The sequence below is a fragment of the Methylobacterium sp. Leaf85 genome (assembly GCF_001422125.1).
In the GTDB taxonomy this organism is placed as follows: domain Bacteria; phylum Pseudomonadota; class Alphaproteobacteria; order Rhizobiales; family Beijerinckiaceae; genus Methylobacterium; species Methylobacterium bullatum.
The window spans coordinates 1-113720 of record NZ_LMME01000035.1 but is presented as its reverse complement, the minus strand read 5'-3'; the positions used below and the strand labels follow the sequence as shown (position 1 = coordinate 113720).

General features: G+C 69.3%; 98 protein-coding genes and 1 other RNA gene (1 of these 99 running past the window's edge). 51 read left to right on the top strand and 48 right to left on the bottom strand.

Going from position 1 to position 113720, the window contains the following annotated elements; genetic code table 11:
- Both ASF08_RS23250 and ASF08_RS23245 read left to right on the top strand, forming a co-directional pair.
- A protein-coding gene (locus tag ASF08_RS23250) for an SEL1-like repeat protein (protein ID WP_244474613.1) crosses the window boundary here: on the top strand, nt 1-3421 show its 3' portion. The gene continues 77 nt to the left of window position 1, outside the view; 3421 of the gene's 3498 nt are visible here — the last part of the coding sequence; the start codon falls outside the window, past its left edge; the stop codon is at nt 3419-3421.
- A 233-nt stretch (nt 3422-3654) separates the two neighbouring features.
- Complete coding sequence (locus ASF08_RS23245) at nt 3655-4092, top strand: DUF3429 domain-containing protein (protein WP_056150023.1); 438 nt, start codon at nt 3655-3657, stop codon at nt 4090-4092.
- A gap of 4 nt (nt 4093-4096) precedes the next feature.
- Here the strand turns inward: ASF08_RS23245 and ASF08_RS23240 are convergent, their stop codons facing one another.
- Nucleotides 4097-5563 (bottom strand): FAD-dependent monooxygenase, encoded by a 1467-nt coding sequence (locus ASF08_RS23240; protein WP_056150021.1) that lies wholly within the window; start codon nt 5561-5563, stop codon nt 4097-4099.
- A gap of 550 nt (nt 5564-6113) precedes the next feature.
- On the opposite strand from ASF08_RS23240, the gene ASF08_RS23235 reads away from it, so the two are divergent.
- Nucleotides 6114-6413 (top strand): hypothetical protein, encoded by a 300-nt coding sequence (locus tag ASF08_RS23235; protein WP_018042193.1) that lies wholly within the window; start codon nt 6114-6116, stop codon nt 6411-6413.
- Nucleotides 6414-6520: 107 nt separating this feature from the next.
- On the opposite strand, the gene pdeM is transcribed toward ASF08_RS23235, so the two are convergent.
- The 3 genes from pdeM to ASF08_RS23220 are packed head-to-tail and all read right to left on the bottom strand — an operon-like array spanning nt 6521 to nt 10833.
- Nucleotides 6521-7234, bottom strand: a complete 714-nt coding sequence (gene pdeM, locus ASF08_RS23230) for a ligase-associated DNA damage response endonuclease PdeM (RefSeq protein ID WP_056150019.1) — start codon at nt 7232-7234, stop codon at nt 6521-6523.
- A gap of 32 nt (nt 7235-7266) precedes the next feature.
- Complete coding sequence (locus ASF08_RS23225; RefSeq protein WP_056150016.1) at nt 7267-9864, bottom strand: ligase-associated DNA damage response DEXH box helicase; 2598 nt, start codon at nt 9862-9864, stop codon at nt 7267-7269.
- A 6-nt stretch (nt 9865-9870) separates the two neighbouring features.
- Nucleotides 9871-10833 (bottom strand): alpha/beta hydrolase, encoded by a 963-nt coding sequence (locus tag ASF08_RS23220; protein WP_056150015.1) that lies wholly within the window; start codon nt 10831-10833, stop codon nt 9871-9873.
- Between the two features lie 252 nt (nt 10834-11085).
- Here ASF08_RS23220 and ASF08_RS23215 point away from each other — a divergent pair, with 252 nt between their 5' ends.
- Nucleotides 11086-11433 carry a DUF6460 domain-containing protein gene (locus tag ASF08_RS23215; RefSeq protein WP_056150012.1) on the top strand — a complete coding sequence of 116 codons (348 nt, stop codon included), beginning with the start codon at nt 11086-11088 and terminating at the stop codon, nt 11431-11433.
- 85 nt (nt 11434-11518) lie between these two features.
- On the opposite strand, the gene ASF08_RS23210 is transcribed toward ASF08_RS23215, so the two are convergent.
- From ASF08_RS23210 to ASF08_RS23190, 5 genes are all read right to left on the bottom strand, one after another.
- Nucleotides 11519-12193, bottom strand: a complete 675-nt coding sequence (locus ASF08_RS23210) for a L,D-transpeptidase (protein WP_018042198.1) — start codon at nt 12191-12193, stop codon at nt 11519-11521.
- A gap of 274 nt (nt 12194-12467) precedes the next feature.
- Complete coding sequence (gene nadC, locus ASF08_RS23205; RefSeq protein ID WP_018042199.1) at nt 12468-13328, bottom strand: carboxylating nicotinate-nucleotide diphosphorylase; 861 nt, start codon at nt 13326-13328, stop codon at nt 12468-12470.
- Between the two features lie 55 nt (nt 13329-13383).
- On the bottom strand, nt 13384-14925 hold the full coding sequence (locus tag ASF08_RS23200) for an L-aspartate oxidase (RefSeq protein WP_056150009.1): 1542 nt from the start codon (nt 14923-14925) through the stop codon (nt 13384-13386).
- Nucleotides 14922-15932: a quinolinate synthase NadA gene (nadA, locus tag ASF08_RS23195; protein ID WP_018042201.1), complete on the bottom strand. Its 1011-nt coding sequence runs from the start codon at nt 15930-15932 to the stop codon at nt 14922-14924. The genes ASF08_RS23200 and nadA overlap by 4 nt, the downstream gene beginning before the upstream one ends.
- Before the next feature lie 193 nt (nt 15933-16125).
- The gene (locus ASF08_RS23190) at nt 16126-16938 is read right to left on the bottom strand and encodes an aminotransferase class IV family protein (RefSeq protein WP_056150006.1); all 813 of its coding nucleotides are present in this window, start codon (nt 16936-16938) and stop codon (nt 16126-16128) included.
- A 77-nt stretch (nt 16939-17015) separates the two neighbouring features.
- On the opposite strand from ASF08_RS23190, the gene ASF08_RS23185 reads away from it, so the two are divergent.
- A complete protein-coding gene (locus tag ASF08_RS23185) occupies nt 17016-17360 on the top strand; it encodes a MerR family transcriptional regulator (RefSeq protein WP_056150002.1) in 345 nt (114 codons plus the stop codon).
- Nucleotides 17361-17417: 57 nt separating this feature from the next.
- On the opposite strand, the gene ASF08_RS23180 is transcribed toward ASF08_RS23185, so the two are convergent.
- From ASF08_RS23180 to ASF08_RS23170, 3 genes are all read right to left on the bottom strand, one after another.
- Complete coding sequence (locus ASF08_RS23180) at nt 17418-18419, bottom strand: NUDIX hydrolase (RefSeq protein ID WP_056150000.1); 1002 nt, start codon at nt 18417-18419, stop codon at nt 17418-17420.
- A gap of 82 nt (nt 18420-18501) precedes the next feature.
- The gene (locus tag ASF08_RS23175; RefSeq protein WP_056150191.1) at nt 18502-19074 is read right to left on the bottom strand and encodes a sugar O-acetyltransferase; all 573 of its coding nucleotides are present in this window, start codon (nt 19072-19074) and stop codon (nt 18502-18504) included.
- Nucleotides 19075-19505: 431 nt separating this feature from the next.
- Entirely contained in the window at nt 19506-20567 is a 1062-nt protein-coding gene (locus tag ASF08_RS23170; protein ID WP_056149996.1) for a hypothetical protein, read from the bottom strand.
- A 244-nt stretch (nt 20568-20811) separates the two neighbouring features.
- Between ASF08_RS23170 and thiE the strand changes: the two genes are divergently transcribed.
- The 3 genes from thiE to ASF08_RS23155 all read left to right on the top strand — a co-directional run bounded on the left by thiE (nt 20812) and on the right by ASF08_RS23155 (nt 23298).
- Nucleotides 20812-21522, top strand: coding sequence for a thiamine phosphate synthase (gene thiE / locus ASF08_RS23165; protein ID WP_018042205.1), 711 nt, complete (start codon nt 20812-20814; stop codon nt 21520-21522).
- 233 nt (nt 21523-21755) lie between these two features.
- Nucleotides 21756-22562 (top strand): bifunctional hydroxymethylpyrimidine kinase/phosphomethylpyrimidine kinase, encoded by an 807-nt coding sequence (gene thiD, locus ASF08_RS23160; RefSeq protein ID WP_056149993.1) that lies wholly within the window; start codon nt 21756-21758, stop codon nt 22560-22562.
- A 106-nt stretch (nt 22563-22668) separates the two neighbouring features.
- Complete coding sequence (locus tag ASF08_RS23155) at nt 22669-23298, top strand: helix-turn-helix domain-containing protein (protein ID WP_018042207.1); 630 nt, start codon at nt 22669-22671, stop codon at nt 23296-23298.
- 25 nt (nt 23299-23323) lie between these two features.
- Here the strand turns inward: ASF08_RS23155 and ASF08_RS23150 are convergent, their stop codons facing one another.
- The 5 genes from ASF08_RS23150 to ASF08_RS23130 form a co-directional block, all read right to left on the bottom strand.
- Nucleotides 23324-23902 carry an ABC-type transport auxiliary lipoprotein family protein gene (locus ASF08_RS23150; protein WP_056149989.1) on the bottom strand — a complete coding sequence of 193 codons (579 nt, stop codon included), beginning with the start codon at nt 23900-23902 and terminating at the stop codon, nt 23324-23326.
- A gap of 109 nt (nt 23903-24011) precedes the next feature.
- Complete coding sequence (locus tag ASF08_RS23145) at nt 24012-25094, bottom strand: MlaD family protein (protein ID WP_018042210.1); 1083 nt, start codon at nt 25092-25094, stop codon at nt 24012-24014.
- Nucleotides 25095-25402: 308 nt separating this feature from the next.
- On the bottom strand, nt 25403-26221 hold the full coding sequence (locus ASF08_RS23140) for an ABC transporter ATP-binding protein (RefSeq protein WP_056149987.1): 819 nt from the start codon (nt 26219-26221) through the stop codon (nt 25403-25405).
- A 14-nt stretch (nt 26222-26235) separates the two neighbouring features.
- Nucleotides 26236-27405 (bottom strand): ABC transporter permease, encoded by a 1170-nt coding sequence (locus ASF08_RS23135; RefSeq protein ID WP_056149984.1) that lies wholly within the window; start codon nt 27403-27405, stop codon nt 26236-26238.
- Between the two features lie 66 nt (nt 27406-27471).
- The gene (locus ASF08_RS23130) at nt 27472-28665 is read right to left on the bottom strand and encodes an MFS transporter (protein ID WP_056149981.1); all 1194 of its coding nucleotides are present in this window, start codon (nt 28663-28665) and stop codon (nt 27472-27474) included.
- Between the two features lie 170 nt (nt 28666-28835).
- Between ASF08_RS23130 and ASF08_RS23125 the strand changes: the two genes are divergently transcribed.
- Together ASF08_RS23125 and ASF08_RS23120 are read left to right on the top strand one after the other, a co-directional pair.
- A complete protein-coding gene (locus ASF08_RS23125; RefSeq protein WP_056149978.1) occupies nt 28836-29918 on the top strand; it encodes a hypothetical protein in 1083 nt (360 codons plus the stop codon).
- Between the two features lie 52 nt (nt 29919-29970).
- On the top strand, nt 29971-30411 hold the full coding sequence (locus tag ASF08_RS23120; protein ID WP_018042215.1) for a DUF1489 family protein: 441 nt from the start codon (nt 29971-29973) through the stop codon (nt 30409-30411).
- Between the two features lie 58 nt (nt 30412-30469).
- On the opposite strand, the gene ASF08_RS23115 is transcribed toward ASF08_RS23120, so the two are convergent.
- The gene (locus ASF08_RS23115; RefSeq protein WP_056149975.1) at nt 30470-38530 is read right to left on the bottom strand and encodes a hypothetical protein; all 8061 of its coding nucleotides are present in this window, start codon (nt 38528-38530) and stop codon (nt 30470-30472) included.
- Between the two features lie 292 nt (nt 38531-38822).
- Here ASF08_RS23115 and ASF08_RS23110 point away from each other — a divergent pair, with 292 nt between their 5' ends.
- Both ASF08_RS23110 and ASF08_RS23105 read left to right on the top strand, forming a co-directional pair.
- Complete coding sequence (locus tag ASF08_RS23110) at nt 38823-39146, top strand: Hpt domain-containing protein (RefSeq protein WP_056149971.1); 324 nt, start codon at nt 38823-38825, stop codon at nt 39144-39146.
- Between the two features lie 157 nt (nt 39147-39303).
- On the top strand, nt 39304-39624 hold the full coding sequence (locus ASF08_RS23105; protein ID WP_056149968.1) for a 2Fe-2S iron-sulfur cluster-binding protein: 321 nt from the start codon (nt 39304-39306) through the stop codon (nt 39622-39624).
- Here the strand turns inward: ASF08_RS23105 and ASF08_RS23100 are convergent.
- Nucleotides 39602-40054 carry a bleomycin resistance protein gene (locus tag ASF08_RS23100; protein WP_056149966.1) on the bottom strand — a complete coding sequence of 151 codons (453 nt, stop codon included), beginning with the start codon at nt 40052-40054 and terminating at the stop codon, nt 39602-39604. The two genes, ASF08_RS23105 and ASF08_RS23100, sit on opposite strands and share 23 nt — an antisense overlap.
- The gene (locus tag ASF08_RS23095) at nt 40051-41226 is read right to left on the bottom strand and encodes a vWA domain-containing protein (RefSeq protein WP_056149964.1); all 1176 of its coding nucleotides are present in this window, start codon (nt 41224-41226) and stop codon (nt 40051-40053) included. The genes ASF08_RS23100 and ASF08_RS23095 overlap by 4 nt, the downstream gene beginning before the upstream one ends.
- A 311-nt stretch (nt 41227-41537) precedes the next feature.
- On the opposite strand from ASF08_RS23095, the gene ASF08_RS23090 reads away from it, so the two are divergent.
- A complete protein-coding gene (locus ASF08_RS23090) occupies nt 41538-41990 on the top strand; it encodes a hypothetical protein (RefSeq protein ID WP_056149959.1) in 453 nt (150 codons plus the stop codon).
- Between the two features lie 261 nt (nt 41991-42251).
- Here ASF08_RS23090 and ASF08_RS23085 read toward each other — a convergent pair whose 3' ends face one another.
- Nucleotides 42252-44105 (bottom strand): cation:proton antiporter domain-containing protein, encoded by a 1854-nt coding sequence (locus ASF08_RS23085; RefSeq protein ID WP_056149956.1) that lies wholly within the window; start codon nt 44103-44105, stop codon nt 42252-42254.
- Nucleotides 44106-44465: 360 nt separating this feature from the next.
- Between ASF08_RS23085 and ASF08_RS23080 the strand changes: the two genes are divergently transcribed.
- From ASF08_RS23080 to ASF08_RS23040, 8 genes are all read left to right on the top strand, one after another.
- Nucleotides 44466-45668: a hypothetical protein gene (locus tag ASF08_RS23080; protein ID WP_056149954.1), complete on the top strand. Its 1203-nt coding sequence runs from the start codon at nt 44466-44468 to the stop codon at nt 45666-45668.
- Nucleotides 45665-46309 (top strand): hypothetical protein, encoded by a 645-nt coding sequence (locus tag ASF08_RS23075; RefSeq protein WP_056149950.1) that lies wholly within the window; start codon nt 45665-45667, stop codon nt 46307-46309. Before ASF08_RS23080 ends, ASF08_RS23075 begins: the two co-directional genes overlap by 4 nt.
- A gap of 136 nt (nt 46310-46445) precedes the next feature.
- The gene (locus ASF08_RS23070; protein WP_056149948.1) at nt 46446-47297 is read left to right on the top strand and encodes an AAA family ATPase; all 852 of its coding nucleotides are present in this window, start codon (nt 46446-46448) and stop codon (nt 47295-47297) included.
- Between the two features lie 130 nt (nt 47298-47427).
- Complete coding sequence (locus ASF08_RS23065) at nt 47428-48408, top strand: aldo/keto reductase (protein ID WP_056149945.1); 981 nt, start codon at nt 47428-47430, stop codon at nt 48406-48408.
- 12 nt (nt 48409-48420) lie between these two features.
- Nucleotides 48421-48945 carry a SixA phosphatase family protein gene (locus ASF08_RS23060; protein ID WP_056149943.1) on the top strand — a complete coding sequence of 175 codons (525 nt, stop codon included), beginning with the start codon at nt 48421-48423 and terminating at the stop codon, nt 48943-48945.
- Nucleotides 48946-49018: 73 nt separating this feature from the next.
- Entirely contained in the window at nt 49019-50155 is a 1137-nt protein-coding gene (locus tag ASF08_RS23055; protein WP_056149940.1) for a hypothetical protein, read from the top strand.
- Between the two features lie 95 nt (nt 50156-50250).
- Nucleotides 50251-51690 carry a YcjX family protein gene (locus ASF08_RS23050; protein WP_056149938.1) on the top strand — a complete coding sequence of 480 codons (1440 nt, stop codon included), beginning with the start codon at nt 50251-50253 and terminating at the stop codon, nt 51688-51690.
- A gap of 208 nt (nt 51691-51898) precedes the next feature.
- On the top strand, nt 51899-52930 hold the full coding sequence (locus tag ASF08_RS23040; protein WP_056149932.1) for a YcjF family protein: 1032 nt from the start codon (nt 51899-51901) through the stop codon (nt 52928-52930).
- Nucleotide 52931: 1 nt separating this feature from the next.
- Here the strand turns inward: ASF08_RS23040 and ASF08_RS23035 are convergent, their stop codons facing one another.
- On the bottom strand, nt 52932-53483 hold the full coding sequence (locus ASF08_RS23035; protein ID WP_018042231.1) for an RBBP9/YdeN family alpha/beta hydrolase: 552 nt from the start codon (nt 53481-53483) through the stop codon (nt 52932-52934).
- Between the two features lie 193 nt (nt 53484-53676).
- Between ASF08_RS23035 and ASF08_RS23030 the strand changes: the two genes are divergently transcribed.
- Complete coding sequence (locus ASF08_RS23030; RefSeq protein WP_056150188.1) at nt 53677-53904, top strand: hypothetical protein; 228 nt, start codon at nt 53677-53679, stop codon at nt 53902-53904.
- Between the two features lie 232 nt (nt 53905-54136).
- On the opposite strand, the gene ASF08_RS23025 is transcribed toward ASF08_RS23030, so the two are convergent.
- The 6 genes from ASF08_RS23025 to ASF08_RS23000 form a co-directional block, all read right to left on the bottom strand.
- Nucleotides 54137-55162: a biotin-dependent carboxyltransferase family protein gene (locus tag ASF08_RS23025; RefSeq protein ID WP_056149929.1), complete on the bottom strand. Its 1026-nt coding sequence runs from the start codon at nt 55160-55162 to the stop codon at nt 54137-54139.
- A complete protein-coding gene (gene pxpB, locus ASF08_RS23020) occupies nt 55159-55887 on the bottom strand; it encodes a 5-oxoprolinase subunit PxpB (protein ID WP_056149927.1) in 729 nt (242 codons plus the stop codon). Before pxpB ends, ASF08_RS23025 begins: the two co-directional genes overlap by 4 nt.
- A 111-nt stretch (nt 55888-55998) precedes the next feature.
- The gene (locus ASF08_RS23015; RefSeq protein WP_056149919.1) at nt 55999-56709 is read right to left on the bottom strand and encodes a hypothetical protein; all 711 of its coding nucleotides are present in this window, start codon (nt 56707-56709) and stop codon (nt 55999-56001) included.
- Nucleotides 56710-56789: 80 nt separating this feature from the next.
- Nucleotides 56790-57179, bottom strand: a complete 390-nt coding sequence (locus tag ASF08_RS23010) for a DUF3618 domain-containing protein (protein WP_056149916.1) — start codon at nt 57177-57179, stop codon at nt 56790-56792.
- On the bottom strand, nt 57176-57571 hold the full coding sequence (locus tag ASF08_RS23005; RefSeq protein WP_018042238.1) for a phage holin family protein: 396 nt from the start codon (nt 57569-57571) through the stop codon (nt 57176-57178). Before ASF08_RS23005 ends, ASF08_RS23010 begins: the two co-directional genes overlap by 4 nt.
- 10 nt (nt 57572-57581) lie before the next feature.
- The gene (locus ASF08_RS23000; protein ID WP_056149913.1) at nt 57582-58091 is read right to left on the bottom strand and encodes a hypothetical protein; all 510 of its coding nucleotides are present in this window, start codon (nt 58089-58091) and stop codon (nt 57582-57584) included.
- Nucleotides 58092-58497: 406 nt separating this feature from the next.
- Here ASF08_RS23000 and ASF08_RS22995 point away from each other — a divergent pair, with 406 nt between their 5' ends.
- Both ASF08_RS22995 and glgX read left to right on the top strand, forming a co-directional pair.
- A complete protein-coding gene (locus ASF08_RS22995; RefSeq protein ID WP_026175661.1) occupies nt 58498-59919 on the top strand; it encodes an alpha,alpha-trehalose-phosphate synthase (UDP-forming) in 1422 nt (473 codons plus the stop codon).
- A 160-nt stretch (nt 59920-60079) separates the two neighbouring features.
- Nucleotides 60080-62179, top strand: a complete 2100-nt coding sequence (gene glgX / locus ASF08_RS22990; RefSeq protein ID WP_056149910.1) for a glycogen debranching protein GlgX — start codon at nt 60080-60082, stop codon at nt 62177-62179.
- A gap of 36 nt (nt 62180-62215) precedes the next feature.
- On the opposite strand, the gene ASF08_RS22985 is transcribed toward glgX, so the two are convergent.
- A complete protein-coding gene (locus tag ASF08_RS22985; protein ID WP_056149907.1) occupies nt 62216-62497 on the bottom strand; it encodes a hypothetical protein in 282 nt (93 codons plus the stop codon).
- Between the two features lie 372 nt (nt 62498-62869).
- Here ASF08_RS22985 and ASF08_RS22980 point away from each other — a divergent pair, with 372 nt between their 5' ends.
- Together ASF08_RS22980 and ASF08_RS22975 are read left to right on the top strand one after the other, a co-directional pair.
- Complete coding sequence (locus ASF08_RS22980; RefSeq protein WP_056149905.1) at nt 62870-64783, top strand: sensor histidine kinase; 1914 nt, start codon at nt 62870-62872, stop codon at nt 64781-64783.
- A 161-nt stretch (nt 64784-64944) separates the two neighbouring features.
- Complete coding sequence (locus tag ASF08_RS22975; protein WP_056149902.1) at nt 64945-65679, top strand: peptidoglycan-binding domain-containing protein; 735 nt, start codon at nt 64945-64947, stop codon at nt 65677-65679.
- 266 nt (nt 65680-65945) lie between these two features.
- Here the strand turns inward: ASF08_RS22975 and ASF08_RS22970 are convergent, their stop codons facing one another.
- Nucleotides 65946-67892, bottom strand: coding sequence for a YgiQ family radical SAM protein (locus ASF08_RS22970; RefSeq protein ID WP_443136832.1), 1947 nt, complete (start codon nt 67890-67892; stop codon nt 65946-65948).
- Between the two features lie 118 nt (nt 67893-68010).
- A complete protein-coding gene (locus ASF08_RS26075) occupies nt 68011-68145 on the bottom strand; it encodes a hypothetical protein (protein ID WP_274534510.1) in 135 nt (44 codons plus the stop codon).
- Between the two features lie 101 nt (nt 68146-68246).
- Between ASF08_RS26075 and ASF08_RS22965 the strand changes: the two genes are divergently transcribed.
- Together ASF08_RS22965 and ASF08_RS22960 are read left to right on the top strand one after the other, a co-directional pair.
- The gene (locus ASF08_RS22965; RefSeq protein ID WP_056149893.1) at nt 68247-69584 is read left to right on the top strand and encodes a diguanylate cyclase domain-containing protein; all 1338 of its coding nucleotides are present in this window, start codon (nt 68247-68249) and stop codon (nt 69582-69584) included.
- 67 nt (nt 69585-69651) lie between these two features.
- Nucleotides 69652-69993 carry a DUF1491 family protein gene (locus tag ASF08_RS22960; RefSeq protein WP_056149890.1) on the top strand — a complete coding sequence of 114 codons (342 nt, stop codon included), beginning with the start codon at nt 69652-69654 and terminating at the stop codon, nt 69991-69993.
- Nucleotides 69994-70017: 24 nt separating this feature from the next.
- Here ASF08_RS22960 and ASF08_RS22955 read toward each other — a convergent pair whose 3' ends face one another.
- The 4 genes from ASF08_RS22955 to ASF08_RS22940 form a co-directional block, all read right to left on the bottom strand.
- Complete coding sequence (locus ASF08_RS22955; RefSeq protein WP_056149887.1) at nt 70018-71151, bottom strand: DUF2336 domain-containing protein; 1134 nt, start codon at nt 71149-71151, stop codon at nt 70018-70020.
- A 107-nt stretch (nt 71152-71258) separates the two neighbouring features.
- Nucleotides 71259-72839, bottom strand: a complete 1581-nt coding sequence (locus ASF08_RS22950) for a heme biosynthesis protein HemY (RefSeq protein ID WP_056149883.1) — start codon at nt 72837-72839, stop codon at nt 71259-71261.
- 138 nt (nt 72840-72977) lie between these two features.
- Nucleotides 72978-75221: a hypothetical protein gene (locus tag ASF08_RS22945; protein ID WP_156629695.1), complete on the bottom strand. Its 2244-nt coding sequence runs from the start codon at nt 75219-75221 to the stop codon at nt 72978-72980.
- Between the two features lie 102 nt (nt 75222-75323).
- Entirely contained in the window at nt 75324-76067 is a 744-nt protein-coding gene (locus tag ASF08_RS22940; protein WP_056150185.1) for a uroporphyrinogen-III synthase, read from the bottom strand.
- Between the two features lie 149 nt (nt 76068-76216).
- Here ASF08_RS22940 and tsaD point away from each other — a divergent pair, with 149 nt between their 5' ends.
- The 5 genes from tsaD to ASF08_RS22915 are packed head-to-tail and all read left to right on the top strand — an operon-like array spanning nt 76217 to nt 80099.
- Nucleotides 76217-77260, top strand: a complete 1044-nt coding sequence (gene tsaD, locus ASF08_RS22935; protein ID WP_018042252.1) for a tRNA (adenosine(37)-N6)-threonylcarbamoyltransferase complex transferase subunit TsaD — start codon at nt 76217-76219, stop codon at nt 77258-77260.
- A gap of 19 nt (nt 77261-77279) precedes the next feature.
- Nucleotides 77280-78185 carry a GNAT family N-acetyltransferase gene (locus tag ASF08_RS22930; protein ID WP_056149877.1) on the top strand — a complete coding sequence of 302 codons (906 nt, stop codon included), beginning with the start codon at nt 77280-77282 and terminating at the stop codon, nt 78183-78185.
- Nucleotides 78182-79171 (top strand): NAD(P)H-dependent glycerol-3-phosphate dehydrogenase, encoded by a 990-nt coding sequence (locus ASF08_RS22925; protein ID WP_056149872.1) that lies wholly within the window; start codon nt 78182-78184, stop codon nt 79169-79171. The genes ASF08_RS22930 and ASF08_RS22925 overlap by 4 nt, the downstream gene beginning before the upstream one ends.
- Nucleotides 79168-79632, top strand: coding sequence for an opioid growth factor receptor-related protein (locus tag ASF08_RS22920; protein WP_056149870.1), 465 nt, complete (start codon nt 79168-79170; stop codon nt 79630-79632). Before ASF08_RS22925 ends, ASF08_RS22920 begins: the two co-directional genes overlap by 4 nt.
- 50 nt (nt 79633-79682) lie before the next feature.
- Nucleotides 79683-80099, top strand: a complete 417-nt coding sequence (locus tag ASF08_RS22915) for an EVE domain-containing protein (protein ID WP_056149867.1) — start codon at nt 79683-79685, stop codon at nt 80097-80099.
- A 37-nt stretch (nt 80100-80136) separates the two neighbouring features.
- Here ASF08_RS22915 and ASF08_RS22910 read toward each other — a convergent pair whose 3' ends face one another.
- Together ASF08_RS22910 and ASF08_RS22905 are read right to left on the bottom strand one after the other, a co-directional pair.
- Nucleotides 80137-80799 carry a response regulator gene (locus ASF08_RS22910; RefSeq protein ID WP_018042257.1) on the bottom strand — a complete coding sequence of 221 codons (663 nt, stop codon included), beginning with the start codon at nt 80797-80799 and terminating at the stop codon, nt 80137-80139.
- Nucleotides 80796-82271, bottom strand: a complete 1476-nt coding sequence (locus ASF08_RS22905; RefSeq protein ID WP_082473338.1) for an ATP-binding protein — start codon at nt 82269-82271, stop codon at nt 80796-80798. Before ASF08_RS22905 ends, ASF08_RS22910 begins: the two co-directional genes overlap by 4 nt.
- 334 nt (nt 82272-82605) lie before the next feature.
- Here ASF08_RS22905 and ASF08_RS22900 point away from each other — a divergent pair, with 334 nt between their 5' ends.
- A complete protein-coding gene (locus ASF08_RS22900) occupies nt 82606-83625 on the top strand; it encodes a hypothetical protein (protein ID WP_056149863.1) in 1020 nt (339 codons plus the stop codon).
- Between the two features lie 22 nt (nt 83626-83647).
- Nucleotides 83648-84331, top strand: a complete 684-nt coding sequence (locus ASF08_RS22895; RefSeq protein WP_056149862.1) for a hypothetical protein — start codon at nt 83648-83650, stop codon at nt 84329-84331.
- 261 nt (nt 84332-84592) lie between these two features.
- Here the strand turns inward: ASF08_RS22895 and ASF08_RS22890 are convergent, their stop codons facing one another.
- The gene (locus ASF08_RS22890) at nt 84593-86308 is read right to left on the bottom strand and encodes a DEAD/DEAH box helicase (RefSeq protein ID WP_056149859.1); all 1716 of its coding nucleotides are present in this window, start codon (nt 86306-86308) and stop codon (nt 84593-84595) included.
- A gap of 298 nt (nt 86309-86606) precedes the next feature.
- Between ASF08_RS22890 and ASF08_RS22885 the strand changes: the two genes are divergently transcribed.
- A complete protein-coding gene (locus ASF08_RS22885; protein WP_056149856.1) occupies nt 86607-87701 on the top strand; it encodes an NAD(P)/FAD-dependent oxidoreductase in 1095 nt (364 codons plus the stop codon).
- A gap of 348 nt (nt 87702-88049) precedes the next feature.
- On the opposite strand, the gene ASF08_RS22880 is transcribed toward ASF08_RS22885, so the two are convergent.
- The 5 genes from ASF08_RS22880 to ASF08_RS22860 all read right to left on the bottom strand — a co-directional run bounded on the left by ASF08_RS22880 (nt 88050) and on the right by ASF08_RS22860 (nt 92733).
- Nucleotides 88050-88772, bottom strand: coding sequence for an FAD-binding oxidoreductase (locus tag ASF08_RS22880; RefSeq protein WP_056149854.1), 723 nt, complete (start codon nt 88770-88772; stop codon nt 88050-88052).
- Entirely contained in the window at nt 88765-89370 is a 606-nt protein-coding gene (locus tag ASF08_RS22875; RefSeq protein ID WP_056149852.1) for a sulfite oxidase-like oxidoreductase, read from the bottom strand. Before ASF08_RS22875 ends, ASF08_RS22880 begins: the two co-directional genes overlap by 8 nt.
- A gap of 132 nt (nt 89371-89502) precedes the next feature.
- Entirely contained in the window at nt 89503-90972 is a 1470-nt protein-coding gene (locus ASF08_RS22870; protein WP_056150182.1) for an HWE histidine kinase domain-containing protein, read from the bottom strand.
- Nucleotides 90973-91309: 337 nt separating this feature from the next.
- Nucleotides 91310-91609 (bottom strand): hypothetical protein, encoded by a 300-nt coding sequence (locus ASF08_RS22865; protein ID WP_056149850.1) that lies wholly within the window; start codon nt 91607-91609, stop codon nt 91310-91312.
- A gap of 212 nt (nt 91610-91821) precedes the next feature.
- Complete coding sequence (locus ASF08_RS22860) at nt 91822-92733, bottom strand: LysR substrate-binding domain-containing protein (RefSeq protein WP_056149849.1); 912 nt, start codon at nt 92731-92733, stop codon at nt 91822-91824.
- Nucleotides 92734-92847: 114 nt separating this feature from the next.
- Here ASF08_RS22860 and ASF08_RS22855 point away from each other — a divergent pair, with 114 nt between their 5' ends.
- The 4 genes from ASF08_RS22855 (at nt 92848) to ASF08_RS22840 (ending at nt 96735) form a co-directional block, all read left to right on the top strand.
- A complete protein-coding gene (locus tag ASF08_RS22855; RefSeq protein ID WP_056150178.1) occupies nt 92848-93234 on the top strand; it encodes a tautomerase family protein in 387 nt (128 codons plus the stop codon).
- 210 nt (nt 93235-93444) lie between these two features.
- Entirely contained in the window at nt 93445-94554 is a 1110-nt protein-coding gene (locus ASF08_RS22850) for a glycosyltransferase family 4 protein (RefSeq protein ID WP_018042271.1), read from the top strand.
- Entirely contained in the window at nt 94547-95662 is a 1116-nt protein-coding gene (locus ASF08_RS22845) for a glycosyltransferase (protein WP_056149848.1), read from the top strand. The genes ASF08_RS22850 and ASF08_RS22845 overlap by 8 nt, the downstream gene beginning before the upstream one ends.
- Entirely contained in the window at nt 95659-96735 is a 1077-nt protein-coding gene (locus ASF08_RS22840; protein WP_056149845.1) for a glycosyl transferase, read from the top strand. Before ASF08_RS22845 ends, ASF08_RS22840 begins: the two co-directional genes overlap by 4 nt.
- Nucleotides 96736-96944: 209 nt before the next feature.
- Here the strand turns inward: ASF08_RS22840 and ASF08_RS22835 are convergent, their stop codons facing one another.
- From ASF08_RS22835 to ASF08_RS22825, 3 genes are all read right to left on the bottom strand, one after another.
- Nucleotides 96945-97793, bottom strand: coding sequence for a glycosyltransferase family 2 protein (locus tag ASF08_RS22835; RefSeq protein ID WP_056149842.1), 849 nt, complete (start codon nt 97791-97793; stop codon nt 96945-96947).
- On the bottom strand, nt 97790-98536 hold the full coding sequence (locus ASF08_RS22830; protein ID WP_056149837.1) for a PIG-L deacetylase family protein: 747 nt from the start codon (nt 98534-98536) through the stop codon (nt 97790-97792). Before ASF08_RS22830 ends, ASF08_RS22835 begins: the two co-directional genes overlap by 4 nt.
- Nucleotides 98537-98879: 343 nt before the next feature.
- Nucleotides 98880-99782, bottom strand: coding sequence for a LysR family transcriptional regulator (locus tag ASF08_RS22825; RefSeq protein WP_056149836.1), 903 nt, complete (start codon nt 99780-99782; stop codon nt 98880-98882).
- Nucleotides 99783-100130: 348 nt separating this feature from the next.
- Between ASF08_RS22825 and ASF08_RS22820 the strand changes: the two genes are divergently transcribed.
- Genes ASF08_RS22820 through ASF08_RS22805 form a run of 4 tightly spaced genes read left to right on the top strand, consistent with a single transcriptional unit; the run spans nt 100131 to nt 103537 of the window.
- A complete protein-coding gene (locus ASF08_RS22820; protein WP_026175664.1) occupies nt 100131-101078 on the top strand; it encodes an ABC transporter substrate-binding protein in 948 nt (315 codons plus the stop codon).
- Nucleotides 101075-101920: an ABC transporter permease gene (locus ASF08_RS22815; RefSeq protein WP_056149832.1), complete on the top strand. Its 846-nt coding sequence runs from the start codon at nt 101075-101077 to the stop codon at nt 101918-101920. Before ASF08_RS22820 ends, ASF08_RS22815 begins: the two co-directional genes overlap by 4 nt.
- Entirely contained in the window at nt 101913-102692 is a 780-nt protein-coding gene (locus tag ASF08_RS22810; RefSeq protein WP_056149828.1) for an ABC transporter ATP-binding protein, read from the top strand. The genes ASF08_RS22815 and ASF08_RS22810 overlap by 8 nt, the downstream gene beginning before the upstream one ends.
- A complete protein-coding gene (locus ASF08_RS22805) occupies nt 102689-103537 on the top strand; it encodes an alpha/beta hydrolase (RefSeq protein ID WP_056149825.1) in 849 nt (282 codons plus the stop codon). Before ASF08_RS22810 ends, ASF08_RS22805 begins: the two co-directional genes overlap by 4 nt.
- Here ASF08_RS22805 and ASF08_RS22800 read toward each other — a convergent pair.
- Nucleotides 103534-104430 carry a DUF6925 family protein gene (locus tag ASF08_RS22800; RefSeq protein WP_056149821.1) on the bottom strand — a complete coding sequence of 299 codons (897 nt, stop codon included), beginning with the start codon at nt 104428-104430 and terminating at the stop codon, nt 103534-103536. The two genes, ASF08_RS22805 and ASF08_RS22800, sit on opposite strands and share 4 nt — an antisense overlap.
- Nucleotides 104431-104600: 170 nt before the next feature.
- Here ASF08_RS22800 and ASF08_RS22795 point away from each other — a divergent pair, with 170 nt between their 5' ends.
- Together ASF08_RS22795 and ASF08_RS22790 are read left to right on the top strand one after the other, a co-directional pair.
- Nucleotides 104601-105428: an FAD binding domain-containing protein gene (locus ASF08_RS22795; protein ID WP_056149817.1), complete on the top strand. Its 828-nt coding sequence runs from the start codon at nt 104601-104603 to the stop codon at nt 105426-105428.
- On the top strand, nt 105425-108184 hold the full coding sequence (locus ASF08_RS22790; protein ID WP_056149814.1) for a molybdopterin-dependent oxidoreductase: 2760 nt from the start codon (nt 105425-105427) through the stop codon (nt 108182-108184). Before ASF08_RS22795 ends, ASF08_RS22790 begins: the two co-directional genes overlap by 4 nt.
- 33 nt (nt 108185-108217) lie before the next feature.
- On the opposite strand, the gene ASF08_RS22785 is transcribed toward ASF08_RS22790, so the two are convergent.
- On the bottom strand, nt 108218-108787 hold the full coding sequence (locus ASF08_RS22785; protein WP_056150176.1) for a ClpP family protease: 570 nt from the start codon (nt 108785-108787) through the stop codon (nt 108218-108220).
- 145 nt (nt 108788-108932) lie between these two features.
- On the opposite strand from ASF08_RS22785, the gene ssrA reads away from it, so the two are divergent.
- From ssrA to ASF08_RS25565, 5 genes are all read left to right on the top strand, one after another.
- Nucleotides 108933-109260, top strand: a transfer-messenger RNA (tmRNA) gene (gene ssrA, locus ASF08_RS24410).
- 367 nt (nt 109261-109627) lie between these two features.
- Nucleotides 109628-110263 carry an aldehyde dehydrogenase iron-sulfur subunit PaoA gene (paoA, locus tag ASF08_RS22780; RefSeq protein WP_056149811.1) on the top strand — a complete coding sequence of 212 codons (636 nt, stop codon included), beginning with the start codon at nt 109628-109630 and terminating at the stop codon, nt 110261-110263.
- Nucleotides 110260-111210, top strand: coding sequence for an FAD binding domain-containing protein (locus ASF08_RS22775; protein ID WP_056149810.1), 951 nt, complete (start codon nt 110260-110262; stop codon nt 111208-111210). The genes paoA and ASF08_RS22775 overlap by 4 nt, the downstream gene beginning before the upstream one ends.
- A gap of 3 nt (nt 111211-111213) precedes the next feature.
- Nucleotides 111214-113421: an aldehyde oxidoreductase molybdenum-binding subunit PaoC gene (gene paoC / locus ASF08_RS22770; RefSeq protein ID WP_056149808.1), complete on the top strand. Its 2208-nt coding sequence runs from the start codon at nt 111214-111216 to the stop codon at nt 113419-113421.
- Between the two features lie 86 nt (nt 113422-113507).
- Nucleotides 113508-113720: hypothetical protein (locus ASF08_RS25565; RefSeq protein WP_210166707.1), on the top strand; the 213-nt coding region annotated here is incomplete at its 3' end.

The window sequence follows — 113720 nt, the reverse complement described above, 5'->3', positions numbered from 1 at the left end:
CGCCGGCGTGCCGGTGGAAGCCTGGATCGCGTCCATCGTCTCGCCGGATCAGAAGCCCAAGGCGCGCCGTTCCCGCACCTCCTCGTCCACGCACCATCCGGCCCGGCCCCGCCCGGAGGGGCAGGTCCCGTCGCCGGTGCCGCCCGCCCCGGTGGAGACCGCCGCCGTTCCCGAACCCTCACCGGTCGTCGAGGCCGCCGCCGCTCCCGAATCCTCCCCGGAGGCCGAGCCCGCCGCCGAGATCGCCGCCGTCACCGAAGTCGCGGCCGTCACCGAAGTTACTGCCCCCGCCGAAGTCGCTGCCACCGCCGAAGTCGCTGCCGTCGCATCGGACCCGGTCGAGCCGTTCACGAACTCGATTGCCGAGATGATGCGGCGTCTCGACCGGATCGACCACAAGATCGGTCAGGACCAGCAGGCCTCGCAACAGGCGGCGAGCCGGACGATCGAGGAGATCGAGGCCCGGATCAGCACCGTGCTCGATGCCGGCCTGTCCCCGGCCGCGCAGATGGCCGAGCGCCTGGGCCAGATCGAGCGCCGCATGGTCGAGCTCGGCGAGCAGCTGGCGTCCCCGCGGCCGATCGGCCGGCGCGGCCGTCCGGCGGAGGCCGAGATCCGCGACGCCGTCGCCGAGATCCGCCAGCGCCAGCGCGAACTCGATTCCGACGGGACGCCCGCCCAGGGCAAGGCGAGCGGTGCCGCTCTCCGGATGCCGTCTCCCGCCATTTCCGAATTGCAGGCCGAGACGAGCCGCCTGCGCGAATCGATCGGCGGCCTCGCCACGGGTCGCGACGTCGGCGCCCTCGAACAGGCCATGCGCTCCCTCGTCACCGGGGTCCAGCGCGCCCAGGAGCCGGCCGACCTCGCCGCCATCGCGGCCCCCATCGAGTTGATCCGCGTTCAGGTCACCCGTCTCGCCGACGACGTGGCCGAGAACGTCCATGCCCGCGTCGCCAATGACGTGGAGCGCCTCGCGGCGAAGGTCGACGGCGCGCTCAGCAACAGCACGCCGGGCTTCGCCGACGGCGACGAGCTCGGCAACCTATTCCGCGAGCTCGACGAGATCCGCCGCCTGATCGCCGCCCTGGCCGGGCCGGAGCGGATCCAGAGCCTCGCGCAGGGTCTCCAGGCCATCAGCGCCCAGATCACCGAGCTGCAGGGCGGCGTCGGCGGCGACGGCTCCAACATGGCCGAGCTGCGGCCCCTGCTCGAAGAGATCCGCACCGGATTGCGGACCCCGCAATCGGGGGGGATCGAGGAACAGATCCAGGCGATGGGCGCCAAGCTCGACGCCCTGCGTGACGGTGCCTCCGGCGGCGGCGGCAATTCGGACGCGATCATCGTGCGCATCGACGCCCTGGCCGACAAGGTCGAGCGGGCGAGCGTCAATCCCGTCGGCGACCTGATCGGCCGCCTCGAAGACCTGGGCGAGACCCTGCGCCGGCCGGTGATTCCCGGCGGCGACCTCGCCTCGATCCACGGCATGCTCCACGACCTCGCCGAGAAGCTCGACCGTGTGGGCGGCCCCGTCGGGCCGCGCGCCGAGGGGCTGGATGCCCTGGAAAAGCAGGTCCTGGCGCTCGCCAGCCGCATCGACACGCGGGACGCCGACCCGGCCCTCGCGGGGCTCGAGCGGACGATGTCCGACCTCCTGGCCCAGGTCTCGGCCCTGCGCGACGAAGCACCGATCGAGGCCGCCGTGGAGCGGGCGGCGCGCAACGCCGTCGCCGAGAGCATCGGGACCACCGGCGATACCGGCGAACTCGAACTACTCAAGGCCAGCCTCGCCGACCTTCGCATGCACCAGGCCGCCTCCGAGCAGCGGATGCAGGCGACCCTCGACGGTGTCCATTCGACCCTGCACAAGCTCGTCGGCCAGCTCGGCGCCTTGGCGGAGGGCGGAGCGCTCCCCACCAACCACGCCTGGTCGACCCATGACCTCGCCGAGCGCCTCGCGGTCGCCACCGGCCGCGTGGACGAGCGTGCGCCGATGCAGAGCGGAATCGGCGTTCGGCGCCCCGAAGCCCTGCGGGTGAGCCCCACGACGCAATCCTTCGAACTCGGCCATGTGACGGACCTGCCGCTGGAGCCCGGCACCCGGCGTCCGAACCCGGATCGTCCCGCCGACGCCACGACGGATGCCGCCGCGCCGACCGAGAGCGACATCAAGACGAGCTTCATCGCCGCCGCCCGGCGCGCAGCGCAGGCGGCGCAGAACGAGGCGGCCGAGGCTGCCCGCTCGCCCGGGATGCGCGGTCGGTCTTCACCCGACAACGCCGCGGAAGCCCCCGTCCCCGGGAGGGGCGCGCGGCTGCGCGCCGAACTCGACAAGCGCCGCAAGCCGCTGCTCCTCGGCCTCGCCGCCATCGTCCTGGCACTCGGAGCGCTGCAGGCCATCAACACCCGCCGTGGCGGCGCCGACGCGTCCGCGCCGCAGCTCGCCGCCACGACGGCGGCTCCGGCCGAACCGTCCGAGAGCCCGGCCAAGGCCTCCACCGCCGCGACGGCCGGCACCTCTCCGGCCAGCGCTTCTCCGGCCGGCGCGGAAACGACCGCTCGGCCCGACCCCGAGACCACCCAGTCGATCTCCGACGTCGCGCCGCCACCGACCGCCCCGGCGACGGCTCCGGCCGAAGCCGCATCTCGGCCGCTCCAGCGCGCCGTGCCGAAGGTCGCCGCGCTGCACGACCTTGCCGGCGATCTCGGCGCCGTGCCCACCGGTCTGGCACAGCTTCGCAAGGCCGCCCTCGACGGCGACGGCGCCTCCGTCTACGACCTCGCCGCCCGCGCCCTCGAAGGGCGCGGCATGCCGCGCGATTTCGCCGTGGCGGCAAAGCTGTTCGAGGCCCTGGCCGGTGCCGGCTACGCCCCGGCGCAGTACAAGCTCGGCGGCCTCTACGAGAAGGGCTCCGGGGTGGTGCGCGACCTCTCCCAGGCCAAGCTCTGGTACGGGCGTGCGGCGGAGCAGGGCCATGCCCGCTCCATGCACAACCTCGCCGTGGTCTATGCCGAGAACCCCGCCGCGAACGGCAAGCCGGACTACACCACGGCCTCGCAATGGTTCCGGCGCGGCGCCGAATACGGCATGCGCGACAGCCAGTACAACCTCGCCGTCCTGTACGCGCGCGGCCTCGGTGTGCAGCAGGATCTCGTCCAGTCCTACCTCTGGTTCTCCGCCGCCGCCGCCCAGGGCGACGACGATGCGGGCCGGAAGCGCGACGACGTCGCCGCGAAGCTCTCGCCGAAGGATCTCGTCACGGCGCAGAGCCTGAGCACCGCCTTCAAACCGAAGGCGGCGCTCCCGGCCGTGAACGAGCCCCCCGCGCCGACCGGAACCGGGGTGGACGGATCGATGAGCCTGATCGGCGCTCCGCCCCCCGCCGCGCCGGTGCCGGCGCCGCGCCGCAGCACGGGCGCATGACAGGGACCGCGCATGACAGGGACCGCGCGTGATAGCGACGCGCATGGCCGCTAAGAACGCGGCGCCGCAGCGAAACGGCGTTTCGTAACAACAGCTTGTCCGGGTTTTGGCGAGGCGCCAGCACGTTGGCGGCGTGGCGTCCGGTCGGCGTTCCGGGCCGTCGCAACCGTGTATATGATCGAGATCGATGCGATCCTGCCTCCCGGATCGCGGATAACGGAGCCGGAGATTTGATGGCGCGTGTGACGCCCATACCGACGTCAGCCCTCGTTCTCGGCGTCGCCGGCCTCATTCCCTTTCTGGGTTTCGCGGTTCTCTCCCTCAGCGGCAGCGATGGCGGCCTCGGCAATGTCGGCCTGGCCCCGCGCACCATCCTCTCCACCTACGGCGCGGTCATCGCCTCGTTCCTCGGCGGCATCCGCTGGGGGGCTGCCGCTTCCGGCGGTGCGGGCGGGCGCGACTACGTCATCGCCATCCTGCCGTCCCTCATCGCCTGGGCGGCGCTCGCCTGTCCCGTTCCGTGGGACCTGCGGGTGCTCGGCCTCCTCGTCCTCGGCTGGGGCATCGTCGATCTCGACCTCGTCCGGCGCGGACTCGTTCCGAGCTGGCTCGGGCGCCTGCGGCTCGTCCTGTCGGTGGTGGCCGGCTGCGCCCTGCTGATCGCGGCGTGAGGGTTCAGGGCCGGTCCGGGCCCAGCCGGGCGAGATAGTCCCCGGCTTCCTCCCAGGACTCGGCCGTGCCGGAAAAGCCGACATAGCCGTCGGGCCGCACGAGGATCAGCCTGTCGCCGTCGGGCGGGCGTCGCGGCGTCGGCTCGACGAGGGCGGGAAACCGCGCGGCGAAGGCGGCGCCTCGTTCCGAATCCGCCGCATAGAGGAGGAAGAGCGGCACCGATCCGGAACCGGGGGGCTTTCCGTCATCCTGCGCCGGTGCCCAGCGCATCCCGGCCTGCGGGCCGCGCGACAGCGGGCTGTCGGCATAGGCGATTCCCACCTCGCTCATCGTGGTCGCCATCTTGTCCTGCACGGCATGGAAGCCGAGCATGAACCGGAGCGCGAGGTTGCGCAGTCCCTGCGCCACGGGGTTCGACAGGGTCGCCATGTCGGTGAGCCGGCCGGCATTGCGCAAAACCATGTCGCCGACGGCGTTGCGCTCGGGGCTGTAGCTGTCGAGGAGCGAGGGCGCGGCCTGCTCCCGCTCCACCATCGCCAGTTTCCAGGCGAGGTTGATGGCGTCCTGCATCCCGGTATTCATGCCCTGGCCACCGGCCGGGCTGTGGATATGCGCCGCGTCGCCGGCCAGGACCGCGCGCCCCTGCGCATATTGCGAGACCTTGCGCTCGTTGATGCGGAAATGCGTGAGCCAGACCGGATCGACGACACGGAAGCCGCCCGCGCGCCGGTCCGTCAGGGCCTGTACCGCGTCGAGGGTCGGGTCCGGACGCGGATGCGCCGGATCGGTCTTGCCGACCTGCGCGATCACCCGCGCGCGGCCGCCGGGGATCGGGAAGACGACGAGCGGCCCGTCCCGGTGGAGATAGGTCGCGATCTCGTCGCCGGGCGGTGCGCCGTCGCCCTCCAGGCGAATGTCGGCCAGAAGCCAGTCGTCCCCCTGGGCCTCTCCCTCGAAGGCGAGATCAAGGCCGTGCCGCACTTTGCTGTGCGCGCCGTCGCAGCCGATGAGCCAGGATGTCGACATGGTCTCCTCCGCACCGTCCGCGTGGCGCAGCGTCGCCTCGACGTGGCCGTCGCCCGTCACTAAGCTCACGAGTTCCACCTCGCGCTCCACTGCTACGCCGAAGGTGGCGAGATGCTCGATCAGCAGGCGCTCGGTCTCCCGCTGCGGGATCATGAGGGCGAAGTTGTAGGCGCTGGCGACGGTGTCGAACCGGATATGGCCGAGGATGCTGCCGGCGCTGCGCAGGGTCGCCCCGTGGGCGCGTAGGCCGGCGTCGAGGAAAGCCTGCCTGCACCCCATCCGGTCCATGAGTTCGAGGGTGCGCGCCCAGACCACGAGGGCCTTCGAGGTCTGCGTCGGCTGCGGGCTCTTGTCGATCAGGCGGAGGCCGATGCCGTATCGGGCGAGTTCGGCGGCGAGGGTGAGGCCGACCGGGCCGGCCCCGACGATGAGCGCGTGAAGCATGACCGTGCCCTGGCTCCGCTGCGATTCGCATTCGCCACCACTGTATCGGCATTCCGGGCTGGGGGCAGCGACGGAGACGAAGACGACCGCGTGGTGGCTTCCGATCGGCTACGGATTGGCGTCCCTGAGTGCAGCCCTGCTGTTCTCGTTCGCCCTCGACCGGCCGCTTGCCTGACCGAAACGCGACCTCATCCTGAGGCGCCGCGTGAGCGGCCTCGAAGGAGCCCTCCAGGACGCGCCGAGCGAACTGGAGCCCTCCTTCGAGGCCTCCGCTGCGCTGCGGCGCCTCAGGATGAGGGGGTCGGTTGGGATGGTCCATACTCCCCGGGTCGTCGACCCATGAACCCGATCAACGACGCCCTTAGATCGGAGAGTACCCCCATGCCGCCGTCGTCGCTCGGCATCGATGGCCGGGCAGAATTTACCGCGCAGGATGCCCCAGCGGCGATAGGGTTTCTCTAAGCACCTGACATAAAACAGGATTTTCCGTCGCGACCGGCGGCGTCGTTCTTGCAATGCAGGCGTGTATCGCTGGGAAAATCGTGCCGCCATGTCCATCGGTCTCAACGGAATATCCGCCCCGGGAGCGAGCTACCCCGTCCGCGCGACATCCTCCGGATCGACGGAGGCGTCGGCGAAGGACGACTTCCTGAAATATGCCAAGATGACGCCCGCCGAGAAGATCCGCGAACAGATCCTCAAGAAGATGGGCCTCACGGAGGAAGCGTTGGCCGGGATGCCGCAGAAGGAACTCGAAAAGATCAACGATGCGATCAAGGAGAAGATCGAGGAACTGGTGAAGCAAGGCCGGGAGAAAATCGTCGGGGCCTTCGCCGACATCAAGGCCTGACGGGACGGCTCCCTCTCGATCGGCGCTGAGTGTCTCTCACAAAACTCCCGCTGCGCCGTCATGCTCGCAGCGAGAACCGACCGTGATCGGGAGTTTTGTGAGCACTCTTAGTCCCGCGCCAGCATCGCCTTGCCGATGGCGAAGACCCGGCCGTCTCCTAGGAGATGCGCAGTGAAGCCGGCCGGAAACAGCGGATCGAAGGCCGGGTTGCGCACGTTGAGACCGCCCGCATAGGCGCCGAAAGCCGGCATCACCAGGCGCTTCCCGTCGGTGACGAAGCAGCGCCGCCGAATCGCGCGGCCGCGCATGGCGACCTTGCCGCAGGGATGCAGATGGCCGGCGATCTCGCCCTCCGGCGCATCCGGCAGCGGCTCGTGCCGCAGGGTGAGTCCACCGAGGGCCAGCGTCTCGGCATAGCGCCCGCCGACTCCCTCCGACACGGCATGGTCGTGGTTGCCGGCGATCCAGACCCAGTCCCGGCCTTCCTGCAGGGCGGCGATCATGGCGCGGTCGCCGGGCTCCATTCGCTCGGGGCCGCGCGCATCGTGGAAGGAATCGCCCAGAGCCACGACACAGGCCGGGTCGAAGCGGGCCACCGCCTCGTGCAGGCAGGCCAGGGTCTCGCGGGTATCGTAGGGCGGCAGGAACTGGCCCGAGCGCGCGGCAAAGGCCGAGCCCTTCTCCAGATGCAGGTCGGAGACGATCAGGGTCCGGTGCGCGGCGAGCCACAATCCACCGCAGAGGTCGAGGGTGAGGGCTTCGCCGGCCAGCGTCAGGCCGGGGGTCTTGATGGTCCGTTCGAGTTTCTGGCCGAGCGCCAAGATCGCATCCTCTAATCCGGGAAAGGGGCGCGTCACCCGAGCGCTTCTTCGAGAAGCTGCGCCTCGGCCTCGGCCAGGATCTCGTCCGCGCCTTCGCCGTAGACCTTCTCGCGCCCGATTTCGAGCATGACGGACACGGAGAGCGGCGAGACGCGATCCAGCGCCTTGTGGGTGATTCGCCCCTGGATGCGCCTCAACATCATGCCGAGGCGGGCCACGTCGAGGAGTCCGGTTGCCGCATCCTGCCGGGCGGCGCGCAGGAGCAGGTGGTCGGGCTGGTGCTTGCGCAGCACGTCGTAGACGAGGTCGGTGGACATGGTGACCTGCCGCCCGGTTTTCTTCTGGCCGGGATGGCGCCGCTCGATCAGCCCGGCGATGACGGCGCATTGGCGGAAGGTGCGCTTCATCATGGAGGATTCGTCGAGCCAGGCTTCGAGATCGTCGCCGAGCATGTCCTGGGCGAACAAGTCGGCCAGGAAACCGGGCTCGCGGGCGATGGCCTCGCTCACGTCGCGGGTCATCCAGACGGCGATGCCGTAATCGTTGGCGGCAAAACCCAGCGGGCGCAGGCGGGCGCGCTCCATGCGCCGGGTGAGCAGCATGCCGAGGGTCTGGTGGGCGAGGCGGCCCTCGAACGGGAACGCCGTGAGGTAATGGCGGCCGCCCCGCGGAAACGTCTCCACCAGCAAGCCCTCGGGGCCGGGCAGGATCGAGCGCTGGCGCTGGAGCAGGAGGTAATCCGCCACCTGCTTCGGCAGCCGGTCCCATTCGAACGGATCGGCGATGAGGGCGCGGACACGGGCGGCGAGGAAGGTCGAGAGCGGGAACTTCGCTCCCGCATAGGAGGGAATCGCCGGGTCGGTGCCGGGGCCGGCCCGCGTCGCCAGGGCCTCGTCCTCGGACAGACCCTCGAAGCGCAGCACCTCTCCGGCGAAGAGGAAGGTGTCGCCCGGCGTCAGGGTGTCGGCGAAATCCTCCTCGATCTCGCCTAGAACGCGCCCGCCCTTGGGCAGGATGGCGCCCGGCTTGCCGCGCACCCCGCGGGCGAGACGCACCTTCACCTTGGCGGATTCGACGATGGTGCCGACATTCATGCGGTATTGCTGGGCGGTCCGCGCATCGCGCACCCGCCACAGCCCGTCCGGCCCGCGCAGGATCTTGGCGAAGCGCTCGTAAGCGCGCAGCGCGTAGCCGCCGGTGGCCACGTAATCGACCACCGCCTCGAAATCCTCCCAGGACAGGGTGGCGTAGGGCGCCGCCGAGACGATCTCGTCGTAAAGCTGCACGGGGTCGAAGGCATCGGCGCAGGCCATGCCGAGGACGTGCTGGGCGAGGACGTCCGGCGCGCCGAGGCGGGCATCCGGCGTGTCCTGGGCCGTCGCCTCCACCGCGTCGAGGGCGGCCTGGCATTCGAGGATCTCGAAGCGGTTGCCGGGCACGAGATAGGCCTTCGACGGTTCGTCCATCCGGTGGTTGGCGCGCCCGATCCGCTGCATGATCCGGCTCGCCCCCTTCGGCGCGCCGATATTCACGACGAGGTCGACATCGCCCCAGTCGATGCCGAGATCGAGGGTGGCGGTGCAGACGATGGCCCGCAACTGCCCCGCCGCCATCGCCGCCTCCACCCGCCGCCGCTGGCTGGCGTCGAGGGAGCCGTGATGGAGCGCGATGGGCAGCGAGTCTTCGTTGATCCGCCAGAGTTCCTGGAAGGTGTACTCGGCCTGGAGCCGGGTGTTGACGAAGACCAGCACCGTCCGGTGCGCCTGGATCAGGTCGTAGATCGCCGGCATCGCCTGTGAGGCGGTGTGGCCGGCCAACGGCAGGGTCAGGCCGGTATCGAGGAGGTGCAGGTCGGGTGCCGCCCCGCCCTTCACCACGACGAGGTCGGCCATGGCAGGCACGGGCTCCCTCCCCCTCGTGGGGAGGGGTAGGGGTGGCTCCGGATATGGCGCGACCTCTCCGGCACCACCCCCACCCCCGGCCCCTCCCCACAAGGGGGAGGGGGGGCTCGTCTGCGGCACCAGATACCGCCGCAGATCGTCCGGCTCGCGCACCGTGGCGGAGAGGCCGATGGCGGTGAGGTTCGGGCTCAGGCGGTGGAGCCGCGCCAGCCCGAGGGACAGCAGGTCGCCCCGCTTCGAGGTGACCAGCGCATGCAACTCGTCGAGCACCACGCAGGAGAGGTTCGCAAAGAGCTCGGCCGCCTCGCGATGGGCGATGAGCAGGGCAAGCTGTTCCGGCGTCGTCAGCAGGATGTCGGGCGGGCGCTCGATCTGGCGCGTGCGCTTGTGCGAGGGGGTGTCGCCGGTGCGGGTCTCGACCCGGATCGGCAGGCCCATCTCGGCGATGGGCGCTTCGAGGTTGCGGGCGATGTCGACGGCGAGCGCCTTCAAGGGCGAGATGTAGAGGGTGTGGAGCCCCCGCGCTTTTCGCGATGGGGGGCGCTCGGACAGGGCGACGAGGCTCGGCAGGAAGCCCGCCAGCGTCTTGCCCGCCCCCGTGGGCGCCACCAGCAGGGCCGAGCGCCCGTCGCCGACGATCCGGAGCAACTCGGTCTGGTGCGGCCGGGGTGCCCATCCGCGCGAGGCGAACCAGGCCTCGAACCGCGCGGGGAGGGAGCCCTCAGGCAAGAGTCATCAGGCGAGCGCCATGAGGAACCGGTCGATCAGTTCGAGGGCGCGCTCGGTCATGGCGCCGGGATAGCGCACGAAGACGTGGCAGCCGCCGGGATAGATGGCGGTATGGCCGCCATTGCCGGCCGCCGCCCAGCGCGACGACATGTAGAGCGTGTCGTCCAGCAGCGGATCGTGCGTGCCCACCGAGAACAGGGCCGGGGGCAGGCCCTTCAGCTCGGCATAGAGCGGCGACACGTCGGGGCGGCGCCGGTCGATGCCGTCGCGCACGTAGTCGTTGGCGAAGGTGGTGAGATCCTGGGTGTTCACCACGAGGCGGGTCTCGCCCCAGTTGCGGACGCTGGGCGTCAGGCCGAGGTCGAAGAAGCCGGCATTGAGGTTGGCGCCGCGGAAGGCGCGGGGCAGGTTGTGCCGGTCGCGCAGGCGCAGGAGCGTCATCACGGCGAGATGCGCGCCCGCCGATTCCCCGCCGATGGTGAGCGCCGAGATGCCGAACTCGGCCTTGCCCGGACCGGCGAGCCACAGGGCCGCCGCCTCGCAATCCTCCAAAGCCGCCGGATAGGGATGCTCGGGGGCGAGGCGGTACTCCACGGAGAGGCAGACGAAGCCGCAGGCATCGGCGATCCGCTCCAGCCAAGGATCCTGCTCGTCGGCGGCACCCCAGACCCAGCCGCCGCGGTGGATGTGGAGATAGGCGCCGCGCAGCTTCTTCCACTTCCGGGCGTCGGGGCGGATCAGCCTCAGGGACAGCGGCCCGTCGGGGCCGTCGATGACCACGGTCTCGGCGCGGGCGCTGCGCGGCATCGCGGGCGAGGCCTGGGTGCCCTGCCGGCGGCGCGCGCGCACCTCGGAGAGGGGGATCGACCAGGGATCGGCCTGGGCCGCATGGGCCGCGACGATCTCGGCGTTGAGGCGGTGGGTCTCCGGATCGATCGTCGCCGGGTCGAAGAGGGCGTGGTCGATCATGGAACGGTTCGTCTCATCCGGTGTGGGGCCGAAGCGGCATTCGGGCTGGCGCGTCGAATGTGGGCGAAGCCCGCACCGATGCCAGTCGCGGGGCCGGCGCGAAACGGCCTAACGCCCCAATGGACAGACGGTTTCGTTCGGGTGTGTCGCATCGGTCACGCTTCCGCCGGGTTCGCCGGCTTCAGAGACGCCGATGAGGCCCCATATGTCCGAAAGAGTTCAGCCGTCGGATCACGGCCAGAGGATGACAGCATGATCGTCGACAACGACCCGCGCCGACAGGGACCCTACCAGGGCCGTCCCCCCGTCGGGAGTGGCTATTCCGATGGACAACCGCGTTCGGCCCTGCGGCGCTTCCTCGGCGGTTCGCCCATGGCGGTGCTGGTGAAGCTGCTGTTCCTGTCCATCCTCGTCGGCGCCATCATGGCGACGCTGGGCATCACGCCCGGCCTGCTGTTCTGGCACATCTACGATGCGGGCCGCGCGCTCATCGACCTCGGGTTCGAGACCTTCCACGATTTCGGACGCTGGATTCTGGCCGGTGCCGTGGTGGTGGTGCCGCTCTGGCTGCTGTCGCGGTTCCTGTCGGTCTCGAAATAGGCAGGCGGACCGCATTCTACCGAGGGACATGAAAAAGGCCGGCGTTTCCGCCGGCCTTTTTCAATTCGACGCGTGTCGAAGACGATCAGCGCTGGACGATGACCTTCGCGCCGACCTTGGCGCGGGTGTAGAGATCGGCCACGTCGTCGTTGGTCATGCGGATGCAGCCCGACGACACGGCGGTGCCGATCGTCTCCGGCTCGTTGGAGCCGTGGATGCGGTAGATCGAGCCGCCGAGATACATGGCGCGGGCGCCGAGCGGGTTCTCGATGCCGCCCTTCATGAAGCGCGGCAGGTCGGGGCGACGGCGCAGCATCTCGGCCGGGGGACGCCAATCGGGCCATTCCCGCTTCATCGTGATCGTCTGGGTGCCGCCCCAGGTGAAGCCGGGACGACCGACGCCGACGCCGTAGCGCAGGGCCTGACCGCCGCCGAGCACGTAATAGAGCCGGCGCTCGGCCGTGGAGACCACGATGGTGCCGGGAGCGTAATTGCCGCCGAAGGCGACCTGCTCGCGCTGGATCGCCGACATCTGCGGCACGGCCGAGGCCATCGGGTCGGCCGGGTTGAGCGAGGCGTTGGCGGTGGGCACCGCCACCACGGCGGCGGGGGCGGGCTCCGCCTGCGGACGCACGCGCAGCACCAGCGCGTTGTCCAGGGGCTGGCGGGTGAGGGGGTCGATCTCATAGGCGGCGGCGGGCGAGGCCCAGACACCAACCATGCAGGCGAGCCCGGACAGGGCGGGGGCGATACGGCGCATCAAAGCCTCTCGAAGGCAGGCGAAACGTGGGGGAAACACGGTCGGTAACGCGACGCAGGATACCGTTTTCCGATCGCCAAGACGTAAACGCTGCCGCCCCAAAGCCAAGCTGAATTCGCAATGAAGCGATGGTTGCGCCGGGGTCGTGACTCCGTGGCCACAGTGTGGCGGCTTAGCCGTATTCGCAGGGATTATTATCCGGGGGCCAGGTCGGCCGGGAACAATCTCCGACGCGGCGGAACCCGATCCGCGCCGGACGTCGTGGTCCTCCGGATCAGACCGCGTCGAGGCCGAGGTCGATGATCGGCGCGCTATGGGTGATCCAGCCGCTGGAGATCAGGTCGACGCCGGAGGCGGCGATGGCGCCCACCGTCTCGCGGTTGATGCGGCCCGAGGCCTCCGCGATGGCGCGCCCGTCGATCATCCGCACGGCCTCGCGCAGCTGGTCCGGGCTCATGTTGTCGAGGAGCACCGCATCGGCGCGGACCGACAGAGCCTCGGCCAGCTGATCCAGCGTGTCGACCTCGATCTCGATCTTCACGAGGTGGCCGGAATAGGCCCTCGCCCGCTCGATGGCGGGAACGATCCCGCCGGCCACGGCGACGTGGTTGTCCTTGATGAGCACGGCATCGTCGAGGCCGTAGCGGTGGTTGGAGCCGCCCCCGGCCCGGACCGCGTGTTTCTCCAGGGAGCGCAGGCCGGGCGTGGTCTTGCGGGTGCAGACGATCCGCGCCTTGCCGTGCGGCCGGGCCGCCTCCACGAGCCCTGCCGTGGCGGTGGCCACGCCGGACATGCGGCACAGGAGGTTCAAAGCCACGCGCTCGGCGGTGAGGATGGCGCGCGCCGGACCGTCGAGACGGATCACCACGTCACCGGGCGAGACCCGCGCGCCGTCGCCCCGTTCGACCACGACCGACACGGCCGGGTCGATGAGCGCGAAGGCGATGATGGCCGCGTCGACGCCGGAGATCACCCCGTCCTGCCGGGCCGCGATGACGCCGGAGAGGCGGGCATCGGCGGGCACGATCGCGTCGGTGGTGATGTCGCCGGCCCGGCCGAGATCTTCCAGCAAAGCCGCGCGGACGATCGGCTCCACGAGGAGACGGGGGAGGGGGACGAGACGGGCATCGCTCATGGGGTCGCTCGTAAGATGGTCGCTGGAAGGGGGCCGACGGTCTCGGTCGTCCGATCTAAACCGGAGCGACCGTATCGGCCGAGACGGTCTCCGCGATCCGCCAGACCTCGGCCAGGGTCACGTCGCTATGGCGGGCCGGTGCCTGCTCCGGGTGGTCGCTGCGCCAATGGGCGCCCCGGCTCTCGTGGCGGAACAGCGCCGAGGTCGCGACCATCAACCCGGTGAGGGCCGCGTCGGAGCCCTGCCTCGCCGCCGGCGCGAGGTCGCGCACAGCGTCGGTGAGACCATCGGCGTCGCGCACCACCCCGACATCGGCTTCCATGACTTGGCGGATCGCGTCGTGATCGGCCTCGTCGTGCCGGCGTGGCTCGGCCATCACCGCCGGACCGGGGGCGGGCACGGAGGCGACGGCCTCGGCGATCCAGGGGGCGAAAGCCATCGCCTCGAGGAGGGAGTTGCTGGCGAGGCGGTTCGCGCCGTGCAGGCCGGTGGAGGCGACCTCGCCGCAGGCGAACAGGCCCGGCACGGTGCTGGCGCCGGTGCCGTCCACCTTGATGCCGCCCATGTGGTAATGCGCCGCCGGGCGCACGGGGATCGGCTGGCGCTGCGGATCGATGCCGGAGGCGGCGCAGAGGCCCGCCACGGTGGGGAAGCGCGTCGCCATGCGCGCGCCGAGGGCACCACGGCAATCGAGGAACACCTCGGTGCCGCGCCGCCGCGCCTGGAAGATCGCACGGGCGACAACGTCGCGGGGGGCGAGATCGCCCCCGGCGATGCCGGCCATTACCGGCGCGCCATCGTTGTCGATCAGCCGCGCGCCCTCGCCGCGCAGGGCCTCGGTGGCCAGCGGCATCGGGTCCAGCCCCACCGAAATGGCGGTGGGGTGGAACTGCACGAACTCCATGTCGCGCAGGGTCGCCCCGGCGCGGGCCGCCAGCGCCAGCCCCCGGCCAGTGGCGCCGCGCGGGTTTGTGGTGGAGGCGTAGAGGGAGCCGAGCCCTCCGGTGGCGAGCACCACCGACCGCGCGGCGAGCCGCACCGAGGCACCGTCGCGCTCACAGACGAGGCCGGCGACGGCGCCGCTCCCGTCCTGCAGCAGGCCGCGGACATCGGCGACCAGGATCTCGATGGACGGCGTCAGCGCCACGGCCTTCAGCAGCGTGTCGAGCACCATCCGCCCGGTGGAATCCCCGCCAGCCCGGACGATGCGGCGGCGTGAATGCGCCGCTTCGAGGCCAAGCGCCAGGGTGCCGGCGGCGTCCCGGTCGAAGGGCGCGCCGAGGCCGACGAGCCACTCGATCAGGCCCGGGCCGGCTTGCGCCACCCGTAGGGCGACGGCCGGGTCGGTGAGGCCGGCGCCTGCGGCCTCCGTGTCCGCCGCATGCAGTGCGGCGGCATCGTCCTCCGCCATGGCGGCGGCGATGCCGCCCTGCGCCCAGCCGGTCGCCGTGCCGCTTCCCAGGGGAGAAGCGGTGACGAGGGTGACCGGGCGGGGGCTGAGCCGCAAGGCCGTGGCGAGGCCGGCGACGCCGGCGCCGACGACGATCACACGGTCCGAGCCGGGGAGGGTGAAGGAGAACGGGGAATGCGCGTTCATCGCGGACGCACCGCGAGCATGCGCTCCACCGCCGCGCGGGCGCGCTCGGCGAGTTCCGGCTCCACCGTCACCTCGTGGGTGAGGGTCTCCAGCGCATGCCGGATGTTCCGCAGCGACATCCGCTTCATGTGCGGGCACAGGTTGCAGGGCTTGATGAACTCGATATCCGGGTTGGCGGCGGCGATGTTGTCGCCCATGGAGCACTCGGTGACGAGCACCACCTGACGCGGCCGCTTCTCGGTGACGAAGTTCATCATCATCGCGGTCGACCCCGAGAAGTCCGAGGCCGCCACCACGTCGGGCGGGCATTCCGGATGGGCGATGACGGTGACGCCGGGATAGCTCTCGCGCACCTCGTCGATATCGGCGGGGGTGAACTGCTCGTGGACCTCGCAATGGCCGGCCCAGGTGAGGATCTCGACCTCGGGCACCAGAACCTGGACGTTCTGCGCCAGGAACTCGTCGGGGATCATCAGGACGCGCGGCGCATTGAGCGAGCGCACCACGTCCACCGCGTTGCCGGAGGTGCAGCACACGTCCGATTCCGCCTTCACGGCGGCGGAGGTGTTGACGTAGGTCACGATCGGCACGCCGGGATACTTTTCGCGCAAGCCCCGCACGTCGGCGGCGGTGATCGAGTCGGCGAGCGAACACCCGGCCCGCATGTCGGGGATCAGGACGGTCTTGCCCGGATTGAGCAGCTTGGCCGTCTCCGCCATGAAATGGACGCCGGCCAGCACGATCACGTCGGCATCCACGTTGATCGCCTCGCGGGCCAGCGCCAGGCTGTCGCCGACGATGTCCGACACGGTGTGGAAGATCTCGGGCGCCTGGTAGTTATGGGCGAGAATCACCGCGTTGCGGGTCTTCTTCAGTTCCAGGATCGCCGCGACGTCGTCGGCCAGGGCCGGCCATTCGATGGCCGGGACATGCCGGCTCACGCGGGCGTAGATCTCGGGCAGAGGCAGGGTCGAAACCCGGTCGATCGGAAAACTCGTGGCCGCCATGGACGCGTCCTCAGTTATGCTCAATCTGAGCATTGTGCCGACTAACGTAGGCGCGCGAGATACGCTTGTCTAGATATGCTGAGCCTGAGCATATTCATTTTGCAGTGCGATATTGTGCAAACGTCATCCTCAGCCACCGCCGTCCCTTCCTGCATGGTCGAGCGCGATAGTTCCTGATCGCATGCAGGGACGATCAGACGTCGAGCCCCGGTTCGGTCCGATAGGCACGATGCAGCAGGGCGGCGAGGTCGCCGGATCGCGGCAGGGTGACGGTGCCGATGGAAGCGACGGCGACTCCCGGCGTCCACGAATTCATCGCGACGGCTCCGGAAAACTCGCCGAGTCCGTCCGCCGCTACGACCGCCTCGCGCTGGGCGACACCGAGGGCGGTCAATCGCCGGCGGAGGATCCCCATCGTGACCCCGGCGAGGATGCCGGCCTGCGGCCATGTCACTGTCGCGCCGTCCCAGAAGGTCAGGTTCCAGATCGTCGCTTCGCCGATCCGTCCCTGGCGATCGACGAAGGCGGCATCGTCGAAGCCCTGCCGGGCGGCCTCGCGCAGGAGATGGGTCTTTGCCGACTCGCCCACATGCTTGACCTCCGGGCGCCAGCGCTCATGCGGCGTGAGGGCCAGTTTCAGCGGGCCGGCGGGGCCGTCATTCCGCGGAAAGGTCCGGATCAGGATCGAGCACTCATCGGTCGCATCGCCGACGCGGAACTCGCCGTTGCGCAAAAACACTGTCGCGGTGAGCGACAGGTCACCGGGTGCGTCCGCCACGGCGATCCGAAGCGCGTCTCGTATGCGCTCCTCCGCCATGATGCGGCCGAACAGTGCCTGCGACCCGTCGCGAAGGCGATCCAGATGAAGGTCCAACCCCCTCACGCGGCGGTCACGGACCTGCATGGCAGTAAAATGCGCGAACCCGGCGAAGGCGAGGGGGGCGAGGTCGGAGGCGGTGGCGGTCCGCCCGTCGATCCAGGCACGGGTGGCGAAGGCGTTTGTCATGGGAAAGCGCTCTCGACTGGTTTTCATCGACGAGCCGCAGCCTTAATCCGTGACAGCACTGTCAGGGTCAACGGCCAATGCGGATCGGGACGCTATCGAAGCGCACGGGCGTGAGCGTGCGCATGCTGCGCTATTACGAAGGGGAGGGGCTGCTCACGCCGGAGCGCACCGGCGCCGGGTATCGCGATTACACGCCGCTGGACGAGGACATTGTCCGGCGGATCAGGACACTCGGCGCGGCCGGGATGACGTTGCCGGTCATCCGCGAGTTCCTGCCCTGTGCGCTCGCCGGGCGCGGCGCATTCGAACCCTGCGACGAGCTTCGGCAGACGTTGCGCCGGCACATCGCGCAGGTGGACGAGCGCATCACCGAACTGGCGAAGAGCCGCAGCCTGCTGGAATCGATCCTGGCCACGATGTAGTCCCGCCGGGCCATTGCCGCATCGCCGAGGCCGACCCGCGCCCCGGCACGCGCTGCGTCAGGACGACCGCCGCGACGGGGTCAGCCGGAACCCCGGCGCCGGGCGCTCCAGCAGCACCTCGCGGCGGAAACGCACGAGGCGGGCCGGCCGCCCTGCGGCGCCGCTCGTGACTTCGTCGGTCTCCTCCACCAGCCCCTGCTGGGCCACGAGCCGACGAAAGTTCTGCTTGTGGAGATTGGCACCGGACAGGGCCTCCACGGTGCGCTGCAGCTGGAACAGGGTGAAGGTCGGCGGCATCAGCTCGAACACCACGGGGCGATACTTGATCTTGCCGCGCAGCCGCCCGATCGCCGTGGCGAGCACGCGGCGATGATCGAAGGTCATGGGGCGCCCCGTCGTGGCGATATCCGTGGCGTGTGCCTCGCCGGCCTGCCCCTGCGCTTCGGGAATCAGCCCGGCCTCGAACAGGAGTTCGTAGCGTTCGAGCACGCGCTCCTCGTTCCAGGCTCCGCCGCCGATGCCGAAGGTGAGCCCGAGCCTGTCCTCGCGCCGGCGCCTGATCTTGGAATCCACCGCCCCGGCGGCCCAGGCCAGGAGCTTGGCCTCGATGCCGTCGAGGGTCTCGGGCCGGCCGGCGCGCCAATCCTCCCAGGGCAGGAAGGCATACCAATTGTGCCACGACGCGTCGGGGAGGGAGGCCGAGCGCATCTCCCGCACGAGGGCGAGGTAGGCCACGGACAGGGAGTGGAGGCCGGCCGAATCGTCGCCCTGCCGGTCGCGGTCGCCGAAGGTGTAGAGTTGCTCCACATAGCCGAGGCGCTGCTGCGTCTGGCGTTCCACCCAGGCGCGCAGGCCGCGCTCCAGCGTGGGGTGCTCCGGCACGAGGGGGCCTGCCGGCAACCCGGTCTCACGGCCCGTGGCCTGGCCCGGAACCCGCACCGTGAGGGCGCGTGGCTCACCGTCCGTCGCCGCGACGATGACGGCGACGAGCCCGACCGCCGACGGATTGGGAAGCGCGCCGGTCGCCTCCACCGCAAACCCGTCCTGCGCCCTCGTCACCTGTCCCGCCCCCCGGTCCGTGAATGGGTCTCATGGCAGATTGTGTGCCGGAATCAACGCGCGACAGGGTGCGCGCATCGCTTCACGCCTTGGCGGGCACCGGCCGGGCCGGGTTGCCGACCACCGTCGCGCCGGGCGCCACGTCGCGGGTGACGACGGCGCCGGCCCCGATGATCGCATGGTCGCCCACCGTGACGCCGGGCAGGATCAGCGCGCCGCCGCCGATCCAGACGTTGCGGCCGATCGCGATGGGGCGGGCGAATTCCAGCCCGGCCTCGCGCGCCTCCGCCTCGCGGGGATGGTCCGCCGTGAGGATCTGGACACCCGGCCCGATCTGCGTCCGGTCGCCGATCGTCACCGTGGTGCAATCGAGGATGACGCAGTTGAAGTTCAGGAAGACGTGAGCGCCGATGCTGATGTTGAAGCCGTAATCGCAATGGAACGGCGGCCGGATCACCGCCCCGTCGCCGACCCCCGCGAAAATCTCGCGCAGCAGAACCCTGCGCTCGTCGGCGGGACGCCCGAGCATGGCGTTGTAGCGCGCGAGCCAGACCTGGCAGGCGCGCAGGTCGGCACCGAGTTCCGCGTCGTCGGGGTGATAGAGTTCCCCCGCGATCATCTTCTGCTTCGGCGTGCGCCCGGCTTCGGTGGTCATGCCAGTCTCCGTGCTTCGTGGATGCGGGGAGTAGGCCGATGGGCCGGGGCCGGCAAGCGAGGTCCAGTTGGATCGGTCCTGTGTGGCACGGTCGCCGGAGGCGTCGACACGGTTCGGGAACAGCTTACCGTAGGGCGGCGAGGAGATGCCGAGTACGGTCACCTCAAGGTCGACCTCGTCGCCGAGAGCGTAGCGGAACACCGCAACCCCGGCGCAATCGATCACGACTCCTTCGGGGCTCGTGGCCGACAGCGCGTTCCAAATGAGAACTTCGTCGCCCTCCGCCTCGTCCGGCGGAACGGTCCGCACGAAAGCGTCGAAGCCGGCGGCGGGGAAGAAGCGGCCGAACGCGACGCCCATCGGCGGATCGCCGCTTTCCAGTTCGGAATGACCGATGACCTCTCCGTGCGCGACGATGCCGTACATGGCCTTCACTCGCATCCGTTTTCGCTCGCAGGTGCCTGCGGCGCCTCGCCCGTGTCGGTCCGCAGGATGAACTCGGCCCGCTCCCGCACCGAGGGCGAGCGGTCCCCGAGGAGCCGCGTGGCGTAGGTACGGGCCTCTGGACGCCCCTTCAGGCGATACATGGCACCCTCGAGGGCCACACGCCGCACGGCGGCGGAGCGATCGGCGATGCCCTGGGCGATCACGGCGTCGAGTCCGGGCTCCACCGTCAGGGGCCGCGCGTCGTAGACGAACACGAGACGGCGCCGGCCTATCGACTTGTCCACCCATTGCCAGTCGCGGCCCACCGGCCAGGAGGCCTTGCCCTCGACCAGCAGCGAGAGCGCCGCCGCGCGTGCGGCAGGCTGCACCGCCTCGGCGGCCACCCTCAGGAGGTACGGGTCGAGCGCGGGTGTTCGCGAGACGGCGCGCAGCACCCGCGCGACCGGTCCCGTCGTCTGCCCGATCAACAGGTCCGCCAGACGCGCAGCGACGTCCGGGCGGCCGAAGGCCTCGTCGAGGACCGCGCGCTCGCCGCTCCACCGGGACCAGCCGAGCCGTTGAAGGTGGAGGGCGGCCGCGCAGCGCGCCACCACCTCGGGGGGCGTGCGCGGAAAGCAGCGCCGTGCGCAGGCCATGGCGGCCGTGCGCACCGGCGCGGACCAGTCGTTCAGCCGCCACGCCACCGCCGCGAACAGGAACGGCGAGGGCAGGCCGTCGGAGAGGCGCGCCAGGGCGGACTCGCGCATGCGTCCGTCCCGGTGGAACAGAAACAGGAGGGCGAGGTCCGGTGACCGGGCGAGCAGTTCCGAATCGGTGCGCGGCTTGCCGAACCACCGCCGGCGGGACGGGAGCGGCTCCCGGTGGAGCCCCGCCGCGTAGGCGATGGCCCCGTCGGCGGTGGTGATCCGCTCGGGTGGCACCTCGCCCAGGAGGTCGACGATCCGATCCAGGTCCGGGCCGGCCACCCCATGGTCCGCGCGTCGCTCCAGCCCCCTCGCCAGAGCGGCCTGGAGTTCGGGACTGAGCGGCGACGGCATCGGCCTCATGGGGATCACGCTCCCTCCGCCCGTCGATCTCGAGGGCCGGTACCGTGCCTTGTATAGTTTCCACCGAAGCCCTGAAAAGGAATCCGGGATCGTCATGCCGCGTCGGGGCATCCGTCCGCGCGGGACGGAGGGCGGCCGACAGGACCAATAGCGGCCTTCCCCCGATTCGGACGTTCGAAGCGGGTACCAAACGCCGGAGGTTTGCCACTAGGATGCCGCCGCTGCGGCTTACCGGAGGAACGATGTGATCGGACGCGACACCGCCTTGGGCTCGACCGTGCCGGTCGACGTGAGGCTCTACGGCATTCTGGACGTGGGCGTCTGCGGCGATGACGGCGCCGATCTCGCCGAGATGGCGGCTGAGGCCGTCGCGGGCGGGTGCACCCTTCTTCAATACCGCGAAAAATCCATCGAGAACGCCCGCGAGGCGCTGGCGCGCATCCGCGCCATCCGCGCGGCCATCACGGGCACCGGCGTGCCGCTCCTCGTCAACGACCGCTGCGATCTCGCTCTGGCGGCCGAGGCCGAGGGCGTGCATCTCGGCCAATCGGACCTGCACCCGGCGGAGGCGCGGCGCATTCTCGGCTCAAGCGCCATCATCGGCCTGACCCTGAAATCGGCGGCCCAGGCGGACGAGCTCTATCGCCTGCCCGTGGATTACGCCTGCATCGGCGGCGTCTTCGCCACCACCAGCAAGGACAATCCCGATCCGCCCGTGGGGCTCGACGGGTTCACGCGCATCGCCTTCCGGGCGCGCCTCGCCCGGGGCACCGGCTTTCCCGTGGGGGCCATCGCGGGCATCGACGGCAGTAACGCCGCATCGATCGTCGCGGCGGGCGCCGACGGCATCGCCCTGATCTCCGCGCTGTTTTCCACCGAGGAGGTGGAGGCCCGCGCCAGGGACCTGCGCTTCCGGGTGGATTCGGCCCTCGCGGCGAGGGGCGCGGGCCGTTAGGCCCCGGCCTGAGCGGGTCGCCGGTGAAATTCTCTAAGTCCCTGTTCTAAAATCATTTTCAATCGGGCCGGATTCCCTCGTTCCGATCAATGGTCTAAGCAGGTTCGCATTGGCAAGCCAACGCTTTACCTCGCTTAGGCCTTTGAAGTGTCGCAGGTTTGAGGACGCAAAACCGGTGACCACTTTTGCTAAACCTGCTTAGGGTTGCTGCAACGCAAGGGACGAGACACGCCATGACACCCATCGCCGTCACCATAGCGGGCTCCGATTCCAGCGGCGGCGCCGGTATCCAGGCCGATCTCAAGACCTTCGCGGCGCTCAAGGTCTACGGCGCCAGCATCATCACCGCGCTCACGGCGCAGAACACCCTGGGCGTCCAGGCCATCCACGACGTGCCGGCCGATTTCATCGCGGCCCAGATCGACAGCGTGTTCTCCGATCTCGACGTCAAGGCGGTGAAGATCGGCATGCTGTCGAAGCCCGCGGTGATCGAGGCCGTGGCCGCCGGGCTCGGCCGTCATGCCTCCCGCATCCCCATCGTCCTCGACCCGGTCATGGTGGCCACGAGCGGAGACCGCCTCATCTCCGACGAGGCGGTGGAGGCCATGCGCCGCCACCTCCTGCCCCTGGCCGATCTGGTGACGCCGAACCTCCCCGAGGCCGCCACCCTGATCGAGTCTCCCGTGGCCAAGAGCGAGAACGAGGCGGTGGTGCAGGGGCGCAAGCTCCTGGCCCTGGGCGCCCGCGCCGTCCTCATCAAGGGCGGCCATGCGGAGGGCACCGAGAGCGTCGATCACCTCATGAGCGCCGACGGGACGCTGCGGCGCTTCGCGTCGGCGCGCGTCGACACCCGCAACACGCACGGCACCGGCTGCACCCTGTCCTCGGCCGTGGCGGCGGGCCTCGCCCGCGGCCTGCCCCTGACGGAGGCCGTCGCCCAGGCCAAACGCTACGTCACCGCCGCCATCGCCGCATCCGGCTCCGTGAACGTGGGACGAGGACACGGACCGGTCCATCATTTCCACGCCCTTTGGCACTGAGACGACGGAGAAGTTGGCCTCCTTCGCCTTGCATCGGATGCCTGATTGCGTTTGAAGTACCGCACGATCGTTCGATGTACGGAACGGCGCGATAGGTTCTGGGACAATGCAAGATCAGGCGACGACGCCCGAGCGGGGGCGGCAGCGGGACATCCTGAACGGGGCACAGGTTCTCTCGGGCCAGCTCGGCAAGACCATCCAGAGGCTGCGCAAGGCCTACAATCTCTCGCTTTCCGAACTCGCCGAGCAGTCCGGCGTCGCGAAATCGATCATCAGCCAGATCGAGCGCAACGAGACCAACCCGACCCTGGCGACGATCTGGCGGTTGAGCCAGGCCCTCGACGTCTCCATCGAGCGCGTGCTGGCCACCAGCGACGAAGAGCCCTTCATCGAGAAGACGTCGCGCGCCGACACGCCGATCCTGCTCTCCGACGACGGCAAGATCCGTCTGGCCATCGTCGGCTGGATCAAGACGGTGGAATGGCTGCAATGGTACGAGGTCACGGCCGATCCCGGCGGCGTGCTCGATTCCGATCCGCACCAGCGCGGCTCGGTGGAATCCCTCACCGTCACCGAGGGCGCCCTCGAAGTCGAGGTGGCCGGCACGTTCCAGCGGGCGCGGGTGGGCGAGACGCTGCGTTACCGTTGCGACAGGCCGCACACCGTGCGCTGCGTCGGCACCGAGCCGGCCAAGGCGATCATGGTGGTGATCATGAAGGCCGCCGTGATGGAGTGAGCGCGCGACGCGCTCCTCCCCGGACTCAATGCCCGGAATTCACCCAGCGGACCATGTCGGCGAGCACGATGCTGAGCGCAGCGTCGAGACCGATTGCGGCGCTGCCCGCCTCGATCTTGGCCACGGGCACCCGCGCGGTGAAGATGCGGGCGGCCACCACCTTGCCGGTGCCGTCGGCGATGAGCTTGGCCGAGACGTCCACCACCGCTTCGCCCGAATTCGAGGCGATGTCGAAGGCGCGGATCTCGCTGATCAGCGCATAATCGGCGACGATCTTGTCGCCCGGACGGCTCACGGATTTCAGGCGCCCGGAATTCTCGAGGCTCTGGATCAGCCGCGTCTGGACGAGGCGCGGCAGGCGGTCGGCCCATTGGCCGCCGCCGAGGAACGACAGGGCGCCGCCGGCCTGACGCACGATGATGCGATCCTGCTCGAAGGGCTGGAGGCCCACCGGCTCGGCCACCGAGATCGACCGGGCCGCCGCGCTCGGCCGGCCGGAACTCGGCAGGGCGGCGAGGTCGAAGGTCATGGGCGCGCCGCCGCCACAACCGCCGAGCAGGGCGGAGAGGCAGGCGAGCGCCAGGGCATGCGAGCGAAACGTCATCCGAAGAGCCTGGAAACCTGTGCAGCGCGGCACAACGCGCAACCATAAACTACGCCATAGCGGTTTCCGTGCCGTGACGCCGGACACATGCGGCTAGGCTTTGCCGGGTTCAGCGGCCACCGTTGTATTCCGGCAACGATGGCTTGCCGCCGAAGATGACCTGGGACGGGTCGCGCTCCAGGCTCTTCACCGTCCGGTTGAGGGTGTTGAGGGTGCGCTGGCCGTCCGACGACAGGGCTTCGACTTCGCGCCGTCCGGTCCCGCTGAGCTTGCTGAAGCTCGACGCGATGGTGGAGGTGCGCTTGTCGAGGTTCTCGGAGAGGGTGCGGAAGGCCTTGCCGGCGTCGCGCACGGAGATCGCCGCGTCGCGCACTTCGGCGAAGGTGCTGCTGCCGGTCTGGCCCGAGGCGGAGCCGAGGAAGCTCTCGGCCCCCTTCAGCACGTTGTCCACCCGGTCGGCCGAGGCGTTGAGCTTGGCCGCCAGCGAGCGCGCATCCTTGACCGCGCCCTCGATGTCCGGGCTGGCGGTGCTGAGCGCGGCCGAGAAGCGCTCGGCATTGTCGATGACGCGGTTGAGCTTCTGCCCGTCGATGGCCTTCACCAGCGAACTCACGGCGGGACCCGCATCGCTGAGGGTCTTGGAGAACGATTCCACGTTGGCGAGGGTGCGGGTGATGGCGCCTTCGTTGCCGGCCACCAGCTTGTCGAGGCGCTGGAGCATGTCGTCGGCGCGCTGTGCGATCTGCTTGGCCGCCGTCATCATGTCTTGGATGTCGGAACTGTCGGCGAAGATGGTGGGTGTCTGATCGCCCGAGCCCGGCGTCAGCGCCGGGGCATCCGCGTTGCCGCCCGAGAGCGAGATCGTCGAGACGCCGGTGAGCATCGCCGAATCGAGGCGGGCGCGGGTGTCGGCGCGCAGGGGCGTGGTGCGGTCCACCTCCACCATGGCGACGACGCGGCGCGGGTCCTGCGGGAGAAGGCGCACGTCCATCACCTCGCCGACCTTGATGCCGTTGAAGGCCACGGTCGAGCCCTTGGCGAGGCCGCCCACGCTGCCGGAGAAGACGATGCGCACGCCCTGCCGTTCCTGGCTGCGCGATCCGCCCTGAAGCCAGAACACGAAGCCGAAGGCAGCCACGACGACCGCGAGAGTGAAGGCGCCCACGAGGGCGTAGTTCGCACGGGTCTCCATTGGATCAGCGATACCTCGGCGTGGCGGGGCGAGTGCGGTGCGGGGACGCACGCGGTGCGCGAGCCCCGACCGATCGCTGCGCGATGTGGCGCGCGGCTCCGCTCGGGCGCCGCGCGGATGGAGTGAGAGGCGTTCCGGCCGATCGGTTCAAAGGTCTTTCCGAAGGCTCGGATGTATCGGCGGGGAGCACGACGAGGCTCCCCTTCCATGAGGGGGGACCCGCGATGCCCTCGAATCGTGTCCGGACCCGGATCAGCATGACACAGGCTTCGGTCCGACCGACCGGCGCCCGCATCGTCACGACGGCGTCAGGCGGCTGCATGCCGGCCTCCCTGCGGGACGATGGCCCGCGCGCGCTTGCCGTGGAAGTAGGAGCGCAGCCAGGGGTGGTCGCTCGCCAGCATGGCCTCGATGGGACCCTGCGCGATGATCTGCCCGTCGCCGAGCGCCGCGATGCGGTCGCAGGCGGTGTAGAGGCTGTCGAGGTCGTGGGTCACCATGAAGACGGTGAGGCCCAGCGTCTGCTTCAACGTGGCGACGAGTTCGTCGAACTCGCCCGCGCCGATGGGGTCGAGCCCCGAGGTCGGCTCGTCGAGGAACAGGATTTCCGGGTCGAGGGCGAGGGAGCGGGCCAGGGCCGCGCGCTTGATCATGCCGCCGGAGAGTTCCGAGGGGAGCTTGTCGGCGGCATCGGGCTTCAGGCCCACCATCTCGATCTTGAGGCGGGCGAACTCGTCGAGCAGGCGCTCGGACAGGTTCAGGTGCTCGCGCATGGGCATCTGGATGTTCTGCTTGACCGTGAGCGCCGAGAACAGCGCACCCTGCTGGAACAGCACGCCCCAGCGCTGCTCGATCTGCCGACGGCGGGTCATCGTCATCCCGTCGACGTCCTCGCCGAACACCTCGATCGTGCCCGAGCGCTTCGGCACGAGGCCGAGGATGGTCCGTGTGAGGACCGACTTGCCCTGTCCGGACGGACCGACGAAGCCGAGGATCTCGCCGCGATAGATGTCGAGGTTGAGTCCCTTCATCACGATCTTGTCGCCGAAGCCGACCACGAGATCGCGGACGCCGATGATGACGTCGCGGGCCGGGGCGCTGTCGAACCGCGCAGGGGGGGAGGACATGTGATTCACGGGCGTCAGAAATCGATGGCCGCGAAGAACACGGCGAAAAGTCCATCCAGTACGATGACCATGAAGATAGACTTCACGACTGAGGCCGTGACGTGACGCCCGAGCGATTCCGCCGATCCTTCGACCGCGAAACCTTCGATCGTGGCGATGATGCCGATGATCAGCGCCATGAACGGCGCCTTGATCAGGCCGACCGCCACGTGGTGGAACGAGACCGCCGCCTGGAGCCGGGCCAGGAACGCGTCGATGGTCATGCCGCCATAGAGCGAGGCGGTGAGGCCGCCCCCCGCCAGGGCCGCCAGCGAGGCGAGGAAGGCGAGGATCGGCAGGCCGATCACCAGCGCGAGGATGCGCGGGACGATGAGGATCTCGATGGGGTCGAGGCCCATCACCCGCAGGGCGTCGACTTCCTCGCGCATGCGCATGGAGCCGATCTCGGCGGTGAAGGCCGAGCCTGAGCGCCCCGCCACCATGATCGAGGTGAGGAGCACGCCGAGTTCGCGCAGGATGAGCAGGCCGATCAGGTTGACGACGAAGCTCTGCGCCCCGAAGCGCTGCAGCTGGAAGATGCCCTGCTGCGCCACGATGCCGCCCACCAGGAACGAGATCAGCATGATGATCGGCACGCCCCGGAAGGCGACCTGTTCGAGCTGGTTGACCAGGGCCGTGCCGCGGAACGTGCTCGGCCGCGAGGCGACGCGGATGCAGGCCGTCACCACCTCCCCGAGGAAGGCGAGGCCGCTCACCATGTCCGATTTCGCGCCGACGACCCGGACCCCGAGATCGTGCAGGAAACCGACGAGGCGTCCGCGCTTCGGCTTGCCGGCATAGCCGTCGTCCGGCAGCTTCATCTCGCCGAGCAGGATGCGGTGCTCGGCCGAGGCGCCCGCATAGGCGAGAGTCCCGCCGGATGCCTCGATCTCGCCGCGGGTCCGCTCCAGGACCCAGGCGCCGAGCGTATCGAGGCGGGCGACGTTGGAGAGATCGACGAGGATGGAAGCGCCGTTGGTGCGTGCCGCGATCTGTGCTGCGGCCTTCTCCACGGACGAGCCCTGATCCGCCGTCCAGCGGCCGCTCAGGACCACGCGTCCGCCCTCACCGAGAATCGCGGCTTCGGCGGCGTCAGGGTTCGGCTTGGCAGCAGCGTGGCGCACGAAGCGCGACTCCCGGTTCATGCTTGAGAAAAAGCAGATCAAGGTTACGGAATGGTCAAGGTCCGCCACCGACGGCGGAGTGCTGACCTACAAACGAGGCCGTGTGAAGGGCTCACCGGCCGCCATGCGCGCGGAAAGTGACACGAGGCACAGGCCGGACAGGGCGAGCGGCGCCATCAGCGCGAAGGCGAGGCTCCCCCCGCCGGCCTCGTAGGCGACACCGCAGAGGATGGTCGCGCTCGCCGAGGCGCAGGCATTGACGGCGCTCGACAGGCCCTGGGCGCGTCCCCGCGCCCCATCGGGCGCGAAGGCCGAGATCGCCGTCATCGCCCCGAGCTGCGTCGCGCCGAAGCTGAACGCGTGCAGGGTCTGCAGGAGAAGGGCCGGGACGAGGTCGCCTCCCACCTGGGAGAGGCCGACCACGCGGATCAGGGACGCCACGGCGCCGAGCCCGATGAGGCGGAAGGGCGTGCGCCAATGGGCGGGCCAGCGCCCCACGGTGGCGAAGAACACGATCTCGGCGGCGACACCCGTCGCCCAGAGGACGCCGATCCACGAGGCCGAGATGCCGCTGGCCTGCCAGTGGATGCTGCCGAAGGCGTAGGTCGCCGCGTGGCTCGCCTGGATCGTCGCCTGCGCGCCGATGCAGAGCCAGAGCACGCGGGGCAGCTTCGGGCGTGTACCCGGCGCGATGCGCGGCTGCGCCGCATGAGCGTCCACCGGGCTGGCGAAGATGGTGATGGCGGCGACCAGGGCGAGGCCGGTGAGGAGGACCGGCACGGCCAGGCGTTCCCCCATGGCGCCGAGGGCCGCGCCTCCGAGCAGGCTGGCGATGAGAAAGCCGATGGACCCGGCCATGCGGATGCGGGCGTAGTCGAGCCGCTTGCTGTGCCGCACGGCGGCGAGGGTGAGGTAGTCGATGGTCGGCACCAGCGGCGCTCCGGCCGCCGCGTTCACGGCGACGAGCAAGGCGAGGATGGGCCAGCCGATGGCGGCACCGGCGGGCATCAGCGCGTAGGTCGCGGCCACCGCCACGCTGCCGACCAGCAGGAGACGGCGCGCGGCCACGCCCCTGTCGATCAGCCCCACCAGGGGCGCCGTAGCGATGATCTTCATGGCGATGGGCAGCGCCAGGAGGGCGCCGATGATCCGCGCATCGAGGCCGAGCGCTTTCAGCCAGACCGGCATGAACGGCATGGCGATGCCGATCTCGACGAAGACGACGGCATAGAGCAGCGACAGGCGCGTCGCGTTCGGCTCCGTCGGAGAGGTTTGGGACACCGGATGGACCGCTCGATCGAGGGGCGGAGCGGCCTGAAGGCGAAGCGCTGCCGGCCGCTGATGACGATTCGACCCGTAAAGGCGGCGTTAAAACCATCGTGTCAATCTACCGGTGCTGGTACCCGCGACTTCGCGCAATGGCGCGAGGCACCATCGAGGACACGAGTTCTATGTCTGTCATGCGTTCGCTCACCTCGGTCGATGAGTCGGAATACGACCGGATCGAAGCGGCGATGAGCGAGAGCGAACGCGGCCGCTGGTTCCTCGCCGAATATACGAGGCGCAACCGCAGCGCCGATACGGACATGCTGCTCGGCGCCATCGCGCGCCTGGAAAGCGCGGTGACGGCGGACCGCCCCTCCGACCGGGAGACCGAGCGGGTCGGACGCATGCGCGGCGACCTGATGGACATGGCCCATGCCATCGCCCGCACCAAGGCCGAGATCGCGGCGATCAGCACCGTGGATCAGGACCATAGCCGCCTGGGCATCGCCTCCGTCGCCCTCGACGCCATCGTCCGGGCCACCGAACGCGCGACCTCCGATATCCTCGGCGCAGCGGAAGAGGTCCAGGAGACCGCCTGGACCATGCGCGAATCGGGTGCGGACGCCGAGATCTGCGACGTGCTCGACCGCCGGGCCACGGAAATCTACACGGCCTGCTCGTTCCAGGACCTGACGGCGCAGCGGACCGCGCGCATCATCCATACCCTGCGCTATCTGGAAGAACGCCTCGCGGCGATGATCGCGATCTGGGGCGGCGAGGTCGAGCCGATCCCGCCGGCACCGGGCTCCACCGCGTCGAATGTCGCCCAGGATCTCGACCAGAGCGATGTGGACCGGTTCATCGGCATGGATTCCCTGCGGTCGGAGGCCCAGGCGGCGTCCGAGGTGAAGCCCGAGTCGGCGATGCCGTTCACCGCCCCTGTGGAAACCGTGGACGACGAGCCGCAATCTGCGGAGCTCCCCTCGCTCGAGGTGATGGCCGAGGCCGCCGAAGAGGACGCGTTCACCGAGGCGGATCCCGAAGAATCCGCTCACGAAGAGTCCGTTCTGGACGAGTCCGTTCTCGAGATTCCCACCCCCGAGGAATCCGCCCCCGAGGAAACGGACGCCACCGATCTGAACGAGGTCGGCTTCGAGGACGTCGAATCCGACGAGGCGAAGCCGGCGCCGGAGAAGACCGACATCGCCACGGCCTTCGCCGATATCGACGGGCTGAGCGAGAAAGAGAAACTCGCCCTGTTCTCCTGAGGAAGACGAAAGTCCCGCGCGCATTCTCGCCGGCGCTGATAAGAGGGCCGTCATGGCCCTTCACCTTCTGAAGCTCTGCGTCGGACCCGCGACGATCGAGGACCTCGAACAGCGCATCGCCCATTACCGGGACGAGGCGGTGCAGGCCGGGCGCGAACCGTCGACGACCCATGTCACCCGGATGGTCCCGAAGCGGGCCTCCGCCATTGCCGGGCAGGGCTCGATCTACTGGGTCATCAAGGGCACCCTGTGCTGCCGTCAGGCCATCACGGCGATCGAGCCGTTCACGGATACCGACGGGATCGGCCGCTGCCGCCTCGTCCTCGATCCCGTCGTGGTGCCGGTCAATCCGCGCCCCTGCCGGCCCTTCCAGGGCTGGCGCTACCTCACGGCGCGGTCGGCACCGGCCGATCTCGCCATGGGCCGTTCCGACGACCTCGCCGACATGCCGGAATCCTTGCGCCGCGAGCTTTCCGTCCTCGGCCTGATCTGACCCGACCCGGCTTCGGCCTGGCGACGGAGCGGCGATGCCGCCCCGTCGCCGAGGGATGTCAGGCCCCTTCGAAGCGGCCGCTCGCATGGGCGAGCATCGTGTAGACCTTGCCCGTCTCGGAGGTGAGGTAGGCATCGGCGCGGCGCGAGTCGCGGTCGTTCTTCGAGACCTCGCCGAGCAGCCGCTCGAACTCGCCGACATAGCGGTCCACCGTCCGGCGGAACTCGGCATCGGCCGCGTAGCGCCTCCGGATCTCCTCGAAGGTCTGCCGGCCCTGGGCCGTGTAGAGGCGGCGGTCGAACAGGTTCGGCTCACCGCGGCGGTAGCGCTCCCACAATTCCACCGCCGTCTGATGCTCGATCATCTTGGCGATGTCGGTGGAGAGCGTCTCCAGGGCGGTGCGGCTCCGCTCGACGGCGGCCTTGTTCGGCTCGGCACCGGCCGCTCCCTTGGCCGGCTCCGCCTTCGCGGCTCCGGATTTGGCGGCTTTGGGCTGACCGGCGGGCGCCGGGGAGGCGTTCGCCGGATCGGACCCGTCCGTGTCGTCGTCGAGGGAGGCGCGGGTCAGAAGGTCCGAAAGCCAGCCGCGATTGTCGCGTCCGTCGCGGGCCGCCGGGACGGCGCCGCGCGCGGCCTCGCCGGGCCGCAGGGCGGCCTGGTTGCCGGCCCGGCCGGCTGCCGCCGGCGCGGAGACGATGGTCATCTGCTGGGTCGGGCGCGGGTCGGACGGCTTGTCGTCGCGGGCCTTGGGCTCGGACGGCTTGGCGCTCGCCGATGTTGCGACCGGGTTGGCCGCATTCTGCTTCGGCTTGGGAGGCGCGGCCTCCGAGACCTGCACGTCCTGCTGCTTGGCCGGCTGGACCTCCGCCTTGCGCGGGGCGGGGGCTGCCGCCTCGGTCACGTCGACGCTGCGGCGCGAACGCGAGACCAGGGAGGACAGTTCGTTCAGCGCCTTGATCTGGTCGGTCACGACCCGACGCATCTCGCTGGTGGCATCCTGGGTCTCGCGGGGGATTTCCAGAACGCCGCGCTGCAGGTCCGCCCGCGTCGCCTCGAGTTCGCGGCGGATCTCGGCCGCCATCTCGCGCATCCCCGCCACCGAGTCGCCGAAGCGACTGGCCGCGCCCTCGAACACCGTCATCATCTGCTCGGACGCGCCGGAGATCGCCGCGCGGACGGCGGTGGCGGTCCGCTCGCCCTCGCTGCCGGCGTCCTTGCGAAGGCCTTCGAAGGCTCCGGTCACGCTGGCGCCCGCGCTCTGCGCCGCCTCGGACAGGCTGCCGGCGATGCCGCGCGCCCGTTCCTCGGCGGAGCGAAGGGTCTCGGCCATCAGCGCGTCGAAGCGCGCGGTCTGCTCCTCCAGGGCGCCGGACCGTGCCTCGATGCGCGTCAGCACGTCCTCCACCGCCTTGTCGCGGCTGGTGAGAAGATCGATCAGGCGCGTCTCGACGGTCTCGAGCGAGCCCGCCGCACTGGTGAGCGTGCCGGAATGGGCGCGGGTGATCTCGGTGAGCGAGGTCCCGCGGGCATCGAGCGAGGCGGCGAGGTCGGCCGCATCGCGCAGGGCGCCCTCGGCGACCGCCTTCAGCTGATCGACCTGTTCGGCCACGCTCCGGCTGGCGCGCTCGGTCTCGCTTCCAATCGCGGAGAGCGTCGCCTGCACCTGCTCGACCCGGCCCGAGAGGCCCTGCTCGATGGCGCCGAGATTCTCGCCGGCATCGGTGATGAGCTCGCGCAGGGCCGAGTTCGCGCCCTCGACCCGGTTCAGGACGCCGCCGAGCTCACTGCGGAGCCGGTCGTTGGCCTCGTTGAGGCTCGCCAGGGCGCGGGAGGCGCCGCCGTCGATGGCCGCGAGCAGCGCGTTCCTCGACGCGTCGGACTGTTCGGCGAGGTCACGGACCCGCTCGCGCAGGGTCTCGGCGAGGGGCGTTCCGCTCTCGTCGAGGATGCGCGCGATCTCCTGGCTGCGCTCGCCCAGGGAGGCGACCAGCCGGGAGGCCGGGCCTTCGACGATCTCGCGGAGGCGTTCGGAATGGGTCGCCATCGCCTCGACCATATGGTTTCCGCGACCGTCGATGGTCTCCACGATCGATCCTCCCCGCTCCTCGATGGCGCGGGTGATGGTCTCCGCGCTCTCGGCGAGGCGGCGGGCCAGCGATTGCCCGCGAGCCTCGATCAGCGAGGCCAGGGCCGTCGAGCGGCGGTCGAAGCCGGCGATCATGTCCTGGTTGCGACCGTCGATGAGGGCGGCGACGGCCTCGTTGCGCTGGTCCAGAGCCGTGGCGAGCGCGTCGGCATGGGCCTGGGCGAGGGCGGCGTGACGGTCCACGCGCTCGTCGAAGGCGGCGAGCATCGTGGCGCTGTGCTCGTCCACCAGGGCCGCATAGGCGTCCTGGCGGTCGTCGAAGGCGCTGGCGAGGGCATCGCCGCGCGATGCCACGAGGGCGGCGAAGACCTTCATCCGGCTGTCGATCCGGTTCGTGAAGGCTTCGCTTCGGGCATCCACCGCCTGGGTCAGGGCCGTGCCCTGATTGTCGATGGTCCGGGCAAAGGCCGTGGTCCGGTCGTCCACCAGCCGCTCGAGGGCGCGCAGGCACTCGTCGAACAGGGCCGCGATGGCCTGCGTGCGGGTATCCACCGACTGGGTCAGCGACAGGCCCTGGTCGTCCACGGTGCGGGTGAACTCCGTCGTCCGCCCGTCGACGAGGTCGGCGAGGGCGCGCAGGCGCTGGTCGAACACGCTGCCGATCGCCTCAGCGCCGGCCTCGACGGCCTGGCTCAGCGACGCGCCGCGGCCGTCGATGGCGTGCGTGACCTGGGCCGTCCGGTTGTCCACCAGGTCGGCGAGGGCGCGCAGGCGCTCGTCGAACATGCTGCCGATCGACTGGGCTCCGGCCTCCACGGCCTGGCCCAGCGATGCGCCGCGGTTGTCGATGCTGTGGGTGAGGTCGGCCGAGCGGTTGTCCACGAGAAGGTCGAGGGCGCGCAGGCGTTCGTCGAAGACGGTTCCGATGGACTGGGCGCCGGCCTCGACGGCCCGGGTCAACGACGTGCCGTGGCCGTCGATGGTGCGGGCGAACTCGGCCGCGCGGTTGTCCACGAGGTGGTCGAGGGCGCGCAGGCGCTCGTCGAACAGCGCTCCCATGGATTCCGTGCGCTCGTCGACGGACCGGTACAGGGCGCTGCCCTGCATCTCCATGGTCCGGGCGAACTCCGCCGTCCGGATCTCCACGAGGGTGTTGAGCTCATGCAGGCGCTCGTCGAAGAGCGCGCGGAGCGAACCGGTTCGGTCGTCGAGGGACCGGGTCAGGCTGCCGCCACGGTCGTCCACGGTATGGGCGAACTCCGCCGTCCGGGCCTCCACGAGGGCGGCGAGCTCATGGAAGCGCTCGTCGAAGAGCGCGCGGAGCGAACCGGTGCGGTCGTCGAGATTCCGGGTGAGGTTGCCGCCGCGCTCGTCCACCGTGTGGATGAGGTCCGCCGTCCGGCTCTCGACCAGCTGATCGAGGGCGCGCAGGCGCTCGTCGAACAGCGTGCTCATCATGGCCGTGCCCGCATCGACCGAGTGGGTCAGGACGGAGCCCTTGGTATCGAGGGTCCGGACGAAATCGGCCGAACGGTCCGCCACGAGGGTGTCGAGGGCCTGCATCCGGTCGTCGAACAGCGCGCCCATGGCCTGGGTGCGGTCGTCGACGGTCTGGGTCAGGGCGGTGCCCTTGGTGTCGATGGTGCGGACGAGTTCGGCCGCACGGTTCTCGATGAGACGGTCGATCGCGCGGAGGCGGTCGTCGAACAGGGCGCTCAGGGCATGAGTGCGCGCATCCACCCGGTCGGTGAGCGCTTCGGCGCGGCTGTCCACCAGGCCGTCGAGGGCGGTGAGGACGTCGTCGAACAGGGTCCGCAGCCCGTGGGTGCGGGCTTCCACCGATTCCGCGATCCGGGCGCCGCGACCGTCCACGAGTTCGTCCAGGGCTCCGATGCGCTGGTCGAACAGCGCGACGAGGTCGCGGGTGCGGGCTTCCACCGCGCCAGCGGCACCGCCGAGGCTGGCCTCGATCGTGTCGACGAAGGTCCGGCCGTGCTGGCCGAGCGAATCGTGCAGGGGGGCCAACCGGTCGTCGAGGCTGCTGGTGAGAACCTGCGAGTGATCGTCCAGCATGGTCCGGATCTCGTTGGTCCGGTTGTCCAGGAGCTGGTGCACGGTGCGCACGCCCTCGTCGAGCAGGCTGCCGATATCGGTGGTCCGCGTCTGCAGGGTGGAGCCGAGGCGGCCTTCGCCCTCGCTGAGCAGCCGGTCGGCATCGGCGACGACGTCGCGCAGGCGGGCGATGATGGTGTCGCCGCGCTGTTCCAGAAGCTCCGCCAGGGAAGAGCCGCCGCGATCGAACAGCTGTGCCAGTTCGGTGATGCGGGTGCCGAGGGCGCCGAACACGACGCGTCCCTTCTCGTCGAGCTCCTGGCCCATGGCGGCCGTGCGCTCGTCGATGAGGGCGGCCAAGGCTTCCGCGCGGTGCGAGAAGGACGAGCGGATCGCCTCCGCCTGTCCGGCCAGGGCCTCGTTGGCATGGCCCGTCCGGCTCTCGATCATCTCGACGAGTTCGCGGGTCCGGTTGGCGAGATCCTCGTCCACCGCGCGGGTGCGGCTCTCGATGAGGCGGATCGCCTCGAAAGCCTGGGAGCCGAAGGTCTCGTCGATCAGGCGGCTGCGCTCCTCCAGCGCGGCGGCGATGGCGTCGAGACGCCCGACGACGCTGGTGTCGAAGCGGCCGACGCCCTCTTCGATGCGGCGTGACAGGTCGGTCGCCTGCTGCTCGAAGCGCGCGGCGATCTCGGTGGAACGGCTGCCGAGGGTATCGCCCAGGGCCAGGCTGCGGGCGGCGATGTCCTGCGCCATGCCGTCGGCGCGGGCATCGAGGGTCTGGACGAGGTCGCGGCTGCCTTCGACCATGATGCGCGCCATCTCGCCGGTGCGCAGGATCAGGGCTTCGTTGAGGGCGGTGGCGCGGGAGCCGAGCTGACCGTCGATCTGGCTCACCAAGTGGGTGAAGGTCTCGCCGATCTCGGCGGAGCGCTTCACCGAGCGCTCCTCGAGGGCGCCGAGCTGGCTCTCCACGGTCTCGCGGGCTTCGCGGGTGCGCTCGGCGATGGTGTCGGCCACCGCCTTGCCCTGCACCGTGATGACGCGGTCCATCTCCTGCAACTGGCCGGTGACGGTCTCGCTGAGGGTGGAAGTGTCGCGGGCGATGCGGTCGGCCAGGATGTCGCCGCGGGCGATGGTCTCCTGCAGGGCCGCGAGGCGGTCGTTGAGCACGGTGTCGATGGCCTTCGCCCGGCTTTCCGTGGTGTCGGCGAAGGTGGCGCCGCTCTGCGCGAGGGCGTCGCTCACGCGGGCGCTCTGGGCGGTCACCGCCAGCACGATCTCGCGGCCGGTATTGGCGAGCTGGCCATGCGCCTCTTCGGCATGGGTGGCGATGAGGTCGGTGAGGCCACGGCTATGCGTGCCGAAGGAAGCCTCGACATCCTTGATCCGGGCGGCGAGTTCGCCGCCGACATTCTCGGCCGCGCGGGCGATGGAGCCCGTCGCCTCGTTGGCGCGGTGGAGCAGGGTCTCGTCGATCTCGGTGAGGGTGCGGCGCAGGGCCTCCATCGCGTCCTGCGCGCGTCCTCCCACTTCACCGCTGAGACCGCTGGCGGCCTGCTGCAGGAGCTGCGCGGCTTCCTGCGTGCGGGCGGCGAGTTCGGCGGAGGTGGTGGACAGGCGCCGCTCGAAGATCTGCACCGCCTCCACGGTCCGTGCCTCGAGTTCGCCGGTGGCGCTCGCCGAGGAGCGCCGCAGGGCCTGGGCGGCCTCCGCCGTGCTGGCGCCGAGGGCCACGGTGGTCTCTTCCGCGCTGCGGCGGAAGATGTCGGCGGCCTCGCTGGTGCGCGAGCCGATCTCGGCAGCCAGGGTGTCGAGGACGGCACGCAGGCTCTCGATCGCGCTGCCCGACTGGGAATCGAAGGTGCTGCCGAGAACCCCGAAGGCGCCCGTCAGGGTGAGGGTCGCGTCCTCGACGCGCTGGGTCACGAGGCCGCCGACCTGCTCGCCGGCCTTGTTGAGGCGGCGGATGCTGGTGTTGACGACGGAGGCCGTATCCTCGGCGCTGTTGCGCAGAGCGGTCGCGGCCTCGGCCGACCGGGCGTCGATCTCGCCGTTGAGGCCCGCCACGGTGCCCCGGAGGTTCTCCACCGTGCCCATGGCCCGGGTCTCGAAATGGGTGCCGAGGGCGGCGAGCGCCGCATCCATGGCCCGCGCGGCTTCCTCGGCGCGCTGGGTGACGAGGTCTCCCATCCGCTCCCCGGCGGAGGCGAGGTTGGTCTCGAGCGAACCGCCCTGGACGGTGAGGGTCTCGTGCAGGCGGGTGGCCACCGTATCGATGCGCTCGGCCAGATGACCGGCGCGATCGTCGATGCCGTTGCCGGCGGTCTCGATGGAGCGGACGAGGTCGTCGCGCAGGGCGCCGGTCCGTGCGGCGAAGGTCTCGACGATCCCTTCGGAGGCCTGGGCCAGGCCCGCCTGGGCCTCGCGGGTGCGGATCTCGATCGCCTCGGACACGCCGCTGCCGGCAGCCTCGATCTCGGCGCGCAGGGCGGCGCCGCGCGCGGCGATGTCATCGGTGAGCGTGGCCCCCGTGGCGGCGAAATGCTCGCGCAGCGCCGTGCCGGTCTCGGCGAACCGGGCGGTGATCTCGCCGCCGGTATGGGAGAAGTTCGTGGTGAGTTCGGTGCCACGGGCGAGGAACGTGTTCTCGAGCCCGCGCGCAGAGGCCTCGAAGGTCTGGCGGACTTCGCTGCCCTGGCGGTTCAGGCTCTCGATCACCTCCATGCCGGTCTGGGCCAGCGTGCGGGCGACCTGGCCGGCATTGTCGGCGAGCGTCGCGGTGAGCATGCCGCCGGTGCGCTCGAAGGCGAGAGTGACGTCCGCCGCCCGGCTCTCCAGGGACTGCGTCAGGGTGTTGCCGACTTCGGTGAGGCTGCTGCGCACGCCTTCGCTGGTGCTGGCGAGGCGCTGGACGAGATCGTCGCCACGGTCGGTGACGAGCCCGACCACGCGGTCGCCGGCTTCTCCGAGGGCTGCCGTGATGGCGTCGCCGCGGTTGCCGAGGGCCGCGGTGATGGCCTCGCCGCGGGCGTCGAGGGCGCCGGTCACCCGTTCGCCGGCGCCGGTGACGGCGGCGACGATGCGCTCGGCCGCTCCGTCGAGCTCCTGCGTCAGGTTCTGGTGCGATCCGGTGATCGCGCCGCGAACGCGCTCGGCATTGGCGACGATGGATTCACGCTGGGCGACGAGCTCGTCGACGAGGGAGCGGATGCGGATCTCGTTGTCGGAATAGGCGCGTTCCAGGGTGGCGATCTCGCCGCGCACCAGGGTCTCCAGTTCGCCGGCACGGGCCAGCGCGCGCTCGACGCCGTCGCCCACGGCCGCCACCTCGCGCCGGACCGTCTGCGACATGGTGAGGACGGCATCGGTGGAGAAGTTCTCGGGCTCGGCGAGGCGGATCGCCACTTCGCCGACGGCGCGGGCCACGAGACGCATCTCCTGGGCGCGGACGGCGAGCATCGCCATGATCGCGAACAGGACGATGGGGCCGACGATGGCTGTGGCGCCGACGGCGGCCTGAAGCGCCGTCATCCCGGCGATGAAGCTCTTCAGCTCGCCCCCCGACTGGTTCCAGGCCAGCGCGAGGAGGGCGGCGAACCAGAGAGCGGAGACGATGGCGGCGACGATGTAGGGCGTGCCGGACGGCCGCACGCGCAGGGTCTGCTGCAGGATGCCGATGTTCTGGCGGTCGTCGTTGGCGACCATGGAGCGGTCCGGCGGCAGCAGGCCACCCTCCCGGCGCGGCCGGTTGCGGTCCGGCGGCGGCAGGTCGGAGGCCAGGGGCTGGTCGAGATCGAGGCGCGGGGGTGCGAGGCGACCGCTGGGGTCGCTCAGGGGATCGTTGTCGCCCACATCGGGAAGCCGCGGTTCGACGCGCGGTTCCGTCGCCTGCGTCGAGGGGAAGTCCAGGTTGAGGGCCTGCTCGATGGCGGAAAGAGCCGCCTCGGCCGGGTCCTTGAGCTTCTTTTCCGTGGCCATCCAACGCCTCGTTACGCAGGTCGTCGAGACCGGCCGCATCCGGTGATCGACGACATTTTTACCAATTTACCAAGGAACTTTAGACCTCGGCGCGAGACCCGGATACCCGAGTGGGTCGAACCGTCCAAAAAACCTTAACGGAATGGTTACCAAGCGTGTGGCCGGTTTCATTCCGTCGGCTTTATGCATGATGCCGCAAGGCTTAAACGGAAGCGAACGATCTCGGACGCTCCTGTGGATAGACTGGTGGAGGGGCGCTCGAACGCCCGGTTGGGTTAAGGCGAGGCGACGGGTGACCAGTCTGATCGATCGTGCCTACCTCGCCGAGCAGACTTTCGGCGACGTCGACCTCGCCCTGGAACTGCTCGTGCTCTTTTCCGGCCAATGCCGCCGGCTGCTGCCCGGGATCACCGATCCGCGCCTCGACGACCACCACCGCGCCGACCTCGCCCACACGTTGAAGGGCTCCGCCCTCGGGGTCGGCGCCGCGCGGGTGGCCGAACTCAGCGCCGCCATCGAGGACGGCCTGAGGCGGGGGGGCGTTCCGGCCCCGGCCTATGGCGCGCTGGCCGATGCGGTGGAGGCGACCCTGTCGGAAATCGACGCACCCGCCTGATCTCGGCCGCAGGGACGGAACGGGTCGGCGTCTGCGGCGTAAGCGCAGGAATGTGAGGCGATGAGGCCGGTGCCGCTTGCATTCACCGGGCCGCGCCTTCAAGGCAGTCGCGCCGCACAACCGGCCGCAGACGCGTTGTACGAGCCTGGAGTCTTCGATGCCTAAGATCACCTACGTCGACCATGCTGGAACGGCCAGGACCGTGGAAGCCGACGTAGGATCGACCGTCATGGAAGCGGCGATCCGCAACAACGTACCGGGGATCGACGCCGAATGCGGCGGCGCCTGCGCCTGCGCCACCTGCCACGTCTATGTGGATGCCGAGTGGGTCGATGTCGTGGGACCGGCCGAACCGATGGAGCAGGACATGCTCGATTTCGCGTCCGACGTGCGCGCGACGTCCCGCCTGTGCTGCCAGATCCGGATCAAGCCGGAACTCGACGGCCTGACGGTCATCACGCCGGCTCGCCAGGGCTGAGCGGGCGTCGGCCGAGACTCTCGGCGAAGCGCAGCAGATACCCGTCGGGGTCCTGAACCAGGAATTGCCTGACGCCGACCTCCACCTCCCCGACCCGGTACCAGGCCTCGTGCGCGGGCCGGAACAAGGGCCAGGACGCGGAATCGAGGGCCGCCAGGATCGGATCGACGGCATCGACCGCGATCTGAAGGTTGATCCCGCGGCTGAGCGGCGGTTCGAGAGCGCCCGTCCGCCAGTTCCCGTTGGCGACGTTGAGCATCGCCTGCGCTCCGCCCCTCTCGAGATAGGCGAAGCCGTTCTCCGGTCGGGAATAGGCGACCGTAAATCCGAGCGTCCCGCACCAGAAGGCGAGGCTGGCGGCCAAGTCGTGGACGTCGAGTTCCGGAACGAGGAGGCTGAACCCGCCATCGGGCAGCCTGTCGCCGGTCATCTCACCAGCGCCCGCATGGCCCCGTCGATCCCCTCGATGTTGAGCGGAAACATCCTGTCCGAGACGATTCTGCGGATCATGCCGATCGACTGGGTGTAGGCCCAGTGCTCGGCGGGGACTGGGTTGAGCCAGACCGATTTCGGAAACCGTTCCAGCACCCGCTCCAGCCAGACTTGGCCCGGCTCCTCGTTCCAATGCTCCACCGAGCCGCCCTGCATGGCGATCTCGTAGGGGCTCATAGAGGCGTCTCCGACGAAGACGACGCGGTAATCGGACGGATAGGTGCGCAGCACGTCGAGGAGCGGGATCGCCTCGTCGTGGCGCCGACGGTTCTCTTTCCAGACGCGTTCATAGGGGCAATTGTGGAAGTAGAAATGCTCCACATACTTGAACTCGGCGCGCGCTGCCGAAAACAGCTCCTCGGCGAGCGCCACGTGCCAGTCCATCGACCCGCCGACATCGAGGAAGAGCAGGACCTTCACGGCGTTGCGACGCTCCGGGCGCAGCTTGACGTCGAGATAGCCCTTGCTGGCGGTCTCGCGGATCGTGCCGTCGAGATCGAGTTCGTCGGCGGCGCCGGTGCGGGCGAAACGGCGCAGGCGCCGGAGGGCGACCCGCATGTTGCGGGTGCCGAGCTCGACGCCGTCGTCGAGATCCCTGAACTCGCGCTTGTCCCAGACCTTCACCGCGCGAAAGTTCCGGTTGCCGTCCTGGCCGATGCGGATGCCTTCGGGGTTGTAGCCATAGGCGCCGAAGGGTGATGTGCCGCCGGTGCCGATCCACTTGTTGCCGCCCTCGTGGCGTTCCTTCTGCTCGGCGAGCCGTTGCTTCAGCGTCTCGAACAGCTTGTCCCACCCCAGCGCCTTCAACTCGTCCTTCTCGGCGTCGGTGAGGTACTTCTCGGCGAGCTTGCGCAGCCATTCCTCGGGGATCGCCGTCGGCTCCGCCGCCTCGCCGAGGGTCTCGATTCCCTGGAACACGGTGCCGAACACCCGGTCGAACCGGTCGAGATGGCGCTCGTCCTTCACCAGGGCGGTGCGGGCGAGGAGATAGAACTCCTCAATGCGCTTGTCCGCCAGATCGCGGTCCAGGGCCTCAAGCAGCGTGAGATGTTCCCGCAGCGTGACGGGGATCTTGGCGTCGCGCAGGGCCGTGAAGAAATGAAGCAGCATGGGGCAGAGAACGCGCGAACCGGGCGTCCGGGTCAAGGGTGTCCGCGCACCGGTCATGCCCACCGGAAGGGTCGGTCGACGACGCCGGACTCGTGAGCCGGATAACGGAAATAATCCTGAATTCAGTGAGACATGGGCGCCGCTTTCCCTCTCCGGTGCCGACGAAGCTGGGTATAAGTCCGGTTTTCTGTTGATATCACCGCCTACTGTGTTCTTCGCACCTTCAACATTGTCATTGAAATCAAACAGCTGGGAGACAGAGTGAACGCCAAGTCAGGGCCGGGGTATTTGGCAGAGTAAGGGTGGACGTCATGGCGCTCGTCTTGCGCTCCTTGAGTGATTTCAAGCGGTTTCTGGCGAAGCCGGGCGCGACGATTCAGATCGTGCGGAACACCTTCATCGAGCGCCAGCCGGCCTCGTTTCAGGAAGCCTATCGCCAGAAGGGCATGTACGAGCCGCGCACCGTCCAGGCGATCTCGAAGAAGGCGGCGGTCTTCGCCATCAAGGGCCATCCGACGACGGTCTGGCTCTATTGGGACAAGGGCACGCGGAACTGGCGCTATTCCGGCGACACCCTGGCCGTCCCGCTCAATACCGGCGTGGGGCCGCCCGACGAGATCATCTACCGCTGCAGCTTCGCGCCGGGATCGGAGCCGAAGGCCCGTGCGCCCGCCCGTACCAAGACCGTCGATCCCGCGCCCGCATCGCCGGGGGACAAGCCGACCCCGACCATGCCCGAACGCGGCCAGGGCCGCCTGTTCTAACTTCTTCCGCTCATCGTGATCCGTCTCGATCCGTGATCGGTCGGTCAGCACCGTACGGCCAAATCTACGTTTTCAAGATCATCGCGGCTTCATACCGGCGTCTTGAAGACGATCGACACCTCGAAATTATACCGCGCTCCGGTACTCGCAATAGCATTCGTTGGTCGATGTGCCTGAATTCAGGCTCTCTCCCGATTTATCCACTTTCCCGACATTGTTGCTGCGTCGCTCTGTCCGGAATAAGACACAACGCCGGATCGATCAGGCGCTCTTCGCGGGCTGCTCGTCTTTGGCAGGTGTCTCCCGAGCTTCCGTCACCTTCCCCGCTTCGACGTTCTTGCCCACGGTGCGGCGTGCACGGAAGGCCGGCCTCACCTCGGTCTCCTTGCGCTTGAGCATGGCGCGGTACTCGTCGCGCCGCTCGTGGATCGAGGCGATGACGAGGCCCATGGGGACGCCCACATCGACCAGCACGGCCTCCGAGAGCTGCAGGGACGCTTCGATGGTCTCGGGCACGGCGTCGTCGACGCCCATCTCGTAGAGCGCCGTGGCGTGGCGGGCGTCGCGGGCGCGGGCGACGATGGTGATGTCGCGGCGCTCCGCACGCGCCGCCTCCACCACGGCCTCAACGGCCCGGGGATTGTCCAGGGTAACGACGAGGGCGCGGGCATTGGCGATGTCGCAGCGCCGCAGCAGTTCCGGGTTGGAGGAATCGCCGAAATAGACCGGGTTGCCGAGGCGGCGGTGCTCGGAGACGCGGGCCGCGTCCGCATCGAGGGCGAGATACGGGATCTTGTGGCGGGCCAGCATCTCCCCGACCTGACGTCCGACCCGGCCGTAGCCGGCGATGATGACGCGGTTCTGCTGCTTGTCCGGCACCGGCTCGGCGCGGGCGCGGCCGAGATTGGAGCGGGACATCCGCTTGCCGAGGCGCCGGGCCAGGCTCGCCAGCCCCGGAATCGCGATCATCGTCACCGTGGTGACGATCAGCGCCGCCTGGCCGAGGCCATCCGGCACGAGCCCGCCCGCGATGGCGCCGCCGATGAGGACGAAGGCGAATTCGCCGCCGGGGCCGAGGAGGAGTGCGGCTTCGAGCGCGACGCCGCGCGGGATGCGCAGGAACCGGGCCGCCACGAGGATCACCGCGCCCTTGATCAGGATCAGCCCGATGGACAGGCCGAGGATGGTCTTCGGCGCCGCCATCAGCTGGGCCGGGTCGAGGTTCATGCCCACCGACACGAAGAAGACCCCGAGCAGCAGGCCCTTGAACGGATCGATCGTCGCCTCGATCGCCCGGCGATACTCCGTCTCCGCCAGGAGCAGGCCCGCGACGAAGGCGCCGAGTGTCATCGAGAGGCCGCTCGCCGCCGCCGTCAGGGCGGTCGCCACGATGACGAGGAGGCAGGCGGCCATGAACAGTTCCGGCGAACGCGTCCGGGCCACGAGCTGGAACAGGGGCCGGAGCGCGAGGCGGCCCGCCACCACGATGAGCACGAGGGCGATGGCCGCCTGTCCGAGCGCCAGGGCGAGCGCGCCGCCGACATCCGCCCCGTCGCTGCGGCCGAGCACCGCGATGGCGAACAGCATCGGCGCCACGGCGAGATCCTGGAACAGCAGCACGGCGAAGCTGGCGCGGCCCGCGGGCGTGTTCAGGCGCTTCTGTTCGGCCAGGACCGGCAGGACCACGGCGGTGGAGGACAGGGCGAGCGCCAGGCCGACGATGACGGAGGCGGCCAACGGTACTTCGAGGGCGAAGAGGATGATGCCGATGACGAGGGAGGAGGCGAGCACCTGCGCCGAACCGAGCCCGAAGACGAGGCGGCGCAGGGTGCGGAGACGCTCCCATGACAACTCGACGCCGATCATGAACATCAGGAAGATCACACCGAATTCGGCCAGATGCGCGATCTCGGACCGGTTGCCGATGGTGAAGATCGACACCCATGGCACCGTGTCGGCCAACCGCCCCAGGCCGAACGGCCCGAGGATCGCACCCGCTCCGATGAAGCCCAGAACCGGACTGATGCGCAGCCGGTGGAACAGCGGCACCACCACGCCTGCGGTGACGAGAAAGATGATCGCTTCCTTGTAGGATCCGGCGTGAACGTCCGTCATCGAGCTGGGCAAACTCCCGAGGGTGGTGCGCGACGCTGGCCGAGACGGGGCAGCCGAAGTTCTGCACAGGGAACTCCGGCCGCGGGAATCCATCGGGTCGCCGGCAGCGATGAGAGCATGCAAGCCCATGTGCCGCCTGGGCAACCGGCTTTTTGCCGGCCCATGCGGATTTAATCCTTCGCCGTACTCAGCCATGCATGCGGGACGCGCTGGCGCGGACGGGGTTTTGCGCTGCGATACGGAATGGCGCAAAAACGGCACAATGGCCGCATAGGGCGGAACTTAACGATCGGTTAAGTCCCAGCCTACCTCACGGTTTGTTGCGTCGTTTGTCGCGTTTTTTGAAGACACGAGTGCCTCATGCGAAAGTCGCCGCCCAACCGGGATGTTCAGCGCGAACGACGTGACTGGATCCGTGAGTCCGAGCGCTGGACGCACGAGCGCCATCTCGAGAAGGGCTACCGGATCAAGTGGGGCTATGTCGGGATCGCGTATCTCGTCGAGTTCATGGTCATCGGCGCGTCCCTTTGGGGCGCCTGGCTGTTCGCCGGGGTCTACAGCGACGGGGACGACAAGGCCTTCTACTTCATGCTCCTCGCGCCGCTGGTCTACGCGGCGGTGGAACTCTGCCGCGTGCCGCTGGGCATTCTGGCCCGCACGCAGCGCTCCTATTTTATCCGGGCGCTGGCCATCGTCGGCATCATCTTCGCCGCGGGCGTCACCACCAAGTCGGTGTCGCAGCTCGGCGAGATGATGTTCCACCCCCGCCTGATGGATGCGGCCAAGGCCAAGACCGCCCTCAAGGACGCGCAGGCCGACCGCTCGACCATCGACAACCGCATCGCCGCCGCCGATGCCCGCGTCGCCCAGTACACCACGGAACTCGACCAGATCGAGAAGCGCGCCGCCGAGAACGCGAGCCAGCTTTCGGCCTTGCCCGCCCAGCGCTGTGAGCGCGTCTCGGGCACCAACAGCAAGGGCCAGCGCTATTCCAACCTGAAATGCGTCACCGATCCGCGCACCGCCACCCTGAATGCCAGTGTCGGCAAGGCCGGCGCCGACCGGGCGGTGGTGACGAAATCCCTCGAGGAAGCGCGCAAGGCGCGCGCCGAACTCGACCGCGGCATGGCCGAGCGCAAGGTCGCCGATGCCGAGCAGGCCTACCGCAATTCGGTGAACCGCTCGCAGCTCCACTCCTTCACCGCCATGGTCTACGGCGTCGACCCGATCGACGTGACGGACGCGCAGGTCCACGCCTTCCTGCGCATCTTCGTGTTCGTCCCGGCCCTCTGCGCCGCCTTCGCCTCGACGATCCTGGCGCTCTGCGCGGTCTCGGTGCGCAAGACCTTCATGGACGAAGACGATCTCGGCGCCGCCGTAAATCTCGAGGCGACGCCCTACATGCTCGACTCGATCACCGATTCCATTCGCCAGGAGATGGGCCTTACGCCGCCCAAGCCCGTGCGTGACGTGACGCCGACGGGCGAGGTCATTCCGCTGGATCGCCGGACCGCGCCCAGTGCCAACTTACCGCCGGTGGCCAGCGCGGGAGCCGGCGCATGAGCATCCACGCATCGGGGACGCCGGAGAACGTGGTTCTCGCCCAGAGCGTCAATGGCCGCCTCCGGGCCGAGACGCGGATCACCGCCGCCCGGGCCTTCCTGTTCCGGGCCATCGGGGCGGGAGCCTTCGCGGCGCTCGCCGGCATCGGCATCGGCGCGGCGTCCTACGGCTACGCCTACATGAACCAGTTCGACTCGGCCGCCGAGAAGATCGCCGCCGCCATGCAGGCCGCGCTGTCCGACGTGACCTTGAAGACCAAGGGTGAGGTGACGCTCACCGACAACGTCCTGAAGCTCGAAGGGGGACCCGTCCGCTCCTCCCCGTCGCCGACCCAGGCCCAGCTCGGCAAGGACGCCGCCCCCGCCTCCAAGGCCACGGTGAACACCACCTTCACGGTGTTCAAGCAGGTGCCCTACATGGACGGCCAGATCGTCACCGGCTGGAACTTCCGCGCCAACGAGGAAGTGCCCTTCCAGCAATATTGCTACTTCTCGCGGCGGACCAACGAGGCCAAGGGCCAGGTCGAGATGAAGATCGACCTCGCCATGGACGGCAAGGTGCTGCCGCAGCCGCAGAAATCCGACGTGAACCTCGCGATCCTGGCCTCGAACTGCGTGTGGAGCGACGGGAAGTCGCTTTGAGGGCTCTACGCTTCAGCCGAATTTCGGTAGTGGGAGGGCACCAGTCGCCATCCCGCTTCGGGGAAGCGCGCATCGGCTGCTCTGCAGAGGCTGAAGCTTCCCAATGGATGAAGCCGCAACAGAAAGCCGACGCCTAATGCGCTTTACCGGTACCGCCGATTACGTCGCCACCTCGGATCTCACCACCGCCGTCAACGCGGCCATCGTGCTGGAGCGGCCGCTGCTGGTGAAGGGCGAGCCCGGCACCGGCAAGACGGTGCTGGCGGAGGAGATCGCCAAGGGGCTCGGCGCGCCGCTCCTCACCTGGAACGTCAAATCCACCACCAAGGCGCAGCAGGGCCTCTACGAATACGACGCGGTCTCGCGCCTGCGCGACAGCCAGCTCGGCGATCCGCGCGTGTCGGAGATCGGCAACTACATCCGGCGTGGCAAGCTGTGGGAGGCGTTCACGCATCCCGAGCGGCCGGTTCTCCTCATCGACGAGATCGACAAGGCCGATATCGAGTTCCCGAACGACCTGTTGACCGAACTCGACCGGATGGAGTTCCACGTCTACGAGACCGGCGAGACGATCCGCGCCGAGCGCCGCCCCATCGTCATCATTACCTCGAACAACGAGAAGGAACTGCCGGACGCGTTCCTGCGCCGCTGTTTCTTCCACTACATCAAGTTCCCCGACGCCGAGACGCTGAAGGCCATCGTCGAGGTGCATTACCCCGGCATCAAGCACCGCCTAGTGGAGGAGGCCCTACGGGTCTTCCTCGAGACGCGGGAGGTGCCGGGTCTGAAGAAGAAGCCCTCCACCTCGGAATTGCTGGATTGGCTCAAGCTCCTCGTCTCGGAGGATGTCTCGCCAGAGACCCTGCAAGAGCGCGATGGCCGCAAGCTGATCCCGCCGCTACACGGCGCGCTTCTGAAGAACGAGCAGGATGTCAGCCTGTTCGAGAAACTGGCCTTCATGATGCGGCGGGAGGGGCGGGGCGGCTAAGCAAGCTTAGCAAAGGTGGCCACCGGTTTTGCGTTTTAAAACCTGCTGAGGACCACCTTCGGCCGAGCTACGCTCGCCGGCGCCATTCAAACTCGATCTCGCGTCCCCATCCTGCAAGCGGACCGCTTCCATGAAACTGAAGAAACTCGGCCGGACCGGCCTCGACGTGTCGCCGCTCTGCCTCGGCTGCATGACCTACGGTATTCCCGAGCGCGGTCCCCACCCGTGGACCATGCGTGAGGACGAGAGCCGCCCGCTCATCCGGCAGGCGATCGAGCTCGGCATCAACTTCTTCGACACGGCGAACTACTATTCCGACGGGACCAGCGAGGAGATCGTCGGGCGCGCCCTCAAGGACTTCGCCGACCGCGACAGCGTCGTGCTCGCGACGAAGTGCTATTATCCGCTCAAGGACCAGCCCAATGCCGGCGGCCTCTCCCGCAAGGCGATCTTCGCCTCCATCGATGCCAGCCTGAAGCGGCTCGGCACCGACCATGTCGATCTCTTCCAGATCCATCGCTGGGATTACGGCACCCCCATCGAGGTGACGATGGAGGCGCTCCACGACGTGGTGAAGGCCGGCAAGGCCCGCTATATCGGCGCGTCCTCCATGTACGCCTGGCAATTCGCCAAGGCCCTGTTCACCGCCGATCTGCATGGCTGGACCCGGTTTGCGACGATGCAGGACCATTACAACCTCCTCCACCGCGAGGAGGAGCGCGAGATGCTGCCGCTCTGCGCCGATCAGGGTATCGGTGTGCTGCCCTGGAGTCCGCTGGCGCGCGGGCGCCTGACCCGCGACTGGGACGAGCGGAGCGCCCGCCAGGATTCCGACGAGGTCGGCAAGCGGCTCTATGCCTCCGCAGAGGAGGCGGACCGGGCCATCGTCGGCAAGGTGGCGGAGATCGCGCAAGCGCGCGGCGTGTCGCGGGCGCAGGTGGCTTTGGCCTGGGTGATCCAGAAGCCGATCGTCACCGCGCCGATCATCGGGGCATCGAAACCCACCCACCTGACCGATGCCGTGGCGGCCCTCGACCTCGCGCTCGATGCCGACGAGATGTCCGCCCTCGAAGCGCTCTACACGCCGCACCCCGTCGTCGGCTTCCAGTAAGGTCCATCCTCCATGCGCCGCCTGATGCTCCTGCGCCACGCCAAGTCCGACCGTTCGCCGGGCGTGCGCGATATCGACCGTCCGCTGAACCCGCGCGGAGTCAAGGCCGCGCCGCAGATGGGGGCCTATCTGGCGGCGCAGGATCTGATCCCCCGGAAGGTCGTCGTCTCTCCATCCTTGAGGACGCGACAGACCTGGGAGGGCATGTCCGCCGCCCTCGGCAACCCCGAAACCGAGATCGTCGATGCGATCTACGAGGCACCGGACAGCGCGCTGCTCGAGGTCATCCGGGCGACGCCGGCCGACATCCGGACCCTGCTCATGATCGGGCACAATCCCGGCCTGCAGGATCTCTCCCTCGATCTCGTAAGTGACGGTCCCCGTGAGGCGAGGGCGCGGCTCTCGGTGGAATTCCCGACCGCGGCGCTCGCCGTCATCGATATCGAGGGCGAGGCCTGGACCGGGTTCCGTCACCGTGCGGGCCGGCTCGAACGGTTCGTGACGCCCAAGGGCCTCGACCGCGACGACGCCGCCTAAGGCTATGTCGATCGATTGAACGGATCACCGGCTGGGCCGTTGCTCAGTGCCATGGCCCGCCACCGCTGATCCCGTGTTCGTCACCACGCTTCTCGTCCTGACATCCCTGATGCCGCGCATGGGTATCGGCCTCGACGCCGTGACGTCCGGCCTCGCTCGCGCCGAATCGGCCGTGGCGATGGTTGCCCCTCCCTCCGAGACCCCGAGTTTTCTCGCCAGCGAGAGGGCGGTGTCGAACTGGCGCGCGGAGGCGGGGACGACCTTGCGTCCCGCTTCGCTCGCCCTGGTGGCCCGCTATGCGCCGGTCCCGCCCGCTTTCGTCGCGCGCTGCGTCAAGCTCAACAATTACTGGTGCATCAAGAGCGCCCGGTGGCGGGGCGAGATCGGCAGCGATGCCGAGGGGCATACCGGGTTCGCCACCGCCGGCGACGGCGCCGACGCGGCGGCCTCCCTGCTGCGGCGCTATTATCGCGAGTTCGGCCGCCGCAACGCCCTGTCCATCGTCCGCCGATGGGCGCCGGCGGAATGCTCCGTTTCGAGCGGCGGGGGATCGGGCGGAAAGGTCTCCACCGGCCTCGCGCCGCTCGGTCTCGGCAAGACGGTTCGCGCCCGCTACCTCGCCCGCCATGCGCGCGGAGGCATGCGAATGCCCCGCACGGTCGCGCGGGGCGGGCCGCTGCGGGTTCAGCCCTGGTCGCCGCTGGCGAGGATGGCGGGTGGGCCGAAGCCCCGGCCCATCCGTGTCGCGGGGGCGGCCGAGACGATCGGCCGGCCGGCGATCACGCCGATCATCGCGAGCCCGTCCGAGACCGGGGCGACATCGCCGTCCTCCCGGCTGGCAGACCGGTTCGCAGCGGAATCCGCGGCTTTGCCCGCCCTCGCGGCCGGGATGCCGGGCCTTCGGCTGCAGGATCTGGCGGCACCGGCGCCGCTCTGCGGCAATGACGAGGTCCGCATCCGCAATTACGCCACCCGGATCGCCGCCAGCGTCGGCCTCAAGGTCGAGGACGATCTGTCTCTGTTCGATGCCGATGGCCGGCCCTCGCCCCGTCTCGCCCCGGTGATGCTCGCCATGTCGGCGGTGGAACTCGGCGTGCTGCGGGCAGGACCGGATCTGGTCGAGGCCGCCATCGCACGGCTCGCCGCCGCCCAGGTCGATCCTGGCGAAGTCGATCCCGGCCAAGTCGATCCCGGCGCGGTGGAGCGATGACGCGTCCGGTTCTTGCGTTCGCCTGAGACGCGCGCCACCTCACCCCTGCATTCGCCACCCATCCTCCCCCTCCGGCCAAACGAGACCCTCGCTTCATGATCAGCTTCGCCTCGCGCGCGGGCTCCGCGATCCAGGCCTTCGCCGAGGCATCCAGCGATCTCCTGATCCAGCCGACCCTGAGGCTCGGCGTCACCGGTCTCGCGCGGTCGGGCAAGACGGTGTTCACGACCGCGCTGATCCATCATCTGGTGGAGACCCATGCGCTGCCGGCCTTCGCGCCCGCGCATGAGGGACGGCTGCGCCGGGCCCGCCTCGTGCCGCAACCCGACGACGACGTTCCGCGCTTCCCCTACGAGGATCATTTCGCGGCCCTGACGGAGCAGCGCCTGTGGCCTCGCTCCACCGACCGGATCAGCCAGTTCCGCCTCGCCATCGAATACGAGCGCAAGGGCGGCTGGCGCTCCGGGCCGGGCACGCTGATGCTCGACGTGGTGGATTATCCCGGCGAATGGCTGCTCGACCTCGCGCTGATCGACCAGAGCTACGCGGAATGGTCCGCCGCCACCATCGCGGGCACCCGCCGCACCGGGCGCGCCGCCATCGCGGCGCCCTGGCTGGCGGTGCTGAAGGACCTCGACCCGTCCGGCCCCCTCGACGAGGTCGTGGCCGAGCGCGCCAGCATCGCCTTCACCGCCTACCTCACCGCGTTGCGCGCCGGGCCGGAATCGGTGGCGACCACGCCCCCGGGCCGTTTCCTCATGCCCGGCGACCTCGCCGGATCGCCGGCTCTCACCTTCGCGCCCCTCGACGCGCTCCCGGAGACGATCGTCCCGAACAGCCTCGCGGGGCTGATGGAACGGCGTTTCGAGGCCTACAAGGCCAAGGTCGTGGAGCCGTTCTTCCGCAACCATTTCCAGCGGGTTGACCGGCAGATCGTCCTCGTGGACGTGCTCGCCGCCGTCGATGCCGGGCCGGCCGCCCTCGCCGAGTTGGAAGAGGCGCTCGATACCGTGCTCCTCAGCTTCCGGATCGGCCGCAACACCATCCTGTCGCGTCTCTTCGCGCCGAGAGCGGACCGCATCATGTTCGCCGCCACCAAGGCGGATCACCTGCACCAGACCAGCCACGACCGGCTGGAGGCGTTGCTACGGCTCCTCGTCTCCCGCGCCATGCGCCGGACCGAGGCGGCCGGTGCCCGCGTCGGCACCGTTGCGCTGGCTTCCGTGCGGGCCACGCGGGAGACCACCGTCCACGATGACGGCATGACCCTGCGCGCTGTGTCGGGAACGCCCGAGGCGGGCGAACACGTGGGCGACGAGGTCTTCGACGGTCGGAGCGAGGCGGCGGTGTTCCCCGGTGAGTTGCCGTCCCGGCCCGAATCCGTGCTGGAAGGCGCGGTGCCGCCCGGCTCCCTTCGCTTTCCGCGCTTTCGCCCCCCGCTGGTCCGACCCGACGCCCATGGCCGCCCCGGCCACCTGCCGCAGATCCGCCTCGACCGTGCGATGCAGTTCCTCATCGGCGACAAGCTTACGTGAGCGCCGCCGTCCGTCATCCCATCCCGTCCGCCGACCTCATCCTGAGGTGCCGCGCCAGCGGCCTCGAAGGAGGGTTCCAGGCTCCGCTGCGCGAACTGGAGGGCTCCTTCGAGGCCTCCGCTCCGCTCCGGCACCTCAGGATGAGGTGGGCGGATGGGGGAAGGCCGGTCTCGCAGTTTGCCTATTACGCCTCAGACAGGGTCCACCCATGACCTCTCCGAACCGTCCCCGCGCCTTCCGCATCCCCGCCGCCGAGCCGGCCGAGGGACTGGAGGGCATCGTTCCGCCGCCGGTGCCGCCGAACGCGGTGAGGATCGTCGAAGAGACGTTCGAGATCGTCGAGGCGGCGGACGGCACCGCCGTGCCGGTGGCTCCGAAATCGCGGGCGCCCTGGCTGTCGGTGCTGATGCTGGCTTTGGGCGGCCTCGTCTCGCTCGGGGTCGGCCTGTCGCTGGAGCGGATGATCGCCGACCTGTTCTCCGCCGCGCCCTGGCTCGGCGGGGTCGCCCTGGCTCTCCTCGTCCTCGCGGCCATCGCTTTCCTCGCCCTGGTGATGCGCGAGCTCGCGGGCATCTGGCGCGAGCGCCGGATCGAGAAGCTCCGGTCGAAGGCCATCGAGGCCATCGCCACGCGGGATCACACCGGCGCGCAGGCGGTGGTCGCCGAGCTTTGCGACCTCTACGCCACGAGGACCGGGCTCGCGGCCGGCCGCCAGCGCCTGAAAGCCCTGGGCGATACCATCCTCGACGTGGACGACCGGATCGGGCTCGCCGAGCACGAACTGCTCGAACCCCTCGACCGGCAGGCCCGCAATGCCATCGCCTCGGCCGCCAAGCAGGTCTCGGCGGTGACGGCGCTCAGCCCGCGCGCCATCGTCGACGTGGCCTTCGTGGTCTTCGCCGCCGTGCGCCTCCTGCGCCAGATCGCGACGATCTATGGCGGACGGCCGGGTTTCCTCGGGTTCCTGCGCCTTGCCCGCGCCGCCTTCGCGCATCTCACCGTCACGGGCGGGATGGCGGTGGGCGAGAGCATGATCCAGCAGGTCCTCGGCCTCGGCATCGCCGCGCGGGTCTCGGCGAAGCTCGGCGAGGGCGTGCTCAACGGCCTGATGACCGCCCGGTTCGGCCTCGCCGCCCTGGCGGTCTGCCGCCCGCTCCCCTTCGTCAGGGAGGAACCTCCGCGCCTGTCGGACGTGGCCGGGGAGTTGCTGAAGCCGATGGGCGGGGCCGAGAAGGCGTGACTCAGAGCCCCTTGAGGAAGCCCGCCAGGCGCATCAGCCCTTCCGGCCACGGACCGTGCCCGCTCGCCACGTTGATGTGGCCGGATTCGCCAGCGTCCACCAGGGCGGAGCCCCAGGCATAGGCGAAGTCCTCGGCCCTGTCATAGGCGCAATAGGGGTCGTTGCGGCTCGCCACCAGCAGTGACGGGAAGGGCAGGGGATCGCGCGGCACCGGCGCGAAATCCGTGACGCTGGACGGCAGGTCCGGCGTCCGCTCCACGTCCGGGAACGCCACCAACAGGGCGCCCCGCACCTTGCCCTCGGGAAAGGCGGGCGCGGCCTGGACGGAGGCGACTACGCCGAGGCTGTGGGCGATGAGCATCACCGGCCGCGTCGCCGCCTCCACCGCCTCGACGATGCGTGCGCGCCACGATGCCGCTTCGGGATGGTGCCAGTCGTCCTGCTCGACGATGCGGGCATTGGCCATGCGGGCGGCCCAGCCGGCCTGCCAATGGCCGTCTTCCGAGCCTGCATAGCCGGGGAGGATGAGGATGTCGCAATCGGCGAGCTTCATTCTGCCCCGATAGCGGCTCGCTCGCGCGGCGTCGAGACGGGTGAGGGGAATTGGGCAGGCGTCACCGCGCCGAGTGAGATGCCTCCGGGCTGCGAGAGGCGGCGGCCCATCATTTTCATCGAGCGCCCGCGCGGATCACGGTTTCCCGCGTTAGCCGAGTGTCGCGCGCTCAGGCGTGCCCAGGAGGATGGACATGACGAAGCTCTTCATCGCCAATATCCGCGCAGCCAAGGGCTTTCGCCCGTTGGTCACGGTCCGGGCTGCCGCCGAAGGTGAGGCCAAGGTCTTTCTCGCCGCGGCCTATCCCGACGACGAGATCGTCGATGTGGTCGAGCCGAGCGACTGGGTCAGCGATGCCGATACCGGGTCCGCGCCGGGTGATATCCGCGAGCATGCCGGCGTCGAATGGCAGTCCCCGTGAAGCGTGAACGAGACGAGGGGGCGACGGCTCCCCTCGATTCCGGCGCGGCTTTCATTGGCTAGAACTGCGCCCGACCACCGCCGTCCCAGACCATCGGCCAGCCCCGACACGGCCATGAGGAAGGGCCTCCGGAAATGGACCAGGCCCGGGCCGCTCCACACCGTGAACCGCTCCGTGCAGCCGGTGGTGTTCATCGCGCATCGCAGAGGGACGAGACAGAAGAGATCGCGCCCTATGGGCCTTCCCGCAGGGCATCGACGGCGTGACCGGCGAGGTTGGCCCCCAGGAGCCGCTCGGCGTCGAAGCCGCCCAGCGGCCGAAAGCGGCCGGGCAGGTCGGCGATGGCGCGCTGCCGCCGGAGCGCGGCCTCCCGCGCCGTCGCCAGGGTGACGGCCTCGAACCGGACCGGATCGCCCGGCCGGCTTTGGGCGAGGCGGCGCAGATCGGCCGAGATCACCGTGGCGATCTTCGGATAGCCGCCCGTGGTCTGCCGATCCGCCATCAGCACGATGGGCAGGCCGTTGCCCGGCACCTGGATCGAACCCATGACGGTGGCGTCCGAGACGATGTTGTAGCCCCCCTCGCCATGGGCGATGGCGGGGCCGTCGAGTTGGTACCCCATCCGGTCGGCGCGGTGCGACACGGTGAAGGTCGAGCCCAGCAGGGTGTCGATCCCGCCTTGCGGGAAGCGGTCGGCCTGGGGGCCGAGCATGACACGGATCGGTGCATCCCGGTCGAGGGGAACGGCATCGGTGGTCCGGTCGCCCGGTGTGTTGCCCTCCGCAGCGGCGAAGGTCAGATGGTCGCCCGCTTGGAAGAGCCGGCCGTCGGCACCCCCGATCCCGGCGCGGAGATGGAGCGAAACGCTGCCGAGCACGGCGCCCGCCTCGAACCCGCCGGCCACGGCGAGGTAGGCGAACGCTCCCTCACGCGGCGGGTCCACGATGAGTTCGGCGCCTGGCGCCAGGGTCGCGGTGCGGTGGCCGGTGAGGGGGGCTCCGTCGATACGCAGGGTGCAGGGCGCGCCGGCACAGGCGAACCAACCCCGTCCCGCCTCCACGACGAAGCGACCGCCGCCGAGGCCGAGTTCGAGGACCGGCGCGTCGGGCGCATTGCCGACGAGGACATTCGCGGTCGCCATGGCGAGGCGATCCATGGCGCCGGAGCCGGAGAGGCCGTAGCGCTGGTAGCCCCGTCGTCCGCCGTCCTGCAGGCTGAGCGCGCCGTGGCATCGCGCGATGACGAGACGCCCGCTCACGGCGCGGTCTCGCAGTCGACGATGCGCTCACCGGCCTCCGCGGCCCGGTCGAGTTCGTCCCATCTTTGCGGCTCGATGGGCAGGAAGCGGATCGCGTCGCCGGGCTCGAACAGGAAGACCGGGTCGCGCCCCGGCAGGAACGAGCGGACGGGGGTCCGGCCGAGGAGATGCCATCCACTGGGGGCGGCGATGCTAGCCACCAGAGCCTGCACGCCGCCGATGGAGATGGTCCCGACCGGCGTCACCGGCCTTGGGCTCTCCCGGCGCGAGAGAGCAAGGCTCGGGTCGAGGCCGGAGAGATAGGCATAGCCCGGCAGAAAGCCGTTCATGGCCACACGGTAATCGGCGGCCGCATGCCGGGATACGACCTCGTCGGCGCTCAACCCGTGATGGGCGGCGACATCGGCGAGGTCGATGCCGAACGCACCGCCATAGACCACGGGAAGGCGCCAGAGCCGGCGCGGCGTCGTCCCGGCGGGGATCGTACCGACCAGGGCGAGGAGCGCGGATTCAAGCGCGCCGGGCTCGACCGCGCAGGGATCGAGGTGGACGGTGAGCGACCTGTAGGTGGGAACGGCCTCTATGAGCCCCGGTATGCCGGCATCCCGCACGGCGCGGTCGAGGGCCAGGACCAGCGCGTTGGCCTCGGGGTCGATGGTCTCACCGAACTCGACGGTGATCGCGGTATCGCCGCACCAGAGCAGGCGGGGCTGAGGGGCTGCCACGGGTCGCAAGGCGTCGCTCGTCGGATCGTCTCCCCAGTCCCAACACGAAGGGGCGGCGCTGTCGAGCGCCGCCCCCTCTTTCATCCTGTAACCCCTTGGGGAAACCAGGTCTCAGTGCGACCGCCCCGGCGATACGTCGGGCTTGCGGAACGGCTCGGAACCGCCCTGGGTCGCCGCGTTCAGGTTCTCGGGGTCGAGGGCGCTTTCCACGAACTCGCGGCCACGGTCGGCGAAGTCGCGGGCGTAGCGGATGCCCTGGTCCTTCACCTCGTCGGCCCACGGACCCACCGTTTCGTCCTCGCGGCGCGTCCGGGGAAGGAGGGCGCCGAGGAGCAGACCCGCCGCGAGGCCGACGACGCCCACGAGAAGCGGGTTCTCGGTGACGAACTGCTCCACATTGGTCTTGCCCCGGTCGAGGCGCTGGCTGCCGCGCTCGGCGAACTCGCCGATGCTGCGACGGGTGGACCGGTGAGTGTCCGCCGCCCAGTCGCGTGCGTCGTCATAGGTCTCCGACGCACGGTCGATCAGCGACTCCGCCTTGTCCTTCACGGTGTCGCGCGCATCGAGTGCGGCCGCCTTGGCTCGGTCGGCATAGCCCTCGGCCTTGGCCTGGGCATCGTCGGCGAGGTCGCCGGCCTGGTGGCGAAGGTCGCCGGCCGTCGTCCGTGTTTCGCTGCGGGCACGGTCGGAGATGTCATGGAGCGAACGAGCGGTCTCATCGCCGTGCGGAAGGCTGGCGGCGCCATGGGGAAGGCCGGCCGCGAGGGCGATGTCGTCGGGAAGCGAGCTCTTGGGCTCGCCTGGGATGCTGCTGTGGCTCATGGAGGCGACTCCTGTCGGATGGGAGATGGAGCGGCGACGCCGCTGCCGGGTCGGTCAGGTTTCGATCGGCCTTCGCAGGCCTAAATCTGTGTTTCCTCCGCCAGTTCCTTCACGGGCTGGCGTGTCGGCTGGTCGGGGTCGTAGGCCTTGGCGGCGGCGCCCGGCGTCACCGGCAGCGCACCGTCGGGATCGATGAGGGAACGCTTGGTCAGCGTCTGCCGATCCTTGCCGGTGCGATGCAGCAGCCAGCCGATGCCGGCGGCGATGAGCAGGACGGGAACGGGATTGCGGCGGATCGCGTCGAGGGCGCCGTCATAGGCTCCGCTCAACGGTGTCCGGCGTACATTGCCCAGCATGTCGTCGACGATGCTGGGGACGGAGAGCCTGTCCTGGATGCGGTCGATGGTCTGGTCGAGGCGGGCACGGCTCGCCTCGATGTCCTTTTCGAGATCGTTCAACGATTCACTCATCCCGATACCCTTTCCGACAATGCGCGCGCGTCCTGGCGCATCTGCCGTGTCGTGCGGGTCGGCGCCAGGGTGGAGAGGGACATGGCGTTCCGTCCGATCAGGGCGAAGACGATGGCGACCACCAGAAGCACGCCGCCGACGATGAGGGCGGACAGCGCTTCCGAATGCACCACCGTGGCGAGCCACTTCACCAGGGCGTCCACGAGGACGAACAGGGCGACGACCCCGAACACGCCGGCGCCGACCATCAGCGCGAGGCCGATGAACAGCGTCCGGACGTTGCTCGTCATCTCGGTGCGAAAGAGCGCCATCTCCTTGCGCGCGAGTTCGCTGGTCTCGCGCAGGGCATCGCCGACGAGGCTTTGAATGCTGGATTGCGGGCCGTTCGACATGACGTCCGGCCTAGCTGCGGAACGCGTCGCGGGCATCGCGGTGGGGCGCGATGCTCGACGACTTGATGAAGCGCGAGACGACGAAGCCGGTCACGAAGGTCGCGACGGCAACGGCGACGGGAGCGCGGCGGGCGAAGGCTTCCGCCTCGTCGTAGAACTCGGCGAAGCTGCGGTTCTCGATGGAGGTGCCGAGCTGCTCGAGCCCCTCGGCGGCGCTGTCGAAGAACGCCTTGATGTTCGGCTGCTCCTCGAAGGACTTGCTCGAATCCCGCAAGCCCTGGGCGAGATCGTTCACCGACTGGGCGGCGTCGCCCTTGCGGCGATCGGCATAGTCGGTGGCCTGGGCTCGCGCGGCGGCGACGAAGCCCCGGCCGCGCTCGACGGCCACGTCGGCGATGCCCTCGACATCGCCCTTCAGCGCACGCCAATCACCGGTCGGAGCAGCAGCCTCGCCGGAGCCGATCCCGGGGGCGTTCGCCGCGGATGCCGGGCCAGTGGGTTGATTTGCGTTCACGCGCATACTCCTCGATCACTTGTGGGCTGTGTCACTTGTGGCTCTTCAACAACATGGAAACAGACGCGGTTCCGCAAGGAATGCTCATCGTCGAACGGTGGGCGAGGGACCGGCCGCGACATCCCCGCCGATGCGCGCCGGGCCGCCTTCCCATAAGACCGTTCGGCGTCGCAAAACCGACGACGGACCGGCATCGTCGGGCGGGGGACGGGTCGGGTGATCCACTGCGGAACCGACATTCGTCCTTGCCTGCCCTGGCCGTGGGCGATGCGGTCGGTTAGGTTGACTGACGGAATATGAACAGACGTGGCTGTATCGGACGGATCACGGTCGCGTTACGCGCGTTGAACATCGGAATGTCTTGTCCGGCGCGCCCCTGGTGCGCTGCACGCTGAGGACCGGAGCCCGCTGAGTGGCACGCCTTGTCATCGTATCGAACCGTGTGGCCATCCCCGAGGACAGCGGGAAATCCGTTGCCGCCGGAGGCTTGGCGGTCGCCGTCAAGGAGGCCTTCACCTCCTATGAAGGTCTGTGGTTCGGGTGGAGCGGCAAAGTCGTCGAGGACCCGTCCGAGGAGCCCGAGCTCATTGATCGTGGGCGTGTCCAGTACGCCGTCGTCGATCTCTCGCCCCAGGACCACCGGGAATATTACAGCGGGTTCGCCAACCGTGCCCTCTGGCCGATCATGCATTATCGGCTCGGTCTCGGTGCGTTCTCCCGCTCGGATTATGCCGGCTACCAGCGCGTCAACCGCATCTTCGCGCGGGCGCTCGCCAAGCTGATCGAGCCCGACGACATCATCTGGGTCCACGACTATCATTTGCTGCCGCTCGCCTCGGAGCTGCGCGGCCTCGGCATCGCCAACCCTATCGGCTATTTCCATCACATCCCCTGGCCGGCCGCGGACGTGTTTAACACGCTTCCCGCCAGCAACGATCTTCTGCGCGGCATCGCCGATTACGACCTGATCGGCCTGCAGACCGACCCGGACGTGCACAACCTCTCGCGCAACCTCATCGACGAGCTGCGGGCGATCCCCCTCGGCGGCGGCTCGCTGATGGTCGACGGGCGCCGCACCCGCATCCGCAGCTTCCCCATCGGCATCGATGTCGCCGGGTTCAAGGAGGCGGCGGAGAATGCCGGCGCCAACAAGACCGTGCGCGAGACCATGGCGGGCCTGCGCACCCGCAAGCTCCTCATCGGCGTCGACCGGCTCGATTATTCCAAGGGCGTGCCCGAGCGGATGGAGGCGGTGGACCGCTTCTTCGCCTCGAATCCAGACCAGCGCGGCAACGTCGTCTATCTGCAGATCACGCCGAAATCCCGCACCGAGGTGCCGGAATACGAAGAACTCAGCCGCGAGGTGAACGAGACCGTCGGCGAGATCAACGGCGCCCTCGGTGAGCCCAACTGGACCCCGATCCAGTATGTGACGAAGGCCTATCCGCGCCCCGTCCTGGCGGGTCTCTATCGCGCCGCCCGCGTCGGCCTCGTGACGCCCATGCGCGACGGCATGAACCTGGTCGCCAAGGAATACATCGTCGCCCAGACGGCGGACGATCCGGGCGTCCTCGTCCTGTCGAAATTCGCCGGCGCCTCCCGGCAACTGCCCGAGGCCCTGCTGGTCAATCCCTACGACCGGTTCGAGGTGGCGGAAGCGATCCGCACGGCGCTCTACATGCCGCGCGGCGAGCGGATCGAGCGCTGGAAGCCCATGGTCGACCGCATGACCCGCGAAGACGTGGATTGGTGGGCGCGCAATTTCCTCACCGACCTCGAGAATTTCCGGACCATCGAACGCGAGCCACCCCGCGCGGCCGCCGCCGCCGAGTAGCGGTTTCCTCCCCGTCGGTACGACAGGGAGGGCCTGATTGTCTCTATCGGCAGCGTGACGGGATAGGCAGCGGGCGGGAGACCGGGGTATCGTTCTTGCCTAACCCCGTTCCGATTTCCGGCTCGCGTTCGGCGAGCCGATGCACCTGCGAAAGACATCTATGATCGGCATCGACGATGGCGTGCCCGGGCCTCTCGGGGCGCATTTCGACGGCCGGGGTGTCAATTTCGCGCTGTTCTCGGAGAACGCCACCGGCGTCGATCTGTGCCTGTTCGAGCCGGGCGAGCGCCATGAGAGCCGTGTCGTCCCGCTGCCCTGCCGCACCGACGATGTCTGGCACGGCTACCTGCGCGGCGTGTTCCCCGGCCAACTCTACGGCTACCGGGTCCATGGGCCGTGGGAGCCCGCCAACGGCCATCGCTTCAATCCGGCCAAGCTCGTCCTCGACCCCTATGCGCGCGAGATCCAGGGTCGCATACGCTGGCACGATTCCCTCTACGGGCACCGTCGCGGCCTCCAGCGGGAGGACCAGATCGACCGGCGCGACAGCGCGACCTTCATGCCGCGCGGGGTGGTGACGGCGCCCGACCTGCCGGATCTGGCACTCAATCCCATCCGCCGGCCCATGGGCCAGACGGTGATCTACGAGGCCCACGTGAAGGCGCTGACGCAGCGTCATCCGGCGATCCCCGAGGCGGAGCGCGGCACCTACGCCGCCCTGGCCCATCCGGCGATCGTCGAGCACCTGCTGAAGCTGGGCGTCACGGCGATCGAGCTCCTCCCGATCCAGGCCTTCGCCGACGACCGGTTCCTGGTGGAGAAGGGGCTCGTCAATTTCTGGGGCTACTCGCCGCTCGGCTATTTCGCGCCGGAGCCGCGCTATCTCGGGGCGGCCGGGACCGGGGGCCTCAAGGCGGCGATCCGCGAACTCGCCGCCGCCGGGATCGAGGTCATCCTCGACGTCGTCTACAACCATACCTGCGAGGCCGATCATACCGGACCGACCCTTTCGTTTCGGGGCATCGACAATGCCAGCTATTACAAGCTCAACCCGGAGAACCGGCGGCAGGAGATCGATTGCACCGGGTGCGGCAACACCCTCGACCTCGACCACCCGAGGGTGATGCAGCTCGTCCTCGATTCCCTGCGGCACTGGGTGACCGCCTACGGCGTCGCGGGGTTCCGTTTCGATCTCGCCACCAGCCTCGGACGCACGCCGCACGATTTCACCGCCAAAGCCGCCTTCTTCCAGGCCATTGCCCAGGACCCGATCCTCTCCCGCGCCAAGATGATCGCGGAGCCGTGGGATATCGGCATGGGCGGCTACCAGCTCGGCGCCTATCCGCGCGGCTGGGCCGAGTGGAACGACCAGTTCCGGGACAGCGTCCGCGGCTTCTGGCGCGGCGATCACGGTATCCTGCCGAAGCTCACGCAGGTCTTGTCCGGCTCGCGGGAAATCTTCGCCGGCTCCGGCCGGTCGCCGCTCGCCAGCATCAACTACGTGGCGAGCCACGACGGCTACACCCTGGCCGACGTCGTGGCCTACGAGGACAAGCACAACCACGCCAACGGTGAGGACAACCGCGACGGCCACGGCCACAACCTATCGCGCAATTACGGTGTCGAGGGTCCGACGGAGGATCCGGCGATCCTGGCCGTGCGGGCGCGGCAGAAGCGCAATCTCCTGGCGACGACCTTCCTGGCCCAGGGCGTGCCGATGCTTCTGGCCGGGGACGAGCGGTCGCGCAGCCAGAACGGCAACAACAATGCCTATGCGCAGGACAACGCGGTCAACTGGCTCGATTGGGAGACCGATCCCGACCCCGGCCTCACGGCGTTCGTCGCCAACCTCACGGCCTTGCGCCGCGACCAGCCGGCCCTGCGCCGCCTGACCTTCCTCACCGGCGCCGTCATCGGGGACGGGCCGCTGCGCGACGTCCACTGGCTCTCGCCCTGCGGCGCGGAGATGGACGACGAGGCCTGGGGCGATGGTCACCGGCAGGCCTTCGGCATGCAGATCGGCAACGACCTTCCGAGCGCGGACCGCCTGCTGATCCTCATCAACGCCGCCGACGAGGCGATCGATTTCACCCTGGCGCCGGTCATCGGCGGGCCTTGGATGGTCGTCTTCGACACCACCCGGCCGACGGGCATGGTCCAGGCCGGACAGGCGCTGTTTCCCCCCAACGCGCGCCTGCGCCTCGATCCCCGTTCGCTCTACGTCCTGCGCGCGCGACAGGCGGCGTCCTACGAGATCTGACGGACGGGGCGGTCGGTTCGGGCGCCCGCGCCCCGATCAGCGCTCGTCCACGCCGCGCCAGGCTGGGCGGCGATCGGCCTCCGCCAGCGTGTCGCGCGACGCGCTCGCGACGGACCCCGCCACCTTCTGGACCAAAGCGTCGGCGCCCTGGCGCAGTGCTTTCTCGCGGACATCGCTCGGCAGGGCGTCCCAGGCAAGAGAGGCGGCGTTCTCCACGGACGGCGCCGTCGGGCGCGCCGCGAGCCCCGGATCGTCGCGATGGGCGGCCAGGTAGGAGAGGATGCCGATCGCCAGGCAGGCGCGAATGAGGAACGACATGGAAGTCCCGGGTTGGTTCGGTGCCGGCCGTGAGCGGCCCGTTGTGACCGAGCCTCGGCGCAGAACGTAAAGCGCCTCTCACGCACGCCCTGAAATCGAGAACCATGGTGAACGCGGCTTTGCCGCCATGCCCCTGCGAACCGGCATGTCGTGCCCGGCCCTGTGGATAGCGGGAGATGTGCCCCGAAAGGGGCCGTCCACCGAATAGGCGTGGTTACGGACCGGAAAGCATCCGCGAACAATCGGTCGGGTCTGCGCAACACTCGCTTAAGTCCGGTCTGCGAGGTTTGGCCTCAGTCGAGTTCAAGTCGAACCCGAGTCAAAGTCCAGCAAGGGGCGACGAAGCGGCCGTCGAGGCACTTCGCGCTGTGCGTGTGCGTATTGCGTATCTACAGCGGCCTGGCTTCCATGATCGATCTCCGGCTCGCCGGGCTCGTCCACGAGTCGGTGGTCGAAGACGATGCCGTGCGGTTCCGGCACGAGCGGTTCCTGGTATCGCGCCTCGCGACCGGGATCGTGATGATGGCCGCCCTGCCGCCTTACCTGCTCTGGCGGGGCGTCCCTACCGGCCTCGAAGTCCTCGCCATCGCCAGCCTGATGCTGCCGGTCTTCGCCGCCGTGTTCCTGTCGCGGACCGGAATCCTGTGGGTCGCCCATGCGATCTCGTCGGCCGGTCTCACCGGCCTCGTGGTCTGCCTCGCCCTGATGTCGGGCGGCGTGAACTCCGCCGCCGCGATCTGGCTGGTGGCGATCCCGCTGGAGGCGGTCGTGTCCGGTTCGCGCCGGGCGACGCTGGCCGCCGCCATCGTGGCGATGATCGGCGCTCTCGTCGTGGCGTTCCTGCCGCACGGCGCCATTTCGCTGCCTCTCCTCGACCTGTCCCGTTCCCTGGCGATGCCGGTCTTCGCCATCACGGCCATCGGTCACGTGGCCGCCCAGGCCATGGAGCATCTGCGCCACGAAGGCCGCTGGCTCGCCCGGATGCGCGACAACGAGATGCGCGACCGCATGCTGCTCTCGGCCATCGACGACCTCGTCACCTGGCACGACCGGAACGGTCGCGTCATCGAAGCCAGCGCCTCGTCGTCGCGCTTCGTCGGCGTCGAGTCCGTTCGCCTGCGCGGACACGGGCTCCTCGACCGGGTCCATGTGGGAGACCGTCCGGCCCTTCTGCAGACGATCAGCGACGTCGCTGCCGGCGGAAAGCCGGCCACCGTCCAGTTCCGCCTACATCTCGACCCGGCAGCCCTGCGCGCCGAAGGTGAGCCGCGGGTGATCTTCGCCGAGATGCGGGCCCACCGCATCGCCGGCACCCAGTCGGGGGTCGAGGGCTCGAGTGTCGTCGCCGTGACCCGCGACGTCAGCGAGCATCGTCGCCATGCGGAGGAGCTTGAGCACGCCCGCGCCGAGGCCGAGCGCGCCGACGACCTGAAGAGCCGCTTCCTCGCCACCGTCAGCCACGAGCTGCGCACGCCGCTCAACGCCATCATCGGCTTCTCGGAAGTCCTCGCCGGCCAGAGCTCCATGACCCTCGGCCCCGAGCGCAGCCGCGAATATGCCGAGATCATCGGCAGCTCCGGGCGCCATCTCCTCGACGTGGTCAACGCGCTCCTCGACATGTCGCGGATCCAGAGCGGCAATTTCGATTACGTTCCCGAGACGATGAATGTGGGATCCCTCGTGCGGACCTGCTGCGACCTGATGCAGCTGCGGGCCGATCAGGGCGGGATCACCCTGGTGCGCGGCACCGACGCTGCGGGCATCGAGATCACGGCGGATGCACGCGCCTGCCGGCAGGTGCTCATCAACCTCCTGTCCAACGCGGTGAAATTCACCGCGCCAGGCGGGCGGGTCGAGGTCTCCGTGCGGCGAAGCGCGTCGCACCTCGACATCGTGGTGGCGGATACGGGGATCGGCATCGGCGCCGACGACCTGCCCCGCATCGGCGCCCCGTTCTTCCAGGCGGGCGGCGGATACGACCGGACCCATGAGGGAACCGGGCTCGGTCTCTCGGTGGTGCAGGGGCTCGTCGGCCTCCATGGCGGCAGCATCTCTATCGAGAGCGCCGAGCGCCAGGGCACCAGCGTGACCGTGACGCTGCCCATCGATTGCCGGCGCGGCTCCAGCACCGCTCCCCCGGCCCCGATCCGCACGGGGGTTCGTCGCTCGGCGCCCCTGCCGGTCGCGGAGGGGATTGTAGTCCCGGTGCGCCGCCCGATCGGTCTGTTCGACCCCGCGCCCGAAGCGGTGAGCGAGCGCTACATTCCCATGCAGCGCGCCGGATGAGCCCTTTGTCCGATCACCGCAACCCGACGCGCACCTCGTCCCGGAGCCGGCATCCGGGACGAGGTGCGCAGCTTACCGTCGGATCCTGCGTCCCGGCGATGCCACCGACCCGTTTTCGGCTCGACCTGTCGGGCCGTTTTCTGCGTTTGAGAGGATAGACCATGCGCGAACCGCTGCCGAAGCGCGACCAGCGCGAGATCGTCGTTCCCACCAGGGCCGCGCAGACCGCCGCTCCGCGCCGGAAACCCGCCTCCACCCCCGCCCGCCGGCCGGCCTTCGGCTGGCTGCGCGGCGTGGCGTCGGCCATCGGCAGTTTCGGCCGGCTCTGCCTGCGCCGGCCCGGCGAAGTGCTCGGCTCGGTGGTGGCCATCGGCGCGGTGGCGGCCGTGGCCATGAATGCGCTGGGCTACCAGGGGGGACGCCACCCCGCGCCGCTCTTCCCGACCCTCGGCAAAGGCACCGCCGCCGCCAAGCCCACGGCCGGCCCGTCGCCCGAGCCGGTCAAGGTCGCGGAGGCCCCGCCGCGCCGGATCGAGGCGCCGAAGGTGGAAACGGTTCCCGAACCGAAGGCTGTGCCAGCGACCGAGGCGGCGAGACCCGTGCCTAAGCCGGCGGCTGCCGCGCCCTCCACCAAGCGCGACGTCATCGCCGACATCATCAAGGCCGGGGAGACCACGGCTTCGGTGACGCCGAAACCCGATCAGGCCGTGGCGCAGGCGCAGCGGGCGCTGGTGAAGCTCGGATACGGACCGCTCGTCGCCGACGGTGTCCTCGGCCCCGGGACACGGGCGGCCATCGAGAAGTTCGAGCGCGACCGCAAGCTGCCGGTCAAGGGCGTCGCCGCCGGTCGCACCTTGCGCGAACTCGCCTCGCGCGCCGGTTCGACCAAGGGGTAGGGCAAGGAATCCGGCATTCGGAGGCGGCTCGCGGCCTCCGTGAGACTACCGGACACACACATCTGGTCGATGCTGGTTCCCCAAATCCAAGAGGGTTCGACGTGAAGCGCGACGGGCTCTCTCTCCTTCCGGGAGAGGGGACCCGCGGTGTCCGCGAGATGCGTGAATATCGTAGGCCCACGACGAGTGGCTTTCCGTGTGTCCGCCTCAGCGCGCAGAACCCCGAAAGCCTTTCAACGCATCCGGCTATCGCACGGGCGAGACCGTCATTTCCGCAGCGGCACGCCCTTGGTGGTGAAGCGCGGCGCGCCCGGATGGCGCATGGGGCGTGGCTGGCCTCCCGGCTTACCCGAGCCCGTTCCCGGCGGCTGCGAGGACGGAATGAGCTGGTCCGGCCTCGGCCCGATGAGGTCCGCCCGGCCCATGGCCCGCAGCGCCTCGCGCAACAAGGGCCAGTTCTCCGGATCGTGGTAGCGCAGGAACGCCTTGTGCAGCCGGCGCTGCCGCATCCCCTTGATCGCGTCCACCGGCTCGCTGCCGCCGCGCCGCACGCCCTGCAACGGGTTGATCTCGGTGTGATACATGGTCGTGGCCGTCGCCATGGGCGAGGGCAGGAACGTCTGGACCTGATCGGCGCGATAGTCGTTCTTCTTGAGCCAGACGGCGAGGTTCATCATGTCCTCGTCGGTCGTGCCCGGATGCGCCGCGATGAAATACGGGATCAGGTAGTATTTCTTGCCGGCTTTCTTGGCGGCGGCGTCGAACATCTCCTTGAAGCGGTCGTAGGTGCCGATTCCCGGCTTCATCATCAGGTCGAGGGGGCCGCGCTCGGTGTGCTCGGGGGCGATCTTGAGACGGCCGCCGACATGGTGGGTCACGAGCTCCTCGACGTATTCGGGGCTTCGCACCGCCAGATCGTAGCGCACGCCGGAGGCGACCATCACCTTCTTGACGCCCTCCACCTCGCGGACCTTGCGATAGAGCCGGATCAGGTCGTCGTGCGAAGTGTTCAGGTTCGGGCAGATGTCCGGGAAGACGCAGGACGGCAGGCGGCAGGCCGCCTCGATCTTCGGGTCCTTGCACGCCATCCGGTACATGTTGGCCGTGGGTCCGCCCACATCCGAGATCACGCCCGTGAAACCCGGCGTCTTGTCGCGGATCAGTTCGATCTCGCGCAGGATCGAGCCCTCCGAGCGGTTCTGGATGACGCGGCCCTCGTGCTCGGTGATGGAGCAGAAGGTGCAGCCGCCAAAGCAGCCGCGCATGATCGTCACCGAGAACTTGATCATGTCCCAGGCGGGGATCTTCGCGTCGCCGTAGGAGGGATGGGGCGCGCGGGCGTAGGGCAGGTCGTAGACCGCATCCATCTCGTCGCTGGAGAGCGGGATCGGCGGCGGGTTCAGCCACAGGTCGCGGTCGCCGTGGCGCTGGACGAGGGGGCGGGCGTTGCCGGGATTGGCCTCCCGGTGCAGCACCCGCGAGGCGCGGGCATAGGCCTCCTTGTCGTCCTTGACCTCGTCGTAGGCGGGGAGCCGGATCACGGTCTCGCCGGGGCGGCGGGAAGCGGCCTCGTCGGCCGAATCGAGATCGTCGGCGGGCAGCTCGGTGTAATGCTCGGGCACGCGGCGGAACAGGGCCACGCCCCGGACCGAGTCGAGTTCGTTCGGCGCCGCGCCGGCGGCGAGGCGGTTCGCCACCTCGACCACGGCGCGCTCGGCATTGCCGTAGAGCAGCAGATCGGCCTTCGCGTCCGCCAGGATCGACCGGCGCACCTTGTCGGACCAGTAATCGTAATGGGCGATGCGGCGCAGGGACGCCTCGATGCCGCCGAGGACGATCGGCACGTCCTTGTAGGCCTCGCGGCAGCGCTGCGTGTAGACGATGGTGCAGCGGTCCGGGCGGGCGCCGCCTTGTCCGCCCGCCGTGTAGGCGTCGTCGCTTCGCAGGCGACGATCCGCCGTGTAGCGGTTCACCATCGAATCGAGATTGCCGCCTGTGACGCCGAAGAACACCCTCGGCCGGCCGAGCGCCTTGAACGGCTCCGCCGATTGCCAGTCGGGCTGGGCGATGATGCCGACCCGGAACCCTTGCGATTCGAGCAGCCGGCCGATGATCGCCATCCCGAAGCTCGGATGATCGACATAGGCGTCACCCGTCACCAGGATGATGTCGCAGGCATCCCACCCGAGCGCGTCCATCTCGGCGCGGCTCATGGGCAGGAACGGCGCCGCCTTCCCGTAAAGCGGCAGCTTGCAGGCGATGGGAGCCGGTGAGCGACTCGCGGAAACTTGGAGGTCCATGGGGTCTGCATAGACCGCCGAAGCTCAGAGCTCAACGAAGGGCGAGGGAGCCGGGCGCCATGTCGAACGCTTGCGTCGTCTCGCCACCCGCCACGACGAGCCGACGCGCAAGAATACCTCCGCCCTCGCGCTCGCCGCGGTCATCGCCGTCCGGTGCCGATTGCATCGAGCACCCGATCTACTGGCGCGAAGCTTTTCCCAATCATCGCATATTAACCCATTTGCTGTTGACAATGCCTTGGTCACGCAGAGATCGGCATCCGCGGTATGACGGGATACGAAAAGGTGGGATCGATCGGCGGCCTTGCACTGCCGATCCTGCCGGCACCTGAATTCTCGGAATGCTGCCGGATCGCGCGGGCGCTCTTCAATGCGTCGGCCGCCACCGTCTGTCTTCGTGGCGAGCCCCGGACCTGGACGGATCTTGGCCCCGACGCCGGCCCCCAGCTGAGGAATGCCGCTGAGATGGCCGATGGGAGGCCCGATTGGGAGTGGCCCGCCCTCTGGTGCGGCGACACGCGAACCGACCCGGCCTTCACCGGATGGCTGCCGGCCGGTAACGGCGACGTCGGTTTCTTTGCGAGCGCCCCGTTCGGCCCGGATCAGGTCGGCCGTCTGTCGGTGCTGGATGCCCGTCCGCAAGCCGGCTCGCCAGAGAAGAGCAGGCTCCTCACCGACCTCGCCGCCATGGCCGGGCAAATCTACGATCTGGCCCGTGCCGTGCGCGGGGCCACGGAGCGGGAGGCGGAGTTCCGTCACCTCGCGGAAATGTCCACCGATACGATCATTCGCGGCAATCTCGACGGTATCCGCCTCTACGTCTCACCCTCCATCCGGACGCTCCTCGGATACGAGCCGGAGGAACTGGTGGGACGCAAGGCGATCGACATTGCCCACCCGGACGACATCCCGAACTTCGGGCGCTTCATGCAGAACGTGCGCGACGGCCATATCGACGTCGCAGTCATCGAACTGCGTCTCCAGCACAAGAACGGTGCGTGGGTCTGGATGGAAGCATCCCTGCGCTTGAGCCGCGATCCCGATTCGCAGGTGCCGAACGGCTATGTCGTCTCTGTTCGCGACGTCGGGCGGCGCAAGCTGCTCGAAGAGCGGCTGGAACAGCTTGCGTCTTTCGATCCGCTCACCGGCCTGCCCAACCGGTCGCAGTTCAGCCAACGCCTTCAAAGCGCGCTCGACCGCTCGAGCGGCACCGGAGAGAGTGTTGCGCTCTTCTACATGGACCTCGACAACTTCAAAGGCATCAACGACACGATGGGTCATGCGGCCGGCGATAGCGTCCTGCGGGTCTGCGCGGCCCGTCTGCGCGCTGAGCTGAGGCAGGACGATTTCGTTGCCCGCCTGGGAGGTGACGAGTTCACGGCCATCCTGACCGCCGATGAATCGGAACTGCCCGAGCTGGCCCAGCGCCTCGTATCCGCGGTCGGCGCGCCGATCCCTCATGGCGGCCAGGAGTTCCGTGTCGGATTGAGCGTCGGCATCGCCCGCGCGCCGCGCGATGGTACGTCTCCGGACGTCCTGCTGTCCGCCGCCGACCGGGCGCTCTATCGTGCCAAAGCCGCCGGCCGGAATACCTTCCGGTTCTGAGTGCCTTCTCCGGCGGGCATCCGTCAGGCCGGTCCCCGCGCCATGCCTTCGGTGCTATAGGCGGGCCATGCCTCGCCTGCGCTCCGATTTCTGGGTCTCCGCCCATCTCCGCCGTCTTGCCGTCGAGGGGATCGACGCGGTGCAGCGTCGGCGCGGCGCGCCCGAGGCGGGGGCGATCTTCGTGAAGGTCGATCGCCTGGATGGCCGGGCCGATCTCTATGGTCCGGCCCCGCAATCCCTCGTCGATACCGGGGACGGGGCCGATCGCAGCTTCGTCCGGTTGATGAGCGAAGCCTCGCCGCCCGATGTCGAGCTCCGCCTCGGCAAGGAACTGCGCTTCGACGACGATCTCTGGATCATCGAGATCGACGACCGCCAGGGCCGCCACCACCTCGATCTCGCCGAATAGGACGAGGCGAGGCCCCGGCGAGGGTCAGTTCGACGCCGATTGCCTCACGCGGCCGGGGAGGGCGGGACGAAGCGGCGCACGCTCTGCGGCGGCCGGCGCCATGCGCGGGCGGACCGCATCGGGGGCGGTGTAGGGCTGGTGGGCAGTGCCGCCGTTGAGCCGCTCGGGCAGCGGCTTGTCGAGGACCGCGCTGAGAAGGTCGCGGGCCGCGCCGCTGGGGATGGTGCGGAACAGTTTCACCAGGTCGTAGACCCGGTCCACGGAACGCGCCACGGTCTCGTTGAGGGTGAGGAAGACATACACCGCCTCCTCTTCGTGCAGTCCGGCCGCGCGAAGGGCGAGGGTGAGGAGTTCGTAGCGCTGGCTCGGATCCGGCGTCGCGCCAAGGAAGTTGCGCGGCAGGCCGAGCATCTCGGCGAGGGCCGCGACGAAACCGGCCACATCGTTTCTGCCCGAGAAGCCGGTGAGGACGGCGCCCGCCTCGCGCGGCATGGGGGGCGACGGCCGAAGGGCCGCGCGCGAACCGACCGCCCGGCCGATCGCCTCGCGCAATTCTTCGTCGGCGAAGAGGAACAGCGGTGCCAGGTCCCCCGGGGCGAGATCCGGTCGGGCGAGAAGCGCCTGGGCCAGGTCGGGCTTCGTCCGCGCGCGGCCGACGAGGAGGGCGATGGTGGTGCCCTGAAGAGCGAGCTGCCAGTTCTCGGCCAGGGCGAGATCGATGGCGGCCACGTCGCGCGAGGCCATTTCCTCAATGAGGCTGCGGCTCAGATCGGCCCTGCGGGCGATGGCGGCGGCGATGTCGGAGCCGTCGGCGAGGGCGGCTTCGATCACGCGGGCCGAGAGGTCCGGCGCCTGCGCGATGATGAGATCCCGGATCTCGCCGCCGCGCGCGGCGAGCGCCGCGAGTACGGATTGCGGGGTCGCGGGGAAGGGCGCCAGCTTGCGCGCCACGATCTCCGCCGTCTCGTCGTCGACGGTGGGGATGAGACCGCCGGCGAGGGATTCGAACGCCTCCACCGTCTTCCGGTCCCGCACCGAGGCGGTGAGGAACAGATCGGTCTGCACCCGGAGGATGACAGGTTTCAGATCGAGGTCACCGAGACGCGACAGTTCGATCAGGCCGGAGAAGTCCGGCGCATCGTCGAGAGATGGGGACATGGCACTTCGTTTACGCAGAACTCGCTGGACACAGCTTTAGCGAGCTTGCGTGAACCGACCTTTAAAGGGCGCCGCCGCGGCGGCGCCCTTCTTGCCCCATTGCGGGATCAGCCGACCAGCCGGGCCTTGGTCTCGGCCGTGGAATCGGGCCCCTTCGGCGGCGGGAACACCACCGGTGTCGCGGCGCCCGGCGCCATCGGTCCGGTGGACGGCGCGGAGGGGGCCGAGGCCATCTTGGCCCCGTTCACGGCCGTCGGTTCGGCAAGCTTCGTCGGCGCGGCCACGGGTGCACTCACCGGGGCCGGCATTTCCGTGCCCGGAATCGAGGTCGCGAGCGCCGGCTGGCTGCGGTCGTCCCCGTCGTCGAGGTCGCCGGTCACGTCGTTGTCCGACGGGCCTTCGAGCAGTTCGGTCGGTGCCTTCCAGACGAAGGCGTCGAGATGGCCGGTGACCGGCGAGACCGGCGCCCAGCGCTCCGAGGCGACCCCGTCCGCGATCCACATCGGATCGCGCGGGGCATGGGCGGCGCGGGCCAGCCATTCGCGCGCCCGGCCGGAGCCGGCACCGTGCTCGGCTTCCTCGACCTTCGCCATGGTCAGGCAGGCGCGCACCGTGGGGCGGTCCGCCATGAGAGGCGACAGGGCCTCGCGGGCCTTGCCGAATTCCTGCGCTTCCAGGGCCGCCTGCGCCAGAGCGAGGCGGGCTTCGGGATGCCAGGTGGAGATCCGCGCCAGGTTTTCCGCCCGGGCGAGCCGGTCGCGCACGGAATCGCCGACCCGCAGGCCGAGATAGACCTTGGCGAGATCCGGGTGGGGATTGGCGCGCCAGGCCGCCTCGACGATCTTGGCGGCTTTCTTCAGGTCGCCGCGCCGCGCCAGGAGGCGTCCGGCGACGCAGGCGGCGGGGACGAGGTCCGGCGCCAGCTTCACCGCGTCGAGGGCGCGCTGCGTCGCCGCCTCGGGTTCACCCGCCTCGCGGGTCTGGGCGGCGGCGGTGAGGAGCACGGCGCGCTGGCGGCGGGCGAGCCCCTTCTCGATGAGGCCCGAGGAGGCGCGGCGCTCCACCGTCTGGACGGCACCGCTCCAATCGCCATCGGCGCATTGCGCCTCGAGCATGGCCTCGTTGGCCCAGGTGACGCTGGGGGCGAGGCGTGCGGCCTCGGCGGCATAGGCGCGGGCAGCGACGTCGTCCTCGCGGCGGCGGGCTTCGACGAAGAGACCGCGCAGGCCCAGCACCCGCGTCTCTGGATCGTTGGCCATGCGCTGGAACGCGTGTTCCGCCGCTTCGCGGTCGCCGGAAATCTGCGCCGCCTGCGCCTTCAGCAGGAGCGCCAGGGGCTCGGCGCCGAGCAGGCGCTCGGCATCGCTGGCGTGCCGCCGTGCCGCGAGCGGGTCGCCCGAGCCGACCGCGACCATGCCGCGCGAGAGGGCGGAGAAGCCCTTGGCCCGGCGCCGCTCCTTGGAGCCGCGGACCAGGGTCTCCGGCAGGGTGATGATGCCCCGCACGATGGCCCAGATGAAGCCGATGACGATGGCGGCGATGAGTACGCCGATCAGGGCGATGGCGAGGCTGGTGGCGAGCTCGTAGCCGTTCCAGACGATGGTGACCGTGCCGGGGCGGTCGGCGATCCACGTCGCCCCGAAGGCGGCGAGGGCGAGAAGGGCTAGGAAGGCGAGGGCGCGCCACATGGGATCACGAACTCCGGAAGGTGGCGTCGGCCGGGGAGGGGACGCGCGTATCGGGAAAGGCGGGCGCGCCGCGCCCACAGATGATGATCGAGGTTCTACCGCCCGGCATGCCGGACGGCCGAACCGGAGGGGCGATCCTCACCGGGCGGCGCCGGTGGAGGGCAGCGCCTTGAACGCATCCGCCAGCAGCGCCTGCGCGGCGTCACCCGCCGCGGCGCGCGAGGCGAGCTTGGTGCCGAACTCGCCGAACTGCGTGCGCACATCCTCGGGCAGGCCGGCGAAAGCCTTGGCCGCCTCGGCGATGGCGCCGCGATCCAGGGCGTCCTGCACCTTCGGCACGGCGTCCTCGGCCGCGGCCTCGCCGGGGGCGGCGGGAGCGTCGACCTTGCGGACCTGGACGATGGATTCGGCCATGCTCATCAGGCGCTGCTTGATGTCGCCGGTCTCGGCCACCGACTTCGCCTGGGCCGCCTTGCGGATCGCGGCGATCCGCTCGGCGATGGGGCGGAACTCGGCCGCCAGACTCCGCGCCGTCGGGGCGCCCTTGTCGGCGAAGGCCGCGACGGCGGTAAGCCGCGCCGGATCACCCGGCTCGGAACTGCGCAGGGCCGCCAGCGCATCGGCATAGGGCGAGCCGGTGTTCAGCGCGCCGACGATGCGATCCGCCGCCACGACCCGCATGGCGGCCTGGACGGTGGAGGCCTCCGCACGGGTGGCCACGGCCTTGTCGAGGCCGGCGATCTTCTCGGATTGAGCCTGGAGGAGACGCTCGACGCCCTTGGCCGCTTCCGCCGCCTGCGTCTTGTTGGCGTCGACCGCCTGCTGGCTCGCCTGCGTCGCTGCCTGGACCGCTTCCGTGGCCGCCTTCACCCGCGCTTCCAGGGTCTGCTGGAGACTGGCGAGCTTCTGGGTCAGGGCCTCGTCCGCCTCCGAACTCGCCTTGGTCCTCTTCTCGAGGTCGCCCTTCAGAGCGGTGACCTGGCTCGCCAGGGCATCGTCGGACGCGGGCTTGGCCGCATTCTCCACCTTGCCCTCGACGGCCTTAAGCCTGTCGTCGAGGCCGGACAGCGCCTGGGGCGAGATCGCGGTGAGGGCGGCGTTGCCGGACTGGTCGCGGCCGGGCTCTTCCTGCAGGGCGGCCACGCGCTGGTCGAGCCCGTCGAGGCGGGCGACGAGATCCTGCGGCAGGGCCGCCGCGGGGGCGGACCCCTCGGCCGGCGGGCTCGCCGAGACGGAACCCGCCTTCTGCAACGCGTCCTTGGCGGCCGCATCGGCGGAGCGGATGGCCTCCGGCAGCGGCTTCAGGGTGGCCTCGTTGGCCCCGATCCGCCTGTCGAGGGCGGCAAGGGCGTCCTTCGGCGCGAGCGTCGCGATCTTCTGGTCGAGGGCGGCGATGCGCCCGTCGTCAGCGACCCCAAGGGCACCGGAACGCTCGACGGCAAAGAGCAGGCCCGCGCCGATCACGCCGCCGAGGAGCCCAGCCGCCGCTACCGAGCCGAAGCCGGCGCCGCTGCGCTTGGGTTCGGTCGCGGCAACGGCCGGGCCGATCTTGGGCGTCGTCGAGCCGGCGGGCTTGGTATCGGAGCCGGCGGGCTTGGCATCGGAGCCAGTGGGCTTGGTATCGGAGCCAGTGGGCTTGGCATCCGACGGGGAGGAGGCCTTGTCCGCGCTCGTGGTGAAGGTGCCCGAGCCGGAGGGCTTCGTCGCGCTCGACGCGGAGCCGGTCTTCGCGGCCTCGGCCGGATCGGGAACCCGCTTGGCCTTCAGGTCGATGATCGGCCCATCGGTGAGATCCGCCTTCGACGACATGGACTGAGCGCCGCTGCCGGATGCGCCGGTCTTCGGCGGGTCGGTCCTCATGGAAGACGGATTTGCGCCCGCAGCGCCCGGACCGGCGGCCTTGGGAGGCTCGGATTTGAACGGCTCAGCCTTGGGAGGCTCGGATTTGGCGGGCTCGGATTTGAGACCACCGGCCTTGCCGGCGTCGAAGGGCGATGCCGCCGGCTTCGGAGGCTCGGATTTGACGGGCTCGTTCTGGAGAGCAGCCGCCTTCGCGGCATCGGGCTTCGTATCGCCCGGCTTTGCTTCCAGGGGCTTGGCTTCGGGAGGCTTGGGAGCCGTCGAGACCGGCGGCACGGCGGGCTTGGGTGCATCGGTCCTGGCCGGCTGAGACGGCAATGCCGCAGGCTGCGTCGACGGCTTGACCGCACCGGGATTGGTCGCGCCGGGGGGCGTGGCACCGAGCGTCGTGGAGCCGGGAGTCGTCGTGACGGGCTTGGCCGTCTCAGGCTTGGCCGCCTCGGGCTTGCCTGCTTCTGGCTTGGGGCCGTTCGGCCCCGTCGGAGTTCCCGGACCTTTTCCGTCGCTGTTGGATGGATTCACGGGCGTCTTGCTCCCTTCCCGACTTGCGTCTGCCGCATGAAGCACCCCCGGCGCGTGTCGCGCTCGGTCTGCCGCCCTGCGGTCACAGCGTATGCGTTCGTCCTAACACCGAGGCCGCGGCCTCGGCGAGACCGCTTGTCGGAAACCTGATGTCAGACCCGCGAGAAGTGATTCCTCGTTGGCCTGTTCCGCGACGAAATGGGGGGCGATCCCGGCCTGGGCCAGGGGAACCGCCACGTCCGCCGACAAGCAGTAATGCCTGAGCGCCGCGAAAGCTCCGCCATATCCCGCTTGCCAAGCGAGTTCGCAAGCCGTGGCCGCGCTTCTTCGTGAGTAGTGCAGCATGCCTGTCAGGGTGGAGGGGGGCCCGAGCGCCGTCGCCACGACGGTCGGCAGCGAGGCCACCGGTCGCGCCCCATAGGCGATGTGGGTCGTCACCCGGAATCCCGCTCGGGTCAGGGATGCCGCCGGCTCCGCCTTGCGGTCCTCTCCGGCCAGATGCAGGAGCGAGGCTCCCGAAGAGACCTCCCGCACCACGAGGTCGACGAGATCGGCGGCGTTGCCATCCGCCGTCTTCACGGAGACGAACCCGCATTCGCGCGCCAATGCCGCCGTGCGCACGCCCACCGCGAAGACGGGGAGGTGGTGTATCGGCCGCCACTGCGAGGCTTGCCGAAGCGCGTTCGCGCTGGTGACGAGAATGCCGTCGAAGACGCCCGGAGGCAGGGGCGCACCGGTCGCCTCCACCACGAGGACCGGCGCCACCAGAGGCTCGTAGCCCAAAGCGGCGAGCCGCCCGGCCGTGCGCGTGGCCCCCGGCTCGGGCCGCGCGATCCATATCCGCATCGCCACCATCACCCCGGATTCGCCCTTCGCCGCGGCGTTGGCAAGCCGCTTCGATGACACGTCCACTCGGCGGGTGCCCATCGTTGCCCTCGGGCGCCATGCCCGGCTAGGGTGGAGACCTCCGTTTCCGTAAAGTCCAAAGCATCGCCATGAACGTCCTCGGCATCGAAACGACCTGCGACGAGACGGCCGCCTCGATCGTCATGCCGGGCGAGGATGGGCGCGGCCGCATCCTCTCCAACGAAGTGCTGAGCCAGATCGCCGAACACGCGGCCTATGGCGGCGTCGTGCCCGAGATCGCGGCCCGCGCCCATGTGGAGGTCCTCGACCGCCTCGTGGCCCGCGCCCTCGACACGGCCGGGATGACGCTGTCGCAGGTGGACGGTATCGCCGTGGCGGCGGGGCCGGGCCTGATCGGCGGGGTGCTGATCGGCCTCGTCACCGCCAAGACCCTGTCGCTGGTGGCGCGAAAGCCCCTCATCGCGGTGAACCATCTGGAGGCGCATGCGCTGACGGCCCGGCTCACCGACGGCATCGGCTTCCCCTATCTGCTGCTGCTCGCCTCTGGCGGGCACACGCAGCTCGTGGCGGTGAAGGGGGTCGGCGATTACGTCCGCCTCGGCACCACCGTGGACGATGCCATCGGCGAAGCGTTCGACAAGGTGGCCAAGCTCCTGGGCCTCGGCTATCCGGGCGGCCCCGAGGTCGAGCGCATGGCCGAGACCGGCAATCCCGAGCGGTTCGCCCTGCCGCGCCCCATGCTCGGCCGCCGCGAGCCGAACTTCTCCCTCTCCGGCCTCAAGACCGCCCTGCGGATCGAGGCCGAGCGGCTGGCCCCGCTCTCCGGCGCCGATGTGGCCGATCTCTGCGCCAGTTTCCAGGCGGCGGTGGTGGACGTGGTGGTGGACCGGGTCCGTGTCGCCCTGCGCGAATTCGGCTCCATCGCGGGCCATCCGACCGCCCTCGTCGCCGCCGGCGGGGTCGCGGCCAACGGCGCGATCCGGCGTGCGCTGACGACACAGGCCAACGAGGCCGGCCTCACTTTCGTGGCCCCACCCCTCTCCCTCTGCGGCGATAACGGCGCGATGATCGCCTGGGCGGGGATCGAGCGCCTGCGCCTCGGCCTCGTGGACGATCTCACCGCGCCCGCCCGCGCCCGCTGGCCCTTCGCCGAGGCGGCGGCGGTTGCCTGAGGGTGTTTTGACAGGGACCGTGCCGCCCGTCGCCCTGCAGAGGCGCTGGCGCGACCTCGTCGACCGGCGGCTTCCCCAGGCCGCCCGTGCCCGGCCGGAATGGCCGGTGCGCGTCGATCATTGCTTCGCGCGCATCCTTCTCGACAATGCCTGCGGCGGCCCCTGGCGCGAGAGCGTCGCCCCGCCGGCCTGGGCCAACATGCCGCCCGACCGACTGGCCTTCGCCATCGATCTCGGCGAGGCGGTGCTGGCGGCGAAGGCCGATCTCGGGCTCCTGAACCGGCGCTCCCTCGCCTGGCGCGGCAAGATCGGGCGCGCGGTCCCCACCTCGACCCCCGCCTCGCTCACGGGGCAGGGTTTCGTCCTCCGGCGCTGGATCAGGGCCGACGACGCGCCCTTCGCCGCGCTCAATGCCGATCCGGAGGTGATGCGGCATTTCCCCTCCACCAAGAACCGGAGCGAGAGCCTGATCGAGGCGCGGGCCATCGACCGGCGCTTCGAGTCCGACGGGTTCGGCCCCTGGGCGGTGGAGGTGCCGGGGGAGGGGTTCGTCGGCTTCGTCGGCGCCATGCGGCTCATCCGGCCGATGCCGTTCGCGGGCGGAGAGACCGCGGGGGCGAACGTGGAGATCGGCTGGCGCCTCGCCCGTTCGGCCTGGGGGCGCGGTCTCGCCACGCGAGCCGCCACGCTCGCCCTCGCCGACCTGTTCGGGCGGTGCGGCGTGCCGGCGGTGGTCGCCTTCACGGCCACCGGCAACACACCCTCCCGGCGGGTCATGGAGCGGCTCGGCATGGCTTTCTCGGAGGACTTCCTCCATCCCGCCCTGCCGGCGGACCACCCCCTCCAGCCGCACGTGCTCTATCGCCTCTCGGCGGAGGGGGCGTTCGCAGAGGGGGACCAGGCGCCAGAGGATCATCGATCATGAGCGACCGGATTGCGGTGGTGGGCGGCGGCGCCTGGGGAACGGCGCTGGCCAACGCGGCGGCGGCCACGGGGCGACCCGTGACCCTGTGGCTGCGCGACGGGGAGGCCGCCGCACGGCTTCAGGCCAGCCGCGAGAACGCCCGCTACCTGCCCGGCGTGACGCTGCACGACGGCATCCGCGCCACCGGCGAAGCGCGCGAACTCGCCGGGGCGGGCATCGTCCTGCTGGTGACGCCGGCCCAGACCCTTCGGGGCGTTCTGGGGACCCTGGGCTCGTCCATCGATCCGCAGGCGGCCATCGTGCTCTGCGCCAAGGGGATCGAGCGCGGCAGCGACGCCTTCATGAGCGCGGTGGCCGCCGAGGCGATGCCCGGCGCGTCGGTGGCGGTCCTGTCCGGCCCGAGCTTCGCGGCGGATGTCGCCCGCAACCTGCCCACCGCCGTGACCCTGGCCGCCGGGGACGGCGATCTGGCCGGCCGCCTCGCCGCCGCCCTGTCCGGCCCGGCTCTGCGCGTCTACCACACCGACGACGTGCGCGGCGTCGAGATCGGCGGGGCGGGCAAGAACGTCCTCGCCATCGCCTCCGGCATCGTCGCGGGGCGCGGCCTCGGCGAGAGCGCCCGCGCCGCCCTCATCGCACGGGCCTTCGCCGAGTTGATGCGCTTCGCCCGCGCCTATGGCGGGCGGCCCGAGACGCTCATGGGCTTGTCCGGCCTCGGCGACCTCGTATTGACCGCCTCCTCCCCACAATCGCGCAACTTCGCCTTCGGCCAGCGCCTCGGCGCCGGGGCCACCCCGGAGGAAGCCTCCGGCGGCAAGCTCGCGGAAGGCGCCTTCACCGCCGCCGCCCTCATCGCCCTGGCGCGGCGCAACGCCGTGGAGATGCCGGTGGCGGAGGCGGTGGCCGCCATCGTCTCCGGGGAGGCCAGCGTCGACGCCGTGGTGGCGGGCCTCCTCGCCCGCCCGCTCAAGCGGGAAGCCGAATGAGCACGGGGCCGATCCACGCTTACCTTGCCGGTCACGGGCGCGACGGTGCGCGTCGCATCCTCGCCGACATCCTCGCCTTCGACGATGCGCGGATCGAGGGCGTCCACGACTACATCCAATGGTGCTTTCCCCTGGCCGAGGCCAGCCGCGCGGTGCCGGGCGCCCCGGTGCTCGGGCGCGACGAGGCCGAGGCGATCCGCGCCGACGAGGCCGCGCGAGCGGGCCTGCGCGCGGCGCTGGCGCGGATGCGGCTCTTCTATACCCGCACCGACGGCTGGCTCCGCCCCTACGACCACAACCACCTGCGCATCACCCGGATCCTCACCGCGATCCGCCTCCTTCTCGGTCCCGCCGAAGCGGAGGCGTTCCACGCCTTCGTGACCGCGCGCAACGCGCAAGCCGGCGCGCCCATCAACGAGGACAGCCTGCGCTATTGGGGATCGGCCCTCCGCGACGCCTGACGGCCACGCTTTCCCGCGCTAAGGAGGCGCGACGATCGAAAAGGCGAGCGATGGCGTATTGGCTCTACAAATCCGAACCCAAGACCTGGTCCTGGGACCAGCAGGTCGAGGCGGGGGAGCACGGCACGCCCTGGAACGGCGTGCGCAACCACGTGGCCAAGCTCAACCTGATGGCGATGCAGGTGGGCGAGCGCGGCTTCTTCTACCATTCCAACGAGGGCAAGGCGGTGGTGGGGATCGTCGAGGTGATCCGCCCCTACTATCCCGACGACACCGACCCGACCGGCCGGTTCGGCATGGTCGACCTGCGGGCCATCGAGCCGCTGGCGCGTCCGGTGACCCTGGAGGCGATCAAGGCCGAGCCGCGCCTGAAGGCGATGGTGCTCGCCAACAATTCCCGCCTCTCGGTGCAGCCGGTGACGGAGGAGGAATGGGCGATCGTGCGGGAGATGGGCGGGCTGGGCTGACCATCCGGCACCCGCGCCGTCACGACGGCGACGCGGTTCAGCCCTGCCGCTGCGCCTGGGTCACGGCCACGTGGATGAGTTCGGCCAGCGTCCGCACGCCGAGCTTCTGGCGCATCTGCGAGCAGGCGTTGGTGACGGTCTTGTAGCTCACCGACAGGTCGCTCGCGATGGCGCCGTAGGACTTGCCCTGGGCGAGGCGGGTGAGGATCTGCTGCTCGCGCGGGGTCAACTGGCTTTCGGGCGTGCGGCGCGGATCGGTGCGCAGCATGGCGACCTCGGTGGCCAGACGTCGGTCGAGATAGACCTGGCCGGAACGGACCTTCTCGAACGCCTCGAACAATTCCACCGAGGCGTGGTCCTTCAGCACGTAGCCCAGCGCCCCGGCCTCCAGGGCGCGCGAGACGATCACCGGGTCGTTGTGCATGCTGAAGACGAGGATGCGGATGCCGGGCGAGGCGCTGCGCATCCGGCGGATGAGATCGAGACCCGCGAGCCCGCTGCCCTGGAAGGTCAGGTCGCAGATCACCATCGACGGGCGCAGGCGGAAGAACAGGCGATAGCCGGCCACCGTGCTGGTGGCCTCGGCGATCCGCTCGATTCCGGCGTCTTCGAGGACGCGGCGGCAGCCCTGGAGGACGATCGGATGATCGTCGATCACGAGGACGGGCGCCTGGGTCGATGTCGGTGTGAACGCGTTCATGCGGGAACGATCGGGCTCGTGTCCTCGGCCCGCTCGGGATCGAGCGGTATCGCTATCCGGACAACCGTCCCCGGCGCCGCATTGTCAAGCCGAAATGTGCCGCTGAGCGCTTCCACGCGCTCCCGCATCCCCGATAAACCCATTCCGCCGCGAAACCCGCCATCGAGGCTGGCGGACGGGGTGCCGTGGTCGGCGGGCAGGCCGGAGCCGTCGTCGCGGATGACGAGGCGGAGCTCGTCGGCGGCCGCGCGCTCGCTCGCTTCCACCGTCACGGTGCGGGCCGCGCCATGGCGCACGGCGTTGGTCATGCTCTCCTGGATGCAGCGGAACACCGTGAGATCGATGAGGTCGCCGTAGCCGCGGGCGAGATCGGTAAACGTCCCCGAGAACGTCGTCCCCGGATGGCGGCTGCGGAAGTTGCGCAGGAGCAGCTGCAGGCACTCGGCGAGCGGCACCTGCCCGAGGGCGTGCGGGCGCAGGCGGTTGAGGAGGTCGCGGTTGAGGCCCTGGACCTGACCGACGATGGCGCTGATCTCCTCGGCGCGGGCGGCGAGCTTGCTGCGGTCGGGCTCGGTCGCGCCCTGCGCCATCCGCGTCACCGAGGCGGCGTTCGCCTCCAGGGCGAACAGGCAGGGGCCGAACTCGTCGTGGAGCTCCAGGGCCGTGCGGCGCCGCTCGTCGTCCTGGGCGGTGAGAAGCTGCCGGTTGAGGCGGCCGTTCGCGGCGCGGGCCTCGGCGAGCGCCCCGGCCACGCTGTTGAAGCGCTCGGCGATGACGGCGAGTTCCCGCGAGGCCGGCGGGTCGAGCCGCGCGGTGTAATCGTGCCGCTCCAGTTGGGTCAGCCCGTCGGCGAGCTGGGTCAGGGGGGCGAGGACCCGGCCGAAGGCGATGTAGAGGGCGCCGAGCAGGCCGAGATTGAGGCACAGGCTCGCCAGCGAGAGGGAGACGGTATAGCCCCAGACCTCGTCGATCTCGTCGAGGGGCTCCGTGGTGATGAGGGCGGTGCCGATCCGCTGCTCCTGCGCCACGATGGGCAGGTCGTCCCGCTGCGGCGTCGGGGCGATCAGCTCGGCGAACCAGCGTGGCGCCAGATGGGTCTCGCGGCGGGGGCGGGGATTGGCGAGGGCCACCTTGCGCCCCTCCGCATCGAACACCGCCACCCGGACGTGGCGAAGCCCCTGGACGCGCAGTTCCAGGGTCTGGAGCAGGCGCGCGGGCGAATCGGACTGGGCGAGACCGATCGTATCGGAGACGATCAGCTCGATATTGGCCAAAGCCGCCTTCATCTCCACCTCCACCGCCGAGCGGGCGTTCACCACGATCAGGCTGAAGGAGACGAGGGCGGCCAGGAGGTCGATGGCGAGGACGAGGACGACGAGGCGTGCCCGCGTCGGCAGGGCGGCCCAGGTCGGGCGTCGCGAGGCGCCACTCGCGGTTTCCACGGGGGGAGGGCCGGGGGGAGACAGGGTCATCGTCGATCGTACCGGGATGGATCGGGGGCGGCGTCGCGCTTGTAGCGATATCCCATCCGCTTGGAATGCGCGCATCCGGAACGGCGCGCACCGCGCTCCTTTCTCCCCGCCGCAAGGCCATCTGGAAATGGTCGTCGGCCTCAAGTCCTCGCCGGATACCGAGCGTTAAGCGACAATGCTTTATCGAGATTCATGTGAGCGACGACACGGGCGTGACTGGCGAGGTGTCCGAGGACATCTTTGTGCCCGAATGTCGGCCTCACGTCGGCACTACGCCGTCGCGATTCCGTGACGGTCAAACGTTTTTTTCGAGCATTGCTAGAGATCTCGCCCGATGATGCAGGTTGCCATCGACCCGAGCGAAAGGCGCGACACCGGCTCCCGCGGGCCGGCTCCTGCCAAGCCGGCTCCGGCCAAGCCGGCACTGGCGCGGCCGGTGAAGCCCGTGGCGAAGCCCGCCGCACGCGGTCGCATGATCGCCCTCGGGACGCTCGGCTGCGTGGCCGTGGCCGGCCTGTCCTACGCGGCCTATTCGGCGATGGGCAGCCTCGCCGGCCCGCAGGTGGTGCGGCCGAACCTCTACCAGATGCAGAAGGCGCAAGGCCCCCAAGCCAAAGCCGCCGATTGGCCCGACCTGCGCGACGGCGTGCCGGCCCTGGCCTCGGCCACCGGATCGTCCGTGCCGCCCCGTGATCCCGGTATCCAACTCGTGGAAAGGCGTGCCCTCGTCGAGGAGCCGGCGACGGCCGAGACGTCTGCGAAGGTCCAGAGCCCCGCATCGGTCCAGGCCGCTGCCAAGGTCGAAGCCGCTGCCAAGGTCGAAGCGCCCGCGACGGTCGAAGCTCCGGTGACGCTGGCGGCGGCGACGCCCGTTCCCCCCGTCGTCAAGGCCGAAGTGCCGCGCTCGAAGGCATTGCCGCCGATCGAGCCGGTGAGTCTCGCCCTGCCGCCCAACGCGCTCTCGCCCATCGTGCCGAACCGCGTCGCCGCCGTGATCGCCCCGAGCGCGGCCCAGACGATCAAGGCTCGCTCGGCCGAGATCAGTTTCGCGTCGCTTCCCGCCGAGCCCGCCCGGACCAAGGCCGAGCCGGTCAAGCCCGCCGCCAGCGTCGTGGCGAAACCCGCCGCCGCCAAGCCCAGCGTGGCGGCGGCAAAGCCCAAGCCGGTCAAGGCGGCCAAGCCCGTGCAGGAGGCCAGCGCCGAACCCGCAGCGGCCCCCGCCGCCGCGCCGGAACCCGAACAGAGCGAGATCTTCGGCCTGAAGGTGCCGTCCCTCGCCCCGGCCGGCCGCAAGATCGCCGAGAGCGTGGAAGCCCTCGGCAATGCCGTGAAAAACCTGCCGAACCAGTTCTGACGGGCGAGCCATGCGACGGTGCATGGCAGTCCTGGCCTGTCTCCTCGCGGCAGCCTCGGCCCTCGCCGATCCGCTTGGTCGCCAGGGGACCGTCATGAATCCCGACTGGCTGGTGGCGCCTCGTATCGGGATCGGTCGCCTCGTCTTCGGCCTCACGCCGGAGGAGGTCGCGGTCGTGGCGAACCCGGTCTACGGTGCGCCCTCGCCGCTCATCCGAGGCGCGGAGGCCGCCGCCGATGTGGACGCCATGATCGCCGAGCTGGGTCCATCCCTGTCGGCGGCCGACATCTCGGCCATGAGGCAAGCCGCCACCGATCTGGTGAGCCTGGACCGGCAGAACCTCGAGAAGGACCGCACGCCGATCCTTCTGGAATACCGCGACGGCCGATTGGACGGCGTGACGGTCGAGGCGCGGCATGCCGAGACGCATTTTCGGAACGAACGGATCTTTACGCTGAAGGCGCGGGAGGTGCTGCGGCTGTTCGAGCGGGCGAACGGTGCCCCCGGCCGGTTCCGGTCCACCGAAGCGGCGTTCGACAATCTCGCGGTCTCGCTCTTCTCGTTCAGCCGGGTCTCACCGGACGGCAAGGTCCAGGCGGTGCGGGAGGACGACCCGGATTTCACGGGACGCTCCGTGACCCTGCGCCGGGAGCCCTACCGGCCCGCGAACGAGATGGACCGGTTCGTCACGGCGTCGTTCGAGTGACGGAGCGGGCTCGCCGGTACTGCTCTTTCCCCTTGAGCGGCTGGCTTCATACCTCTGCTTTGACAAGCAGACGGCGTCCCTCTCCCCCTTGTGGAGAGAGGTCAGGAGTGGGGGTGGCGCCGCTAGCCTCTGCCGGTCGAGGGTCACCCAACCACCCCCACCTCCAACTCTTCCCCACAAGGGGGAGGAGGGGAGGACAGCGCATCCCGCGACATGCGGGAATGCCGTAGCCGCACACGGGACGAGGGAGAGAAGAAGCGTTCAGCGCGGACGGCGCTGCGGCGGCTTCTTGCCGGCTTCGCGCTCGTGGCGGGCGGCGCGGGGGCTCTTGAAGCCCTTCGGGCCCTCGGCCTCGCGGTCGGGCTCGCCGCCGAGCAGCGCCTCGACCTGGATTTCCGGCGAGCCGTTCTTGGCGAAGGTGGCGGCGAAGCGCGAGGCGGCGCCACCCCGGATCTCGAACTTGGTCTCCCGGTCGAAGATGCGGATGGCGCCGATCTCCTGGCGGCCGATATTGCCGCGACGGGTCAGCATCGGCAGGAGGCGGCGCGGATCGGCGTTGTCGCGCCGGCCGAGATTGAGCCGGAACCAGACCGAGGGGCCTTCCGCATCGATCCGCGCCGAATCGGCCGGGTCGTAGACCTTGCGCTCCTTGCGCTCGGGGCCGGCACCCGGATCGGTGACGTCCTCGGGCTCGGGCAGGCGGGCGCGGTAGATCTTGGCGAGGGCGGCGGCGAGTTCCTGCGGCGTGCGCTGGGCGAGCAGCGCCTCGCCCATGGCGAGGTCTTCCTCGGCCGGTGTCTCGGTGAAGAGCGGGTCCTGCCACATGCGCTCGCCGTCGAGGCGACGGATCTCGTCGGCCGTGGGCGGGGCGGCCCATTCGGCATTGACCTTGGCGATGGCGAACATCTGCTCGGCGCGGCGGCGCTTGGAGGCCGGGATCAGCAGGACGCTGGTGCCCTTGCGGCCCGCGCGCCCGGTCCGGCCGGAGCGGTGCTGCAGCACCTCGGCGTCGTGCGGCAGGTCGGCATGGATGACGAGGCTCACGGTCGGCAGGTCGATGCCGCGGGCCGCGACGTCGGTGGCGACGCAGACCTTGGCGCGGCCGTCGCGGAGGGCCTGGAGCGCGGCGTTGCGCTCGCCCTGGCCGAGTTCGCCCGACAGGGCCACCGCCGAGAAGCCGCGCTCGGTGAGCACCGCCTGGAGGTGCCGCACGGCGTTGCGGGTGTTGCAGAAGACGATGGCGGTGGGCGCATCGGTGTAGCGCAGGGTGTTGACCACCACATGCTCGATCTCGCGCGGCACCACCCGCACGGCGCGGTAGGTGATGTCGGTATGGCCGCGCTCCTGGCCCTTCACGGCGATGCGCAGGGCGTCGTTCTGGTAGCGCTCGGCCAGACTCGCGATCGCCTTCGGCAGGGTCGCGGAGAAGAGCAGCGTGCGCCGCTCCTTCGGGGTCACCGAGAGGATGAATTCGAGGTCGTCCCGGAAGCCGAGATCGAGCATCTCGTCGGCCTCGTCGAGGACGGCGACGCGCAGGTTCTGGGTGGCGAGGTTGCGCCGCTCCAGATGGTCGCGCAGGCGGCCCGGCGTGCCGACGACGATATGGGCGCCCTCGGCGAGAGCCCGGCTCTCGCGGCGCGGGTCCATGCCGCCGACGCAGGCGATCACGCGGGCGCCGGTCTCGGCATAGAGCCATTCGAGCTCGCGCTGGACCTGAAGCGCGAGTTCGCGCGTCGGGGCGATGACCAGGGCCAGGGGCGGACCGGCCGGCTCCAGCCGTTCGGCATCGCCCAGAAGCGTCTCGGCGAAGGCGAGGCCATAGGCCACGGTCTTGCCGGAGCCGGTCTGGGCCGAGACGAGAAGGTCGCGGCCCTGGGCCGCCGCCTCGATCACGGCACTCTGGACGGGGGTCGGGTCTTCGTAGTTGCGGGCCTCGAGCGCTCGGACGAGCGGGGCCGGCAGGGTAGGAAAGGGCACGGGGCAGAGGCCTTGCAGGCAGACAAGGCAAACCCTGCGGATTCGAGTCACCCTGAGTGGCGACGTCGCTTCATCCGGTCGTGGGTCCGGCCTCGTTCGGTTACGGAGAGGTCGCTTCTAGCGGCAATACCGCCCCGACGCCACGCCCCATGCTGCAATGCTTCCAAGCGTGGTTTGCGTATATCCGAAAGTGCGTGCCCGCCGGTCCTCCCGTCGTCTGGCCGTTCTCCGTCCTGTTCGGCTATCCTCTTCCCGGTCGTCGGCCCCCGGGCAGGAACCGTGGATGCAGGAACCGTAGATGGACGTGCTCGTCATCGGCGCTGGAATCGTCGGCCTCGCGGTGGCGCGGGTCCTCGGCCGGCGCGGGCATTCGGTCGTCGTCGCCGAATCCGAGGGCGCGATCGGGACCGGCGTGTCCTCGCGCAGTTCGGAGGTGATCCATGGCGGGATGTACTACCCCGCCGGCTCCTCTCGCGCGCGGCACTGCACGCGGGGCCGGCGGATGCTCTACGAGTTCTGTCGGAGCCACGGCGTGCCCCATGCGCGGCCGGGAAAGCTCATCGTCGCCACCTCCGAGAACGAGCGGGCCGCCCTGGAGGGAATCGCCGAGCGCGGCCGGGCCAACAGCGTCGAGGGCCTCGTTGTTCTGGAGGGTCGGGAGGCCCGTGCGCTGGAGCCGAACCTCGCCTGCATCGCGGCCTTGCATTCGCCCGAGACCGGCATCGTCGACAGCCATGCCGTGATGCTGGCCCTGCAGGGCGACATCGAGGATGCGGGCGGGGCCATCGCCTTTCACAGCCCGGTCGGGGCGATCCGGCGCGATGACGGGGGCTGGCGGGTCGAGGTCTGCGGTGATGAACTGTCCTTCGATGCCGTCGTCAACGCCGCCGGCCTCGGCGCGCAAGCGGTGGCGCGGGCGGTCGAGCCTTATCCGCCCGCGCGGATCCCGAGGCAGGTCCTCGCCAAGGGCAGCTATTTCGGCTGCCTCGGCCGCCCGGCCTTCTCGCGGCTTATCTATCCCGCCCCGATGGAAGGGGGCCTCGGCATCCATCTCACCCTCGATCTGGCCGGTCGGATGCGGTTTGGGCCGGACGTGGAATGGGTGGAGGTGCCGGATTACGTCGTCGATCCAGGCCGCGCCGAGGCCTTTACCCACGCCATCCGGCGCTACTGGCCGGGGCTGCCCGAAGATGCGCTGACGCCGGATTACGCCGGCATCCGCCCCAAACTCACCGGACGGGGCGAGCCGGCGGCGGATTTCGTCGTCGACGGACCGGCCGAGCACGGCCTGCCGCACCTCGTCCACCTGTTCGGCATCGAGAGCCCGGGGCTGACCTCGAGCCTGTCTTTGGCCGAGGAGGTGGCGGACCGGCTGGTCGGGGTGGAGGCCTGAGGGCCACGGGATTCATCAATCCGCTCGGCGGCTGTTCCCTCGATCCGAGAGGGTTTGGCATAAGTCGCAACGCGCTCCCTCTCCTTTCAGGAGAGGGAACTGCGCATCCCGCGCGATGGGTGACAATCGTAGGCTTGAGGGCGGGGCGTCGGCCCGTTGACACTCCTGCTGGGCGTCGCGATCTTTCGGACATTCAGTGTCGGGCCTGACGTCATGACCGAGATCCAATTCGTCGCCTTTGTGGTGACCCCGCTCCTGGCCCTCGCCGTCGGCGGGGGCGTGGCATTGTGGGCCCGCCATTGGGCGTAGGGCGCGCCCGGCCCGCCTGCGTTCGCCCGCCCCTTCGGATCAGCCGCCGAAACGTTCGGTCCTGATACGGCCCGGTTCGAGCCCGGCATCGACCAGCAGGTCCGCCGCGTTTCCGACGAAGGCGTTTCCGCCGCAGATATAGACGTGGCGCGGAGCACCGAGCCGGTCCAGGGCGTCGCCGATCATCGCCCCGTCGACGCGGCGGCCACCGGCCCGCGTCAGGTTCAGCATCAGGTCGAAATGCGGCTCGTCGCGTGCGCGAAGGGCCAGTTCCTCCGCGGCGATCGTCTCGGCCGCATCGCGCACGGAGTACAGCAGCAGGGCGGGTACCTCGGGTGCGGCCGCCGCGCGATGGCGCAGCATCGCCAGCAGCGGCACCACGCCGGAGCCGCCGCCCACGAGGAGGAGGGGGCCGCCATCCTCCGGGCGCCAGACGAACGAGCCGCCGATGGGGCCGCGCAGCTCGATCGTGTCGCCGATCTCGGCCACGGAATCGAAGAAGCCCGAAACCTCGCCATCGGGCAGACCCTCGATCATCAGTTCGATCGTGCCGTCCGTGCCCGGCGCCGAGGCGATGGAGTAGCTGCGCTGGGCCTGGTAGCCGTCGGGAGCCGTCAGGCGCACGTCCACATGCTGCCCGGCCAGCATCGGCCGGTCGAAATCGATCCGGAACCGGTAGCTCTTCACCCGCCGCGTCACCGGTTCGATGGCAAGGAGCGTGGCGGTCTGCCAGGGGAGGGGCCGTGCCGCCGGATCAATCACCGGTGAAGCGCTGCTCGCGCCAGGGATCGCCGTACATGTGGTAGCCGCGCAATTCCCAGAAACCGCCCTCGTCCTTCCTGGTGAAGCGCAGGCCCTTCACCCATTTGGCGCTCTTCCAGAAATACAGGTGCGGCACGAGGAGTCGGGCCGGGCCGCCGTGATCGGGCTCGATCGGCTTGCCCTCGTAATGGGTCGCCACCATCGCCTTGGGGCCGGCGAGATCGGCCACCGGCACGTTGGTGGTGTAGTCGTCATAGCCTTCCGCGAGCAGGAACTCGGTGGGGGCCGAGATCCCGGCGGCGGCGAGGATGTCGTCGATGCTGACGCCTTCCCAGCCCGTGTCGAACTTGGACCATTTCGTCACGCAATGGATGTCGCCGCGCCAGGAGGTCCGGGGGAGGGCGGAGAATTCCGCCCAGTTCCAGCTCTTCAGGGGCCGCGAGCCTTCGCGCAGGGTGAAGCTCCAGCTCTCCATGTCGATGCGCGGATTCGGACCGATCTGCAGGACCGGAAAGTCCTGTTCGAGATACTGGCCCGGAGGAAGCCGCTCGCCCGTCGCTTCCGGCGGCCGTCGTCCCGTGAAACCGCGTGTCGCCATGCCCGTCTCCGTCCGCGCGCTTGCGTCCCCGTCCGTCTTCGAGCTTCGGCCCGAGCGGGTCAAGCCGCGCCGGGACGATCACCCTAAGCAGGTTTGGCAGACGTGGCCGCCGGTTCCGCGATAGGAACCTGCTCAGTCCTGCAGACGTCCCGGCAGGATGCCCTCGGCGACGAACAGGATCCCTTCCGGCCGGTACGAAATGGTCGCGGTGCCGTCGATTTCCTGGGCCAAGGCGCGCTCGATCAGCCGCGAGCCGAACCCCGTCCGCGTCGGAACCGCCACCGGCGGCCCACCCAATTCCTGCCAGGTGACGCGGAAGTCGTGCGGCGCGGTGCCGTCTAGGAGGCTCCAGCACAGCCGGACCCGCCCGGTATCGTTCGACAGGGCGCCGTATTTCACCGCGTTGGTGGCGAGTTCGTGCAGCGCCATCGCCAAGGCCAGGGCGCCGCGCGGCGGCAGCCTGATCTCGCCGCCGTGGAGGTCGACGCGCTCCCGCCCCTCGCTCTGGAACGGGGTGAGCGCGCGGTCCGCGATATCGGCGATGGAGGCGCTGTCCCAGGCCTCCTCGGTCAGGACGTCGTTCGCCGCGGCCAGGGACACCACCCGCGCTTCGAGGGTTTGGCCGGCCTCTTCGAGGGAGGGCGCGGTGCGCAGGGTCTGCCGGATGATCGACTGGATGAGCGTCAGGGTGTTCTTGACCCGATGGGTCAACTCGCCCGCGAGCAGGCTGCGATACTCCTCCGCATGCTTGCGCTCGGTGATGTCGAGGGAGATGCCGGCCATGCTGAGGGGCGTTCCATCGGCGCGGTAGAAGGTCTGGCCGCGGATATGGACCCAGCGCAGGTCGCCGGACGGCGCGATCACCCGATACTCGATGTCGTAATCGACGTTCCGCTCGATGCAGCGGCGCACCTCTGCCAGCATTCGTTCGCGGTCGCCGGAATGGATCGTGGCGAGCAACTCGTCGTAGCTGAGCGGCTCGTCGGCATCCCGCCCGAAATTCATCCGGAAATGATCCGACGTCTCCAGCGTCATGTCGACGAGATCGAGGGTCCAGGAACCGAGCCGGCCGGCACTGAGCGCGAAACGCAGGTTGGTCTCGCTGCGGCGAAGCTCCTGTCTCCGGCGCTCGACCTCGGTCTCCAGGGCATCGCGGTCCTCCTGCAGCCGGACGAGGCGGTCCCGCTCCAGCGTCACGTCGAGCTGTGAGGCGAAGAAGTAGGCGACCCGGCGGTTCGAATCGAAGACCGGCGCGATGAGAAGCCGGTTCCAGAAGACGTCGCCGTTCTTGCGATGGTTGAGAAGGTCGATCTCGATCGGGACGCCTTTGGCGATGGCTTCGCGAATGCGGGCGACATCCGCCGGGTCCGTCAGGGGGCCTTGCAGGAACCGGCAGTTGCGGCCGAGGACCTCTTCGCGCGAGAAACCCGTGGCCCGCTCGAACGCGGTATTCACGAACACGACCGGCATGTCGGGCTGGTTGGGGTCGGCGATGACCATCGGCATCCGCGTCGCGCGCAAGGCCGCGGCGAAGGGATCGGGCCCGTCGACGGTACGGGCGATTTCCAAGGCGATCCGATCCTGTTCGGAAACTCGGATCACCGCGCGACGTCCAGGATGATCGAATGCCTCACGCGTCGCCTCGACATACAACCGGACCCGTTCGCCAGAAAGCGATTCGGACAGGATTCGTTGTACGCCCGAGCAAAGAACAGGCAAGGCTTCATCTCGACTTATCGGTCGGCGCGAGCGAGATGACTTCGCGAAACATTGGTTTCGCCCCGTCTAATGTATGTTTGCATACATTCGTCGAGGTCTTGGTCGTGGTGTGTCGAACCGCTTCGGGATCGCCACGGTCGACGATTCTCCGACCCTTCAAACGCGGAACGCCCGCCACGGTCGAACCGGGCGGGCGTCCTTGACGATCGGAAAGTAGGGTTCAGCAGCCCTTGGCGGCGTCCGCGGCAGTAGGCTTGCCGTCCTGCTGCTTGGCGACGTCGGACGCCGAGGTCGCCGTGTTGGCGCCGACATTGTTCATGGCGCCGACGGTGCCGGGCGACTCGGCCTTCGCGCCGGGGCTCACGTTGCCGGTGGCGGCAGGATCGACCTTCGAGCTCTTGTCGTTCATGGCCGCTTTCCCGTCCGCCGTGGAGCCGGTCGCGCAGGGGGCGGCGATGGCCATTGCCGAGCTGAGCATCACGATGGCGCCGGCGCCGACGAGCTTGGAAATCTGTCGCATCTATTCCTCCAGGAAGTAGTTCTGCCCTCACAACGGGAGCGGGGCTTCATTCGTTCCCCTGTTTTTCTGAATCGTCCCGGTCATGGAAAGACAAATTTCCATAGGCGGGAAAGGACAAGCTTATCGGTCAGGTGGTGCGGTGCGCCGTTGTTTGCGCTCTTCGTTTTGCGCTGCACAAGATCGTCGGCGCGGAAGATCTATTACCGGGATTGTCAATGCGGTGCGACATTGGTCGCATGATCCATTTCGCCGATGGCGACGGTGAGAACATCCGTGAGGAGCGCGGCGAGACGCTCCACGGCCGGGTCGGACCTCGTCCGAGCCTCGAGCAGGCGAAGGGAGAGAGACGGCAGCCGGGGCAGGCCGGACTCCTCCGGGTCGAGCGCCGTGAGCGCGGCGGGCAGGCCGTGGGGTGTGCGGACGGTCAGGCCGAGACCCGCCGAGACGGCGGCCCACAGGCCCGCGAGACCCGGACTGCTGAACGAGATCCGCCAGGGGATCGCCGCCGCGTCGAGGGCGTTCAGGGCGGCGTGCCTGAAAATGCAGGGCGATCCGAACAGGACCAGGGGGATTGGGCGGTCGGTGCCCGGCGTGACGCCGCGACGCGGTCCGATCCAGGCCATCGGCAGGGTTCCGATGACGGCGCCGTCCCGCTCGCGCCCGTCCTCGTCCCAGAGGAGCGCGAGGTCGAGCTGGCCCTCGTCCAGGCGCGAACGCAGGGTCGCGTTCCGGTCCACATGCGCGTCGATCCTGACGCCGGGATGCAGGCGCGCGAAGCGCCCGAGGGTCTCCGGAAGCCAGGTCTCGGCGAAATCCTGCGGCAGGCCGATCCGGACCCGGCCGGACAAAGCCGGGGAACCGACCGCACTGAGCGCGGCATCGTTCAGGTCGAGCAGCCTGCGGGCATAGCCCAGCAGCATCTCACCCGCTTCGGTGAGGACGAGCCCGCGCCCGTGCTTCTGCACGAGTTGCTGGCCGACCTGATCCTCCAGCTTGCGCAATTGCAGGCTGATCGCCGACGGCGAGCGGCCGAGCCGTGACGCCGCCCTGGCGAAGCTGCCGAGCTCGATCCCGGTCACGAAGGACCGCAACACGTCCATGTCGAGGTTGACCGGCAGAGACATTGAGTTTTGCCAAACGATCGGTTCGGAATTACGAGATTTTCCTAACGATCCTGTCGCGGCATGCTCAACTCGTCAATCGCGGATCCTTCGCGATGGAGCGAGGAGAAGAGCGTCATGCCGTTCGTGAACGTGACAATCGCAGGGTCGGGCATCGGGGCGGATCGGGTCGGCCGCCTGCAGAGCGGAGTGACGGCGCTCATGGCCGACATTCTGGGAAAGAACCCGGATCTCACGGCCGTGCTCGTCGAGGAGGTGCCCGCGTCCGGCTGGCAGGTGGGAGGGCGGCCGGTCGAAGTCGCGGCGCATGTCCAGGCGGCCATCACCGCCGGCACCAACGACGCCGAGGAGAAGGCCCGCTTCATCGCCGAGGCCAACGCCCTGCTGCATCGGGTGCTCGGTGAGGCCTTGCCGCTCGCCACCTATGTGGTGGTCCAGGAGATCGCGGCCGATGCCTGGGGCTACGACGGCCTGACGCAGGAGCACCGGCGGCTCGCGCGCTGAAAGCGCGCCTGCCGGAACGGTACGGGTTCGGACAATCGCGATATCGACGAGATCGTTCTGTCGGCGTTCACCTGCGGCGCCCTAAATGGACACGGTAGAGGTCTACGTCGGCCTCACTGTCGCGTCGAACGAGACCGTGGTGGCACTCCAGTGTCCGTCGGCCGCGTCACTCGCGGCGTAGGACACTCGAGAAGTGATGTCTGCAGCCCCGTGAAGATCGCCCTCCTCGCTCACCTGAAATACCCCATCGCCCAGCCCTTCTCCGGAGGGCTCGAGATGCATACGCATCTGCTCGCGAGCACTCTGCGTGCCCGCGGCCACAGCGTGACGCTCTACGCGTCCGAAGGGTCGGACGCGCGTGGCTGCCTCAAGGCGGTCTGCCCGCCCACGGGCAGTGCCGTCGACGACGAGTCCGGACTGCGGATCGACCGCGCCGAACTCGCCGCCTACGAGGCGATGGTGGCGGATGTGGCGCGCGGCGACTTCGACATCATCCACAACAACAGCCTGCATTACTTGCCGTTGCTGCGCGCCCGCGATCTCGGCGCGCCGATGGTGACGGCGTTGCATACGCCGCCCTTCGAGCCCTTCGTGCGCGGCGTGAAGGCGCGGGCGGACGACATGACCTTCGCCGCCGTCTCGGAATCGCTGGCGCGCGAGTGGCTGCCCTTCCTCGACGAGCCGCTGGTGATCGGCAACGGCATCGATCTCGACGCCTTCGCCTATTCGCCCGTCCCCAAGGGCGAGCCCCATGCGATCTGGATGGGACGCCTCGTGCCCGAGAAGGGGCCGCATCTGGCCATCGACGCCGCCCGCGTCGCCGGCATCCCCCTGAAATTCGCCGGTCCGCAGAGCAACCGCGCCTATTGGGACGCCGAGATCGCCCCCCGCCTCGGCCCGGACATCACCTATCTCGGCCATCTCGGCCATGCCGAACTCGCCCGCCGCGTCGGCGAGGCCCATGTGGCCCTATGCACGCCGCGATGGGAGGAGCCGTTCGGCCTCGTCCTGGCCGAGTTCCTGGCCTGCGGCACGCCGGTGGCGGCCTTCGCCCGCGGCGCCATCCCCGACATTCTCGACGAGACGTCGGGCGTTCTGGCCCAGGCCGACGATCCGGTGGATCTCGGGCGGGCGTTGTCCCGCGCCATCCGCCTCGACCGGCACGATTGCCGCCGCCGGGCCGAGCACCTCTTCGACGCCGACACCATGACCGACCGCTACGAGGCGATGTACCATGCCGAAATCCGCCGCTGGTCGACCCCCGTCTCCGTCCGTCCGGTCCCGGCCGGCGCTCGCGCACCCCTGCTCGACAATGCGTAACAGCCCGCTTTCCCTCGGCCGGGCCGTCGTCTGCGTCCCCGCCCGCAACGAAGCCGAGGTGATGCCGCGCCTCGTGCGCTCCCTCGACCGGCAGATCGGTTCGGGAGACGGCGCGCTGCTGCGCGTCGTGATCCTGGCCAACAATTGCACCGACGAAACCGTGTCGCTGATCCGCGAGATGGAGCGCAACGGCGAGACGCGCCATCTCGACCTCCGGGTGATCGAGGCCGTGGTGCCGCGCGAGGTGGCCCATGTGGGCACGGCCCGCCGGATGGCGCTCGACGCCGGGGCCGACTGGCTGGACGCCGATGGTGTGCAGGATGCCGTCCTCCTCAGCACCGATGCGGATGCCGTCGCCGCGCCCGGCTGGGCCCGCGCCAATCTGGCGGCCCTGGAGCATGCCGAACTCGTGGGCGGCCGCCTCGTCATCGAGACGGAGGAGAGCGAGAACCGGGACCCGGAGATCCACGCGCTGCATCGCCGGATCGAGCAATACTGGGTCGCGGTGCGCGCCCTCGAAGAGGCCATCGATCCCCCCGCCCACGATCCGGCGCCCCGCCACGGCGACCATGTGGCGGCGAGCCTGGCGCTGCGCGCCGCGCTCTACCGCGAGGTCGGCGGACTGCCCGCGATTCCCTGCGGCGAGGACAACGCGCTGGTCGCCAAGGTCCGCCTCGCGGGCGGCCGCGTGCGCCATTGCCCCCGTGTCTCGATCTCCGTCTCCGATCGCGGCACCGGCCGCGTCACCGGCGGGATGGCCACCGAGATGGCCCGCCGCGCCCGCGTCGTCGCGGGCGAGGAGGATTACCTCCTGCCGCCGGCGGGCCATTGGCTCGCGGTGATCGAGCGCCAGCGCGCGTTCCGCCTCGCCTGGAGCGCCAAGGGCGGCCCGGAAGCCGGGCTGCGGGCGCTCGGAATCTCGGCCGAGGACATCGCCGCCATCGATCCGGGCTCTTGCGTCAACGCCATCGCCTTCGCCGAGCGCGTGGGCGAACGGGTCGGCGAGATCGCGCCCGAGCCGGCGCACGTGCCCCTCGACGAGGCCATCGCGGGGCTCGATGCCCTGCTCGCCCGGCTGATCGACAGGCCCAGGGCGCGCGTCGCGTGAGCGAGGCGGCGGCGCACCGGCGTCCCGTCGGCTACTACGTCCATCATCAGGGCGCCGGTCACTGGCAGCGGGCGAATCTCATCGCCGCCCGCCTGGACCGGCCCGTGACCCTCATCGGCACCCTGGCCGACATCGACACCTCGACCGCCAACGGCGCGATCCTCGACCTGCCCGACGACCGGCTCACCGGATTCGACGGCCAGGACGGCGAGGCGATCCGGCCGGACTGCTTCCACTATGTCCCCGTGGGGATCGACCGCATCCGCGCCCGGATGGGGAGGCTAGCCGCCTGGATGGCCGAGCACGATCCGGCCCTGCTCATCGTCGACGTGTCGGTGGAGGTGACGCTCCTCGCGCGGCTCCTGTCGGTGCCGACCCTGGTGGTGCGCCTGGCCGGAAACCGCACCGATATTCCGCATCTCGAAGGGTTCCGCTCGGCCGAGCGCCTGCTGGCCTTCAACCCCCCCGAGATCGAAACGGCCGGAACGCCCGATTGGGTGCGGGCGAAGACCCTCTATGCCGGCTTCCTGGCGGATGCCCCCAAGGCAAGCGCGCCCGATGACGGCTCCATCGTGGTGATCTACGGGCGGGGCGGGACCGGCGGCTCGGCCTCCGACCTCGCGGCGGCGGCCCGCGCCGTGCCCGACCGGCAGTGGCACGTGCTCGGTCCGGTGGAGCCTCTCGCGACCGACGCCCCGCCGAACCTGCATCTCCACGGCTGGGTCGCCGAGACCGGCCCCTATCTCGACCGTGCCGCCCTCGTGGTCGGTGGCGGCGGCGACGGCGTCGTCGCGGCGGTGGCGACACGGGCCAAGCGCTTCCTCTGCCTGCCGGAACCCCGCGCCTTCGACGAGCAGACGGCGAAAGCGGAATCCCTGGCGAAGCTCGGCGCGGCCATCGTCCGCACCGCATGGCCGGACGCCGCGGAATGGCCGGCTTTGGTTCAAGCGGGCCTCGCCCTCGATCCGGCGGTGATCGGCGGGTTGGTCCAGGCCGACGCCATCGGTCGCACGGTCGCGATCATCGAAGAGGTCATCGCGGGCATCGAGCGCCGACGCGCGCCTCGGGTCTAGCGCCTGTTTGAGGCGCTGTTCCAAGCCTTTACCTCATCCTGAGGTGCCGCGGAGCGGCCTCGAAGGAGGCTTCCAGGGATCGCATCGACCACTGGAGGGCTCCTTCGAGGCCTTCGCTGCGCGCCGGCACCTCAGGATGAGGTGGAGTGGTGGGATGAACCAGCCCTCGACGTCTGAAAGCAAAGTCGCCAGCGGTTCTGCACCAATATCTAAAAAGGCCGGTCCAGTGGTACCCGCGCGGCTTCCATCTCGTCCGCTGTCGGCATGCGCAGGATCGTCGGCGCCTCGCGCCAGGTCGGCGGCAGCAATCCCAACCGCGCGAAGGCATCGAGCCAGCCGTCCATGGGCCAGAGCCCGTGGCGGGCGTGGAAGCGGGTGGCGTTGGCGATGATGTCGGAAAAATGCTGGAGCGGCGGGTCGAAAGCCCCGTGATACTGGTGGAAGGCGTGGCCGCCCGCGCTGAACAGGATCGGGATGCCGGCCGCATCGGCCCGGAAGGCGAGGTCGGTATCCTCGGCGCCGTAGCCGTCGAAGGCCTCGTCGAACCCGCCGATCCGGTCGAAGGTCGTGGCCCGGACACCGAAGGCGAGGGACCAGAACAGGCCGGGATTGTCGGTGCGGGCGAGGCCCGCTGCCGGGAAGCTGCGCACCGGATGGGTATGCCCCACGGCGCGCAACCCCGCCTCGGTCCAGCCATCGTCGACGGCCCGCGCCGGCAGGTAGCTCACCTCGCAGCAGATCAGCCCATCGGCTCGCCCAAGATCCCCGTCGAGGCTCGCGACGAGATCGCCCGAGGGAATGCAATCCACATCGAGGAAGATCAGGTGATCGCCGCAGGCCGCGCGGCGCCCGGCGTTGCGGGCACGGGCCAGCGGCAGGCCCGTGCTCGGCAGGTCGATGCGGCGGATGGGAAAGCCGTGATCGGGGAGGGGGGCGGGGTTAGCCCCCATCTCCACCACGATGCATTCGGCCGGATGCGTACCCCGGCCGAGCCCTTCGAGCAGGCGCGCCAGATGCGCGTCGCGGCCCTTGTTCAGCGTGATGACGGTCGTGCTCATGCGGCGTCCGCCGGCATGGAGACGAAGATCTCGTAGGGGCCGAGGAAGCGCGCGATCATCTCCGGCGCGAGGCGGAACCCCGTCGGGTCGTCGGAAATGAGGTCGGTGGTCTGCGAGCGATGCGCCGCCACGGCCCGCGCCTTCGCCTCCACATGCTTGCCGACATCGAGGCGGTAGCCCGACGGAGGCGCGCCGACCTCCGTGCCCTGCGGCAGGGTCCAGCCCCAGACCGGATAGGCGAAGGCCTTCGTCGCGCCGAGCTTCGCCTGGGCGAGCCGGACGATGGCGGCCGCCGCCTGATGATCGCAATGGGGATCGTGCGCCCAGGTCACGCAGACCGCGCCGGCCCCGCTCTCTTTGGCCACGGACGCCACCACATCCGCCGCCGCCTGGGCCTCGGGGCCGCTGCTCGGCACCCCCGCATCGGGCAGGCGCAGGAACGTGACGTTGGCGGGGGCGAGGCCGAGCGCCGCCACCGCTTCCAGCGTCTCCTCCTCGCGCAGCGCCCGCAGGCGAAGCGGCGGATAGAGGGCGGAATGGGTGTGCGAGCCGCAGCCGTCGCTGACGATGACGAGCCGCACGTTGCGCCCGCGTGCGCAGGCCTCGGCGATCAGGCCCCCGCATCCGAGGCTCTCGTCATCCGGGTGCGGGGCGACGACGACGAGCCCGCCACCATCGGTGAGGGCATCGAGATCCGCCACGGGGAGATTCTCGGCGGCGGTGAGAAAGGCGTCGGCATGCATGGAAGCGAGGAGTCCCTGAGAAAGGATGGCAGCGCCATCGCCATGATTGTCCGAACCCGTTTCCTGACCCTACGGCATTCACACGTGTCGCGGGCTGCACCGCCCCGCCCTCCTCCCCCTTGTGGGGAGGAGTTGGAGGTGGGAGTGGTTGGGCGACCCTCAGGGGGCAGAGGCTGGCGGAACCACCCCCACTCCTAACCTCTCCCCACAAGGGGGAGAGGGACGCGGTCAGCCTGAAACAGCAGATGGGTGAGTGCCGTAGGGATGAGGGGGGACTGGGCGGGACCTCCGTAGCGAAGATCAGAAGAGTGTATCAATCGAACCGGAATGCCGCCTGAACAAGTCAGGCCGCGCCGTAGCGGTCGTTGAGGCTCGCGGCGAGGCCGTCGGCGAATTTCGCGGCGGCCACGGGGAGCATCCGCCCGCGCAGCTGGCCGAGAATTAGGGTCATGGGGGAGAGGTCGCGCTCGTCGATGGGCCGGCTGACGAGGCGCTGGTCGTTGGGGATGCCGCTCGGCACCTGCAGGCTCACCACATCCTCGCGCAGGGCGAGGTTGCGCAGGAATTCCAGCGAGCTCGATTCGACGGCCGGGCGAAACGGCGTTCCCCGGCGCGCCAGCGCATCGTCGAGATGATGGCGGATCGCCAGCGACCGGTCGGGCAGGGCGAGGGGATGGGTCAGGCACTCGCGCAGCCGCACCGGCCCTTCCTCTTCGGCCAGGGGGTGCGAGGCCCGCATGACGACGCAGAGCGTCTGCCGGCAGGTGAACAGGGCGTGGAGATCGGCCGAGGGCGGCGGCTGCAGCACCAGGGCGAGATCGGCCTCGAAGGAGACGAGGGCCGCCACCGCCTGGGCGTGGTCGCGCACCTGGACCGTGAACGAGACGAGAGGATACCGCGCCCGGTAGGCCCTGACCTCGTCCGGCACGATCTGGTTCACGAAGGCCTGGCTGCAGGCGAGCGCCACATGGCCGCGCCGCACGCCGGACAGGTCGGCGATCTGCGAGCGGACCCGCTCCATGTCCGAGACCTGATCGCGGATATGGCGCACCAGCAACTCGCCGGCCGCGTTGAGCCGCATGCCCTGCGCCAGCCGCTCGAAGATCGGCGTGCCGAGCTCGTATTCGAGATCCTGGATCTGCCGCGTGAGCGCCGAGGGGGCGATGTTCAGGGCCTCCGCCGCCCGGCGGATCGAGCCGCGCCGGGCCACCTCGGAGACGTAGGTGAGGGTTCGCAAATGCTTCATGGCGCCTGTTTGATCAGGGTTCTCAGCCGCGACTCGCGCTCAAGTCGATGGTCCCATCAGACCACCTCATCCTGAGGTGCCCGCGTCAGCGGGCCTCGAAGGAGGCCTCCAGATGCCGCAGCGATCCCCGGAGGGCTCCTTCGAGGCCGCTCCGCGGCACCTCAGGATGAGGTTCAGGCCTTGGATAAACTACTCAAACATGCTCGCGGCGGACGATCACTAAGACGCGGTAACCAACTACTCCGCGTGTTGCGATCTTCGCAACACCATAGTCGATAACCAGCACTCGTTTGCAACAGCCTCCCGACATACCCTGTCCGGGTTCACATCATGTCGGAGCCGGCTCAGATGATTCGTCGTCGCACCTTCCTCGCCGGCCTCGGCGCCGGCCTCGTCGCCGCACCGTCGGTGCTACGCGCCGAGACGCCTACCGTGATCCGAATGGGATCGCTGAAGCTGATCCATTCCATCGCACCGTATTTCTACGCCCAGTTCGCGCCGCCCGGCGTCACCGTGGAGGTGATCCCGTTCGAGAGCCCCACCGAGTGCAAGAACGCGGTGGTGACGAAATCGGTGGATTTCGGGACGTTCGGCATCGCCGCCGGCACCCTCGGGGCGGCAGCCGGCGAGCCCATCGTGGTCATCGCCTCCACCTGCAATCGCGGCATGGCCATCATCGCCAAGACAGGGTCGGGCATCGAGAAGGTCGCCGACCTCAAGGGCAAGCGCGTGGCGATCTGGCCCGGCTCGACCCAGGAGGTCTTCGCCCTGGAGCGGATGCGGATGGAGGGCGTGAGCGTGAAGGACATCACGCCGGTGCGCATCTCCTTCAGCGAGATGCACATCGCCCTCGCGCGGGGCGACGTCGACGCCTATGTCGGCGCCGAACCCGCCCCCGGCGTCAGCCTCTCCACGGGAATCGGTACACTCGTCGAGTATCCCTACGGCACCGAGATGGGCTCCCTGAACATGGTGTTCGGCGCCCATCGCGACACGCTCGCCGAGCGGCCCGACGTGGTGAAGACCATGCTGGAGATCCACCGCAAGGGGTCGGATTTCGCGCAAGCCAACCGCGACGCCACCGTGGCGATGGCGGTGCAGAAGCTCGGCCAGAAGCGGGAGGCGATCGAGCTCTCCGTGCCGAACGTCGAGTTCAAGTGGAAGCTCGGCGAGACCGAGGTGAAGCAGGCCAAGGCCTATTCCGAGCACATGCTGGCGGCGCGGCAGATCAAGCGCCTGCCCGACTTCTCCACTTTCATCGACACCCGCTTCGTCGATGCGATGAGGGATTCATGAGCGTGCCGGCCGTTTCCGCCCCTGTGGTGGCGGAGCAGGCGCCGCGCCGCGCGTTGCCGAGCCTCGCGCGCCTGCGTCAGCCCCTCCTCGCCCTCGCCCTGCCGGTGGCGATGGGCATCGCCTGGCATCTGCTCACGGTGGGCAAGCCCTACAGCCTGATCCCGCCGCCCGCGGAAGTCTGGACGGCGATGGTGGATCTCGCCATCGGCGGACCGGAAGGCGACGCCTTCAGCGGCACGCTTCTCACGCATCTCGTCGCCTCGCTCACCCGCGTCTTCGGCGGGTTCGGTCTCGCGGCCCTGGCGGCGGTGCCCCTCGGCCTGCTCATCGGCCGGGTGCCGCTCATGCGTCAGCTCCTCGACCCGACCCTGCAGATCCTGCGCCCGGTGCCGGTGACCGCCTGGCTTCCGCTGGCGATGATCCTGTTCGGCCTCGGCCCGCGCTCGGCCTATTTCCTCGTCTTCCTCGGCGCATTCTACCCGATCCTGGTCAACACCATCTTCGGGGTCCGCTCGGTGGAGCCGCGCCTGTTCGAGGCCGCCGCCATGCTCGGTTGCCGGGGGTCGGCGCAGTTCGCCCGCGTGGTGCTGCCGGCGGCCCTGCCGTCGATTGTCACGGGGTTGCGCCTCGGCCTCGGCTTCGCCTGGGTGGTGATCGTCGTCGGCGAGATGACCGGCGTTCCCACCGGCCTGGGCGCCATCATCATGGAGGCGCGGCAACTCTCGCGCACCGACATCGTCATCTGCGGAATGATCGTCATCGGCGTCGCCGGCTTCGTCTGCGACCGGGCCGTGATGCTGGTCGGCCAGCGCCTTCTTGCCTGGAGCCCCTCCCATGGCTGAGCCCACCGTGCCGATCCTCGACATTCGCGGCGTGTCGAAATCCTTCGCCGTCCAGGGCCGCACGGTCCAGGCGCTCAGCGGGGCCAACCTCACCGTGGCCAAGGGCGAGTTCATCTGCCTGCTCGGCGCTTCGGGATGCGGCAAGTCCACCCTGCTGCGCATCGTGGCCGGTTTCGAGACGGCGACCGCCGGCGAGGCTCTGATGTGGGGCAAGCCCATCGAAGGCCCCGGCCCGAGCCGGGGCATGGTGTTTCAGGATTACGGCCTGTTCCCCTGGCTCACCGTGAGGGACAATATCGGCTTCGGCCCGAAATCGCGCGGTCGGCCGGCGGCGGAAATCCGCGATACGGTGGAGCGTTATCTCGCCCTCGTCGGGCTGCAGCGCTTCGCCGACGCCCATCCGCACCAACTCTCCGGCGGCATGAAACAGCGGGTCGCCATCGCGCGGGTGCTGGCCAACGACGCCGAAATCGTCCTCATGGACGAGCCGTTCGGGGCGCTCGACGCCATGACCCGCGAGCGGCTGCAGGACGAACTCCTCGACCTGTGGAGCCGCACCGCGTTGACGGTGCTGTTCGTGACCCACGCCATCGAGGAGGCGATCTTCCTCGCCGACCGGGTCGTGGTCATGTCCCCTAGCCCCGGCCGGATCGACGCGATCCACACCATCGACCTCGCCCGCCGCCGGGACGTGTCGAGCCCGGCCTTCAACGACGTGCGCCGGATGCTGTCGGCCCAGCTCCACAGCCACCACGCCCCCGTGGCCGCATGAGCGGACCGACGCCGCTCTCCGGCGACTGGCGCCGGATGGACCGCGAGACCCTGACCCGCGCCTACGACAATACCGGCGCCGTCGCCGACAGCGCCGCCCGACTGTCCGGCTGGCGGACCCGGAGCGCCGCGTTTCGCGCGCTCCACCCCCGCGAGCTCGACCTCGCCTATGGGCCGGCCGAGCGAAACCGGATCGACCTGTTCCGGAGCGGGGCGGAGGATGCGCCGCTCCTCGTCTTCATCCATGGCGGCTATTGGATCAGGAATACGCGCCAGGATTTCGCCTGCATGGCCGAAGGACCGTCGCATCACGGTCTCGATGTGGGATTGGTGGGATATACCCTGGCGCCGGAGGCCAGCCTCACCGAGATCGCCGCCGAGATCCGGGCGGCGCTGGTGTTCCTGCGCGGTCTGCAGGAGGGGAGGGGGCGCCGTCGCCTCGTCGTCTCGGGCTGGTCGGCCGGCGGGCATCTCGCGGCCCTCGCCATGGCGTGGCCCGAGGTCGATGCGGGCCTCGCCATCAGCGGCGTGTTCGATCTGGAGCCGATCCGGCACACCGAGCTCGACGACCGTCTGCACCTGACCGATGCGGAAATCGAAGCCCTCTCGCCGATCCGGCAGGTGACGCACTCGGATAAGCCCCTCGCCATCGTGTGCGGATCGAACGAATTGCCCGAATTGCGGCGGCATTCCGCTGATTACGACGACGCGTGGCGGTGCGCCGGCAATGCCTCGATCATCGCCGAACTGCCCGGCCACGACCATTTCTCGATCCTCGACGAGTTGATCCGCCCGGACGGGGCACTGACCGCCCTCGCCGTGAAGCTCGCCGGGACGAGTCCCTAGACCTCGCCGCGCAGGCACGCTTCCTGTTCCTCCGCCGCCCGCCGCGCGCTCCTGGCGAACCGTCCGACCACGGCCTCCCCACGGATCGCTGCGTGCTTCGCCGCGAGCAGGTCCGGGTCGCCCCAGCGCGCGAGCAGCGCCTGGAAAGCCTCGTGACGCGCGCGCTGAAAGGAAATTCTTCTACCCGCACCATCCCTACACGGGTGCGGTGGATGAATCGCACCGCAGGGCACCCAGCCGGAGGGGATCGGCGCCGTGGCGGGGTGGGTCCGTCCCAGACGCAGGATGTGCGGCAGGATGTGCGTCCGTGGACCGACAGAGCCGGAATTGGGGTCGGCCCGGATCGGAGTGAACACCTCGATCCGCCCGATCCGGGTGACGAAGACGCGATGAGGGCCGGCCGCGACGAGTTCCGCCGCGATCGTATTGTCGGGATTGAAGATTTCCCGCCCGGCTCGGCTGCGGAGGAGATCGATGAGAGCGGGGTCGCCGGTCCGGATACAGGCATCCACGGCCAGCAGGTTCAGGCCCAGATCGAACAGGATATGGTCGCGATGCCCGATCCCGGCGGCCTCGCGATCCGGCCCGAGTTCGGTGACGACGGACCGTCGTCCCATGGCGCAGGCGTCGCGCGGCAGGCACAGGGCCAGGGCATGGTTCCAGCCGAAGGCGAACCCGGTCTCATAGGCCACGGGACGAACCAGGGCGGCGGGGTCGAGGGCGATGGCCCCCCGCGCGGTGGCGATACCCATCCGGGCATCGGCCAAGGGCATCGCCACCTCCTCCGGCTCGCGGAGAAAGCTCGCGACGGCGCCGAAACTGCCGAGGCTCCATGTCGTCAACGGGTCGCCGAGGGCTCCCGCCAGAAGACTCGCGACGGCTTCATGCTTCATCGCCGCAGCTTAGCGGGGCGGACCGAAGCGCGCGAGATGCGATTCCGGGCGGCACTGATTTTGCTCCTCTGACTTTGCCCCAAGCACGGGTGCCCTCGCTTCGCCCGCGAGCTTCCCATCACCCTCCCGACCGGGCAATCTCGCCGCGTGCTCGACCCTGGATTCCTACGATGGACCTGAACTCGATCGGCTCCGTCGCCGTGCCGCGGAACCGCTCCGACCTCTCCGGGTGGCGGGACGGCGATGCCTGGCTGGCCGGAGGGACGTGGCTGTTCTCCGAGCCTCAGCCGCGCCTGCGCCGCCTCGTCGATCTCTCGAGCCTCGGCTGGCAGGCTCATGAGGTGAGCGAACGGGGCCTTTCGCTCGCCGCGACCTGTACCATCGCCGAGCTGTTCCGGCTCGATCTGCCCGCATCGTGGAGCGCCGCTCCCCTCTTCGCGCAATGCTGCCGGGCGCTGCTCGGATCCTTCAAGATCTGGAACATGGCCACCGTGGGAGGCAACGTCTGCCTCGCCCTGCCGGCCGCGCCGATGATCGCGCTTGCCACCGCCCTGGAGGGAACCTGCCTGGTCTGGACACCGGAGGGAGACGAGCGCGAGGTCGCCATCACCGATCTCGTCCTCGGATCGCAATGTACGTCGCTGGCACCCGGCGAAATCCTGCGGCGCATCGATCTTCCCCTGGCCGCGCTGAAGCGCCGGACCACCTTCCGCCAGGTTTCCCTGAGCCCCAACGGACGCTCCGGCGCCCTGCTGATCGGCACCCTGGATTCCAACGGCGCCTTCGCGCTCACGATCACGGCCTCCACGCGCCGCCCGCTGCGCCTGATGTTCCCGACGCTCCCCGATGCGGCGGTCCTGGCCGCCTCGATCACCGAGGCGGTTCCGGTGGCCCTGTATCACGACGACGTTCACGGCACGCCGGATTGGCGCAGGCACATGACCTTCACCCTCGCCGAAGAGATCCGGCGCGCGTTCGAGAACGAGGGCCGCGCATGATCCTGCACGTCAACGGACACGAGCAGGATGTGTCCCCACGTCCGGGCCAATGCCTGCGCACGATGCTGCGCGAGCTCGGCTGGTTCGGGGTGAAGAAGGGCTGCGATGCGGGGGATTGCGGCGCCTGCACGGTGCATCTCGACGGGGAGCCGGTGCATAGCTGCCTGCTGCCCGCCTTCCGTGCCGAGGGGCGCAGCGTCACCACCATCGAAGGCCTCGGCGGCCCCTGTCGGCCGGGGGAGGGGGGCACGCAGCCACTTCATCCCATGCAGGCGGCCTTTCTCGGCGCCCAGGGTTACCAGTGCGGGTTCTGCACCCCCGGCATGATCATGACCGCAGCGGCTCTGGACCAGGGGCAGATCGGCGATCTCGCCACCGCCCTGAAGGGTAATCTGTGTCGCTGTACCGGCTACGGCGCCATCGCCGACGCCGTGGCGGGCATAGCGCGCGTGGAACGGCCGGAGGATGGGCGCGGCGACCCGTGCGGGCGCAGCATCCCGGCCCCTGCCGGGCCTCGGATCGTCTCGGGCAGTACAGCCTTCACCTTCGATCTGGCCGTACCGGACCTGCTTCATCTCAAGGTCTTGCGCTCGCCTCATGCCCATGCCCGCATCCTGCGGGTCGACCGGGCGGGAGCTCTGGCCGTGCCGGGTGTGGTGGCGGTCTTCACCCACGACGATGCTCCCGCCGGACGGTTCTCCACCGGGCGGCACGAGAATCCCCTCGACGACGCCCCGGATACGCGGGTGCTCGATCCGATCCTGCGCTTCGTCGGTCAGCGGGTGGCGGCGGTGGTGGCGACGAGCGAAGCTGCGGCCGAGGCCGGATGCGCGGCGCTGACCGTGGATTACGAGATCCGCGTCGCGGTGTTCGATCCGGACGAGGCCCTGCGGCCGGGCTCGCCTTTGGTTCATGACGGCGCCGACCAGCCCGGCGAGGATGCGCCGCCGCGCCTCTCCCATCCCAACCTCGCCGCCGAGGTGCATGGAGAGGTCGGCGACGTCGCGACGGGGTTTGCCGAGGCTGACCTCGTCCACGAGGCGGCCTACGATTCCCAGCGGGTCCAGCACGCCCATCTCGAGACCCACGGGGCCGTCGGCTGGCGCGACGAGGACGGACGCCTCGTCATCCGATCCAGCACGCAGACACCGTTCCTCACCCGCGACGCTCTGGCGAACCTGTTCGGCCTGGAGCGGGATGCCGTGCGCGTGCTCTGCGGCCGGGTCGGCGGCGGCTTCGGCGGCAAGCAGGAGATGCTCACCGAGGATCTGGTGGCCTTGGCGGTGCTCGCCACCGGTCGCCCGGTGAAGTGGGAAATGACCCGGCAGGAGCAGTTCACCGCCACCACCACCCGCCATCCGATGCGGGTGACGGTCAAGATCGGCGCCCGCCAGGACGGCACCCTGACGGCCATCGCACTGCATGTGGTCTCCAACACCGGCGCCTATGGCAACCATGCCGGCGGCGTCATCCATCACGGCTGCAACGAGGTGATCGGCGTCTATCGCTGTCCCAACAAACGCGTCGACGGCTACGCGATCTACACGCACACCCTGCCGAGCGGTGCCTTCCGGGGTTACGGCCTGAGCCAGACCATCTTCGCGATGGAATCGGCCATGGACGAAGTGGCGCGCGGCCTCGGGCTGGATCCGTTCGAGATGCGCCGCCGCAACGTCGTGCGCCCGGGCGACCCGATGGTATCGAACAGCCTCGAACCCCATGACGTGCAGTACGGAAGCTACGGGCTCGACCAGTGCCTCGATCTCGTCTCATCCGCCATGGACGAACTCGGACCCGCCGAGATTCCGTCCGGTGACTGGCTCGTCGGCAAGGGCATGGCGATGGCGATGATCGACACGATCCCGCCGCGCGGGCATTTCGCCGATGCGCGGATCGCGCTTCAAATCGATGGACACTACCACCTCGATGTCGGCACCGCCGAGTTCGGCAACGGAACGACCACCGTCCTTGCCCAGATTGCTGCCTCGGCGCTCGGTACGAGCCCTGAGCGCATCACCCTGCGCCACGGCGATACCGACCGCGTCGGCCACGATACCGGGGCCTATGGATCCACCGGCATCGTGGTGGCCGGACAGGCGACGTTGAAGGCCGCCCTCGCCTTAGGCCAGGCCCTTCGCGAGGTCGCCGCCGAGAGGGGAGGGGGGGCGCCCTCCGAATGCCGCCCGCACCGAGATGGCGTCTCGACTCCCAACGGCGAGATCGATTTCGCCGAACTCGTTTCGAGCGGTCCAATCGAGCGCGCCGCGAAGGCCGATGGCTCGCCGCGTTCCGTCGCCTTCAACGTTCAGGGGTTCCGGGTCGCTGTCCATCGGTCGAGCGGGGAGGTGCGCATCCTCGACAGCGTAAATGCCGCCGATGCCGGCCGCGTTCTCAACCCCATGCAGTGCCGCGGCCAGGTCGAGGGCGGTGTCGTGCAGGCGATCGGTGCGGCGCTGTACGAGGCAATGCGGATCGACGGAGAGGGTCGCGTCGTCACACAGACCTTCCGCAACTATCATATCCCCGCCTTCGCGGACGTGCCGCGCACCCGCGTCCTGTTTGCGGACACCTATGACGGCATCGGTCCGCTCGGCGCCAAATCGATGAGTGAGAGCCCGTTCAACCCCGTCGCGCCAGCGCTCGCCAACGCCATCCGCGATGCCACGGGAGCGAGGCTCACCGCGACTCCCTTCGCGCCGGACCGCATCTACCTCGCGGTAATGGAGGCGGCACGGCATCGGGACGGGTCGGTGTGATCCAGGCCTGCCGCCGGGATTGCGCGTCAGTGACTAAAGGACCGCCTCGATCAACCCGAGGCTCTTGGCTTCCTCGGCCTCGATATACCAATTGTACGGGGCTTTCTCGATGACCTCCTCCAAGGAGACCTGCGAGCCGGTGACGAGGTTGGCGAAGCCCTCGTTCTGAATCTCGATGGAGGTCTCGATCTCGTGCAATGTCGCCTTGAGGGTGGCGATGCAGGTGGTGAGGGGACCGTGGATCTCCAAGGTCTTGGCCATCTTGCGCTCGTGGATCATCAGTCGCGTACCGCGCGTGAGATAGCGGTTCGGACGCGCGAAGAAACCCATGAGCGTCGTGCCAGCCGAGTAGATCGCCGCCTTGCCAAGGAAGACGAAACGGCGATGCGGCGTCACCTCGCTGGCAAAGCGAATGTCTTCGCCCATCATCCGGGCCACTTCCGGGTCGCCGCCGAGGGTGGTGAGTTCGACCACCACGAGGTCCAGCCCGGAGGCGGCGTCGAGTTGGCGCCGGAAAGCCTTGTACATGTCGTGATCGACCGGTCCCGACAGCAGAATGGCGGGGCCCTTGAAGTCCGGGGCGGAAAGCAGCGTGTTGTCCATCATCGATCCTCTGCCGAAAGGCACATCGGGACGCATCCCCGCATGCCTCGTGCCGGATCGAGAAGCCTCACCCGCGCATGTGGTTGCCGGGTGTGGGAAAAAATCCGCCTGGCGGCATCCGGCATCCGACAGACAAAGGGCCGCCGATCTGGACTTTTCGGCCCACCGCCTCTATATCGATCCTGCGTTTGATGACCGGTTCGTAATAACGTTTCAGGACCCGGAGGGCAGTACTCCGGCGCCTCCACCAAAAACGCATCGTGATGCGTTTCTGATGGGGGCGAAATAGGATCGACTGGGCGGTAAAGGGATCGCGAGAGCGTCGGTAAGGACTCGACCGGTTTGGCGCAGGCAACCCCTGTTCCAAGTATTTGGCCAAAACTCTAAATGCCAACGATAACGTTGTCATGGATGCCCGCCTCGCGGCGTAAGCATCTTGCGGTAGGGTAACCGTCGAAACAGAACCCGGGGCTTCGGCTCCGGGACCCACCTTTCTCATCATAGTTGATGTTATTTTGTCAGCCGCGGCACTGCCGTTTTCGGCTGCTTTTTCGCCTTTATACTCACACGAGCCTGGGATGCGGGTTCTTCGCGCCCGCTTGGCGGTATTTCACCCCTCCCTTCCGCCACTCAATGACGGCCGCGCTGTGCGTGTGCGCACATATACCATTTGGAATTCTTCCAAGGTGTTGCTGCACGGTCCGCCTGCGCTAATTCGTGGCACCAGGGAAAGTTCTGCACCGTCGAGCGTTTGTCGGGGGCTGGTCGAAGCCTCGCGCAAACGTCCGCGACACGACCTAACGGAATTACACGTCTCATGGATCAGGTTCGGAGAACGCCATGTATGGCTCTGAAGACCTCGAACTCAACCGGCGCCATCTGATGGCGGGCGCCTCTGCCTGTGCCGTCGTCACAGCCTGTCCCTCCGCTTCCTGGGCGGCCACCGAGAGCACGTCAGACTCGGTGACATCCAAAGTGTCGCTCACGGTGAACGGGACGTCACATGAGATCGACATCGATACGCGCACCACTCTCCTCGACGCCGTGCGGGAGCACCTTCACCTGACCGGTGCCAAAAAGGGCTGCGACCACGGCCAGTGTGGGGCCTGCACGATGATCGTCGATGGAAGACGCATCAATTCCTGCCTGACCCTCGCGGTCATGCACCAGGGCGATGCCATCACCACCATTGAAGGCTTGGGCAAGCCAGGCAACCTGCATCCGATGCAGGCCGCTTTCGTCAAGCATGACGGCTATCAATGCGGATTTTGTACGCCGGGTCAGATCTGCTCCGGTGTCGCGGTTCTCGAAGAGATCAAGGCCGGCATCCCAAGCCACGTCACGGCCGATCTCAACGCGACCTCCGCGATTACCGCGGACGAGATCCGCGAGCGCATGAGCGGCAACATCTGCCGCTGCGGCGCTTATTCCAACATCGTGGACGCCATGACGGAAGTCGCTGGGAGGCAGGCATGAAGTCCTTCACTTACGAACGCGCTTCCTCGCCTGCGGAGGCCGCTGCGTCCGTCTTACGCGTACCCGGCGCAAAGTTCATCGCCGGCGGCACCAATCTTCTCGATCTGATGAAGCTGCAGGTGGAGACGCCGACCCATCTCGTCGACGTCAACGGCCTTGATCTCGATACGATCGAGCCGACGGAGGAGGGCGGTCTGCGGATCGGCGCCCTAGTGCGCAACACCGATCTTGCGGCCGATCTGCGGGTTCGGCGCGGCTACGGAGTCCTGAGCCGGGCCCTTCTGTCCGGGGCATCCGGCCAGTTGCGCAACAAGGCGACGACGGCGGGCAATCTCCTCCAGCGCACGCGCTGCCCCTATTTTTACGATACCGCTCAACCCTGCAACAAGCGACAGCCTGGAAGCGGCTGTTCGGCCATCGGCGGCATCAGTCGCCAACTCGCGGTGGTGGGGGCCAGCGAAGCCTGCATCGCCACGCATCCGGGCGACATGGCCGTGGCCATGCGGGTTCTCGACGCGAACGTGGAGACCGTGAACGACAAGGGTGACACGCGGACCATCCCCATCGCGGAGTTTCATCGCCTGCCTGGTGACACGCCCGAGATCGAGACGAACTTGCGGCCGGGCGAACTGATCACGGCGGTGACTCTGCCGAAGCCGGTCTCGGGCATGCATGTATACCGCAAGGTCCGGGACAGAGCCTCGTATGCCTTCGCGTTGATCTCCATCGCGGGGATCGTCCAGCGCGATGGGACCGGACGCATCGCCGTCGGTGGCGTCGCCCCGAAGCCGTGGCGCGACGAGGCCGCTGAGGCCGAGTTGCCGAAAGGCGCCAAGGCCGCGACGGAGCGTTTGTTCGCGGGAGCGAAGCCGACCCACGACAACGCCTACAAGCTCAAGCTCACCGAGCGCGCGCTCGGTGCCGTCCTGTCCGAAGCGAGGGCCTGAACCATGAAGTTCGACACTCCCGCTGGCCGCAACCCCATCGATCAGCTGAAAGTGGTGGGCAAGGCCACGGACCGGATCGACGGTCCCTTCAAGACCACCGGCACTGCGAACTACGCTTACGACTGGCACGATCCGCAATCGAAGGCGGTCTACGGCTTCGTCGTGGGCGCGACCATCGCCAAGGGGCGGATCGAGGCAATGGGTCTCGACGAGGCCAGGGCCGCACGCGGCGTGCTCGCCATCGTCACTGCAGAGAATGCCGGCCCCCTCGACAAGGGTAAGCTCAACGCCGCCAAGCTTCTCGGCGGCCCCGAGATCGAGCATTATCACCAGGCGGTCGCCTTGGTCGTGGCGGAGACATTCGAGCAGGCCCGTTCAGCGGCGGCCCTCATCCGTATCGATTATGCCGAATCCAAAGGCGCGTTCGATCTCGCGGCAGCGAAGGATACGGGCAAGCCCGAGAAACTCGCCGGTGCCCCGTCCGACACCTCCATCGGTGATTTCGCCGGGGCCTTCGCCTCTGCCCCGGTTCAACTCGACGCCACCTACAGCACGCCCGATCAAGCTCATGCGATGATGGAGCCGCATGCGTCCATCGCGTCTTGGGATGGCGATGCAGTGACCGTCTGGACCTCGAACCAGATGATCGCCTGGGGTACACGGGATCTGGCCCTGACCCTCGGCATCTCGAAGGAGAAGGTCCGCCTCGTCTCGCCCTTCGTCGGCGGCGGGTTTGGCGGCAAGCTGTTCCTGCGGGCGGAAGCGGTATTGGCCGCCCTGGGCGCTCGCGCCGTAAAGCGGCCGGTGAAGGTGGCGCTGACCCGTCCGCTCAGCTTCAACAACACCGTGCATCGGCCCGCCACGATCCAGCGCATCCGCCTCGGCGCGACGCCGGACGGCACGATCACGGCGATCGGCCATGAGAGCTGCTCCGGCAACCTGCTCGGCGGCAAGCCGGAGGCGGCGGTGCAACAGACGCGCCTGCTCTATGCGGGCGCCAACCGCATGACCCAAACCCGGCTCGCCATGCTCGACCTGCCTGAGGGCAACTCCATGCGCGCGCCCGGCGAAGCGCCCGGCTTGATGGTCCTCGAGATCGCCATGGACGAGATGGCGGAGAAACTCGGTCTCGATCCGGTCGAGTTCCGCATCCGCAACGACACCCAGGTCGATCCCGAGAAGCCAGAGCGCCGGTTCTCCCAGCGCAGCCTGATCGAATGCCTCCGCCTGGGCGCGGCGCGCTTCGAATGGGACAAGCGGGTCGGCAAGCCCGGTCAGGTCCGTGACGGGCGCTGGCTCGTCGGAATGGGTGTCGCCGCGGCGTTCCGCAATAACATGAACGTCAAATCCGGCGCTCGCGTTCGCTTAGACGCTGAGGGCGTGGTGACGGTCGAGACCGACATGACCGATATCGGTACTGGCAGCTACACCATCATCGGCCAGACGGCCGCCGAGATGATGGGCTTGAGCCTCGACAGGGTCGTGGTGCGGCTCGGCGATTCCGCCTTCCCCGTTTCGTCGGGCTCCGGTGGCCAGTTCGGCGCGAACTCCTCGACGTCGGGGGTCTACGCCGCTTGCGTCAAGCTCCGTGAGGCGGTGGCGAGATCGCTCGGGTTCAACTCGGACGATGCCGTGTTCGAGGATGGGCGTGTCCGCTCGGGCAACCGCTCCGTTCCGCTCGCCGAGGCCGCGAAGGCGGGCGACATCGTCGCCGAGGACACGATCGAGTTCGGCGGCGATCTCTCGAAGACGTACCAGCAATCGACCTTTGGGGCGCATTTCGTCGAGGTCGGCGTCGATGTGAGCACGGCGGAGATCAGGGTGAGGCGGATGCTGGCGGTCTGTGCGGCCGGACGCATCCTTAATCCAAAGTCTGCCCGCAGCCAGGTCATCGGAGGCATGACCATGGGGGTAGGTGCCGCGCTGATGGAGGAGTTGGCTGTCGACACAAGGCGCGGTTTCTTCGTCAATCACGACCTTGCCGGATACGAAGTCCCGGTCCATGCCGACATCCCGCATCAGGAGGTAATCTTCCTCGACGAGACCGACCCGATCTCCTCGCCGATGAAGGCCAAGGGCGTTGGGGAACTCGGTATCTGCGGCGTCAGCGCGGCGGTGGCCAACGCGGTCTACAACGCCACCGGCATACGGGTGCGCGATTACCCGCTCACCCTCGACAAACTTCTTGACCGTATGCCTGACGCCGCCTGAGACCAGTGATGTCTGCCGAGGGCGCGTGTCGTTCGCGCCTTCGGCCTCCGTTGCGTCATCGGGATTGTATTGGCCGAGCCACCCCGGTGTTGCGCCGCTCTACGTCGGACGGGCTTTTGCCCGCGGTTTATCTCGAAGCGGCGAGCGGGTGCGGGGTTCACGAAGCGGGAATCCTTGTTTGCCGGCAACGAGTTATGTTGTGGCGTCATGTGTTTGTCGCGAAAATCGATCAGCTTTGCGATTTTGGCATTGACGGTATGGCGGCCATGGCGGGCTTCTCCCTTGGGAATAGATCGGTT

What these genes read in the sequence shown, in the direction of transcription:
- ASF08_RS23210 (WP_018042198.1), bottom strand. Translation starts at nt 12,193, where the DNA reads ATGCGCCGTATCGCCCCCGCCCTGTCCGGGCTCGCCTGCATGGTTGGT.
- ASF08_RS22825 (WP_056149836.1), bottom strand. Translation starts at nt 99,782, where the DNA reads ATGAAGCATTTGCGAACCCTCACCTACGTCTCCGAGGTGGCCCGGCGC.
- ASF08_RS22860 (WP_056149849.1), bottom strand. Translation starts at nt 92,733, where the DNA reads ATGTCTCTGCCGGTCAACCTCGACATGGACGTGTTGCGGTCCTTCGTG.
- ASF08_RS23085 (WP_056149956.1), bottom strand. Translation starts at nt 44,105, where the DNA reads ATGACGGACGTTCACGCCGGATCCTACAAGGAAGCGATCATCTTTCTC.
- nadC (WP_018042199.1), bottom strand. Translation starts at nt 13,328, where the DNA reads ATGAGCGATGCCCGTCTCGTCCCCCTCCCCCGTCTCCTCGTGGAGCCG.
- ASF08_RS23000 (WP_056149913.1), bottom strand. Translation starts at nt 58,091, where the DNA reads ATGCGCGTGAACGCAAATCAACCCACTGGCCCGGCATCCGCGGCGAAC.
- paoA (WP_056149811.1), top strand. Translation starts at nt 109,628, where the DNA reads ATGTATGGCTCTGAAGACCTCGAACTCAACCGGCGCCATCTGATGGCG.
- ASF08_RS23105 (WP_056149968.1), top strand. Translation starts at nt 39,304, where the DNA reads ATGCCTAAGATCACCTACGTCGACCATGCTGGAACGGCCAGGACCGTG.
- ASF08_RS22965 (WP_056149893.1), top strand. Translation starts at nt 68,247, where the DNA reads ATGACGGGATACGAAAAGGTGGGATCGATCGGCGGCCTTGCACTGCCG.
- ASF08_RS22795 (WP_056149817.1), top strand. Translation starts at nt 104,601, where the DNA reads ATGGACCTGAACTCGATCGGCTCCGTCGCCGTGCCGCGGAACCGCTCC.
- ASF08_RS23035 (WP_018042231.1), bottom strand. Translation starts at nt 53,483, where the DNA reads ATGAAGCTCGCCGATTGCGACATCCTCATCCTCCCCGGCTATGCAGGC.
- ASF08_RS23115 (WP_056149975.1), bottom strand. Translation starts at nt 38,530, where the DNA reads ATGGCCACGGAAAAGAAGCTCAAGGACCCGGCCGAGGCGGCTCTTTCC.
- ASF08_RS22895 (WP_056149862.1), top strand. Translation starts at nt 83,648, where the DNA reads ATGGCAGTCCTGGCCTGTCTCCTCGCGGCAGCCTCGGCCCTCGCCGAT.
- ASF08_RS22900 (WP_056149863.1), top strand. Translation starts at nt 82,606, where the DNA reads ATGATGCAGGTTGCCATCGACCCGAGCGAAAGGCGCGACACCGGCTCC.
- paoC (WP_056149808.1), top strand. Translation starts at nt 111,214, where the DNA reads ATGAAGTTCGACACTCCCGCTGGCCGCAACCCCATCGATCAGCTGAAA.
- ASF08_RS22815 (WP_056149832.1), top strand. Translation starts at nt 101,075, where the DNA reads ATGAGCGTGCCGGCCGTTTCCGCCCCTGTGGTGGCGGAGCAGGCGCCG.
- ASF08_RS23095 (WP_056149964.1), bottom strand. Translation starts at nt 41,226, where the DNA reads ATGCTGCTTCATTTCTTCACGGCCCTGCGCGACGCCAAGATCCCCGTC.
- ASF08_RS22940 (WP_056150185.1), bottom strand. Translation starts at nt 76,067, where the DNA reads ATGCGGATATGGATCGCGCGGCCCGAGCCGGGGGCCACGCGCACGGCC.
- ASF08_RS22775 (WP_056149810.1), top strand. Translation starts at nt 110,260, where the DNA reads ATGAAGTCCTTCACTTACGAACGCGCTTCCTCGCCTGCGGAGGCCGCT.
- ASF08_RS22975 (WP_056149902.1), top strand. Translation starts at nt 64,945, where the DNA reads ATGCGCGAACCGCTGCCGAAGCGCGACCAGCGCGAGATCGTCGTTCCC.
- ASF08_RS22910 (WP_018042257.1), bottom strand. Translation starts at nt 80,799, where the DNA reads ATGAACGCGTTCACACCGACATCGACCCAGGCGCCCGTCCTCGTGATC.
- ASF08_RS22800 (WP_056149821.1), bottom strand. Translation starts at nt 104,430, where the DNA reads ATGAAGCATGAAGCCGTCGCGAGTCTTCTGGCGGGAGCCCTCGGCGAC.
- ASF08_RS23005 (WP_018042238.1), bottom strand. Translation starts at nt 57,571, where the DNA reads ATGTCGAACGGCCCGCAATCCAGCATTCAAAGCCTCGTCGGCGATGCC.
- ASF08_RS23235 (WP_018042193.1), top strand. Translation starts at nt 6,114, where the DNA reads ATGTCCATCGGTCTCAACGGAATATCCGCCCCGGGAGCGAGCTACCCC.
- ASF08_RS23140 (WP_056149987.1), bottom strand. Translation starts at nt 26,221, where the DNA reads ATGTCCTCCCCCCCTGCGCGGTTCGACAGCGCCCCGGCCCGCGACGTC.
- ASF08_RS22950 (WP_056149883.1), bottom strand. Translation starts at nt 72,839, where the DNA reads ATGTGGCGCGCCCTCGCCTTCCTAGCCCTTCTCGCCCTCGCCGCCTTC.
- ASF08_RS22955 (WP_056149887.1), bottom strand. Translation starts at nt 71,151, where the DNA reads ATGTCCCCATCTCTCGACGATGCGCCGGACTTCTCCGGCCTGATCGAA.
- ASF08_RS23150 (WP_056149989.1), bottom strand. Translation starts at nt 23,902, where the DNA reads ATGACGTTTCGCTCGCATGCCCTGGCGCTCGCCTGCCTCTCCGCCCTG.
- ASF08_RS22960 (WP_056149890.1), top strand. Translation starts at nt 69,652, where the DNA reads ATGCCTCGCCTGCGCTCCGATTTCTGGGTCTCCGCCCATCTCCGCCGT.
- ASF08_RS23155 (WP_018042207.1), top strand. Translation starts at nt 22,669, where the DNA reads ATGCAAGATCAGGCGACGACGCCCGAGCGGGGGCGGCAGCGGGACATC.
- ASF08_RS26075 (WP_274534510.1), bottom strand. Translation starts at nt 68,145, where the DNA reads ATGCAATCGGCACCGGACGGCGATGACCGCGGCGAGCGCGAGGGCGGA.
- ASF08_RS23030 (WP_056150188.1), top strand. Translation starts at nt 53,677, where the DNA reads ATGACGAAGCTCTTCATCGCCAATATCCGCGCAGCCAAGGGCTTTCGC.
- ASF08_RS23220 (WP_056150015.1), bottom strand. Translation starts at nt 10,833, where the DNA reads ATGATCGACCACGCCCTCTTCGACCCGGCGACGATCGATCCGGAGACC.
- ASF08_RS22855 (WP_056150178.1), top strand. Translation starts at nt 92,848, where the DNA reads ATGCCGTTCGTGAACGTGACAATCGCAGGGTCGGGCATCGGGGCGGAT.
- ASF08_RS22915 (WP_056149867.1), top strand. Translation starts at nt 79,683, where the DNA reads ATGGCGTATTGGCTCTACAAATCCGAACCCAAGACCTGGTCCTGGGAC.
- ASF08_RS23075 (WP_056149950.1), top strand. Translation starts at nt 45,665, where the DNA reads ATGAGCATCCACGCATCGGGGACGCCGGAGAACGTGGTTCTCGCCCAG.
- ASF08_RS22865 (WP_056149850.1), bottom strand. Translation starts at nt 91,609, where the DNA reads ATGCGACAGATTTCCAAGCTCGTCGGCGCCGGCGCCATCGTGATGCTC.
- ASF08_RS22845 (WP_056149848.1), top strand. Translation starts at nt 94,547, where the DNA reads ATGCGTAACAGCCCGCTTTCCCTCGGCCGGGCCGTCGTCTGCGTCCCC.
- ASF08_RS23215 (WP_056150012.1), top strand. Translation starts at nt 11,086, where the DNA reads ATGATCGTCGACAACGACCCGCGCCGACAGGGACCCTACCAGGGCCGT.
- ASF08_RS23175 (WP_056150191.1), bottom strand. Translation starts at nt 19,074, where the DNA reads ATGACCACCGAAGCCGGGCGCACGCCGAAGCAGAAGATGATCGCGGGG.
- tsaD (WP_018042252.1), top strand. Translation starts at nt 76,217, where the DNA reads ATGAACGTCCTCGGCATCGAAACGACCTGCGACGAGACGGCCGCCTCG.
- ASF08_RS22905 (WP_082473338.1), bottom strand. Translation starts at nt 82,271, where the DNA reads ATGACCCTGTCTCCCCCCGGCCCTCCCCCCGTGGAAACCGCGAGTGGC.
- ASF08_RS22970 (WP_443136832.1), bottom strand. Translation starts at nt 67,892, where the DNA reads ATGAGCCGCGCCGAGATGGACGCGCTCGGGTGGGATGCCTGCGACATC.
- ASF08_RS22830 (WP_056149837.1), bottom strand. Translation starts at nt 98,536, where the DNA reads ATGCATGCCGACGCCTTTCTCACCGCCGCCGAGAATCTCCCCGTGGCG.
- ASF08_RS23100 (WP_056149966.1), bottom strand. Translation starts at nt 40,054, where the DNA reads ATGACCGGCGACAGGCTGCCCGATGGCGGGTTCAGCCTCCTCGTTCCG.
- ASF08_RS23200 (WP_056150009.1), bottom strand. Translation starts at nt 14,925, where the DNA reads ATGAACGCGCATTCCCCGTTCTCCTTCACCCTCCCCGGCTCGGACCGT.
- ASF08_RS22835 (WP_056149842.1), bottom strand. Translation starts at nt 97,793, where the DNA reads ATGAGCACGACCGTCATCACGCTGAACAAGGGCCGCGACGCGCATCTG.
- ASF08_RS23190 (WP_056150006.1), bottom strand. Translation starts at nt 16,938, where the DNA reads ATGACAAACGCCTTCGCCACCCGTGCCTGGATCGACGGGCGGACCGCC.
- ASF08_RS22925 (WP_056149872.1), top strand. Translation starts at nt 78,182, where the DNA reads ATGAGCGACCGGATTGCGGTGGTGGGCGGCGGCGCCTGGGGAACGGCG.
- ASF08_RS23245 (WP_056150023.1), top strand. Translation starts at nt 3,655, where the DNA reads ATGGCGCGTGTGACGCCCATACCGACGTCAGCCCTCGTTCTCGGCGTC.
- ASF08_RS22805 (WP_056149825.1), top strand. Translation starts at nt 102,689, where the DNA reads ATGAGCGGACCGACGCCGCTCTCCGGCGACTGGCGCCGGATGGACCGC.
- ASF08_RS23080 (WP_056149954.1), top strand. Translation starts at nt 44,466, where the DNA reads ATGCGAAAGTCGCCGCCCAACCGGGATGTTCAGCGCGAACGACGTGAC.
- ASF08_RS23090 (WP_056149959.1), top strand. Translation starts at nt 41,538, where the DNA reads ATGGCGCTCGTCTTGCGCTCCTTGAGTGATTTCAAGCGGTTTCTGGCG.
- ASF08_RS23135 (WP_056149984.1), bottom strand. Translation starts at nt 27,405, where the DNA reads ATGAACCGGGAGTCGCGCTTCGTGCGCCACGCTGCTGCCAAGCCGAAC.
- nadA (WP_018042201.1), bottom strand. Translation starts at nt 15,932, where the DNA reads ATGGCGGCCACGAGTTTTCCGATCGACCGGGTTTCGACCCTGCCTCTG.
- ASF08_RS23120 (WP_018042215.1), top strand. Translation starts at nt 29,971, where the DNA reads ATGGCCCTTCACCTTCTGAAGCTCTGCGTCGGACCCGCGACGATCGAG.
- ASF08_RS23040 (WP_056149932.1), top strand. Translation starts at nt 51,899, where the DNA reads ATGACCTCTCCGAACCGTCCCCGCGCCTTCCGCATCCCCGCCGCCGAG.
- ASF08_RS22920 (WP_056149870.1), top strand. Translation starts at nt 79,168, where the DNA reads ATGAGCACGGGGCCGATCCACGCTTACCTTGCCGGTCACGGGCGCGAC.
- ASF08_RS22785 (WP_056150176.1), bottom strand. Translation starts at nt 108,787, where the DNA reads ATGGACAACACGCTGCTTTCCGCCCCGGACTTCAAGGGCCCCGCCATT.
- ASF08_RS23125 (WP_056149978.1), top strand. Translation starts at nt 28,836, where the DNA reads ATGTCTGTCATGCGTTCGCTCACCTCGGTCGATGAGTCGGAATACGAC.
- ASF08_RS23185 (WP_056150002.1), top strand. Translation starts at nt 17,016, where the DNA reads ATGCGGATCGGGACGCTATCGAAGCGCACGGGCGTGAGCGTGCGCATG.
- ASF08_RS23170 (WP_056149996.1), bottom strand. Translation starts at nt 20,567, where the DNA reads ATGAGGCCGATGCCGTCGCCGCTCAGTCCCGAACTCCAGGCCGCTCTG.
- ASF08_RS23050 (WP_056149938.1), top strand. Translation starts at nt 50,251, where the DNA reads ATGATCAGCTTCGCCTCGCGCGCGGGCTCCGCGATCCAGGCCTTCGCC.
- ASF08_RS22875 (WP_056149852.1), bottom strand. Translation starts at nt 89,370, where the DNA reads ATGGCGACACGCGGTTTCACGGGACGACGGCCGCCGGAAGCGACGGGC.
- ASF08_RS23070 (WP_056149948.1), top strand. Translation starts at nt 46,446, where the DNA reads ATGCGCTTTACCGGTACCGCCGATTACGTCGCCACCTCGGATCTCACC.
- ASF08_RS23015 (WP_056149919.1), bottom strand. Translation starts at nt 56,709, where the DNA reads ATGAGCCACAGCAGCATCCCAGGCGAGCCCAAGAGCTCGCTTCCCGAC.
- ASF08_RS22810 (WP_056149828.1), top strand. Translation starts at nt 101,913, where the DNA reads ATGGCTGAGCCCACCGTGCCGATCCTCGACATTCGCGGCGTGTCGAAA.
- ASF08_RS23010 (WP_056149916.1), bottom strand. Translation starts at nt 57,179, where the DNA reads ATGAGTGAATCGTTGAACGATCTCGAAAAGGACATCGAGGCGAGCCGT.
- ASF08_RS23240 (WP_056150021.1), bottom strand. Translation starts at nt 5,563, where the DNA reads ATGCTTCACGCGCTCATCGTCGGGGCCGGCCCGGTCGGCCTCACCCTC.
- ASF08_RS23145 (WP_018042210.1), bottom strand. Translation starts at nt 25,094, where the DNA reads ATGGAGACCCGTGCGAACTACGCCCTCGTGGGCGCCTTCACTCTCGCG.
- glgX (WP_056149910.1), top strand. Translation starts at nt 60,080, where the DNA reads ATGATCGGCATCGACGATGGCGTGCCCGGGCCTCTCGGGGCGCATTTC.
- ASF08_RS22885 (WP_056149856.1), top strand. Translation starts at nt 86,607, where the DNA reads ATGGACGTGCTCGTCATCGGCGCTGGAATCGTCGGCCTCGCGGTGGCG.
- ASF08_RS22985 (WP_056149907.1), bottom strand. Translation starts at nt 62,497, where the DNA reads ATGTCGTTCCTCATTCGCGCCTGCCTGGCGATCGGCATCCTCTCCTAC.
- thiD (WP_056149993.1), top strand. Translation starts at nt 21,756, where the DNA reads ATGACACCCATCGCCGTCACCATAGCGGGCTCCGATTCCAGCGGCGGC.
- ASF08_RS22820 (WP_026175664.1), top strand. Translation starts at nt 100,131, where the DNA reads ATGATTCGTCGTCGCACCTTCCTCGCCGGCCTCGGCGCCGGCCTCGTC.
- ASF08_RS23060 (WP_056149943.1), top strand. Translation starts at nt 48,421, where the DNA reads ATGCGCCGCCTGATGCTCCTGCGCCACGCCAAGTCCGACCGTTCGCCG.
- ASF08_RS23065 (WP_056149945.1), top strand. Translation starts at nt 47,428, where the DNA reads ATGAAACTGAAGAAACTCGGCCGGACCGGCCTCGACGTGTCGCCGCTC.
- ASF08_RS22790 (WP_056149814.1), top strand. Translation starts at nt 105,425, where the DNA reads ATGATCCTGCACGTCAACGGACACGAGCAGGATGTGTCCCCACGTCCG.